Origin of the sequence: Natrialba swarupiae (assembly GCF_008245225.1) — an archaeon.
GTDB lineage: Archaea > Halobacteriota > Halobacteria > Halobacteriales > Natrialbaceae > Natrarchaeobius > Natrarchaeobius swarupiae.
In genome coordinates, this window is sequence record NZ_VTAW01000018.1 from 1 (window position 1) to 85,296 (window position 85,296).

Sequence of the window (85,296 nt, forward strand, 5' to 3'; positions counted from 1 at the left end):
ATGACAACGGGCTCACGGCGCTTCTCGAGCGGTTCGGGCTCTCCGAGAAGGAGATCGACACGTATCTGGCGATCCTCGACCACGGCGAGTCGAAAGCGAGTTCGATCGCCGACGCCGCAGACGTCTCGAAACGGTACGTCTACAGTATCAGCGAGGAACTCGAGGAGCGCGGGCTGGTCGCCGTCGACGACCACACGGTTCCGACGGTGATCCGTCCCGTCGACCCCGAGACGGTCGTCGACCGGCTGACGCGTGACGTCCAGGAGATGGAGCCGGAGATTCGATCCCGGTACTCGACGCCCGAACGCTCGAGCGAGCAGTTCGAGGTGATCAAATCCCGCCAGACGGTCGTAAAACGAATCGAAACGTTGCTCGCTGGCGCCGACGAGGAGGTGACGCTCTCGCTTCCGGCGAACGTACTCCCGAGGATCCGATCGACGCTCGAGGAGACCGTCAAACGGGACGTGCTCGTTCTCCTGTTGCTGGGGGGGACGGAAGGCGAGGGGCTGGACATCGCTTCGCTCGCGGGAACCGCGAGCACGGTCCGGACCTGGGACGCGCTCGTGCCGACGATGTTGACGGTCGACCAGCAACACGGACTGCTCGCGCCCAGCCAGATGCTCACCAACTCCGGAAGCGATACGCGCGCGATCTCGCTCACTCAGCCCCAACTTGCGCCCGTGCTCGCGGGGTCGTTCCTGGCGAACTACTGGCCGACGGCCGAGGAACGCTACGTGACGACGCCGAGTGAGCTCCCCCGGACCGTCGAGGGCTTTCGAAACGCGGTCTTCCAGCTCGCGTTACACCGGGCAACGGATACCCGGATCGAGGCCGAGGTCACCGGCTCGTCCGTCGGCGACCGCGAGTTGCCCGCGACGCTTACGGGCGAGGTCGTCGACGTCCGCCAGAGCCTCGTCCGGCCCGCGACCTCGACGCTCCCGATCGAGAACGCGTTCGAACTGGCCGTCGACGGGGACCGCTACACCGTTGGCGGTACCGGTGCGTTCCTCGAGGACTTCGAGGCCGAGACTGTGACGATCCGTCGACTCGAGGAGTAGCCCGATTTTTCCTCGCTCGTGAGTAACGGTTTTGACCTGGGGTAGCGAATCGACGAATCGTGATGAGACGATCAGTATCTGGGAACCGAGAGTCGGTTCCGAACGACCGGGTAGTGGCGAACGTGGGATCGCGGGCGGGAGCGGAGGGAGACGAATGACCAGAGCGCGCGAGGTTTCGGAGCGGATCGTCGAGAGCGGCGTGCTCGCGGTACTTCGGGGAATCGACGAGGACCAGATCGTGCCGGTCGCGCGGGCGATCCACGACGCGGGCGTCGGCGCCCTCGAGGTGACGGCGGACGGCACCCGCGCGGCAGAGCAGATCGCCGCGGTCGACCGTGAACTGGCCGATACCGACGCCGTCGTGGGGGCGGGAACGGTGCTCGACGCACCGACCGCTGCGTCGGTGATCGACGCGGGCGCTGAGTTCGTCGTCGCGCCGGATACGAACGTCGAGGTCATCAGGACGTGCAACCGACACGGCGTTCTCTCCGCGCCCGGCGTCATGACGCCGACGGAGGCCGTCACGGCGATGGAAGCCGGTGCGGACATTCTCAAGATGTTTCCCGCGAAGACCGTCGGCCCGGCTCACATCGGCGCGCTCCAGGGTCCACTCGGCGACGTCGACGTCATCCCGACCGGCGGCGTCTCGCCCGATAACGTCGCGGACTACTTCGATGCGGGTGCGATCGCCGTCGGCGCGGGAAGCGCGATCGTCGACTACGACGCGATCACGGACGGCGACATGGATCTGGTGAGAGAGACTGCCGCCTCCTTCGTCGACGCCGTCGACGACGCCCGATCGGTGTAACCTCGTCCGCGCCGGCCGCCATCTTCTCGTACCCGTTCTCCCGAGTGGCGAAATTCTCGGTCCTCGAGTTCCACGGCTGGCACACCGAAGCGAATCGGAAAATCACTGTACGATCGGCGGTGTCCCCTCTGAATCGCACCGCCGGTCGCCGCTCGCGTTCGTGGGCGTTACGATCGATCCAGGCTCACACCGAGGCCCTCGAGCGCGTCGAAGAAGCCGGGGAAGGAGACGTCGACGTGTTCGGCCCCTGCGATCGTCGTCTCGCCGTCCGCGACCAGGCCCGCAAGCGCGAGCGCCATGACGATCCGGTGATCGCCGCGGCCGTCGACGGACGCCCCCTCGAGGTCGGATTCGCTTCCGTGGACCGTCAGTGAATCGTGTTCTTCGGTCGTCTCGACGCCGAGTTTCCCGAGTTCGTCGGCCATCGCGCTCACCCGGTCGGTCTCCTTGTAGCGGACGTGTTCGGCGTCGACGATTCGGGTGTCACCCTCCGCGACCGCACCCAGGGTGGCGATCGTCGGCAGCAGATCCGGCGTATCCTCGACGGAGACGGAGACGCCCTCGAGCGAGTCGGCGGAGACGTCGATCGTCCCCGCTTTGCGGTCCCAGTCGACGCTCGCACCCATCCGGTCGACGATCTCGACGATCGCGCTGTCGCCCTGCGCGCTCGGGTGGGCACCCTCGATGCGGACGCCCCCCTCACCCGCGATCGCCCCCGCGGCGAGCGGGTAGGAGATCGACGAGAAGTCGCCGGGAACGGCGTACTCGCCGCCCGCGGGGTCGTAGCGCTGGCCGCCGTCGACGGCGAACCCGTCGTCGGTTCGGCGGACGTCGACGCCGAACGCCGAGAGCAACTCGATTGTGATTTCGACGTATGGAGCGGACTTGAGTTCCGTCTCGAGGGAGATCTCGATCCCGTCGTCGGTGACGGCACCCGCCATCAGCAGGGCCGTCACGTACTGTGAGGAGACGTCGCCGGGGATCGACACCGACGTTCCGGAGATGGGGCCGGTGACGACCAGCGGTGCCTGGCCGTTTCCACGGGTGCTCTCGGCCTCGCCACCGAGGTCGGCGATCGCCTCGAGAAGCGGCCCCTGGGGACGGGATCGAAGCGACTCGTCGCCGGTGAGCACCGAGGTGCCGTCGGCGAGGGCGGCCGTCGCCGTGACGAGTCGCATCGTCGTCCCGCTGTTCTCACAGTCGATGACGTCCGCCGGAACCGCTGGCGTGCCGTCGAATCCCTCGATCTCGAGCGTGCCCGCTTCGTCTCGGTTCACGTCGCCGCCGAACAGTTCCACGGCGCGGGCGGTCGCCCGGGTGTCCGCGCTCCAGAGTGCGTCGCTGATCGTCGCCCGGTCGGCGTAGCCGGCGGCGAGAATCGCCCGGTGGGTGTAACTCTTCGACGGCGGTGCCCGAACCGTTCCCTCGACGCTCGAGGGCAAGATCGTGACGTTCATGATCGGTCTGTGGGGTGGATTCCCTATACCGATACCGATCGTCCGTTCGAAAACACCGGCTCCGATTCGACTCGCCGTCCTGTGTCGTCGCGACCCCACCCGACCGACAGTCGACAACGTCGTATCCCTCGAGAACTGCTACGCGCTCCGTTCTCTCTCGAGTCGCCGACAGCCGACCACCAGCGAGTCAGGGAGCTTGGTAGCCGAGTCGTACATCGCCTCGAAGATGGCCGCAGCCTCCTCGAAGCGCGGCCCACGAAATACGACGAACGGGTCGGACTCCCACTCGACGAACCCCATATCCGACAGCATCGGAAGATGCGTATGGCGCAACTCGCTTCGAAGACGGACCGGGTCAGCCGGACGGTTCGGGTTCGTTGCCGCCTCCGGTAACGACGCCGGCTCATCCTCGGGGTAGTCCATCACCGATACGACGATCTGCCGACGTGGTTCGGCCGAGACGGCCTTGAACACCTCGTCCCACCGTTCGACGGCTCGGATGCCGTCACCTGATCGTGTCATGACTATACATACCAAACGTATCCGTGCCGATAAAACATTATCTATAGAAATACGAAATATCAATATATTATCAAGGGCACCCGATCGAGGAAGCGATATCGAGCACCGCGACGTCGCCCGCCGGGCTCGAAACCTCGTAGTTCGTCCCGTTGCAGGCCCAGAAGACGCTCTCGATTCGACCGTCACGTCGGTAGGCCGTGTGCCCGTCGAACTCGATCTCCTCCAGGGCGTCCGGGTCGAAGCGCTGGTGGTCGCGACAGGCGACGTACAGCTCGCGAGTGCGTCCGTCGGTTGTGACGTACCAGAACGTCGTCGTCGTTCCCGCGTCGGCTCCCTTGTCGACCACCGTGATCCGATCGAGGTCGTACGGCTCCGGGATCTCGGGGTCGGGAAGATCGTACGGCGTAACGGCGTCTGCTTCCGGGGGCGAGTCGAAGATGCCCTCCGGCTCGAGACCGGTCGTGACGAGGTCGGCCTCGGCTGGCGGCGTGAACGTAAACGTCCCTGGCTCGAGACCCTCGTCGATCGTGAGATCCTCGTACGTGACCGTCAGGCGGTGAAACAGCGTCCCGTCGCCGTCGTGAACCGCGTCGCGTTCCCTGATGGGGTAACGGTGCTCGTCGTCGATCCAGATCGTCCGCGACACCGCCGCATCTTCGAGCTCGTCGTCGGTCGCCTCGAGAGGAATCGCGTACACCGTCTCGCCGACCAGGAGTTCGATCGATCGCCCGAGGTCCGCCGACGTGGGCGTCGCCTCGATCCGGTGGGCGTCCCGGCCATCGACCGTTTCCGATCCGTCGTAGGCGAGGTCGTACTCCGCGAGAAGCGCCTCGAGTGCGAGTCGCGTCCCGTCGGCGACGACGCGATTGGGGTGGTGGCGTTCGCGAACGTCGCCGACGGCAGGATCGTACGTCCAGGTCACCGCACGGCTCCTGACGATCGTCGTCCCCGGCGGGGTCGCGGGGTCGTCCGACTCGAGGACCTCCATCCGTCGCTCACCCGGTGGGCGACGCCGAATTCGTTCGACTCGAGTCGACGTGTCGTCCGGCGTTTCCGCGGTCAGCGTTCGACGCGCCGCCAGGTCGACCAGATCGGTTCGCGTCTCGACCGCGTCCTTGAGGAGATCCTCCCCGGAGGGGTCGTCGCCGGCACCGGGAACCGTGACGCAGCCGGCGAGCCCGATCCCCGCGGTTGCGGTCAGAAACCGTCGTCGACGCATGCACGACAGTTCGGAAACGTTCGATAAACCGATTGTCTTTCGGACCACTCTCTCGGCTCGGAGGCGGCGCCGATTCCTGGCTCGTTCTGCCGTCGACTATCGCCTCGAGAGCCGACAGCGAACCGTATATGTGGCCGTCGACCGGAACACGGTGCATGGACGTGGAAGCCGACCTCTCGGCACTCCAAGAGTATCTCGAGGTCGAGGGCATCGACGGCTACTGTATCGACGACGACGCGACGGATTCGGACCAGCGGTACGTCTCCGGTTTTACCGCGCCCGATCCGTACCAGACGGTCGTCACCGGAGACGGCGTTCACCTGCTCGTTTCGGGACTCGAGTACGGCCGGGCGGACGCGGACGCGAACGCCGACTCCGTCACCCGTCGCGCCGCCTACGACTACCAGAACTTGGCCGCCGAGTACGGACGGTACGGCGCGAAGATTCGAGCACTCGAGGCGTTTCTCGCCGACCACGACGTCGAGTCGGTCGCGGTCCCGCGAAACTTTCCGACGGGAACCGCCGACGGCCTCCGGGAGCGCGGGCTCACCGTGACGGTCGAACCGGACGGAATCGTCGAGGGGATTCGCGCGACGAAAACGGAGTGGGAGATCGACCGGATCGCGACGACCCAGCGGGCGAACGAGGCCGCGATGGCGACTGCGGAGGAGTTGATCGCCGAGGCCGACGTCGACGACGGCGTGCTCGTCCACGACGGCGACCCCCTCACGAGCGAGCGCGTCAAAGAGGAGATCGAGATCACCCTCCTCCGGCACGGCTGTGGGCTCGACGAGACCATCGTCGCCTGCGGTGCCGACGGGGCCGACCCCCACGACCGGGGCAGCGGCCCGCTCCGTGCTGACGAACTGATCGTGATCGACATCTTCCCCCGCGACAAGGAGTCGGGCTACTTCGGCGACCTCACGCGGACGTTCGCCCGCGGCGATCCCGACGAGGAGGCCCAACGGCGCTACGAGGTGACCGAGCGAGCGTTCGAGGCCGCCCTCGAGACCGTCGAGGCGGGCGTCACGGGTGCGGCGGTCCACGACGCGGCCTGTGACGTCATCGAGGAAGCGGGCTACGAGACGCTACGGAGCGATCCGAGCACCGAAACCGGATTCATCCACAGCACGGGCCACGGCGTCGGACTCGACATCCACGAGGAGCCGAGCGTCTCCCCCGCCGGCGGCGAACTCGAGGCGGGCCACGTGATCACGATCGAACCCGGAATCTACGACCCCGCCGTCGGCGGCGTCCGCATCGAGGATCTCGTGGTCGTCACCGCCGAGGGCTACGACAACCTGACCGACTACCCGGTGGCACTCGAGCCGGTTTCCGAATAGAAACCTGTTGTGTGTCGCTGAAATATGCTGTGTGCTGTCGAGAGTAACTGACGTATCGTCCCTGTCCATCACCGGTGTAGCATTGTGACTTCCGTAGAAATGTTTACCAGGTTTCGATGATAACTATTCTGTATGGCTACGGCTGTGAAAGTCGACGAAGACGCGAAATCTAGACTCGAGGAGTTACAGGCGGAGATCCGTCTCCAAACCGGATCGAAGGTTACTCAACAGGAACTTCTCACACGGCTCATCGACGACGCCTACGAGTCACGCGACGACGTCATCGACTCGTTTCGGGAATCAACGGTTCCGCTTTCGGAAGACGAGAAGAAGACGATGCGACGGGGCCGAATCAGTTCCGGCGTCGAAACCGACGAATCAGACATTGACGACGTCCTGTACGGATGACGGTACTCGTCGATACGGGCGTTCTTTACGCGGACCACGACACCGATGCAGCCCGCCACAATAGTGCCAGCGAGGCGCTTGATGCCGTCTACGATGGCCGGTTCGGCCTCCCGTACGTAAGCGACTACATCTACGACGAAGCGATTACGCTTACCCTGAAACGTGGTGGTTCGTTTGTGGCAGCCAAACGGCTCGGGGAACGACTCCGGGGTGCAGACCCGTACCCACAGACGTACGAACTGATCCACGTCTCGGCCGCAGCGTTTTCCGATTCGATCGATATTTTCGAACAGTACGACGATCAGTCGCTAAGTTTCACGGATGCGACGACTATCGCGTTGTCCAACCGCCACGATATCGATTACGTAATGAGTTTCGACGACGACTTCGATGGAACCGTCCCTCGGCTGGATCCTGCAGACGTTTGAGCTACCCACCCGTAAACGGATGTGAATAATTGCCGTACTTCTCTAGTGCTTGCAGCCGTCTGCCCGAGCACTATCCGGTTTCGAGGTGTCCCGAGAACCGTATGCAATCGTCTCCGAGCGGTCGGGCGGTCCGATGTCGCGCCTGCGGAACCGAAAACGAATCCTGCTACACCTACTGTCGTCACTGCCTCAAAACGTTACCGACGCACACGTGATCGACTGGATCGAGAGCGGTACCCGTTCGACGCCCGCGCTCGCCGCGTCGGCGGAACCCGTTACTCGCCCCAGTTTTCGACGCGGTGGGGGCGATCCGTCACCGCGGCCACCTCGAGTTCACCGTCGAACGAATCGAGCGCTTCGACGTAGGCCTCGGCGCTGGCCACCGTCGAGAGGTAGGGGATCTCCTCTTCGACGGCCATCTCGAGGGAGTCGCGGTCGCGGCTGACGACGAAGTCGACCTCGCCCTCGCGGATCGCTTGCGGGACATCATCGAACGCCTCGACGTCGAAGTGGTCCTCGAAGCCGTCGACGTCTAAGTCGACGACTGCGGTTCCCTCGCTGACGGCGTTGCCGGCGGCCTGCTGAGCCTTCCAGTAGGCGGTGCCGAACTCGCTTGCGGTGCCCATCACTTCACCGGTCGATTTCATCTCCGGGCCGAGACGCGGGTCCGATCCCGGCAGGCGGTCAAAGGGCAGGACGACCTCTTTGATCGAGGTGTGTTCGGGGATCTGCTCGGCGACCCCGAGGCTCTCGAGGGTCTCGCCGGCCATCACCTTCGCGGCGATCTTGGCGATCGGGACGCCCGTGGCCTTCGAGACGTACGGAACGGTACGCGACGAGCGGGGGTTCGCCTCCAAGACGTACACCTTGCTCTCCTCGTCCTCGCCGACGCCGGTGACGGCGAGTTGGACGTTCATCAGTCCCTTCGTCTTCAGCGCCTTGGCGATGTCCTCGGTGACCTCGCGGACGCGCCCGAGGGTGTCCTCGTCGAGCGAGCCCGGCGGGATCATACACGCCGAGTCGCCGGAGTGGACGCCCGCGGTCTCGATGTGCTCCATGATGCCGCCGATGAGCACCGAGCGGCCGTCGGCGACGGCGTCGACGTCGAGTTCGACCGCGTCCTCGAGGAAGTCGTCGACGAGGATCGGGTTGCCGGGGCTGACGCGGACGGCCTCCTCGATGTAGGTCTCGAGTTCCTCGTCGTCGTAGACGACGTCCATGGCGCGACCGCCGAGGACGTACGACGGCCGGACGAGCACGGGGTAGCCGATCTCGTGGGCGAGTTCCAGCGCTTCTTCCTTCGAGACGGCCGTTCCGCCCTCGGGCTGGGCGATCTCGAGTTCGTCCATCAGGGCGTTAAAGCGGTCGCGGTCCTCCGCGAGATCGATCGCCTCGACGGCGGTGCCCATGACCTCACAGTCGAGGCCGCGACGCTCGATCTCGTCCTGGAGGGGTTCGGCGATGTTGACCGAGGTCTGGCCGCCGAACTGGACCATCACGCCGTCGGCGTCGGCCGCCTCCGCGACGTCGGCGACCTCCTCTGCCGTGATGGGCTCGAAGAACAGCCCGTCGGAGGTGTCGTAGTCCGTCGAGACCGTCTCGGGGTTGTTGTTGACGACGTGGGCGTCGATACCCTGTTCGCGCAGCGCCTGGACTGCGTGGACCGAACAGTAGTCGAACTCGACGCCCTGCCCGATGCGGATCGGGCCGCCGCCGACGACGATCACGCTCTCGACGTCGCGGTCGACCTCGAGTTCGCCGGCCGCGGCGTCGCCGATCAGGGGGCCGGACTCGAACTCGTTTTTGCGCGCGGAGTAGTAGTATGGCGTCTCGGCTTCGAACTCGCCGGCACAGGTGTCGACCTGTTTGTAGGTGCGCCCGGGGACCTCGCTCTCGACGGTGTCGATGTCGGCCCCGGCAGCCGAGGCGATCGTGGCGTTCGTGTGGCCGGCGATCGCGGCCTCGGTGAAGTCACCCTCCTGTGCGGCGAGCGTCGAGTCGGCGATGCGCTTGTAGCGCTCGGTGTACCACTCGAAGATGCCCGTCAGTTCGACGACCTCCTCGGTGGTGTAGCCGCGCTCGAAGGCCTCGAACATCGCGTACGGACGATCCGGCGACGGACGCTCGAGGTAGCGCTCCTCGAGTTCCTCGTCGCTCACGTCGTCCCAGTCGACGTCGGGTTCGTACTCCGACGATCGGAGGGCCTTGAGCAGGCTCTCCTCGAACGTGCGGCCGATGGCCATCGCCTCGCCGGTCGACTTCATCGCCGTGGTGAGTTCGAAGTCGACGTCGTCGAACTTGTCCTTGGGCCAGCGCGGCACCTTGGTAACCACGTAGTCGATCGCGGGCTCGAAGGCGGCCGTGGTCTCGCCCGTAATCTCGTTCTCGATCTCGTGGAGGCGCTTGCCGAGGGCGACCTTCGCGGTGACGCGGGCGATCGGGTAGCCGGTCGCCTTGGAGGCGAGCGCGGAAGAACGAGAGACGCGGGGGTTGACCTCCACCACTCTGTATTCGCCGCCGGGGGTGCCGTCGTCGCGCCAGGCGAACTGGATGTTACAGCCGCCCTGAATGCCGAGTTCACGGATGACGTCGAGTGCGGCGGTACGCATCTCCTGGTGGCCCTCGTCCGGGACGATCTGGGAGGGCGTGACGACCGTTGACTCCCCGGTGTGGATGCCCATCGGGTCGATGTTCTCCATGTTACAGATGATGATACAGGAGTCGTCGGCGTCGCGCATCACCTCGTACTCGTACTCGACCCAGCCCGCGATGGACTCCGTAATGAGAACCTCGCTGTTACGGGAGAGGCGAAGCCCCTTACGGACGCGGGCGAGCAGTTCGTCGAAGTCGTCGACGACGCCCGAACCCGATCCGCCGAGGGTGTAGGTGGTGCGGGCGATCACCGGCAGACCGCCGACCTCGTCGACGGCCGCTTGGACGCGCTCGTGGAGGTCCTCCTCGGTGAGCTCCGAGACTTCCTCGCCCTCCTCGAGTGAGATGGTCGTCGAGCCGGGGACCGGCTGGCCGATCTTCTCCATGCGCTGGCGGAACAGATCGCGGTCCTCGGTGGCGTAGATGGTGTCCAGCGGCGTTCCCATAATTTCGACGTCGTACTCCTCTAAGACGCCCTCCTCGGCGAGTTCGGCGGTGACGTTCAGCCCGGTCTGACCGCCGAGACCGGCGATGACGCCGTCGGGGTTTTCCTCGGCGATAATCTCGGCGATGGCGTCGGTCGTGATCGGCTCGATGTAGACTCGATCTGCCATCTCCGGGTCGGTCATGATCGTCGCGGGATTCGAGTTCACGAGGACGACCTCCGCACCCTCCTCCTGCAGTGCGCGACAGGCCTGTGCCCCCGAGTAGTCGAACTCGGCTGCCTGCCCGATCTGGATCGGACCACTCCCGATTAGCAGTATCGTGCGCCCGTCCCCCGTCTCCGTTCCGTCGGTGTCCGTACTCATTGGTCTTGTTCGTCCGGAGTTCGTACATCGTAATAAGCCCCACGAAACAATACGATTCTCGAAATCACTTTTCGAAATTCGAATTTTGTCGCGTTCGGTCGTGGTGCCGACCCGTTCTCCCGTTCTCGGCCGACTCGGGGGGCCGAACGTCTTATAAGAAATCCGACCGTCTATCTACCAACGACGTGATGGGTGGATTCGGCACCGGTCGTTCACAGCGACAGTTTTCCGTTCTCGTCGTCGACCCTGACTCGAGCGAACGGTCCACGATCGAACGGAGACTCGAGGATCACGCGGCGATCGGGGCCGTCGACGCCGTTGCGACCGTCGACGACGCCCGCGACGCGATAGCCGACGCTCCCGGCACGGGATACGACTGCATCGTGACCGAGCACGGCGAAGGCGACACGCCGGCGATGCTCGAATGCGAACGGGACACGACGCCGGTCGTCGTCCACACCGACGGAGACGAACGAATCGCCGCCGACGTCATCGCGGCCGGCGCGGCCGGGTACGCGCCGAAAGACTGTACGAACCGACTCGAGGTCCTCGTCGACCAGATCGTCGCGGCCACGACGAACGACCACGAACGGGACGCGCTCGAGGCCGTCCACGAGGTCTCCCTCGAGTTACTCTCGTGTGAGACCGTCGAGGAGGTCTACCGGCTCGCGACCGACGCGACAGAACGGCTTCTCGACGCCGAGTTCGCCGCGCTGTTCGTCGACGCCGAGAACACGAGGTCCTCCGGTAACGACGACCTCGAGGTGGTGTCGACGAGCGACCCGGACGACTCCTGGCCCGTCGCACGCGAAACGCACGAACGACTCGCAGAACGCGTCTACGGCTCCGACGAGGCCGAGCGAATCGAGACGGTTTCGTTTCTCGAAGACCGACCCGACTCGGCGAACCGATCGATCGTCAGCGCCCCGGTCGGTTCCGTCGGCGCCGTCCAGGCCGTCTCGAGGGCCACCGTTCCGTTCACCGACGGCGACGTCGCGGTGCTCGACTGTCTCGGCACACACGTCGGGTCGGCGATCGATCGGATCCGCTCGCGACGGGCGCTCGAGGAAGAACGGGATCGGTTCCGCACCCTGTTCGATACCGTTCCGGACGCCGTCGTCCTCGTTGGATTCGAGTCGAACCGAATCCTCGACGTCAACCACACCTTCGAGAAGACGTTCGGCTACGACCGGTCGGCTCTCGTCGACGAATCGATCGACGATCTGCTCGTCCCCGCGGACGGCGAACCGATCGCGATCTACGACGACGTCGGCCTGGGAACCGTCGTCTCGGCCGAAGTCGAACGGATCGCCGCCGACGGTCACCGGGAGTTTCTCTTTCGAGGGTTCGCAATCGAGGTCGGCGACGACGTCCACGAGTGTGCCATCTACACCGACATTACCGAGCGAAAGCGCCGAGAGCGAGAGCTCGAGCGCTACCGAACGCTGGTCGAGACGGTCGGCGATCCGATGTACGTCCTCGACGCCGAGGGTCGAATCGAGATGATCAACGACGCGATGGCAGCCTCACTCGGCGACACTTGGGAAACGATCGTCGGCTCGCACGTCAGCGAGTACGTTCCCACCGAGGACGTCGAACGGGCGACAACCCTCCTTACGGAGCTGGTCGCGGACGACGACAGACAGTGGGATTCCGTCGAGATGGCGGTCGAACCGGCAAACGCCGACCCCTACCTCGCCGAGGACAACCTCGCCCCGTTGATCGACGAGGACGGATCGTTCGCCGGCAGCGTCGGCGTGATCAGGGACATCAGCGAACGGAAAGGCCGCGAACGACGGATTCGGCAACTCCACGACGGAACGCGTCGACTGATGGCCGCGGCGGGCAGCGACGAGGTCGCGAAAGTCGCCATCGAGATCGCCGAGGACGCTCTCGGTCTCCGACTCACCGGGATTCATCTCTTCGACGAGGACGCCGGCGGACTCGCGCCGGTTGCAACGACCGAGGGAGTGGCCGAACTGCTGGGCTCGGTGCCGACGATCGAACCCGGTGGCGGGATCGCCTGGGACGCCTACGAGGCCGGCGAACCGATCGCCCACGGCGATGTCAAGCACGATCCGAACGTCCGAAACCCGGAGACGCCGATCCGGAGCGAGGTGTACGTTCCCCTCGGCGAACACGGCGTGTTCATCGTTAGCTCGACCGAACCCAACGAGTTCGACACCGAAGGGTTGGCGCTCGCGAAGATCCTCGCCGCAAACGTCGAGGCGGCCTTAGACCGCGCAAAGCGAGAGACCGAACTCGCGGAGCGAAGCCACGAACTCGAGCGCCAGAACGAACGCCTCGAGCAGTTCGCCGAAACCGTCGCCCACGACCTTCGAAATCCGTTGACGCTGGCGTCCGGTCACCTCGAGGCGATCGACGGCGTTCCCGACGAGAGCACACACGTAGACGAGATCGAGTGGGCGCTCGGTCGGATGGACGACCTCATCGAGAACGTCCTCCAACTCGCCAGAAGCGGGGCCCGACTCGCCGAGACGGAGGCGATCGACCTCGAGACCACTGTCCACCGCGCCCAGCGGTCGGTCGACGCGGACCTCGAGGTCGTTTGCGAAGAGCCGTTGCCGACGGTCGACGCCGACGAGGACCGGCTCACCGTTCTCTTCGAGAACGCGTTTCGAAACGCACGCGAACACGTCGGCGAGGAGGTGACGATCACGGTCTCGGCGACCGAGAACGGCTTCGCAGTCGCCGACGACGGCCCCGGCATTCCAGCCGAGGAGCGCGACCTGGTGGTCGAATCCGGCTACAGCACGGTTCCCGACGGTACCGGGTTCGGGCTGGCGATCGTCGCGGAGGTCGTCGACGCTCACGGCTGGGAGATCGCCCTCGGCGAGAGCGACTCCGGCGGACTGCGACTGGACGTCTCGACCGGCGGCTGAGACGGATTGCTGTAACATGTACCGGCGTAGCGCGATCCGTGAGGCGGTTGCGCCGAAACTGACTGACAGTAAACCGTACGAATGAGACTCAGCAAACCGTATGAGACGAACTTCCGGCGGCGCGTGTCTGCGTTAGGACGTACGCTCAGCGCACGTTAACGCCCCGCCGCGAGAGGAACTCGCTTGCGGCTTTGATCTCGACGGGGCTTCCGATGATCCGATAAAACTCCTCGTTCTCCCGAAAGACGGTGACGGTAAACTCGCTGTCGAGGTCGCACTCGAGACTTTCGAGGGTCTCGCGTCTGAGGACGATCTGGGTACTATCGCGGAGCCGCGTCGATTCAGGCATCCTACAAAACACGGTTCAGTCCCTCATGATTTATGGGTGTCGAACCCCGTTTGCATTGGTAATGGTTCGGACGCCCCGACGGTCTCCGTGACGTTCGATCGCGGTCGCATGGAAAGTGTTTTTCCGCGCCGCCGGCTGGATACAGACAAATGGGGCTCAAGGAGGAGATCGATGCAATCGAAGAAGAGATCGCCAACACGCCCTACAACAAGTCGACGGAGGCCCACATCGGTCGGCTGAAGTCGAAACTCGCGGAGAAAAAGGAGAAACTCGAGAACCAGAGCTCCGCCGGCGGCGGCACCGGCTACTCCGTCGAGAAACACGGCGACGCGACGGTCGCGCTGGTTGGCTTTCCGAGCGTCGGGAAGTCCTCGCTTTTGAACTCACTGACCAACGCCGAAAGCGAGACGGGGTCCTACGAGTTCACGACGCTCGACGTCAATCCCGGGATGCTCAAACACCGCGGCGCGAACATCCAGATGCTCGACGTTCCGGGGCTCATCGAGGGTGCCGCGTCGGGCCGAGGTGACGGCCAGCAGGTGCTCGCGGTCGTCCGAAACGCCGATCTCATCGTCTTCGTGCTCTCGGTGTTCGAGATCGACCAGTACGACCGCCTCCAAGAGGAGCTCTACGACATCAACATCCGCGTCGACAGAGAGCCCCCGCGGGTGACCGTCCGCCCGAAGATCAAAGACGGCATCAAGATCACCTCGAGCACCGAACAGGAGTTAGACGAGGGGACGATCTCCGACGTCCTGCGCGACCAGGGATACGTCAACGCCGACCTGAACCTCCAGGAGAACGTCACAATCGACCGGCTGATCGACGGGCTGATGGACAACCGCGAGTACATCCCGTCGATCACCTGCGTCAACAAAGTCGACCTGATCGATCCCGAGTACAAGGAGACGGTCGACGAACAGCTCCGAGAGCGCGATCTCGACCCCGAGGAGGTGACGTTCATCAGCGCCGAAGTCGAGCGAGGGCTCGATGCGCTCAAGGATCGTATCTGGGAGAACCTGGGGCTCATCCGCGTCTACATGAACAAGCCGGGTCGCGGGATCGACTGGGACGAGCCGCTAGTCATCGAGCAGGGGTCCACCGTCGGCGAGGCGATCGAAAAACTCGGCGGCGAGATGGAAGAACGGTTCCGATTCGCCCGCGTGACGGGGCCGAGTGCAACCCACGACGAACAGCAGGTCGGTACCGACCACGTTCTCGAGGACGAGGACGTCCTCAAGCTAATTCTACGCCGGTAGGGACTTTATCGAGCCGTACCGGTTCGGTCGGAGTCACGAGCGTTCCTCGCTTAGACGGTGAGCAGCCGGTTCGGCCTCCGCGACGGACGACCACGAGGCGTCCCTGATACGGTTTACTGTAAGTCGTTACCGCCGAAACCGCGACCCGTCTGCGGTTTCGCCGGTAAATTGTTACAGCAATCCGTATGAGTCACCGGATTTCGATCGTCGTCCGGTCCGTCAGTCCGCGGTCCGCCGCGTCGTCGCGGGTAACCCCCGCCTCGATGGTGTAGGTGCCGGGACCGACCGTCTCCCACTCACCGTCGTCGATTTTGAGCCGCTGGGGCCACCGTCGGTGGAACCGCTTGCGCTCGCCGCGGGCGAACGAGAACGTCGAGGGGCGCTCGGGGACGCCTCGAGGGATCGTCGAGGCCGCGTCGTGGCCGTCGACCGCCCAGCGCCAGACGTTCGGCGAGTCGGTCCGCAGACGGATCGGAACCGGGAGCGGGTTGCGGAACTCGACGGCGATCTCGACTCCGTCGCCGGGCGCGTAGCGGTCGCGGTCGGTCGAGACAGTCACCGAAATTGCCCGCGTCCGCATCGCTGTCGGGACGAACGCGTGGCTGAACGCCGCCCAGTCGACCGTCCGCGACCCTGACTCGTCCGCAGCGTTGGGGACGAACGGGTCGTCTTCCGAGCGCTCGAGCGCACGAGAGTCGTAGATCCGGCGCACCGAAACGGCGGTTCGCAGGCCGGGCTGAAATGGCCTCCGGTCTCCCGTCTCGTGGGGTCTGCCGTCGGTCAGTTCCGGCGCACTCGCGGCCCGAACGGCGGGTGTGCCGGGAGGTCGGCACAGCAATCCGCCTCACTCGCGGGTGGCCCGATCGTAAAACCGGTGGCAGGCGATTCGGTGGCGAGCGTCGCCGGAATCGTCGACCACCTGGGGATCCGGTCGGTCCGTTTCACACGGCGACTCGAACGTCCGACTGAGACGCGACCGCGCTCGCTCGGCGTCGCCAGCCGCGAGCGCCTCGAGTGCTTCAGTGAGCGCCGCCTCCGCGTCCTCGTCGGTCAGCGTCCGCGGAATCCCGTAGGCGTCTTTGATCGCGCCGGCCGTGAAGGTCGAGTCGGCGTCGATCGCCGTGGCGTTTGTCGCGCCAGCCGGCGGCCAGCGAAGCGCCTCGCGGGGATCGCCGCCGTCGGCGACGGCATCCGCGAGGTCGAGGCGCAAGTCCATCACGCCGCGAAACACTTCGCACTCGAGGTCGTACGCCGAAGGCGGGATCACCTTCGGACAGCGGGTGTGGAACTGACAGCCCGACGGCGGATCGATCGCCGACGGCACGTCTCCTTCGAGGACGATCCGGTCGCCCTCCCAGCACGGGTCCGGTTCGGGGATCGCCGACAACAACGCCTCGGTGTAGGGGTGGGAGTCGCCCTCGAACAGCTGTGTCGGTGAGCCACGCTCGACGATCCGACCGAGGTACATCACCGCGATGCGGTCGGCGACGTGTTCGACGACGGAGAGGTCGTGGCTGACGAACAGATACGAGAGGCCGAACTCCGCCTGGAGCTCCGAAAGCAGGTTGAGAATTCGCGCCTGGACGGAGACGTCGAGCGCCGTGACGGGTTCGTCGCAGACGAGAACCTCCGGTTCGACGGCGAGTGCACGTGCGATGGCGATCCGCTGGCACTGGCCGCCCGAGAACTCACGTGGGTAGCGGTTCGCGGCCGAGGGCTCGAGGCCGACCGTCTCGAGCAGGTCGGCGATCCGATCGTCGCGTCGATCCGGCGGGACGATATCGTGAACCGCGAGCGGTTCGCCGACGATGTCGCCGACCGGAAGCTGTGGGTTGAGGCTCGCGAGCGGATTCTGAAAGACGTACTGGACGTTCGTCCGCAGCTCCCGTCGCTCGCGCCGATCGAGCGTCGCGAGGTCTCGACCCCGGTAGACGACCGAGCCCGCGGACGGCTCGTCGAGGCCGACGAGGAGCCGCCCGAGCGTCGTCTTCCCACAGCCACTCTCACCGACGAGTCCCAGCGTCTCGCCCTCCGCGATCTCGAGGTCGACGCCGTCGACCGCGCGGATCGTCTCGCCGCGTCCGAGCAGCCGCTCGAGGAGCCCGTCACTCGTCGTAAACCGTTTCTCGAGGCCCTCGGCCCGGAGCAGCGGGTCGTCACCGGTCATCGTGGCCCCTCCCGGAACTTCCGCCGGGTGACGTCCCGCGGGTAGCGTCCGGCGAATCGTCGACGACCCGAACCGCGTAGCCGAGTCCGTCCTCGAGATCGCCGGTGTGTTCGTGGCAGGCGGCGACGTGATCCTGGCGGGTCGCATCCGCAGCGGTTCCGGTCTCGGTCTCGACGAGATCCGGTTCGCTGGTCGCACACACCTCCTCGGCGTACGGACAGCGCGGGTGAAACCGACAGCCGGTCGGCGGCTGAATCGGGTTGGGCGGGCCGCCGGGGAGCGACGGGAGCCGCTCTCGATCCGCCCCGATTCGTGGAATCGAGGCCAACAGTCCGGCGGTGTATGGGTGGGCGGGATCGTAGAACAGCTCCTCGACCGGAGCGCGTTCGACCGCGCGGCCGCCGTACATCACCAACACGCGGTCACAACACTCCGCGACGACCCCGAGGTCGTGGGTCACGAGCTGAATCGCCGTCTCGAACGACGATGCGAGTTCCTCGAGCAACTCGAGCAGTTGGGCCTGGATCGTCACGTCGAGTCCGGTCGTCGGCTCGTCGAGGATCAACAGGTCCGGCTCACACGACAGCCCGACGGCGACGAGGACGCGTTGGGCGATTCCGCCGGAGAGTTCGTGTGGGTAATCGCTGTATCGCGACTGGGCGTCGGCGATCCCGACGCGCTCTAAGAGGGCGATCGCCCGCTCGCGGGCCTCGCGCCCGGACGCGACCTCGTGGGCGCGCATCGTCTCCACGATCTGCTCGCCGACAGTGTAGACCGGATCGAGCGCCGCTTGGGAGTCCTGGAAGACGATCGCGACGTCGTTTCCACGGAGCCGTCGGAGTTCCTCGCGGGGGAGTTCGAGGACGTTTCGACCACGAAACCGGACCTCGCCGTCGACGATCTCGCCGGGGCGACCGACGAGGTCCAGAAGCGAGAGGCTGGCGACGCTCTTTCCAGCGCCGCTCTCGCCGACGATGGCGAACGTCTCGCCGGCCTCGATCTCGTAGCTGAGACCGTCGACCGCACGAACGACGCCGTCTTCCGTGTAAAACTGAACCGTCAGGTTCTCGACCTCGAGCAGCGCCATCACCGACCCCTCCGTTCGCGTCCGTCTCGCGAGCCGAGCGCGTCGGTGAGTCCGTCTCCGACGAGGTTGATCGCCAGCACGAACAGGAAGATCGCCGCGCCGGGGAAGACCGTGACGTGCCAGTTTCCACGGAGCAGCGCCGACCGGCCCTGGGCGAGCATCGCCCCCCACTCGGCGGTTCCCGGCTCGAGACCGAGACCGAGGAAGCCAAGCGCCGCGGCCGCGGTGACGACCGAGCCGACGTTGAGCGTCGCCTGGACGATCACCGGCGCGACGGCGTTGGGGACGACGTGGCGCGCGAGTATCGTCCGATGGGGCGTGCCGAGCGCCCTCGAGGCGGCGACGTAGTCGGTCTCGACGATCGAGAGCACCTCGCCGCGAAGCAGCCGAGCGTAGGTGAGCCAGCCGGTGACGACGAGCGCGAAGACGACGTTCCAGTACCCCTGCCCCACGATCGCGACGATGGCGATCGCGAGGACGAGAAACGGGAACGCGTACAGCATATCCACGATCCGCATGATCGCCTCGTCGAGCCAGCCGCCGACGTAGCCCGCGATCGCGCCGAGTGGGATGCCGACACACAGCGCGAGGGCGACGGCCAGCGCACCGATGCTCAGGCTGTACCGCCCGCCGACGAGGACCCGGGAGAACAGGTCCCGACCCGCCCAGTCGGTCCCGAAGGGATGGGCCAGCGAGGGGCCGGCGTTCGGCGGCCCGACGGACAGCTCGTTCGGATCGTACGGCGCGAGTGAGAACGGCTGGAGCGTGATCGTATACCCCATCGTGGAGAACTCGACGGGACGGGCGACGATCGCGACCGCCGACAGGACCGCGACGATCGCGAGCCCGAACAGCGCCGTCCGGTTCGACCGAAACCGACGCCAGCTCTCCTCGAGCCGGCTCCGACTGTGGACGGTTCGCGCGCTGGTACCGTCTCGAGGCGTCAGCGTCGACCGACCGGTGGACGCCGAGGTGGCCGACGGCCTGGTGTTCGCCGCGGCCATCTGGCGATCGGACGCGTCCCGGTGGTCCCCGGGCCGGTCGGCGTCGGTCCGATCACCGTCTGCTCGGTCAGACGACAGGTGCTCCTCGAGGCCGTCGATTCTGATGCGCCCTCGTCGTGTCGTTTGCTCGTTCATCGGTCGTGTCGAATTCGTGGGTCGATGATCGCGTAGGCGACGTCGACGAGCAGGTTCGCCGCGACCGTCGCGACCGCGATGAGCAACACGCTCGCCTGGACGACCGAAACGTCCCGCCGGCCGATCGATTCGACGAGCAACTGTCCCATCCCGGGCCAGGAGAAGACGTGCTCGACGACCACCGCGCCGTCGACGAGAAACGCGATCTGGAGGCCCGCAACCGTCACGACCGCCGTCGAGGCGTTTCGGAGAACGTGTTTCAGGATCACCGTCCGCTCGCGAAGCCCCCTGGCTCGAGCGGCCCGGACGTACTCCCGGTCGAGTTCGCGACGCATCGACGAGCGCATCAGTCGGGTGACGATGGCGGCCAGTGCAGTCGCGAGCGTGACGGTCGGCAAGATCACGAACCACGCCATCTCGAGGCTCACGAGCGGTGCGTCGGGCGGGGTAACTCGAACCCAGCCGAGGTGGACCGCGAAGACGAACAGGAGGACGAGTCCGAGCCAGAAGTTCGGCGTGGCGATACCGACGAGCGCGGCGATTCGACTGGCCTCGTCCGCCGGTTGCCCCTGTTTGATCGCGGCGAGGATCCCGAGTGGAACGCCGATCGCGAGCGACAGTGTCCACGAGGCGACGCCCAGTGCGACCGTGTGCGGGAGGCGACTCGCGACGGTCTCGCCGACGTCGCGGCCGGTGATCGGCGACTCGCCGAACTCGAAGGTGACGACGTCACCGAGCCACAGCAGGTACTGCTGCCAGAGCGGGCGATCGAGGTTGTACTCGGCCCGAAGTGCGGCCCGAGTTTCCGGATCGACGTGGTCGAAGCCGACGAGCACGTCGACCGGGTCCCCCGGCGTGAGATAGACGAACGAAAACGTGATCGCCGTCGCACCGAGCAGTACCGGGACGGCCGTCAGCGCGCGTCTGAGTGTGTATCGGATGATCGACATAGCGCAGAGTTCGGAAGACGATCGCGTCGGCGTTGCGAGCTTCGGACCGGGACGACGGACCGCGACCTTCGCCGGCCCGAACCGATGCGGGCGGTCGTCCGGTCGTTGTGTCGAGTTTCGGGGCCAACCGCAGACTGTCGCGGTCGCGCCGAAACCCAGTACAGCGTTCCGTCTCGGTCCGATCAGCAACCAGTACGAAAGTCCATCACTTAACGGTACCTGAGAGGTCGTCCTCGGAAGCGACGAGCGCTATCGATCGGGATCGAGGCTGTCGACGGCGAACTCCTCGAGAAGCGGCGGAATCGGCGTGTACGCGACGGCACCCACTCCAGCGTAGACGTCTTCGACAATCGTCTCGCGGGGAATCAACCGGTCGATGCCGCGGCGAACGTCGGCGTTCGTAAACGGCTCGAGGTATGCCGGGTAGACGAGAAAGTCGATCGCTCCGGCGGCGGATCGCTCGACGCAGTACGCCGATTGGGTCTCGAGGTCGGTGACGTCCGCCGCTGAAATCTGGGTCGCCAGATCGAGCTCTCCGGCCTCGATCGCGGCGCGTCTGGACGCCGGGTCGGGGACGATCCGCATGGTGATCGTCTCGACCGGTGGGCGCTCGGGGACGGATTCGTCGCCGTCGAACCAGTGGCCGTCGAACCGGCGGAGTCGCCAGTACTCGCCGTCAGCGTACTCGTCGAACCGGTACGGACCGGTTCCGGTGGGCTCCTCGCTCAGATCGAGCGCCCCCTCGCTCGCAGCCAGCGGAACGATCGGGACGCCGACGCTCACCTCGAACGGGCCGTACTCCCGTTCGAGGTGAATCTCGAGTTCCGTCTCGTCGATGACGACAGTGTCCTCGTACCAGTCGTAGACGTCCGTTTCCCGGGGAGTCCCCGCGTAGCGCTCGAACGTCGCGCGGACGTGGTCGGCGGTGAGCGTTTCACCGTTGTGAAACGCGACGTCTCCTCTGAGTTCGAACCGATACGTCGTCGGATCGAGTTGCTCCCAGTCGGTCGCGAGCGAGGGCCGTACCGCCCCCTCGAAGTCCACCGCGAGCAGCCCCTCGTAGATCGGCGTCGTCGCCATGTTCGAGGTCGTGTCGTTCATCCGTACCGGATCCGGGTTCGAGACCGTCGCGGGGAGGTCGACGACGAGCTCCGCACCGTCCTCCGACTCGAGAAACTCTCGGCCGTACGGTGTGTACACCGCATCGTACTCGCTGCCGGGTAACGGGTACTGACGCCAGTCGTCGATGGCGTCACACCGGTAGATCGCCGTCTCCTCGCCGGATCGAACGATCGATATCGGCACCTGTCTCGCGAGTCGTTCCTGCAGTTCTCGGTAGATGTCGGCTCGTCGCTCCGGGTCGCTCTCGGCGAGGCCGGAATCGATCAGTTCGTCGGTCCGATCGTCGGTGTAGTGATTGAAGTTGAAGCCGTTTGGCGACCGGCGGTCCGAGTGAAAGAGCGAGTTGACGTACGTGTGAGGATCCCAGCCACCGCTGATGTCGAGGGTCACGAGCGCGTTCTCCGCGTTGTCTGCCATATTCAGACACAACTGCTCGTAGCTCCCCCACTCGAGTTGTTCGAAGTCGACGTCGAACAGCCCCGTCTCGTTCAGTTCGTGTTGGACGAGTTGCGCCCAGCGGCTCCGCTCGCCGTTCTCCGCGTTCGCGTAGATCGTCGTCTCGAACGGCGCGTCAACTCCTGTCGCCTCGAACCCGCGCTGGATCAGCTCTGTCGGGCCACTCTCCGAAATCCGGTCGTCACGTTCGGCGGTGATACACCCCGACAGCCCGATCGTCCCCACCGCACCGAGTCCACGTAGAATCGTTCGTCGTCCAACCCGTTCGTCGAACCCCTTCCGACAGCCCATATCTCATCGGTTGAGACGCAGCGGGCATATGGGTTGTGACCCAACACCAATCACCCGGCCGCGCTGACATCCTTTCGAGGAGACGGTCGCCTCGAGACTCGTTCTCGCTGGCGATCGCATGCGGATTGGCCGTCGCCGGAGAGGGCTGTCTCCGACCGGCTGTGAGGAGATATCGACGGAACTGGCACAGACCGTCTCAGACGGTTTACTGTACGTCGGTGCCGCCGCTCCCGGGACTCGTTCTCCGGAAGTGTCGGGACACAGGTGCAGCAATCCGTTCCGTCTCAGCTGTCGCCGTCCTCGTCGACGATCACGACCTCGCCGTCGACGACGTCGACGTTGATCAGCGTCTTGACGTTGTAGCCCGCGTCGTCGACTTTGTTCTCGCCACCGACTTTCTTGATGACTGCCACCGTGTCGACGACTTCGGCACCGATCTCCTCGAGGGCCTCGAGCACCGACGCGAGCGTGCCACCGGTCGAGAGCACGTCGTCGAGAACGAGCACGCGCTCGCCCTCGCGGACGTCGTTGATGTACATCTCGTTCTCCGAGTAGCCCGTCTGCTGGGCGATGGCGACCTCTCCCTCGAGGCCGTACTCGCGTTTGCGGATGACCGTAAGCGGGATGTCGGTCATCAGCGAGACCGCAGTCGAGATGTGGATCCCCATCGCCGCCGGCGTGACGATCCGGTCGACCTCCTCGAGTCTCGCCTTGCGGATGATCCGGATGACGATCTCGCGCAACAGCGTCGGATCCAGCTTCGGGACGCCGTCGCTGATCGGGTGGACGAAGTAGTGGTAACCGTTTTTCTCGATGATTGGGGCCTCGAGAAGCGATCGCTTCAACTGATCCATGTCGTGGGTCGGTGGGTATCGGAGTAAAATGTGACGATCCGATCGCACCGCGGGCGCGATCGGTCCATGCTGGTCGGAGCTGGTGTACGGAGCGACCGGCGAAATCACAGGTTTCCCGTGATTTCACCGACAACGAGTCACGACGGCCTCGATCACTCGTCGCTACCGAAGCTGAGTTCCGGCGGCTGGTCGCCGTGGCCCAGGCGCATGTTCCGTTCGTGATAGAGGTGTGCGGCCGCCGTCGCGGTGATCGTGATCGAGATGATCGCTGTCCACGTCAGATCGGACAGCACCGTCAGCGGATAGATCTCGAGCCAGAGCGCGGCGACCAGCGCACACCCGATCGCACCGAGTGAGAGATACAACTCCCGCCAGGCGAACTCGTGGCCGGGGACGATCTCGAGGTAGATGCTGATGTCACCGGTCCGGTCGGTTCCCGCGATGATCCCCTCGTCGGAGTCGAACGTCAGAATGCCGGCCTCGTCCATCTTCGGGAGATGCGTCTGCTGGAGCGTCGTGTACACCCGCTTTCGCTGTTCGGGCGTGACGCCCTCGAGTGTCGTCTCGTACTCCCAGGCGGCAACCTGCTGGGCGAGGTCGCCGAGTTCGACCGGACGGTCGTCCTGTTTCAGGTAGTGGAGCACGTACCGCCGACGCTGGTTGCGCAGGACCTCGAAAACCTCGCCTTTCGATAAGTCCTCGGGTTCCTCGATTCCGGTGTCGCGGTCGTCATCGTCGGCGGCTTCGGCCGTGTTACGGGCCTCATTGTGGTGTTGTTGGGCCACTACAGCTCACCTCCCTCGGACGTCCCACACTCGATTCCATATCCGTTCGTACACCCATTATTTCCTGGCAGGAACGCCACCTATATAATTCTCCTGACCCCTCTGAAACAGCGGGAACGACGCGTCGTCGATGCACAGCTGTTGACTATCTTATATGTGACTGGTCCGGCGGCTACGCGAGCATGACGGCGATCGAGTCGGCGATCTCTTCGCCCAGCCCGGCTTTCGTTCCCTCGTACCGGGCGGCGTCATTTTCGTGAACCAGCAGCGCCCGCGTCTCCGCTTTGCCCATCACGCTGGCGTCGTTGGCCACGACGAACGCGAGGTCCGTCCGGTCGATCGCCTCCCGCGCCCGCTCGATCATCGCCGCCTCGTCCCCGGACGTCTCGGTCTTGAAGCCGACGATCGGCAACGTCGGCCGCTCCTCGCGAACCGCATCGATCAGCTTCGGCGTCGGCTCGAGTTCGAGCGTGAGCTCCTGTCCCGAGCGGATCTTCTCGTTGCTCGCCTCGACGGTGTAGTCGCCGATCGCCGCCGCGGAGACGAGGACGTCGGCGCTCGAAGCGGCCTCCCGCGTCGCCGCGAGCATCTCGGCGGCGCTCTCGACCGGACGAACGTCGGCGTAGGGGACCGCTTCGCCGTCGTGGACGAGGGTGACGTCCGCGCCGCGAACGTAACACGAACGGGTGACGGCCCGTCCCATCTTCCCGGACGAGCGGTTTGTCAGCACCCGGACCGGATCGATCGACTCGCTCGTCGCGCCGCTGGTGACGACGACCTGTGTCCCCTCGAGCGGTCGCTCACCCGCCGCTCGAGCCGTCTCGCAGACGATCGCCTCCTCGGTCGCGATCTTGGCTTTCCCTTCCTCGATTCGCGGCTCCACGAAGTCGACGCCCCATCCCTCGACGGTCTCGATGGCCTCGAGGACGCCGGGGTGGTCGTACATCGGCTCGTGCATCGCGGGGGCGATCACGACCGGCGTCCCCGCGCCGAGGGCAGTCGTCGCACAGGTCGTGACGGGCGTGTCGTCGACCGCGGCGGCGATCTTTCCGACAGTGTTTGCCGTCGCCGGGGCGATCACGAAGACGTCAGCCCAGCCGTCGTACCCACAGAGTGAAACGTGTTCGACGCCGCCCGTAATCTCCGTGACGACGTCGGCGTCCGTCGCGAACTCGAGCGCCCACGGGTGGACGATCCCTCGTGCGCTGTCGGTCATCACCGCACGAACGTCGGCACCGCGTCGGCGCAGTTCGTGGGCCAGTTCGACCGTCTTGACGGCGGCGATCGAGCCCGTCACCCCGAGCGCGACGTTGACTCCCTCGAGCATTCGTTCGCCCTTCTCACGGCGGCGTGTTAAGCGTAGCGAGGCACCGACGTCTGATTCGTTCACCGTCGATGCGATCAGTCCCGGTCGACGCTCGGGTGCATCGTCGGCCGCTCCTCGAGTGGCTCGGCGAACGCCTCGAGGATCGTCTCCCGGGCCCGCTCGTCACGCTCGCGCCGTTCGTCGTCGTCGATCTCCTCACAGCCAGGCGGCACGTCGCGGCCCCGGCCCGTAAAGTATCCCTCGGGGACGACCCAGTCGTGATAGAAGTTGGCGTCGGAGTCGTGGATGGCCGCGAGCCCGACTTTCGCGCCGTGGCCGGCGGCGACGATCGCCTGGTGGGGCTCGCCTGCGATTCTCCCCGCCGCGTAGACGCCGTCGACGGCCGTCCGTCCGCCGTCGTCGACGCTCACGAAGTGCTTGCTCCCCCGCTGGATGCGGCCGACGTCGAGGGGCACCAGGTACTCGCTGTCCGACCACGACGCCGCGATGACGCGGCGGGTGGAGAGCGGATCGCCACCCTCGGTCTCGAGGACGAACCCCGCCTCGAGGTCGTCCTCGTCTCTCAGTTCGACGCTCGTCACCCGCCCCAGTTCGAACGCGACACCGGCGTTTCGAGCCTGTTCGCGGGCGAGTTCGAGATGTCGACGGGCGTCGACGCCGTCCGGGAAGCCGGGGTAGTTTTCGAGGCTGGCGTTCCGAGCGAGGATCGACTCTCCGCCGTCTACGATCAGCGTGTCCAGTCCCGCTCGAGCGGTGTAAATCGACGCGGCGAGGCCGGAAACGCCTCCGCCGACGATGCAAACGTCTCTCATCGGCCGACGTTTCGTCTCCGAGACTAAAACATTCACTTCTCGACACTGCCGTCCGACGTTCGTGCCGTCTGGCACGGGCAGGCGATTCTGGCATCCACCGTCGCGAGTGGAACTCCTCGTGACGGACGAGAGCCAGACGAGACTGCATCGTTCAGACGATTGTGAAGAGTTCCCAGACCACAACGAGCAACACCAGCCCGTACGGCAGATCGAGCCAAAAAACCGGCCGAGGAGTGCCAGCCGCGAGAGCGCCGCAAGCGGCATTCCGAGGTATCGCAGCGGCGACGTCGCGGTCTTCGAGCCGTCCCACACGAGCGTCGCCGCCGAGGCCTCGGGAAACGAGTGGACGGCGACCGAGAGTCCGAGCCACCCCACTCACTCTCGAGGTGTGCCTACAGACGATCCCGTCCGATCAGGACGTACAACACGACCCCGAGGAAGGGCGCGAAGAAGACGACTAGCGCCCAGAGAAACGCGGGGTGGCTGCTGTTCTCCTGGGCGTCGACGAACGTCCAGACGATCAGGGCGAGCGTGACGAGCACCATCACGAGACCGAACAGCACGACGAATCCCGCGCCGCCGGACTGTAACACGATGCTGGAGGGCATGTGCGGTGGGAACGTATCACCGAACCAAATACTTTGTGAACGTCCCGCTGGAGGCTGCGTTCGGAAGGGGGACACTCGAGAGACTGCGGACGCTCAGTCCGACTCGTCGGTTCCCGACGGGCGTCTCCCGACCGAACACGCTCCGTCCCCGTCGTCGGCCGACTCCGTGAGGTGGTCACCCCCGTCGTCGGCCGGCTTCTTACCGTGGTCGCCCTCGTCATTGGCCGACTCGAGAACGTCGACGCCGGTGACGTCGAACCGGGCGCCGCCGTCGTTTCCGTCGACGACGTCGATCGACCAGTCGTGGTCGTCGACGACGTCCTCGACGATCCGCAGTCCGAGGCCGGTCCCGTCCGGTTCGGTCGTATACCCCGGTTCGAACACCCGGTCGCGCTCCTCGGGAGGGATTCCCGGACCGTCGTCCTCGACGGCGAATCCGCCGTCGACGTCGGCGATGGTCACGGTTACGCCCTCGCCACCGTGGTCGATCGCGTCTGCAGAACTATCAGGTTCTGCATGGCTCGTGGAGCCGTGTTCGACGGCGTCCTCGGGAGTTTGTGACCGAGGGCTCGTCGAACCGTGTTCGACGGCGTTGCGGACCAGATTCTCGAGTAACTGCTGGAGACGCGTCCTGTCGGCGCTGATGGTCCGGTCGGTCTCGACGTGCAACGCCGCGTTCCCCGTCTCGACGCTCCGCCAGCAATCGTCGACGAGATCTGGAAGCGACACCGGTTCCGGCTCGACCGCGCTGTCGCCCTGTCGAGCCAGCGTGAGGAGATCGTCGACCAGCGTCTCGATTCGGTCGAGGGCCGCGTCGGCCTCTTCGAGGTGGTCGCTGTCCTGATTCGTCCGGGCCAACTCGAGGTGTCCGCTGGCGACGTTCAACGGGTTCCGGAGATCGTGAGAGACGACGCTGGCGAACGACTCGAGTCGTTCGTTCGTTCGCTCGAGACGTTCGTTCGCCCGCTCGAGTTCCGCAGTCGTCCGGTGGCGCTCGAGTTCGTAGCTCACCCACCTGTTCATCAGCCGAACGATCATGCGGTCGCCGGTCGAGAACTCCTCCTCGCGGGGTTCGTCGGCGGCGAAGCAAAGCGTCCCGTACAGTTCGTCCTCGACCCGGACCTGGCCGCCGACGTAACAGCCGAGTTCGAACTGCTCGTAGGCCTCCTCGGTGTAGCGGTCGTCTGCGGCCGCATCGGCAGTCGCGAGCAGATCGTCGGAGTCGATCGTCTCTCGGCAGTACGTCCGCGAGAGCGGGCCGGATTCGCCCGGCTGGAGCCGGTCGTGCGTGCCGTGGGCCTGGACGATCGTCTGTGTACCGCCCGGCTCGTCGGCCTCGCGGCGTTCGATACGCGAGAGGAAGCCGTACGGGAGGTCGAGTCGCTCACAGCCCAACTCGAGCAGCCGGGAGATCTTCCCCTCGAGCGAGCGATCGACGTCGGTCGTTAGGTCGTAGAGCCACTGGAGGAACTCGATCAACGCCTTTCGCTCTCGCTCCTGTCGCTTGCGTTCGGTGATGTCCCGACTGTTGACGACGATGCCGTCGACGGCGGGGTTGGCGAGCTGGTTGGTGCCGTGGACCTCGAGCCAGCGCCACTCGCCGTCGGCGGTTCGAAACCGGGCCTCGGCGCGTTCGGACGCACCCGACACCCCCAGTAGATCGCCGAACGCTTCGACCAGTTCGCCGCTGTCGTCCGGGTGAGCCAGTTCGAACGCGTTCGTTCCGGTGACGTCGGTCGAATCGTACCCCAGTATCTCGTCGACCGACGGGCTGTGGTACTCGATCGTCCCGGCCGCGTCGACGACGGTGACGATGTCGGTCGACTCCTCGAGAAACGCTTCGTGGCGCTGGAGTTCGTGTTCGGCCCGCTTCTTTTCGGTGATGTCCATCAGCGCACCGGGAAACCTGATCGCGGTCCCGTCTTCGTCACACTCGACGTGTCCTCTCGCGAGCACCCACCGGAGTTCGCCCGCGGCGTTGTGAACGCGGTACTCCTGTTCGTAGGAATCACAGGCGTCGATCGCAGCCTGGATAGCCGATTCGACCCGGTCGCGGTCGTTCGCGTGAATCGAGGAGACGAACCGCTCGAGTGAGACGCCCTCCTGGGCAGCCGCGGGGTCGACGCCGAACGTCTCGGCGAACGCTGGCCCGGCGACGAACCGATCCTCGCGTACGTCCCACTCCCAGGTGCCGACCGTACCGGCGTCGATCGCAGCCTCCAACTGGAGTTTCGCGTCCCGTAGTTCGCGCTCCTGGCGCTTTTGGTCCGTGATCTCGGTGGCGAGCCCGGCGACACGGACGACCTCGTTCCCCTCGACGATCGGTTCACCCCAGATCCTGACCCACCGACCGTACGCCTCGTCTTCGTTGACGCGACACTCGAGATCGACGGGATCGCCGCTGGAGAGTGCAGCCATGGCCTCCTCGACGCGCTCGCGGTCGTCTGGGTGGACGCCGTTGACGAAGTCGGTCGGGTCGTCGTGCAATCGCTCGAGCGAGCGTCCCCAGATATCGGCGTACGCGGAGTTGACGAACTGCAGTTCGGTCCAGTCGGCGTCGAAGATGGAGAGGATCTTGTCGGTGTGTTCGGTGAGTTCACCCAGTCGCCGCTCGGCACGTTTCGCGCGGTACCGTTCGACGGCGTTCAATACGCGGTTCGCGAGGAGGTCGAACTGTCCGGTGCCCGAACGCTTCTGGAGGTAATCGGTCGCCCCGCGGGAGATCGATTCGGCGGCGACCGTCTCGGGGTCCTGTTCGGCAACGACGATAAACGGACGGTCCGGGTCCCGATCCCGGACGGCCTCGAGAAAATCGAAAGCGTCGTTCGTCCCGGTCACACAATCGGCGACGACACAGTCGAACGTGCCCTGCTCGAGTTGTGTCACTCCCTTCGCCGCGGTGGTCGCCGTTTCGACGGTGATCCGATCGTACCTCCGCTCGACGTACCCGGCAGCTTCGGCCGCAAATTCGACATCGGCGTCGACGAGGAGGACAGAGACAGAGTCACTCATGTCCGGTGATATCGATACTGTATCAGCCATTGGGAATCGACACGTATAGATTGCATCGGTTGCCGACTCGTCCACCGAAGGCGTGGTTGTGACCAGTAACGACCGTTCGCTGCCAGTCGGTGACGGTAACGACTGCAACGGGTTCGACACCCATCGGCGATCGGGCTGGTGATCTGGTGGGTACTGACGAGCAGCGGCTACGATAGCAATCCTTACCCTCACGGCATTCCTATCGCGAGCGTGGACAGAATTCTCCTCAGCACCGTCGCCTACCGTCCCCCCGAGGAGGTTTTCCCGTACGTTCGCTCGTTTACGGAGTATCCGCGGTACACGGAACACCTCAAGGGCGTCCGCGTCGACGGGAACGGCGACGCCGGGTCGGTGTACGACCTCCAACTCGCCTGGTGGAAGCTTACCTACACCGCCAGTTCGAAAGTGACCGCGATCAGCCCGCCGGAGTCCCTCGAGTGGCGACTGGTCGAGGACGTCGACGCTCGCGGCGAGTGGCGCGTCGAGCCCGAACCCGAGGCCGCACCGGCCGACGCGGAGACGGCGAGCCGGATCTTCTTCGAGGCGCTGTACGACCCCCACTCGGCCGACGAGAGTGCGATTTCGTTGCCACGGTTCGTCTCGATCGACCGAATCGTCGATCGGGTTCGACCGCGGCTGGTAGAGGAGGCCGAGACGGTCGTCGAGCGACTCGTCGAGGACATCGAAGGGGATCGGCGCGACGTGGAGTTGACGATTCACGAGATTCCCTGAGACGGTTTACTGTCGTCCGGACTGCTGTCGGTCATCGACGGTGAAACCGCGAGCAGTCCTGCGATTGCACCAATCCACCGGACAGCGTTCCGTATCAGAGTTCCTCGCGGCCCACCATCCCGTCGAGTGCCGACAGCGCACCTTTCAGGATCTTGCGTTCGCTGCGCCGAAGGTTCATCGAGACGGCCGTCTTCGAGATCTCGAAGTGATCCGCGAGTTCGTCGAGAGTCGTCTCTCTCGGCGTCTCGTAGTAGCCGTTCCGGGAGGCGACCTCGAACGTCTCCCGTTCGGTCTCGGTCAGCGACCGACACCCCTCGAGTAACTCCATAGCGCTGTCGGAGTTCTCGAGGAGGTCGAAAAGCGGTGTGGGGCCGAACTGGTCGCGGTCCTCGACGTGGTAGTCGTTGTGGCGCTCGAGTTCGGCGAGTGCGTGATCCTCGGCGTCGTCGTCGTCGAACCCGACGTGCCAGCGCTCCCGACCGTGCTCGATCTGGAACGGGCCGGTGATGTAGCCGCCGTTTTGCTGGATCGTCTCCATCGCGTTCGTCTGCTCGATCGTCGTCCCGATCTGGGCGACGTTCTCTCGCTTCGAGAGGATGTAACACTCCCGCATGTTCGGATGCGCTCGAAGCGCCCGGAGTCCGTCCTCGAGGGCTCCCCTCGACTCGCCTCTCGCGATGAGTCGCGTCTCGAGTTGGTCGTCGCTCGTATCGAGTTGCCACTGGACGGCGGAGAAGGCGATATCGACGTCGTCGGTCGTGTCGATAAACGGGCAATCGTACTGCCGCATGTCGATATCGAGATCGATCATTGGTAACTATTGGCTAACACGTTACGGAACTTCATACATCATCATTAAATTTCCGGAACTAGTCCTTCGACAGCGTCGACTCGGACCACACCACCGCATTCGACCCTGCAGTGCAGGCTTGCCAAAGCACTAGTGGCGTTCCAAGCCTGCACTGATAGGTGAAACCGGTCACCCACACACGGTTTCACCCATCAGTTGACGCTTGGGACGGTACTAGTGAATCTAGTTACACAGTTCTTCGGACGGGGTTCGGTTATCGAGCGCTTGGTTGGGTCGATCGTGGTGATCGTGGTGGTGAAAACGTCGTAACCAGCGGCAAGCGCTGGATTGATACGATCTACTGTCCGTCAGTACCGCCACATCTGGGACCCGTTCCCCGGATACGGCGGGACACAGGGACAGCAATCCGTCTGACTCCTCCGGCGAGAAGAAACGCAGAGTCATCCACACGTTTGACCCGGGCAATTCTATCGATGGAGCCAGCCCGAACATAACGAAAACAGCTGCTCGCATCGCAACCGATAGTTACCCTTCGAACACCGAATCGAAGAACTTCCGCTCGGCGGTTCGGAGATGCTGGTTGAACGTCGCCGGCGCAATTCCGAGTCGGTCGGCGATCTCCTCGCCCGTGCTCTGGCGTGGCCAGTCGAAGTAGCCGGCGAAGTACGCCGTCTCGAGTGCGGCACGTTGTTTTTCGGTGAGATCGTTCTCGAGTACCCCTGGCGTACCCATGTCGGTTCGGTCGCTCCGTTCGGTGGTCCGCTGTGCGAGATAGGTGGCGTCGGGGCGGTTTTCCCTGATGACCTCGATCATCTGTCGGGTATCCCGTCCCCGTGGCAGTTCGACGACGAACCGAAACTCCCCGTCTTCGATCGTCGCAGAATCGACGCGGCCGCCGTGTGTGGCGATCGACTCGAGCAACGAGATCGCGACTGGTGCGACGAGTTCGAACTCGAACTCCCCACGTCTGACCGTCAGGAACCGAACCTCGTCGATGCCGTCAGTGGATTCGACCGAATCTCGAAATCGGTCCTGGGACACCTCGTACGCAGAGCCGTACGCCAGCAACGTCTCGTCGCCACGGATCAGCTGTTCGATCTCCACGCGACAGGACTCTTCCCGTGAGAGCGCGACCAGTGGTTCGGCGAGCTCGTCGACCCGGAACTCGAGTTCGACGACAGCGTCGCTGACCAGTGCGTCCCGTCGCTCGATCGCGGTAATCGCGTGAGCGATGATGTCGCCGATGCGGGCGAGAATCGTCGTCTCGGGGCCGGTAAACGCCCGTGGCGACGACGAGTAGACGTTCAACACGCCGTAGACGAGATCCTCGTGGATAATGGGGATCGCGACCGACGACTGGTATCCCTGCTCTTTCGCCTCTTCGCGCCACGGTTCGTACTGCGGGTCGGTGTGGACGTCGCTCATGACCTGGACCGATCCGGTCCGGATCGCCGTTCCCGAGGGTCCCTGGCCGGTTGGATCGTCCTCGTCGACCGTGATTTCGACGTTCTCGAGGTATCCTCCTTCGACACCAGCAGCGGCTTTCGGAACGACGCGGTCGCTGCCGGGATTGACGCCACCGATCCACGCGAAACGGTAGGCGTCGGATTCCGCGAGGCGGTCACAAACCCGCTGCTCGAGTTCGGCCCGCGTCTCGGTCGTGATCACGGCGTGTGTGATGTCGTTTCCGATCCGATTTAACCGGTTTAGCGCCTCCAGCTGCTGGCGTTGTCGGCGACGCTGGCGTTTCTGTCGAGCCCGCTCGATCGCGTGGTGGATCGTCCGGACCAGCAACTCGCTCGTCACCTCGTCTTTGACGAGGAAGTCCTCTGCACCCCGCTGAATCGCTCGAACGCCGACTTGCTGATCTCTGAGCCCGGTCAACACGACGATCGGCGTTTCGTCACCCTGCTCGGAGACCGTCTCGAGGGTCCGTAATCCCTCGCTGTCCGGGAGGTTGAGATCCAGCAACACCAGGTCGATCGGATCGGACTGTACCCGCTCGAGTCCATCCTCGAGGTGTGTCTCACGGATCATCTCCGGCAGTTGATCGACAGATTCGTCGGTTCTGACTCGCTGAGTGAGCTCTTCGGTGTTTTTGAGCATCTCCTCGATCAGGCGAGCGTCGCCCGGATTGTCCTCGATTAGCAGGATCTGGAGGGGGTTCGCTCGCTGATCGGCATGGGTTCTCTGGTCGTCGACCACGTCGATTCGATCGGCCGTCTCGGTTCGTGGATCGGATTCGTTCACGATCGGTCCACCTCCGAGGGCAGCCTGACGACGGAGAACCAGAACTTCTCGAACGCCCGGACGGCATCGATAAACTCGTCGGGATCGACCGGTTTCGTGAGATACGCGTTGGCGTGTAGTTCGTAGGACTTGACGATGTCTTCTTCTGCACGGGAACTCGTCAGGACGATCACCGGGATCGATCGGAGGTTCGGATCGTCCTTGAGTTGCTCGAGGACCTCCTCCCCGTCGGTCCGTGGCAGGTTGAGATCGAGCAAGATGAGATCAGGACGGGGGGCGTCCTCGTATCGTCCGTCCCTGGCGAGAAATTCGAGTGCTCGATTTCCGTCGGTGACGACGTGGAGATCGTTCTCGATCCGTCCCTGTTTGAACGCCTCCTTCGTTAGCCGGACGTCTCCCGGATTGTCCTCGACTAGCAGGATCTGTGCTCGCTCGGGGGGAGTGTCTCCGGATGTGCTCATGGGTCTCGTGTATCGATTCCGGTCGCCGACGCCGGCATCGTATCGTGAAACCGGAACACCCGTCCGTGTCGTCTCTCTGCTCGCGTGTCGAAGACGTCCATGAATCGATTGCCATTCAACAATCGATTGCGGGATATAAATGTGGTGTCGGATATCGGATTTGCTGACGCTCTCTCGCTTGAAACTATCAGTGGCGAACGTCCTGCCCGATCTCCGCTGAGAGACGACAGCTCACTCGTGATACGGTTTACTGTAGATCAGTTCCGGTGAGACCGCGACCCGGACGGCGGTCTCACCGGTATATCGCTACAGCAATCCGTATGAAACGTCGTCAGTGACACGGTTTGTCCGTCCTGTCGGGTGGAACGAATTCGACGCCGATCCCACCCGAACGGGGAGACGACGCTCTCGCAGGCGCGAACCACTGCTGTCGCATACCACTCCCTGTCGTAGGCGGTCGGCTCCTCGAACGGGAGTCGAACCCGCTCGGCCCCGGTGGTATCGTCGTCGACGACGACGTATCGGACCGACTGACCCGGCGACCGCTCGAGTCCCTTCGACTCGTAGCGCTCGAGCGCCGCGGCCGATCGCGTCCGCCGGTCGTACGCCTCAAGTGGCTTCGAAACCCGGTTCGTGACGACGAGGTCCCGGGGATCGACCGAGCCGGTCCGAAGCTCGCCGAGCCGACGGTCGAGTGCGTCGCAGACGGCGGCCGGCTCCCGTTCCCGGTCGAGGACCTCGACGAACTCGCGTTGACTCTCCGCGACGAAGGCCGACGTGTTCCGCTGGCGACACTCGAGTCCCCGGATCTTGTACCCGCCATCCACCCGCTTTCCGAAGTACTTCGTGAGCGCGCCAGCGGGCGCGGACTCCGCTGTCGTACTCCCTGAGGAACTCTTTCCCGTCCCCTCTGGGGCGCTCATCCTCGCGGCCGAATCGCGACGGGGAACGAAACAGACCCACTCGTAGTGGCCGTCGCGTTCGAGCTCGATCCCGACGGCGTCGCTGACCTCGGCCGCGACTTCACCGATCGGCGTCGGCTCGTCCACTCGGGGAGTCACCCAGAGGCTGTCGACGATCCCGTGAACGATCCGCCAGCCGGCGTCCTCGAGCCGTCGTTTCGCCTCGAGGGCGATCTCACGGGCGTAGGCGTTGATCGCTTCGTGGCACTCGATTCGCCCGAACGTGGCGTTTCGGTACCCCTGGTAGCCGAAACAGGCGACGAGCACCCACTTGATCGCGCCCGACTCGCCGCGCAGGCGGGCGGCTTCCTCCTCGGACGGATCGGCGGCCAGTCGCCGCTTGCGCGCCGCCCGGTCCTCGAGCAGGGGCTCGAGAACGTCGGGGAGAAAGCCGTCGTCGCCACAAATTCGATATCCGAGCTCCGGAACGCGACGCCCGTCTCCGCCGAGTGCGTCGGTCGCCTCGCCAGTATCGACACTGGATTCGTCTCGACACCCGCAGTCGACTGTCTCCGGGCTCACGTTGTGCTCGCAGATGATCCGCGGGTACAACGACGCGAAGTCGATCTCGTGGACGTCCTCGTGGAAGCCGACCTCGGGCGCGAACGTGAACCCGCCGCGGTCGGCCGCGTGAAGCGTTCGGACGTCGGTAAACCGCTCGGGCACCCACTTGTTCCAGGGCGCGAGGACCTCCCGGTCGCGAGCCAGCCGAATCTGTCTCGAGGTCAACAGCGTTCCGATGCTTCCCCACGCCGCTTCCTGCAGGGGGCGGCCCGTCTTCTCGATCATGTACTCGAGTCCGGCCAGCCCCGACTGGTGCCAGAGGAAGCTGTTCGACTCGTCGACGATCGCCCGACCCGGAACGCGATAGCGCGCCGAGGAGTGGCCCACGCGCCCGTAGCTCTCGTAGCTGTTCTCCCCAGCCAGCCGCGTCAACCCCGGGAGACGCCCGAGACAAAACCTCTCGAGTCCGCGTTCGGTCGCCCGCTCGTCGAGCAGCGGGATCAGATCCGCGTGGCTCACCACCAGGATGTCCGGGTCGTCGCGCTCGAGGCGATCCTCGAGCGTTCGAAGGACGTCGACAGCGTCCGTCTCGGCGCTGCCGATCGGTTCGCCCTCGACTCTCACTGCGGAGACGTCGCCGTCTCCCAGCGCCGGTTCCGAGAGTTCGATCGACAGCGTTCGAAGATCGCGACCCGGAGTCGGATCGATCCCGCGGTCGAGACAGTACCGAAATCCCGGCGACAGATCGACGTCGAACAGCCGGAACGTCCCCGGCGCGTACGCCTCGCGCTCGTAGACGCCGCGGATCTCGCGGGCCAGCGTCCGTGCCTCGCCGACGCGCTCGAGGTCGGCGCGGAGTACCCGACTTCGGTCGCCGGCGTGGGCCTCGTGGAGATCTGTCGCCAGGCGCTCGTACCTCGTCGCGACGAGTTTGGGATCGGACTCGAGACGCACTCGCAGATCCGAGAGCGCGTCGTCGGGACCCGACACGTACAGCGACGGCTGATAGTCCGTGACGAGTCGGGACTCGGCTCCGGTGTCGGTCAGCGTCCACTCGCGGACGGTGTCGCCCTCGAACTCGAACGTGTACGGACTCATTCGCTCTCGTCACCTCGCGTTCGGTCGCCGTCCGTCGGGTCCGAGCCGCATCGACACGTACACTCCTCGCGAAGCCGGCGCAACTCGGCCTCGTGGGCGAGCAACAGCGACAACACGAGCGCCCGTTCCGGCTCCGGCGGATTCGCGTACCCGGCCGCGTCGGCGAAGCCGCGGGCGCGGTCGAACAGTCGGTCGAAGTCCGACTGGTGCTCCCGGCGTAGCGCCCGCCGCATCGGCTGCCACTCGGACTCTATCGCCCGAATCGCGTTCCGATAGGTGGGGTTCGTCCGCCCCATCAGTGAGTCACCTCGAGCAGCCCGCGGTCGTAAGCGGCGACGACGGGGTCCAGCCGGTCGACGGTCCCACAGACCTCGGCCCAGTAAGGGATCGTCGTCTGCCACCACTCTCCCTGCCAGTAGCCCTCGGTTGCGGCGTTCCCGTCCGGTCCAACCAGACGAAGTCCTTCGCGCGTGTGCACGCACTGGATCGTCGTCCGTGCGTACTCGCTGACTGCCGACGCCCGCTCGTCGTCGGCGCTCGTGACGAGAACGGGACAGCCGAGAACCTCTCCCAGTTCCGACAGCGTCTCGAGCGTCGAGGCGAACAGCTCCTCGCGTTCGTACGCAGGCACGTCGGAATCGTGGTAGAGCGAGGCGACGTTCGGTGCGACGACGAGTTCCGTTCGTGGGTCGGCCCGTCGGACGACCTCCCTGACCAGCGTGTGGTGTTGGTAAGCGGTAAACGCCCGCGCGACCTGGAGTCCAGAGAGCGCGCGGGCGCTCGAGGCGCAGTCGTACAGGACGTGCGTCGAGACTGCGTTGCGCGCGTCGATCCAGTAGGCCGTCCGACCGGGTGTGTCGGCCAACCGGTGCGTGACGAGTCGATGAACGACGGTCGAGTGCGGTTCGGACACCTCGAGCAGTACCAGTCCGGATTCGTCACCGAGCGGTTCCCCGTGAACTGTGGAGTCGGACATAGACTGGAGGTCGTCAGAACGGCACATAAGCGACGGCGTGCAGTTTCCGATTTTCCGAAACGGATCGGATCGGATCGGCCGATTTCGACCGCCCGAACCACTTTCTTTCGGGTATGCGCTCACTTTCCGAAATTCCGAAAGGTGACGTTCGTCGTCAAGTAGCTTTCGCCGAGATGTTCACTGGCCAACTCGTCACGGTGTCATATCGTCCTCGCGCGCCTCATTCCGAGCGAACCACGATGGATCGAACACGCGGACCCGCTCGCTTGCCCGGACCCGATCGCTTCGTCGATCTCGCCACGGACGAAATGCTCACCCCGTCTGTCTCCACCGACCGATGAACGCCGAACTCGCTCTCGCTCGCCGGCAGTTCCTGGCGACGACGGCAGTCGGTACCACGGCGGAGACCGCCGGCTGTACCGGCCCGGCCGGCCGCGAATCGGTTGACGAAGTCGACGACGCGTGGCCCGCTCCGCGGGAGGGGAAGCGACGCGTCATGCTCTTCGGATCGACGCACCTCCAGCACACGGCAGACGGCGACGGCGGAAACGTCTTCGCGGTCGATCCGGGGGACGTCCTCGAGGACGACCGACAGCGGGAACTCGCCGACCTCGTCGACCGACTCGCGACGTGGGACCCCGACCGGGTCGCCGTCGAGTGGCCGTCCGCCGAGCAGGAGATCATCGACGAGGCGTACACAGACTACCGAGACGGCGGGATCGAGGCGCTTCCGGAGCGCCTGGACCCGACCAACGAGATCGTCCAGATCGGGTTTCGGCTGGCTGACCGTCTCGATCACGAGCCGCCGGCGGCAGTCGATTATCCACAGAACCTGACCGCGTTGCTCGAGTCCGAGGAGACGCCGCCGTCGTTCGAGTCGTTGCTCCCGGACCCCGCCGACGTCGCGTATCCCCTTCCCGCACTCGAGGAAACGATCGCCGAGGATCAGCGACTACTCGACGAGGGAACGTTGCTCGAGTATCACCGTCACCTCAACGACCCCGACCGGGCGCGGTGGAACGACGAACTGCTCTTCGCCGCGGCGCTCGAGGGAAGTGACCTCGGCGAGTACCCCGCGACGAGTCTGTTGACGGCCTGGTACCAGCGGAACATCCGGATCGCGGCGAACCTCTGGAACGGCGTCGACGGCGAGCGGGTACTGCTGGTGATCGGCGCCTCTCACGTTCCGGGCCTCCGGCACCTGTTGACGGTCGCGCCGATGTTCGTGCCGGTGTCACCACTGCCGTCTCTCGAGTAACTGCTTCGGTCTTATCGACGCGCTGACGTTCGACCGCAGCGGTGTTCGCCGCGACGACGCTCGACCGTAGCGGTGTTCGCCACGACGACGCTCGATCGCAGCAGTGTTCGCCACGACGACGCTCGATCGCAGCAGTGTTCGACCAGGACGCTGGACCGTAGCGGTTCGAGACTGGCGAGACGTGCTTAGCTCTCCCCGACCTCCTCGTCGACCACCCGGTAGGTCCGACCGCGGCGCTTGCCGACGGCCTCGATCAGATCGTAGTGGACCATCTTGGTGAGGTAGTTCCGGAGCGTCCGCCTGGTTTTCGGCTCCTCGACACGGCGTTCGTACGTGGCGTAGAGCTCACCCGGCTCGATCTCACTGGCGTCGGCGATCACGTCGTACAGCACTCGCTGGTGTTCGATCAACCCCTCGAGCGTTCGCCGCCGTACGGCCGTCCGTCCGGAGGGAATCGCCTCCTCGAGTACACTGTCCGTGACCGAGGCGATCCCCTGGCGTTCGGCTCCGAGGGCGGCCGATCGGAGAATGCCAATTCCGACGCGAGCATCGCCCGACGCCGCGTCGGCTATCGTTCGTAACTGCTCGTCTCCGATCGCGTTCGGCTCGAGGGCCTTCTCGGCTCGTTTCTCGAGGATCGCCGCCAGTTCGTCCGTGCCGTACCTGTCGAATCGAACCCTCGAGCCGGCACGAAGCCGCGAGCGCACGCGGTCGTCGAAGCCGGCAAAGAGTTCGTCCTCGCGGTTGGCGATCATCACGAGCGAGACGTGAGCGAGTCGATGGAGGTCGTACAGGGCACCCGTCTCCTCGAGCTGGTCGACTTCGTCGAGAATCACGACGACGGGACGGTCGTCCGTCGCCGACAGCCGACCGAACAGTTCGTCTTTCGGCGTCGACCGGTGGACGCCCGTCGTCCGTCCGACCGACTCGAGGATACTGTACAGGACCCGAAAGCGGGTGTACTCCTGCCAGCAGTTGACGTAGGCGACCCGGACGTCCGGCTCCTGTTTACACAGCTGCGTCAGCGCGTATCTGGCGATACAGGTCTTTCCAACGCCCGTCGGCCCGAACAGGAAGGCGGGATCGGGTCGCCGGCCGTACACCAGCGGCTCGAGGGCCTCCGAGAGGCGATTCACCTCGTCGTGGCGGTGAACCACCTCACTCGGCACGAAATCCTCGCGTAGCACGCGGTCGTCGACGATCACGGCTCGTGGATTTCTCGGCGACCCCCTTAAGCCTCGCCGGGCCGTTTCCGAAACTTCCGATAGATTTGCTATCGTCGCATATGATTTATCAACGAACTCGAGTCGGGTTCCGAGCTTTTCTCCTCGACGACCCACTACGCTGGCGCTGTAGAAGACAACGGGGTGTCGTGGCGTCGACCGTGGCCCGACGAACACGCGGTCCAGTCGCGGCGACTGGAAGCCACCCTCGAGTCCGATACCAGACGTAGTGAACTCGGTCGTGGGCATTCCGGAGGTCCACGAAACTCGTCGCTCCGGCGATATCACCGATCGGTTCGCCCAATTCACGGAGAGTGCGTTCATCGGGCCTCGAGGCAGCATCGACTCGGTCGAAACGGCGTTCGACGCTGGAGTTACCATCGAATCTGGTCGACCGCCTTCGAACCCCCGCCTCGAGGCTCTCGGTTTGCCGTTCGCGCGTCTTCAGTCTGCTATTGGCCGGAATCTTGTTGTTGAACGCTTCTCTTGGTGGGTTCATGCCACAAGAGGGGGAACTTGGACAGGCAGTCGAGCATATCGAAACGATCAGCGAACATGTAGATGGGACACTCGAAGTCACAGAGACGCAGGTCGACGAGGTCGCCAACGTTCGTGAGGAGCTCGACGAACTGAGCGCCTCGATGGAGGAGGTCGCTGCTAGTTCCGAAGAGGTCGCAGCCGCTGCCGAACAGGCCCAGACGTCAGCCGAACGCGGTCAAGAGACGACCCGGACTGCACTGGAGACGATGAACGGGGTGGTCGATATCACCGACGAACTGACAACGACAGTTAATGAACTCAGCGACCGCATGGAGGCGATCGAAGAGGTCGTCGACGTGATCGCCGATATTGCAGACCAGACGAATCTCTTGGCGTTGAACGCAAACATCGAGGCGGCCAAAGCCGACGACTCCGGTGCTGGATTCGCCGTCGTCGCTAACGAAGTCAAGGGGCTCGCCAACGAAACCATCGCCCACGCTGACGAAATCTCTACCCAGATCGAACAGTTTGAACACCAGACCAAACAGACGGTCGAACAAACGACAGAGACGAACCAACAGGTTACCGAAGCCAATGACAAAGTCGAGAGTGTCCTCGTCGCACTCGGGGAGATTACGTCGGCCGCTGACGAGGCCGCTTCCGGGATCGGTGAAGTCGCAGATGTCAACGACAGTCAGGCTCGCACCATCGAAACCATCTCCGAGTCGACCGACGTGATCGACAGCCGTTCCGACCGGATCCTCTCGGACATGGCCACGGCCAGTGCTCTCACCGATGAACACGAGGTGATCGTCTCTCACCTTACCTCGTACATCAACAACTTACCCGGAATGGCCTACCGGGTGAAAAACGAGGAGGGGTGGCCGGTTATGTTCGCCTCTGGCGGAACGAAGGGTCTCACAGGATACGACAGCGAACGACTGGTAGACGGGACCGTTACCTTGGGCGGTGATATCATCCACGACGGTGACGCCGACGACGTCTGGAACGCCGTTCAAGACGCGATGGATCGTGGTGAGGATTTCGACATCCGGTATCGAATTCGGACGGCTGACGGCGATGTCTTGCGGGTCCGAGAGCAGGGTCGTGGCCGGTACAACGACGGTGGCGATGTCGTTGCGGTCGAGGGGTACATCTGGGATCCGGATCCATCAGGCGCAGAGACGCTTTGGCCCGAGACGGCCGACTCGAAAGCAACGACACCTCTGGATTGACGTTTCCCCTCCGCAAGCGAGATTGTCTCGGAATCTATACTGATCGTTGAAAGCCATTGCACTCCCGCTCGAGTGCGAGCGGTGTCTGAATCGTTTCAACGATTACTATCGGATAGCGCCACCGACACTGTCTGTCGTCGAGATCAAACCACGATCTCAAATATCGTCTTATACGGTCTCGAGCTCGGTTCGTCCCGCTCATCCCGACCGGTTTGCACGTGGCAGACGACGACCTGCGGTCGAGCGTCGTTCGGGCCACTTCTCTCGCGGATACGTCTGGAAACGGCCAGTGTGGCGCTCTGTCTGTCGGTTTCTCGTGGGCTGATATAGGATCTGTTGCTTTTGGCGCTCTCCGTGGCTGTCGAGTACGTTTCTCTGTCTCTGCGTTGGATGTGACCATCCCGGCAATAAATCGCATAGTGCGATATAGAAGTTGTCCGGCACGAGACGCGATCGATCCCTGGAACAGCGGGATCGACGACGCTGTCGTCGACGCCTGGCGCGCCGCTGGCGACGGGTTCGTCGCCTCGGTGACCTCACGCGACGACTATAGTTGCCGTCCCGCTCTCCGGGCGCACTCGCCCCACGACTGTGCCGGCATGACGGACGGAAACCGTATACCCCGCGTCGGGTGCGGTCCGTACCTTCTTGCCAGTCGCCGATATACCACGTTGCATGGACGAACTCTCACTCGGCGTTCCCGAACCGATCCTCGATCGATTGCCACCGGAGGACGAGACCGCCGCCGCGGACATGCAGGAGGCGGTCGCAGGGTGGGAGCGACGACTCAACGAGGCGATCGACGACGCAGAAAACGACCGGAAGGCAGCCACCCAGGTGCTCGAGGCGATCGACCGATTCGAGGAACGCTACCAGACGTACGACGAACTGGTACCAGAGCTACGCGCGTGGGGGCAGTCCCCGATCTACGCGCTGGCGTGGCGGACGCTGTACGCGGACGTCGTCGCTCAACTGTACGACCACGACGATCTCGGCGAACACCTCGAGCGAGAACGGAACGCGCGGCTGGTCCAAGACGGCATCAGACTACGTGATCTGTAGTTCCCAACCGAGATAATCCGTCGTCGTCGACCGGGATCGAGGCCGTCGCGTACGTTCGTGGCCGCCTTCCTCCGTCGGTTCGAGACCGTGCCGGGCAATCGCTCGAGCGACTGGCCCCCTCCGAGTGAAGGCACCAACTGAAAACCCCTGGTCGGTGAAACCGGTCTATGGCCTCGATCCCCGAGGAGGTTCACGACCTGTTCGAGAAACGTACGTTCGCACACGTTGCGACGCTGACCGACGACCGCGATCCACACGTCACGCCGGTGTGGATCGACTACGACGCCGACGACAACCGGTTGCTGTTCAACACCGAACGCCACCGCCGCAAGCTTCGCAACCTCGAGGCGAATCCCTCCGTCGGTCTCAGCATGATCGATCCGGTCGACCCATACCGCCACCTCACCGTCATCGGTGACATCGAGGAGATCACGACCGACGGCGCTCGAGAACATATCGACGAACTTTCCCGGCGCTATCTGGACCAGGACTACCCGCAGCCGATCGAAAGCGAGCGCGTGATCGTTCGCATCCGTCCGAACGAAGTTATCGTCTGAACACCGTCAGACGCACGTCAGCCACGTGTCGGAAAAGAATCCTGGGGCTTTTTAACCCGGTCCGTTGGACGGCCGGTATGGGGCCCGGGGAATCAACGAGCGTCAAGATCGCCAAGAAAGTCGCCGCACGCGACGGAACCAGTCCGAGTGACCTCCAGCCACCGTTGTACGCGGCGGTCGATACGGACGCACTGGACGCCCTGTTTCGTCCGTCGACGACACGCGAAACCGACCTCCGTCTCGAGTTCACCTACCGAGGATACACGATTTCGGTCACGCCACCTCAGGAAATCGAAATCGAACCGAGGTGTTCGTCCGCCGAACCATCGGTCGACTGAGACGAATTGTTGTCTCACAGCACTGTCCTCGATCACGAGGGGTACTGAGGACAAATCTCACACTGGCAGGTTGCCACGGATCCATCGTCAGCAGATAGAAATGGCCGGCGCAGATTACGAACCACGTCTAGACGTGCTCGCTTCGCTGTGCGCGACTGCTCTACTTCGAATCTGCTTGGTTCCATTTGCCCGCATCGCAAACTCGCCGCTTCGCTCCCCGTTTTGCGATGCGGGAAAAGTGGGCCGGCGCAGATTCGAACTGCGGTTACGGCCACCCGAAGGCCGAAGGATACCAAGCTACCCCACCGGCCCGCATTTCGAAAGTGATCATCCGAGCGTTTAACGGTTCCGAAACCGTTCATCCGCTGAGAAAAAAGGACCAAAATACGCCCGACGTGACCCGGTCGGTTCGCCGTTAGCAACCGGGGAATCGGCTACCAGCGCTCGTAGCCGTTCGTATCCAGAAAGTGATGAGCGATCGTGATCGCTTGATCGGCGTGTACCAGCTCCGGACCGAGTCGAAGCCGCCGGTCGGCGGCGGCCTCGAGCGTCCGGCGCTCGTCGTCGGTGAAATCCCGGTGATCCGAGAGGACGAACGTCGGATCCGCGAGGTCGCCGGCGTCGACTACTGGATCGCCGTCCTCGTGTAGTTCGATGATCGGCCCGTCCTCACCGACGAACTCGAGCGTCTCTTCGAATCCGCGGCGGTAGAGTTCGACGCCAGGGCTCGGTTCGGCGGGGAGCGCACCGATCGCCTCGTCCCGATGCTCGAGTGCGTTCCGGACGAGTGCGGCGGTACTCCGTTCGTCCGGATTGAGACGACGAAGCTCGCGACCGTCGAACGAGATCGTGAGTTCGTCCTGGGCCACGAGGTGGACGCGGACGTCCGAACGGATGCCGTGGGAGGTGACGAACGAGGCGGTGATCGATCGGCAAAGCGCGTCGAGGCGGCCGGCGCCGCCGGCGAGGTCGTCGAGCGAGAAATCGGGATCGGTGGGAACCTCGTGGCCGACGAGTACGAACTGGCGCATACTCGAACTACGGACGGCTGAGGGATAGCCGCCACGATTCCGTGCGGTACGCTCGGCCGGGAGACGGTCTGGCACGATTTCGGCTACTCGTCTCGAGACGGAACACGTCTGCCGCGTTCGAACAGTACACGTACGTACCCCAGTCCGGGTGCTCCGTCACGGTACCAGACGACCGCCGCGAGGACGAACAGTCCGAACTGGAACAGTTCGTAGGGCCCCATCGCATAGTAGGTAAGAATCGCGTCCAGCACTCCGTCGACGGGATCTTCCGGCGGCTGTTCGACCAGCGGCCAGAGGAGGAACTCGGTTCCGGAGAGGTCGCCAGTGAGCACCGAGGGTGGGACGTCGGCCAGGAGATGAGAGAGGTGACCGACGACGAACGCGACGCCGACGTCACGAGCGTCGAAGCGGATCGCCAGGGCGTAGACGGCCGGAACCAACACCGCGGCGAACAGAAGCGAGTGACCAAGCGTGCGACCGCCCGGGAGGATGTCGAACGTCCACGCGAGCGGTTTGTCGATCAGGTCGGGGAGCTGTGAGCCGATCGCGAGTGCGATCGCCGGAAGCGAAAGCGGCGGACGATCGTACTGGTAGTGAGTGTAGGCAGTATACAGGAGGTAGGCGACGGCGAGGTGTCCCCAGGGCCACATCGCTCTCCGATTCCGTGTGCAAGCGCATAAACGGATCGCCCTGTTTCGGTGCCAGCGGATCCTCACAGCCCGCCAGTCGGTGCCGGCGGATCCTCGCAACCCGCCAGAGTGCTCGATACCGGAATAGAGATGGGATGGCACAGGCAGGGTCAACCGTTACCCCTCCCCCAGCCGGGTGTGGTGATATGGCGAAATCACAGCAGTCACAGACCGACCGACAGGGACGTCAGCTACTCTCGATTCTGGAGGGGCGGACCTGCCCGGCCTGTCCAGACGGCGAACTCGAGCGAGCGACGTACAAGGACAACCGAGCCGTCGTCTGTGACAGTTGCGGCACGCCGCAGGCACAGGTCTGGACCTCCTCGTGACCGGTTCCTGCGGGTCGCTATCCGATCCGTCGGCTGCCGAATCGAGGCTCGCCGGAGCGATCGTCAACCCAACTGCGCGTCGGTGATCCGCAATCGGCCTCGAGACCCGTCCCACTGGCGCTCGTACTCGAGGTCGATCCGTCGGTCCATGTGCGGGCCGTCGACCACCAGGGTCTCAGAACCACCTTTTTTCCGCTCGGGTCGACTTCGTCGACCGCTCGCGCAAAAAATCTGGACCAAAAAAGCCGCTCGTTCGCTTCGCTCACTCACGGTCGAACCAATCACTCCAGTTGCGCGTCAGTGATCCGCAACCGACCCCGGGACCCGTCCCACTCACGCTCGTACTCGAGGTCGATCCGCCGGTCCATGTGCGGCCCGTCGACCACCAATGTCTCGAACTCGCCGCCCTCTCCCAGAATGTGAACGCCGTACTCGTCGTGTAGTTCCTCGAGTTCGGCGAGCGTCTCGCAGTCGAGTGTTCGTCCGAGCCAGGAATCGTCTAACCCGTAGGCGGCGACCTGGACGATCAGGATCTCGAAGCCAGCCTCGAGCATCGAGTCGGCGAGTTCTCGTGGATCTTCCTGCCACAGCGGCGCGAACAGCTCACACCCCAGACGCTCGCACATGGCTTCGATCCGGTTGGTCTGGTACTCGCTCTCGACGGCACCGGCCGTCACGCCCGCGATCCCACCCTCGAGGTCTCGGTCGAGCGTCTCGAGGGCGGCTTCGAGCGGCTCGAGTTCGTCGTCGCCCTGCTCGCTCGAGTCGTCGGCCAGCCCCGCCTCGAGGTCGCCCGGATCGACGTCGACGAGTTCGATACCGACGCTCTCGGCGGCGAGTTCGGCGAGTTCCGTCGCGGGAACGTGGTACATGTACGAGTCGTCGCTCGGGTGGACGGTGACCAATCGCCGAACGTCGAGGCCGTCCTCGAGAGCGCGGTACAACGCCCACGAGGAGTCCTTCCCGCCCGAAAAGAGGCTCACCCAGGCCCCGTCTGCGTCGCTCATGGTTGTGCGTGCATCTACGGGGGTAAATGGGTGACGAGTTACGCGTCCGACTGAAACGTTCGCCCGACTCGCTGGTGAACGCGAACCCGTCCGGTACGTACCGACGGATCGGTACCCGACCGTCTCGTACGGGTTTCTGTCCCGATCTCCGGGTACACCCGCCCCACGGTCGCAGTGCGTCGGCACTGACGGACAGGAAACCGTATCACTCGCCCTCGTCGGACTCCGGTTCGGCGCTCGAGTCGCCACCGACGCCGGTGGCAGCCGTCGAACCCGATCGTGAGTTCGTCCGGTCGTCGACGATTTCGACGCCCGTCTCGTCGTTTCCGGCGCCCGTCGACCCCGTCGGTGGCGGTCCGCCGTCCGTCAGGCCGGACGTGGCGCTGGCTCCGTCGTCGAGTTCCGTTTCGTCTCGGCCACCGAGCGACGCTGCCAGTCGAGCACCGACGAGACTGACCGCGATCGCGGCGACGACGTACACCGCCAGCCGCTCGCTCGCGGTGACGAAGACGGTTTCGACCGGAAGGATTCCGTGGCTGGCGATCTCGACCGGATCGATGAGCCCCTGTTGCTCGAGGAAGTACGCCGAGAAGCCACGGATCACGAGCCCGACCGAGAGCACGACGAACGGCAGGTTGAGATAGGAACGCCGGATCGGTTCCTCGCCGATCAGCTCGTCGAGGACTCGACCGGCACTCGCGGTGAGCGCGGCGACCGCAAGCCACGGGATGCTATCGTACGTAAACTGCATCGTCGGAATCACGATACCTGACTGATCCTCGAGATTCGAGACACCGAGCCCTCCTGCGAAGAGGCCAACGAGAGTCAGTCCGGCGGCGGCGACGTAGGTGACGACCGACACCTGGCCGGAGTACAGCGACTCCCGGACCTGGTGGGCGGCGCCGGTGATGATCTCGTCGATGCTAAAGCCCTTGTAGAGCAAGAAGAGGCCGATGACGCTGGTGATTGCGGCGGCACCTTCCGCGGGTCCGACGACGGTCGCGAGCATCGGGAACACGAGAAGCGTCAGGCCGATCGGGACGAGTACGGTCTGGCGAAGTTCTTCGTCCGCGAGAAACTGCTTGAGCAGGTAGTACGTCGACTCGATGTCCCGGGCCTGCCGAACGACGACCCGGTCGACCGAGTCGACCTGGACCCGACTCTCGACGACCGGGACGAGCCGCTCGTCCTCTGCGCTGTCGATGACGACGACCGCGGACTCCGGCTCGTACTCGGCGATGAGTTCGTCGAGTTGGCGAGCGACTGCTCTGTCTGCCGAGACCATCGACTCTCGGTCCCCCGAGACGACCGCCACGACCGCCTCCTCGTTCTCGTCGCGGAGATTCTGGGCGACGCGAAGCGTCTCGAGCAGGGAGTTGACCCCCGAATCCTCCGGATCCGCGAGGCCGATGTCGGTCACGAGCGCGCGGACTGCCTCCCAGCCGACGATCGGCGAGCGGAGACCGGCTTTCCGGCCGACGTCGTCGGTCCGGTCGAGACAGACGACCAGCGTTGTCACGGTACCTGTTCCTTTCTGTGTGACGATAAAACCACGTACTCGTTCGCCAAGCTCGTCGAGCGACCACCCCAAACCGCCCCGGCAACGGCGGTTTCGTTCACGTACCGGTTCTCTCGATTTCCAGAACTGACGACAGCAAACCGTCTCAGGATCGCAGCCGAAACTCCCTCGGCTCGGCCAGTCCGGCGATGCCGGCCCCGAAGGCGTAGGCGACCGATCGAGCGCCGGCACCCATACGAGCGACCAGCGGCCGCTCGGGTTCGAACTCTTCGACGGTCACCTCGTCCGTCTCGAGGCGCTCTGCGAGCACCGCCTCGACGTCCCGTCGGGTGCCGAGTTCGTCAACCAGGTCCAGTTCGTGAGCCGACTCGCCGAGGTAGATTCGGGCCTCGGTGTCGCGGACGAACTCCGGCTCGAGATCCCGGCCGTCGCTGACGCGCTCGACGAACGTCTCGTAGTAGTCGTCGATCACCCCCTGCAGGTACTCGCGTTCGTCGTCGTCCATCTCCTTCAGCGGCGTTCCGGCGTCTTTGTACTCGCCGGCCGCCAGCCGTTCATACGAGAGACCGACCTTCTCGGCGAGTTCGCTCGCGTTCACCCGCGAGCCGATGACGCCGATCGAGCCGACGATCGACCCTTCGCGGGCCCAGAGTTCGTCACAGCCGCTTGCGATCCAGTAGCCCCCGCTCGCACAGACGTCCGTCGCGTAGGCGATCGTCGGCCCCTCGAAACGCTCGGCCGCGAGCCTGATGTCGTCGCTCGGGACGACCTCCCCACCAGGCGTGTTCAGCTTCACCAGCAGAGCCTGTACGTTGTCGTCGTCGTTCGCCCGATCGATCTGTTCGACGATGTCGTCCGCCGGCGTCGCTCGTGGGCTCGAGGGAAGCGCTCCACCCCCACCGTCACGCGTAATCGGCCCCTCGACTGCGACCTCGGCGACGTCGTAGCCGGGAAACAGCGAGCCCGCGACGCTTCCGGCGATCTTGACGCCAACGAGTAACACGCCGAGTGTGAGGACGACGCCGAGTAGCTCCGCCACCGTCTCCGGATAGACGACGAACAGTCCGACGCCGAGGGCGGCAAACAGCACCGTTCCTGACAGCACGATCGCGAGCCGACCGACTCCAGCCTTACTGACCATCGATCACACCTCGAGTCATATCACCGTCTGCGTGTGCTGACCTGTTAAAAGAGTCGTCTGCCGCATCCACCGACGGCATCGCTCGGTGTCGAACCGTCGAAAATCGAACGGAAGACGAATCGAAGCGACGACCGCGGTTACAGGAGCCCGGTCTTCTGGAGCTTCATCAGGTCCTCGGTATCGAGGGTCTCGCCTTCCTTGAACTTCTGATAGATCTCCTCGGCTTCCTCTTTGGCCTCCTCTTTTTTCTTGTCGCGTTCGGACTTGCGCTCCTTTTCTTCTTTCTTGTCCAGTTCGCGCAGACGCTTCTGGACGCGCACGAAGTCCTCGTGGTGCTGGTCGGCGGCCTCCTGGGCCTCGACGAACGAGTCGTGCATGTCGTCGGCGTCGTCACGGATATCGTCGGCCTCGCGGTAGGCCTCGATCATCTGGTTGTGGTGTTCCTGGGCCTTGTCCGCGAGTTCAGTGACCTTCTGGTGGTGTTTGGAGGCCTCGGAGCGAACCTCCTCGGCTTCCTCGACGAGCCCTTCGAGGTCCTCGTTCTGGTCGAGTTTCTGCTTTCGCTCCTCGTACTCCTCGCGTTTGGACTCGATCTTCTCGATGAGCTCCTTTTCTTCCTCACTCGAGAGGACCTCCGTCTGCTGTTTGAACTCGAGTTGCTCGATCTCGTCCTCGAGCTGTTCGAGATCCTTGCCCTCGTCGAGTTCCATGTCGGATTTGAGCTTCTCGACCTTGTCGAACAGCTCGTTGGCCTCCGCGTTGAGTTCGTTACGTTTGTCCTTGTGTTCTTGGACCTGCTCGTTTAACTCGTCACGCTGTTCGCGGTGTTCCTGGGCCTCGTCGACCTTCTCGCGTGTCTTCGCGTTGAGGTCGTCGCGTTTCGAGGCTCGCTCGGAGGCCATCTGGTTGAGATCGTTTCGCCGATCTCGCAGTTGGCCCGCCATCTTGATGAGCTGTCCTTTCGATTTGTTTTCAAGGTCGTCTTCCGTCAGTTCGATGTTTTTCGATTCGTCTACCATGTGTTATTCAAACCTCTGTGCCATACCCGCACCGGAGTGGTCGGACCGACCACCGACGCATTTGTCGCTGGTGACGTACGTCGGTATCGGCCGAAGAGAGCGACCGCTCGGAATCTGCGAAATCTCGGTGAGTAAGATTTCCTGTCATCGATCGTCGAGCGATACGCGCCCCGGTGGCGTTCTGGTACCCATGGATACTGTCGCCTGTAATTTAAAAGTACCGATCGAAAAAACCGTGAAAACCGTTAGCAGACGCCCCGTCGTCCGTGTTGGACAGTAACATGCCGACCCACACGACATATAAACGGGTGGGCGAATTCGACTCAGAGGGATTATCGTCGCCAACCGATCGTTTCGCCGTTTGTCTGTCGAGTCGCCAACCGACCGTTTCGCCGCTTGTCTGTCGACACCGTGTCTCGACCGACGGGCGGGTAATCGATGGACGTCTACGATAATCCCTATCAGTTTCTCCACTCGAGGCGACGACCGACCGACGCCGTCGCCGCGTCGCACCTCGTGTGATTGGGAGTGGCGTGGCTATTTCCCGGCGTGACGCAGACGGATCGCCGCCCCGTACTGCGGGGTCGCGATCTGTCTTATACGGATTGCTGTACCGATGTACCGGCGAACTCGCGACCTGTCTGCGGGTTCGGCGGTAGCGATTGACAGTATACCGTATCAGAATAGGTTCTCGAGGCGGTCGTCGGTGAGCTGGTCGACGTTCTCGTCGGGATCACGCGCCTCAGTCTCGTTTGCCGTCTTCGCACGCTCCATGAACTCGTCGAGTCGGGCCGAGCGTTCGGCCCCGCCGAGCAGGACCAACGCGCCCAGTCGTTCGCTCTCGATGGGAAAGTCACCGCCACGGACCTGCATGCTGTCGGTTTCGTCTTCGACCCACCGGCGGGCCCGCTCGACGCCCTTGCGGGGGATGCGCTCGGGCTCGCCCGCGATGACGACGAGCGCCGAGTCGGCCGCCGTCGCGGCGGGCATGCTCGTTCCGGTCAACAGTGCTTGTCTCGTGACCGTCATCGTCACCTGGATGTTCTCGGCGCTGTCCTCGCTTGCAACCTCGCTTGCGTACCCCAGCACGGAGACGCCGCCGGAGCGAAGCGTGTTGATGACCTCACTCGAGTCGACGACGCTCTCGCCGACGCCCTCGGTCGCCTCACCCGAGGCGAACAGCAGGCCGACACGTCGGGCGATCTTCTCGTTGATCGTCTCGAAGGCACCCTCGACGCTCTCTCCCTGTTCGTGCCAGGAGTCGTTGTCGATCAGGAGCGTCGAGTCGGCCTCCCTGAGCAGCGTCTTCAGCGAGCGGCCGGCGTTGGCCTGGTACAGCGCACCCTCGTTTCGGCCCGGGAGGACGCCGAGTGCGTAGACGGGGACGTCGTACACCCGCTTCAAGTGGTGAACGAGAACGGGTGCGCCGCCGCTTCCCGTCCCGCCACCGAGGCCGGCGATCACGAAGATTGCCTCGGCGCGGGAAGTGACGCGGCCGTCCAGGTTGCCGAGGACCTGCTGAATGTCCGATTGCATGATCTCGGTACCGAGTTCGTTGTCGCCGCCGACGCCGTGACCGTTGACGCGGTCGGCGCCGATCAGCTGCGTGTCGACGAATTCGAGGGAGTGGAGGTCGGGTTCTGCGGAGTTGACGGCCAGGGCACCTTGAACGGCGTCGAAGCCCATGTTCGCGTCGAACCGGGCGAGCCGTTCGGTGACTTTCCCACCAGCCTGACCGATCCCGATCAGGGCGACTTTCATACAATTCGTCATACGCATGAGGGAAGTTGAACGTTCCGATGGAATACACGTGCTATCACTGGACGTGGACTGTCCCGATCGATCGATCACCAGCCCAACCATCGATCGATCGCGATTGTTGAATGGTAACCCACTTGTGGCCGAGCGCTGTCGGTTTTGGTATGTTCTACGAACAGCGGATGGCCGTTCCCGGTTCGCCCGCCGAACTGCGAGCGGAGTACGAGGGCGACCTCGAGGTGGTCGTCGAGACCCACGGTCCGGATACCGTCGCCACGGAAACCGGGCTCGATCGGGACGTCGTCGACGCACTCGTCGCGGGCGACGCTCCCGACCTCTCACTCGAGGACGCAGCCGAAATCCAGTCGCTCGCGGAGGGCGCGCCCGATCCGGAGACCATCGTGACGATGGCCTGTGAACACCTGCTGCTGGGCATGTCCACGGCTGTCCTCGACGTCGACGCCGTCGAGAGTGACCTCGAGATCGACCTGGCCGCAAAGGAGATCCAACAGAAGATCGAACGCCGCGCGCCGATGTCCCTCGAGGAGTTCGTCCACGTCCAGTACGTGATCGTCGACAACGCGCCGTGACCGGTGACGTCGTCGAGCCGTCGACCGTCGTCGAGCGTCTCTTCGATCACCTCGCTGAAACTTCGATCCCCTTCTCACGCTTTAGTTCCCGGTAGACGTCGTCCGAAATCGCGATGTTCTTGCTCATGGATTGTGTATGGATACTTATACGTAAAAGACGTTGTCGCTCGCGGTCGAAACGATCTCGAGCGACGGCCCTATTGTCGTCGGCTCCCGAGTCGGCGTATGAACGTCGCGATACTTGGCTGTGGATACGTCGGCCTCGAGCTGGGCCGACAGCTTGAGTCGCACGGTCACGACGCGGTCGGCGTCCGACGCTCCGCGGAGGGCGTTCGCCGGATCGAGGACGCCGGTCTCGAGGCCGTCCGGGCCGATATCACCGACCCCGACGCGCTGGCGGACGTTCCGGACGCAGACGCGATCGTCTTTATCGCGAGCAGCGGCGGCCGCGGGGCCGAGACAGCCCGCGAGATCTACGTCGACGGTCTCCGGACGGTGGTCGAAGCCTTCGGCGAACGCGAAAACCCACCTGATCGGCTGGTCTACACCTCCTCGACGGGCGTCCACGGCGACCACGACGGCGACTGGGTCGACGAACAGACGCCGCTCGAGCCGACGACGGAGAAAACCGCGGTGCTCGCCGAGGCCGAACGGATCGCCCTCGAGTATCCGATCGAGTACGGGTACGACGGCACAGTCGCACGCTATGCGGGGCTGTACGGACCGGGGCGGTACCGTCTCGAGCGCTACCTCGAGGGGCCGGTCACCGAAGGCTACCTGAACATGGTCCACCGCGACGACGCCGCGGGGACGGTCCGCTACCTGCTCGAGGAAGAGCGCGCGCGCGGTGACGTCGTTCAAGTCGTCGACGACGAGCCCGCCGAGAAGTGGGCGTTCGCCGACTGGCTGGCCGACGAGTGCGGCGTCGACCGACCGCCGAAGCGGACGAAAGCCGAACGCCTCGAGGACGGCGATCTCTCCGATGCCGCCCGTCGCAGAACCCTGACCAGCAAGCGGTGTTCGAACGAGAGGCTCCGTGCACTCGGCTACGAGTTCGCCTACCCGACGTTTCGCGAGGGGTATCGCGATGCGGTCGACGCGTACACGGGATGAGAGTAGACGGGTGGGCTTTCGCTCGCTACGTGCCATCTGGGGGTCCGGTGAGGGTCGTTGAGGTGTTCTCTCCGGGCCGGTCGGCGCTATCGATCGGCCAAAACAGGGGAAAATTCTTGGTAATTCAATATAAGTGTCCGGTATGTACGATCCCGGGCCCTCGAGGACCGTCGTGTTCGCCGACGTGGACGTTTCGTCCTTCGAGGGTGTCGTGGAGGGAGTTACCTCGCTCGAGCCGCTGGTTCTGTCGCTTCTGATCCTCGGCGTCGCCGCCTTGGTGCTCGGCGCCTGGTGGCTGGTTCGCTGGTTCCGTCGCCCGCCGGGCGCTCGCCTTCGACGAGTGCTCGCCGGCTACGACGATGTCTCCGTGTTGATGCATCCAAACCCCGACCCCGATGCGATGGCGTGTGCGATGGGCGTCGCCACCATCGCCGACTCGGTCGACACTAACGCGACGCTGCAGTACCCTGGTGAGATCCGCCACCAGGAGAATCGGGCGTTTCGCACGGTCCTCGGCCTCGACCTCGAGAGCGTCGAGTCGAGTTCCAATCTCGCCGCCGACGCGGTCGTGCTCGTCGATCACAACACCCCACGGGGGTTCACCGGCGCACAGACCGTCGAGCCGATCGCCGTGGTCGATCACCATCCCGGAAACGGGACCGGGACGAAGTTCACCGACGTCCGGACGGAGTACGGTGCGGCGTCGACGATCGTCACCGAGTACGTCCGAGAACTCGGTGCAACCACGGAGGACGAGGAGAACGATGACGGCGGAACACTCACTCTCACGCCGGAGCTCGCAACCGGTCTCCTGTACGGCATCCAGGCCGACACGAACCACCTCACCAACGGCTGCTCGAGTGCGGAGTTCGACGCCGCTTCCTATCTGTTCGACGCGATCGACGAGGACTTGCTCGAGCGAATCGCCAACCCGCAGGTCAGCGACGACGTGTTACAGATCAAAGCGACCGCGATCACCGAGAAACGCGTCGAGGGTCCGTTTGCGGTCTGTGACGTCGGCACTATTTCGAACGTCGATGCGATCCCGCAGGCAGCGGACGAACTCATGCATCTGGAAGGGGTGACGGCGGTCGTCGTCTACGGCGAAAGCGACGGGACGATCCACCTCTCGGGCCGGTCGCGTGACGACCGCGTCCACATGGGCGAGACACTCCGACACGCAGTCAGCGACATTCCGATGGCGAACGCGGGCGGGCACGCGCGGATGGGCGGCGGACAGCTCTCGGTCGATCACATGCGAGGGATCGGCCCGTCGGACGGCATCGACAAAGCCGAGTTCGAAGAACGGCTCTTCTCGGCGCTGTCCGGCGAGCGGTGAGAGGGGTTCTCGAGAGAGCCACTTTGCGATGAAAAACGTGATCCCGACGCGCTGTCGCAGCCGCGGGTAGTCCGCGGGCCGTGTCGATGTGGTCGCTGTCGATTCCGAGTTCGACAACCTCGGCGGATCGACTCGTTATCTGATCTCCTTCCACTCCTCGTTGCAGTCCGGACAGATCCGGACGGTCTTGATCTCGTCCGGATCGTTTTCGGTCTTCAGGGGCTTTTCACACTCGCTACAGACGAGACGATCGTACGTATCCTTCTCGAGGTCGCCTTTGCGTAGCGCCTTTCGGACTGATTTCATGTTCACTCTGTAGGAAGGTAGGGGAGAAAAAGACCGGGGCTTTCTGCCATTTCGTATAGAGTACCCGATAGCTTCGGTCCTCCCGTCTCGTTCGCCGGAGTCGTGGCCGTTTTATCGGTGGGGCCGAACACACCACCGATGGAGTACGTCCAGGAGCGAATCGCGACGCTCCACGACCTGAATGAGGGCCGACGCTCCCCCGACGCGTCCGGCGACCTCGAGCGGGCGGTCGACGAGACGGTCGTCGTCGTTCCGATGACCGGCCGGGAGTGTGAGAGTCCTGCGGCCGATCGCGTGCTCTCGGAACTCGAGTCGCTCGACCCGGCTGCCGTTTTCGTTCCCGTGCGCGCGCCATCGGAGCGCATCGGGACGTTTCGCCAGTGGCTCGAGTCGTTCTCGGTGCCAATACAGTTACTCTGGTGTAACTCGCCCGCCGTCGAAACGCTCCTCGCGGAGGCCGGGCTGTCGGGCGCGTTCGGCAAGGGACTCGACGTCTGGCTCGCACTGGGGCCGGCGGCCGACCGCGGCGAGTTCGTCGTCGTTCACGACGCCGACGCGCGGAGCTACGAGGCAGATCACGTGCGACGGCTCCTCGCGCCGCTGTCGTTCGGATTCGAGTTCTCGAAGGGGTACTACGCCCGCGTCGAGGACGGTCAGCTGTACGGGCGTCTCTTTCGGCTGTTCTACGAACCGCTGATCGCCGCCGTTGGAGCCGAACACGACGACCCGATCGTCGACTATCTCGGCGCGTTCCGGTACGCGTTGGCCGGAGAGTTCGCCGCCAGCGCGTCGCTGGCTCGCCACCTCCGCGCGCCACGAGCCTGGGGGCTCGAGGTCGGCACGCTCGGCGATGCGTTCGATCACGCTGGCTTTTCGGGGACCGCGCAGGTCGACCTCGGCCGGCACGTTCACGACCACCGCGCGGTCGACGGCGAGACGGGACTCGAGGGAATGAGCCGCGAGGTCGCCGCCGAACTGCTGCGAGTCCTCGAGGAACGCGGTGTCGGCCTGGAGTACGAGACCCTGGCCGAGCGATGTCGCCTCGCGGGCGAGCGGCTGATCGACGGATATCGGGCGGATGCGGCGTTCAACGGCCTCGAGTACGACGTTGCGGACGAACGCGATCAACTCGCTCGCTACACCGAGTCGATCGACGAACCGGGCCCCGATCGGCGGCTCCCCCGGTGGGTGGACGCGCCACTGGAACCGGAGGCGGTGCTCGCGGCTTCGCGGCCGTGGCTCGAGGGGCGGGTCGGATCGTCGGCCGGGGATTCATCGCGACGACCGACACAGAAGAGCGACTCGCGGTAACGGGTGTGCCCGACGCTATCAATCTTTATCAGCGCACCACTCGTTGGGAGCGGTATGAACGCGACCGCCGACGAACTGGCCGGCGTGGTCGATCTCTTCGGCGGACTCACTCGAGCGGAACTCGAGCGTGCGCTCTCGGAAGCGGCCTACCGTGCGGACGGCCGATCGGTCGACGACGCCGCGCTCTCGGCGGCGATCACCGATGCACTCGACTCGTTCGCGCTCGTTCGCTACGAGCGCTCGGACGATCCGTCGCCGCTTCTCGTCGCCGGCCCGACCGCGTTCCCGTCGGTTCCCGACCACGCCGAGGACGTTCCACACATCCTCGGGATCGATCGGCGCGACCTCGACCGAAAGGCACTCGGCGAATCGACGTCCGAGCGGTTCGTCGAGGCAGTCGACGACGCGATCGAACGCGGCGACCAGGATCGACTCGAGGAGCTGATCGACGTCAGTTACGACCTCGAGGCGTGGGCGCCCGTGGACCTGGCGACGGAGCGAAACCGACTGACGGAGGCACTCGACTGAGATGAGCCGTTTCGATCTCGACCCTGTCGCGGCGCACACCCCCGTCGAGATAGACGATCAGCCGTACGACGCGGCCGTTCTCGCGCCGGTCGTCGATCGAAACGACGAGGACCACCTCCTATTTACGCGCCGGGCCGATCATCTCGGCGAACATCCGGGACAGATGAGCTTTCCGGGTGGCGGCGCGGAGCCGATCGACGACTCCCTCCTCGAGACGGCGCTCAGGGAGTCCGCCGAAGAGATCGGCCTCGGGTCCGAGGAGGCCGACATGATCGGCCAGCTCGACGACATTCGGACGATCACGGAGTACGCCGTCACGCCGTTCGTCGGACGGATCCCCGACCGGGAGTATCAACGCGACGGCAACGAAGTCGCCGAGATCGTCGTTCTTCCCCTTGCGGGGTTTCTCGACTCAGCGAACTACGAGTACGAACGGCGCGACCATCCCTACTACGGCGAAATGGTCGTTCACTACTTCCACGTCGACGGCTACACCGTCTGGGGTGCGACCGGCCGCATCCTCGTCCAGTTGCTCGAGCTCGCAACGGGGTTCGAAGCGCCCGAGCGCGTGGATCGTTCGCAGGTCTGATGGGGTGGTTCGGCAAGTCTGAGCCGGCACGTCCGGCCGGTGGCTGCTGGAACGGACCACCCAGAAGTAAGTATGATCCGAACGCAGATGGCACTATGATATCGACACGAAGTCGCGTAACGAACTCCCGAAGTATCCGAACGCGACGGCTATCTGGCGTCTCGTCGCCTGGTCTACGATGACCGAAAGCGAGGACCTCGAGGCGGAACTCGCGGTCGGCACCGACGCGTTCACCGACCGCGGTGCGGGCTCGAGCGTTGCGGTCGTGGGTGCAGGCGCAGTCGGCGCGACAGCCGCGTACGAACTGGCACGCGAGGGAGCGGATGTGACCCTGTACGATCGAGGAACGGTCGCGAGCGGAGCGAGCGGCCGGGCCGCGGGAATCTGCTACGACGCGTTCGCCGACCCACTCGACGCCGATCTCGCCGGTGAATCGATCGAGCGATTCAGAGCCCTCTCGGGCGAGGACACGTTCCCGTTCGTCGAGTGTCCGTACGTCTGGCTCGCACGCGAGGGCGACGACGAGCGCGTCGATGCCGTTCGAGCGGGCGTCGAGCGGATGCAAGAACACGGTATCGTCGCGCTCCAGGCGGATGGCGACGCGCTCGCCGACCGATTTCCGTCGCTTCGGACCGACGACATCGCGGTCGCAGGAATCGCCGGCGCAGCCGGCTACACCGATCCGGCCAGATACACAGCGTGTCTCGCGGCGGCTGCCAGCGGCGCAGGGGCAACCATCGAGACGGAGACGCCGGTCGCGATTCGATCGGACCCCGCACGGATCGTCGTCGACGGCGAGGAACGCGAGTTCGACGCCGTACTCGTTGCAGCGGGTGGCCACACGAAACGCGTGCTCGCGGACGCGGGGATTTCGATCGCGATGAAGCCGTACCGAGTGCAGGCACTCGTCGCCGACGCCGACCTCGCGGAGCCGATGTGTTACGACGCCACCGGCGACTTCTACGTTCGCCCCCACGCGGAGGGGATCCTCGCCGGCAACGGGACCGAGGAACGCGAGGCCGATCCGGACGGCTACGACCGCGACGCGGACTCGACGTTTTCGACCGACCTGATAGAGCGGGTCTCCCACCGGTTTCCCGCCGGCTCGTTCGACCTCGAGCGAGCCTGGGCCGGACTCTGTACGGCGACGCCGGACCGGGATCCGCTGGTCGGTAAACTCGAGTCGAACCTGTACGTCGCGACCGGGTTCCAGGGGGAGGGAATCATGCGCGCACCGGCGATCGGCGCGCGGATCGCCGAAGAGCTACTCGGCGGGGACGGGATCGACGCCTACGACCCGACCCGGTTCGACGGCGACGAGGCGTTCGACGTCACGGAGGGGATGACGTTTACGTTCGAGGAGTGACGAGCGTCCACACGGTTGGAGCGCTGTCCCGATTTTCCGGGAGGTCAGAATGGAGCGCGGTCGTCCAGGATGGGGCGCGGTTTACCGGAACTGACTGACAGTAAACCGTCTCAGTCGTCGACGGCGACGCCGTCGCCGGCGGAACCGGACGACTCCGCAGCTTCGGGGGCGTTCGGTCCGTCGACGCTACCGGATTCGTCAGTTTCGCCGGACTCGACACGGGGGGCACCTTTCGGAATTTCGATGCGGATCGTGCCGTTCTCCGAGAGGGTCGCGGTTCCGGCGTCCGGCTCGACGACCGCATCCGACGGCAGTTCGGCTTCTCCGTCTAACGTCATCCCGCGACCGGGAAACCGCATACGATACCCCTCGCGGAACTCGCGAAATCGGTCGATACGAACTCTGACGTTTCCGTCGTGGTATCGCACCTGTACGTCGTCGGGTTCGGTATCGGGGGCATCGAAGACGACGAGATACGACGAGTCGGCCTCGAGAACGTCGACGGGGAGCGAGCGATAGTTCTGGACGTGGCCGTTCGCACGTCCGATCTGTCGATACAGACTGTCGCCGACCGCAGAACCGAACTCCTCGAGGGTCATACACGCTCACCTCGAGAGCGGGCGGCGGTCGTCGCTGTGGCGTCGGGAGCGAGGATGTGGGCGGAGCCGGGGGACATACTCGAGAATCCCTCTACGGTCTGTAGCTTCATATTGGTTTTGATGTGGGGAAATTAACGTCTGACGAACCGGCGGGTCGGCTGGCTCCAACCCGCAACATCGTGTTACAGTTTGACCGGTTCTAGAGAATCGGTTTCACCACAGACCGGACACGAAAGCGCCGCAACCTCGAAGTCGTCGGGAACGTCGTAGGTGTAGTGGTTTTCGAACAGGTCCAAAAAACAGTCGTCGTCCGTACAGCGGATCTCCTCGGTCGGTGGCATACCCGCTTCGAGGGCCTCCGGCTATATCAACGCTGGGAGAGCAGCGACGCATCCCCCGTCCGTTCCCCGATGTAGTCACCGTTTTACCGCTCGAGGCGCTACCTCGAGCCATGACTGACCCCGAAACGCTGTCGGTGACGATCGTCGACGGCTACGTCGACGAGCCCGCCCACTTCGGGGTGCCGCCGTACGTTTCGACGTACCCACGATACGCGGCGGGAGCGCTCGTGGACGCGGGCGTCCCACGTGAACAGATCACCTATCATACGATCGACGGCCTGCGGGACGAACAGCACCGGTGGCGCGACGTCGACGAGGCCGACCTGCTGGTCTATCTCGGCGGCATGACCGTTCCCGGCAACTACGTCGGGGGAACGCCGGCCGAACCGGACGAGGTTCGAAAACTCGCCTGGACGGCAAGCGGAACGAGCCTGATGGGTGGTCCAATCAAGTTCGGCGTCGGCGACGCCAACGAGGGGGCGACCGAGACCGAACGCCAGGATCTCGATTTCGACTTCGTCGCGAAAGGCGACGTCGAGGCCGCCGTCTACGATCTCGTCGAGAGCGGTCTCGAGGGGTTCAACAACCGAATGCGCGATATCGACGAGGTCTCGCGGTGGGCCCGGGAGGGCGCGTTCGTCGTCGAACAACACCCGAATCACCCCGACTACCTCATCGCCGAACTCGAGACCTCGCGGGGCTGTGCCTACCGGTGTTCGTTCTGTACCGAGCCGCTGTACGGCAACCCCGAGTTTCGGCCACCGCCGACGGTCGTCGGCGAGGTCGACGCGCTCTCGGATTTCGGCGTTCGACACTTCCGGATCGGCCGCCAGGCCGACATTCTGGCCTACGGCGGCGACGGCGAAGCGCCGAACCCCGACGCGCTCAGACAACTCTACAGCGGCATCCGCGAGGTCGCGCCGGATCTCGAGACGTTACACCTCGACAACGTGAACCCGATCACGGTCGTCGAGTGGCCCGAGAAGAGCCGCGAAGGGCTCCGGATCATCGCCGAACACAACACGCCCGGCGATACGGCCGCGTTCGGTCTCGAGTCGGCCGATCCGGTGGTCCAGGAGGAGAACAACCTGAACGTCAGCGCCGAGGAGTGTTTCGAGGCCGTTCGGATCGTCAACGAAGAGGCGGGGTGGCGCCCGGGGGGGCCGAGGGACTCGAGGCCCGCCGACGGCGCGAGCGCGGCCCCCGAGGACGCGCCCGCCTTTGGCGACGAAGCGCCCCGCCGGCTCCCCAAGTTGCTTCCCGGAATCAACCTCCTGCACGGCCTCAAAGGCGAACGCGAGGAAACCTACGAGCGCAACCTCGCGTTTCTGCGGCGAGTCTACGACGAGGGGTACATGCTCAGACGCGTCAACATCCGGCAGGTGATGTCGTTCGACGGGACCGAAATGTCCGAGACGGGTGCCGAGATCGCAAACGAACACAAGAAGCTGTTCAAACGCTACAAGCGCCAGGTTCGTGAGGAGATCGACAACCCCATGCTCGAGCGCGTCGCCCCGGCAGGGACCGTCCTCCCGGACGTTCACCTCGAGTACCATCAAGACGGGACGACGTTCGGCCGTCAACTGGGAACGTACCCGTTGCTCGTCGGCATTCCGGGCGAGTACGATCTCGGGCGAACGATCGACGTCGCTGTCGTCGATCACGGCTACCGATCCGTCACCGGCGTCCCCCATCCGCTCGATCTCAACGACGCCTCGATCGACGAACTCACGGCGATCCCCGGTATCGGCGACCGGACGGCCGGCGACGTCGTCATCAACCGCCCCTACGAGTCGGTCACGGACGCCGATCTCGACCTCGAAGTCGATCTCTCGCGGTTCGCGACGGCTCGCGGGTCCGGGCGTGCCGACTGAACCGAACTGCTGTAATTTCGCTGTCAGTGGCCGATCACAGCCCGAACGACATCCCCATGGAACACCGGGTTCTCGGTTGCCGGCGCTCGAGCGGTCGGTAGTTCTATTATGGAGGGGGAACTGAGAAGCTACTGAGGGTCTACCTGTGGAAATATCTGAAAAACTCCTGTGTCTGTTCAGTACGGAGGTCACGGCCGAGGAGGATCGGTACGTTATCGAGGTACCACGTCAGGAAGTCGAAACTGGCGACATCGATCCGGGAGATGTCTACCGCGTTGCGCTCATCTCTCGAGCGGCGGACGGTGCCGACGAGGACTCGACGGCAACGAGCCCACCGAGTGCGCCGTCGGAGCCACAACCGCCGGTCGACATCGGGGAGACACGGTACGTCGAGATCGAAGACATCGGCAAGCAGGGGGACGGAATCGCCCGCGTCGAACGGGGATACGTCATCATCGTCCCCGGTGCCGAAGTCGGTGAGCGTGTCAAGATCGAAGTCACCGAAGTCAAATCGAACTTCGCCGTGGGCGAGATCATCGAAGAGACGTTTTAACACGATTTCGCGACGTTGTCACCAACGCCGACCGCGTGGCGACAACGTCGCCATTGTAGACGGGTGCGGGCTAGGGCCCCTCCCCACTCGTGTAACAACCCCGACCGATCCTACCGGCTCGGAATCGTCTCGCGGAACGTCTCGGGATCGTCGTGGAAACAGTCGCCGACGACGATCGCGTCCGCGCCGGCCTCGAGGATCTCGGTCGCCTTCTTGGCGCTGTCGATCCCACCGCCGTACAGAAGCGTCGTCTCCTCGAGGTATCGTGAGGCCGCCTCGACGTCCGCCGGTCCGCCGTAGGTTCCGGAGTACTCCACGTAGAAGATCGGAAAGCGGTAGAACGTCTCCGTCGCGAGTGCCGTGCCCGCAACCTGATCGGGGGTCCACGTCGACTCGACGCCGGCGCGATCGGCCGCCGCGGACTCGAGGTTCTGGACGACGTACCCCTCGCCGAACAGCTTCGCGGCGAGTTCGGAGACCACGTCGACGCCTTTCGACGCGATGAGGTCGCCCACGACTGGCACACTCGAGCCGACGGTTTTCTCCGGTTTCCGGCCGATCTCCGTGAACAGATCGACGTGTTTGCCGACGAAGTGATCTCGATCGCCGTTGTAGACGGCGGGAACCGCGAGCGCGTCGACGGCGTCGATCGTCTCTCGGGAGACGTGTGAAGAACCGTTGGGCTCCTGGCAGACCGGTACCGACGGCAGGTGTTCGTCGATCGCCCGGATCGCCTCGAGCGTGTTCGTCTCGGTGACCCCGTCGGAACCGCCGACGAGTATTAGGTCGGTTCCCTCGAGCACTTCGAGGTCGGACGGAAGCTCCTTGGCGGGATCGACCTTCGTGACGTGTGTGATCGGATCCCAGTCGATAGTCATGGTCGACGTTCGAAGAGCCGACTCAATTTCCTATCGGTCCGACGCCGGTGGTCGGTTCTGTTCGCGGATCCAGTCGGGGTCGACGACTCATACGGTTTACTGTAAGTCATTTCCGGCGCAACCGCGACCCGTCCGGCGGTTGCGCCGGTAAATCGTTACAGTAATCCGTATCACCGCTCAAGGGGCGTTCCGTCGAGCCGTTTCGCCCCCTCGGAGTCGTGGACGACGATCTCGCCCGGGCTGGGATCGGCGGGTTCGTAGGCGTCCCGGACGGCGATCGCCTCCTCGCGTTCGCGGACCGCCCGCTCTTTCAATGCGCGAGCGAGGTCCTCGGCGTCCGCGCGCGGAATCTCGGTCCCCAACCCTTCACACTCGTGGGCGCGGACCACTCCCTCCCCGTCGACGGTCTCGCCCATCGGCTGGCTCGTGCCGGTGGCCCCTCCGTCGGGCGAGTCCGAGGGCTCCTCAGTCGCAGCGTTCGTGAGGTCGACGCTGAACGGATACGTTCGACAGATCAGCGGCCGATCGTCGTGGACGGTACAGCTCCCGACGCCGGCGTCGTCCTCCTCGTAGAACGTGCAGTCTCCACAGCCGTCGGTCCGAAGCGCCCACTCGAACGTCTCGCCATCGAGGCCGTCATCGCCCTTCGAGAGCCCGTACGGCATCGGTCGGGCGACCTCTCGCCACTCGCGGGCGCCACTCGAGTCGGCGTCGTCATTGGCGGCGGTCGCGTTCGTCTCTTCGCCGCCGCGGTCTGCAAGCGTCGACTTCGCGACGCCGCCGTCGGCCGGGGACTGGCCGTGGTCGACGAGAACGCGAACCTCGTCGGGGAACACCGTTGCAGTGTGTTCGTCCTCGCCGTGGCCCGTACAGCAGGCACCACAGCGGGTACACTCGAACCCGATGGACTCGATTGCGTCCGCGAGCTCGGCAACCGAGAGCGAGCGGGCATCTGCCAGTTCGGCCTCGAGCGATCGCACGCGAGGCGGTAGGGCGCGGATGCGCAAAAGGTGGTCGGTCGCGTTCGCGGGCTCGACTGCTGTCCACCGTCGGCCTGGAACCACCGTCCGCGAATCAGGCGCACGAGCGTCCGACGCGTGGAAGTGGGGGTGGAGTACACTGATGTGTCTGTCGGGAGACGTTCGAGTATGGATACCTCCTCGCTACGCGTGCGGTACCACCTCGTCGGGACGGTGATCGTCGTCCTCGTCGTCGGAGCGTACCAATACTGGCAGAGCGGAATCGACCCGGGATTTCTCGCCGCCGTCGCGGTCGTCTACTTCGTTCTCTCGCTCGCGATCGATTTCGCGCAGAACCGATAAGATAACGAGGGTTTGCACCCGCCGTTCTCAGTTCACAGGACGGCCACGCTGATCTCCCCGACTACGGCCGCCGCTGAGACGGACCGCTGTAGGTCTGTTCCGGCCCGCCACGACAGCCGGTGACCGGATCGAACGGATCGCGGGACTGAGATGGACCGCCGTAGGTCAGTTTCGACCAACCCCAGGAGGGACGCGGTCGTGGCGATACACTGTTACGGCAGACCTACGAGTCGGTGCCATCGACCGCTTCTCGTCTCAGGGCTCTTCGCCCGGGCTCTCGTCCTCGTTGCTCGAGTCGTCGGGGAACTCGTAGGTTGCGATCTCCGTCGAGTCACAGACCGGACACTGCGATACTGGTTCGTCGAACTTCGAGCCGCAGTGGCGACACTCGTGGAGGACCGCGTCTTCGTTCGGCGCGTCGTCGTCCCGCTGGAGGAACGCGGGAATGAGTCTGTCGACGGGCATCTCACTCGGCTCGCGGACTCGGCTCCCCGGACGGAACCTGGAACCCCTCGAGTGCGGGGCCGTCGGTTCCGTCGGGCGAGAACACCGTCACGACGTCGTGGGGTCGGATCTCCGTGTCCCCGTGTGGCGTGATGACGGCGTCGTCGCGTTCGATCGCGACGACCAACGTTTCGTCCGCGAGCGTTCCGTCTGTGGCGGCCTCCTCGAGCGTTCGACCGGCGATCGGGGCGTCCTCGTAGACGGTCACCTCGACGATGTCCGCACCGCCGGTGAGGCTGATGTAGTCGGCAAGCGGCTCGAGTCGGCGGCCGTCGGCCGGCCCGTACGGCGTGTACGGAAAGTCGTGTTCGTTCTGGAGGAGGAACTCGTCTTCGATCTCGACCTCCAGATTCTCGAGTTCGCGGCCGATCCGTCGGAGGTCGCTCGTGTCGGTGCCGACGGCCAGGACGTGGAGGTTCATCCGGCCGCCCATCAGCTCCCGGACGTTGATGACGCCCGGAATCGTCCCGATCTTGCGGGCGACGCCCTCGACGTCGCCGAACGCCGCGTGACACAGAAAGAGGTTCATCAGCGAACCGTCGGCGTGCTCGAAGTCGACGGTCGCGTGATAGCCCTCGATGATGCCGTGTTCCTCGAGCTGTGCGATTCTGTTGCGAATCGTCGCCCCGGAGACGCTCACCTCCTCGGCGATCGCCGGAGCCGACGTGTTCCGGGCGTCGGCCATCAACGCGTAGACGATCCGCCGATCGATCTCGTCGAGTCGATAGCTTCCGCCGGTCCCATCGCCCATACACCGTTCTGCGTGATGGCGGAATATATATCTACTGTACTTTCCATCCCTCAATTCGACGTCGGCTTATTTTCGAATCAAAAGTAGCTACGTTCGACCCGGTCGCTGAGAGACGAGGTGGGGGCTCATTCGTAGAGGCCGCCACGCCGGAAGATTGATCCCAATAACACCGCAACCGGGATGATCTCGAGTCGGCCGATCCACATGTTGAACAGCAGCATGACCTTTGCGGCGTCGGGCATGTCCGGTCCCGTGATTCCGGCATCGAGACCGACGTTGCTCTGTGCGCTCATTACGTCGAAGATCACGTACTCGAGGGGATGATGGGGCGAGAGCGTCCACAGGAGTACGGCGATCCCGACGATCAGAAACGCGATCCAGAGGACGAACACCACGGCGGCCTCGGTGTACTCGCGTTGGGCCTGCGTTTCGTCGAGGGTTCGCTTCCCGAGACGAAGCCGTCGAACCGCGCTGGCCGGCGTGAAGACGCTTCTGACCTGCCAGACCGTACCCTTGAGGAGCGTGATGACGCGAATCAGTTTGAGTCCGCCGACTGTCGAACCGGCCGCCGCACCGGTCAGCATTCCGAGGCAGACGAACAACGTCGCGCCCGCGGTCCAGGCCCGCTCGGTTCCACCGCCGATCGTCGCCGTTCCGAACCCCGTGTTCGACGTGGCGGAGACGAACTGGAACAGACCGATCCGGAACGCCTCTTCGAGCGAGTCGTATTCGCCGTTGAGGGCGAGGATTCCGGTTAACGCGATCGTTCCGAGGGCGAACCAGACGAACACCCATCGCGTCTGAATGTCGGTGTAGACGTTCCGCAACTCCCCGTTGAGGATCAGGTAGTGGATCGGGAACGCGATACTGCCGGCGACCATCACCGGAACGACGGCGTACTCGATCAACGGACTGCCGTAGTGGCCGATCGAATCGGCGTGGATCGAGAACCCACCCGTCGCTATCGCGGTCATCGCGTGGTTGATCGCGCCCCAGAGGGGCATTCCGGCGGCGAGAAAGAGCGCGATTGCCGCGAGCGTGAATCCGAGGTAGATCTTCCATATCTCGCGCACCGTCGAGACGATGCTGGGGTGGATCTTCTCCGAGCGGGCTTCGCTCTGGTAAAGGGTGAGCGAACCGCTACCGGGCCGGGCGAGGATGGCGACCGTGAGCACGATCACGCCGACACCGCCGATCCACTCGGTGAACGAGCGCCACCAGTGCAGCGACCGCGGGAGATCGTCCTCGATCGCTGCCATCGTGAGCCCGGTGCTCGTAAAGCCGCTCATGCTCTCGAAGATCCCGTTGAGCGGATGCCGGAAGACGGCGGTCGTCCCGTTCATCGACGGTGTGTTCGCCCACGCGGGGAACGGATCGAGCGTGATCGTCCACGCGACGAGCAGGAACGGAAGGCCGCCGAGAACGCCGACGACGCCCCACGCTGTCGCCGCAATGAGCATGGCGTGGAGTTTGCCGGGGTCCGGTGCGTCGACGAACCCCCGAGAGAGCGTGACGCCAATCGCGAACATGACCAGCCCCGAAATCGCGAACGCCGGTACCGCGTAGTGCTCCCCGCTGGCCACCGCGACTGGAACGGAGACGAACGTCGTGAGCGAAACGACCTGGAGAATCCGTCCGATGTCCCGCCCGACTGTTCCCAACGACATCGGTCTCACCGATCGCCCGCAAACGCCGCGACTGCGTCAGCGAGCGTCACGTCGTCCGTGAATACCGTCACCTGATCGCCGGCGCGGATCGTCGTCTCCCCTCTCGGTGCTCGAATCTCGTCGTCACGCTTGAGGGCGACGACGAGACACCCCTCGGGTAGCGTGCCGGACGCGTTCGCCGTCTCGAGGGGCTGACCGGTCATCGGGGCGTCGTCGGTGACGGTCAGTTCGACCAGTTCGGTCTCGTCGTCGAGTTCGATGAAGTCGCTGACGCCGGGGTAGCGGACCGAGTGGTAGAGGTAGTCGGCGATCAACCGCTGGGGGTTCTCGATGAGCGTGACGCCGATCTTCTCGAAGACGGGCAGGTTTTCGGGATCGTGAACGACGCTGACGAGGTTCGGAACGTCGTGTTCCTGGGAGAGCAACATCACCATGATGTTGACGGCGTCGATGTTCGTCGTCGAGATGACGGCGTCCGCGCGGTCGACGTTTGCATCTTTGAGCGTCCCGTTTTTCGTCGCGTCGGCGTTGAGGACGAGACAGTCGTACTGTGAGGCGATTTCGTCCGCCCGCTCATCGTTGCTCTCGACGACGACGACGTCGTTGCCGTCGCGTACTGCGAGGTCGATCAGATTCGAGCCGATGCTCCCTGCACCGATGATAACGATATACATGGTTGTCTCTGTCAGCGATCGTCAGGGTTTCGTCGTGAGAAGACGACGACCGGTTGTTCGCTCTCGGTAATCAGCCTGTACGAATTGTTCCCCGACAAGAGGCGATGGAGGCGACCACTCGGCCGCGGACTAAAGCCAATCGCCGTCGCACCCACGTCGTCGGCCGCGGCGAGAATTTCGTCGACGACGTCGGTTCCGTACCGAAGCTCGCGTCGGACGAGCGGGCCGTCGGCGAACCGATCTTCGACGATCGAAAAGACCCGTTCGGCCTGCTCCTGTCGCGCCTCGAGGGGCGCTTTGTCCATGTAGCCCTCGGTTTTCTCGATGACGTGGACGACCGTAATCACTTCGACCGGTCGTTCGACTGTAGACTCGAGCGCCTCACACGTCACTCGAGCGTCCTGCTCGTTTGCGACCGGAACGAGCACGTGTGTCGTGATATCGTCGGTCATCGCTTCCTCCTCGTGAGAGCTTTCGACCAACCGTGTTGTCGTTCGATTCCCATTTCTACCACGACTCCGTTTTCGATCCGATAATATAAATCCACTAGATTTACGATACCGAAATACTCGATCACGTTTGGGGCCACAATGAAACTCTATGAAATTCTCTTATATGATGTGGGAATTGATGTTTTGTGGCGACTTTGGCGATAGCGACCTCCTTCGGCCGCAGAACCTCGTTTGAATTGGGTGACAATCGTAGCCGTGTGCGGAAGAGTAAACACATTTATCTCACAGGGCCGAATCACAACCAGATATATGAGTGGGTTTACGGAATCCGAAACTACTGTAGATAGGTCGAACCTTTCGCACCTCGTTCAAGTGGGGGGGAGGTCGCGCTGAATATGGCTGATTCGGATCAGGAACTCGCCCGGGATCTGGGATTCCTCGAGGCGTACACCCTCGGACTGGGGACGATGATCGGTGCGGGGATATTCGTCCTGCCGGGAATCGTCGCCGAGGCGGCGGGTCCGGCGAGCATGGTTGCGTTCGCAATCGGCGGCGTCGTCGCCTTGCTGGCGGCGCTGTCGCTGTCGGAACTGGCGACCGGAATGCCGAAAGCCGGCGGGAGTTACTACTACGTCAACCACGCGCTCGGCAGTTTCTTCGGGACGATCATCGGCTTCGGGATGTGGGCCGGGCTGATGTTCGCGACGGCGTTCTACATGCTTGGCTTCGGCCAGTACCTTCTCAATCTCCCCTCCGACGCCGCCGGTGTGATCCTCGCGGGGCTGGTCATGTCGGCGATCCTCGTGGGGGTCAACTACCGCGGCGTCAAGGAGACCGGCTCGCTCCAGAACGTCATCGTCATCTTCCTGGTCGGACTGATCCTCGTCTTCATCGCGGTCGGGCTGTTCGCGATCGATCCCGACCTCCTCACGCCGTTCACCGCGGCGGGCGGGTGGCCTGCCGTCGGCGCGACCGCCGGCACCGTCTTCGTCACGTTCATCGGCTTCGAGGTGATCGCGACAAGCGCCGAAGAGATCGAAGATCCCGGCCGGAACCTCCCGCTGTCGATGATCGCAGCGGTCGTCACGCCGACGATCCTCTACGTGCTCGTCATGCTCGTAAGCACCGGAACCCTCGAGATTCCGACGCTCGCCGAATCGGACGTTCCGGTCGCGGATGTCGCGGCCGCGGCCGCCGGGAACCTCGGTGCGGCGACCGCCGGCGGCTACACCCTCGAGTTCGCGGCGGTCGGCTCGACGATCATGATCGTCGGCGCGATCATGGCGACGATCTCCTCGGCCAACGCATCGATCCTCTCGGCCGCACGCGTCAACTTCGCGATGGGCCGCGACGAGATCCTCACCAACTGGCTCAACGAGATTCACGAACGGTACCGGACGCCGTACCGCGCGATCATCGCGACTGGGATCGTCATCCTCGCACTCGTCGCCAGCCCGCTCCCGATCGACACGCTCGCGGACGTCGCGAGTTTCATGTTCCTCATCACGTACGCGCTCGTCCACGTGGCCGTCGTGGTCCTGCGACGGGCCGAGCCCGAGGGGTACGACCCCGACTTCAGAATACCGTCGGTACTCTACCCGATCGTCCCGATCCTCGGCTTCGTCGCCTGTCTCGTGGTCATGGTTCAGATGGGCGAGAGTGTGGTCACCTTCTCGGTCGGTGCCGTCACGCTCTCGCTCGCACCGATCACGTGGGTCCAGTTGATCGGACTTTTCATCGTCCTCCTCAGCATCCTCTGGTACGCCGGCTACGCGAAAGACCGTGCCATCTCGACGACGCTCATCGGCGAAGCCGTCGCTCCACAGGAGACAGACGTCGACGCGGACGTCTACCGCGTCGTCGTTCCCGTGTCGAACCCGGCAACTCAGCGTCCGCTAATTAAATATGCGGCTGCGAGCGCCGCGAGCCGACCGGGTGAGGCCGAACTGGTCGCCGTCAACGTGATCGAAGTACCGCCCCAGACCTCGCCATCCCAGATCGAATTCGAGGAGGAACGCGTCGAACGCCAGGGGGAACTCCTCGAGAACGCCAGAGGGGTCGCCGAGGAACTCGACGTCCCGCTTCGGACGCGGGCGATCGTCGGACGAAGCGCGGGCGAGTCGTTGCTGTCAGTACTCGAGCAGGAACACGCGGATCACGTTCTCCTCGGCTGGGATGGCGAACGGCGTCGACGGGACGTCCTCTTCGGCTCGACGATCGACCCGCTCCTCGAGCGGGCACGGTGTGACGTGACGCTCGTCAGGAACCCGGTCGAGACGCCCGGAAACATCGTCATGCTCGCTGGGAGCGGACCACACGCGTCGGCATCGGCGCGCCGAGCGGCCGAACTCGCACGGGCGTTCCCGGAGAGTTCGTTGACGCTGTTGAACGTCCAGTCGGAGCCCGACGACGCGGACGTCGATCCCGAGGCGATCGGTACTGAGGTAATTTCCGACGTCGCGGCCGATGCAGAACTCGCGACCGACGAGTACGAATCACGGGTGATCGTCACGGACGACGACGTCAGAGACGTGCTCGTCGCGGAGGCGACGGCGTACGAAACGGTCTGCGTCGGCGCGACCGGAACGAGTACCGTCGCGCAGGCACTGTACGGATCTATCCCACAGCGTATCGTCAACGAAAGCGACGGGACGGTTCTGATGGCCCGCGGGGACCAACGTGCTCCACGGACGTTCCGTCAGGCAGTCATCCAACGGCTCGAGCGATAGCTCTATGTTTCCAAACCCAGTAACGTCGGCTCGAACGAATGGGGTACGATCCATGCACGTAATTGTCGTCGGCGCAGGAGCCGTCGGCCAAGCGATTGCGGCCAACCTCGAGGATTCACACGACGTCGTCGTGATCGACCCGGACAGCGATATCGTCGAGAAACTGAACTACTCACACGACGTTCTCGCCGTCCGCGGCGACGGAACCGAACTCGGGACGTTGCGCGAGGCCGGAATCGAACGAGCCGATCTCGTAATCGCCTCGACCGACAGCGACGAGACCAACGTGGTCATCTGTGGCGCGGCGAAAGCCGCAGGCGACGCGTTCACGATCGCCCGCGTCAGGCGACGGACTCTGCTCGAGACGTGGGAGGGCTCTCGCGGTGCGTTCGGCGTCGACTTCATGGTCTGTACCGACTTGCTGACCGCACGCGCGATCTTCCGTATCGCGGGGCTCCCGGCGGCACACGACGTCGACATGTTCGTCGGCGGGCTCGTGCGGATGGCCGAATTCGAGATCGGACCCGAAAGCCCCGTCGCGGGCACGACCGTCGCCGACGCCGACCGGTGGGACTCGCTGACGTTCGCGGGAATCTTCCGTGACGACGAGATGATCGTCGCCAGCGGCGACACCGAACTCCGTGCCGGCGATCGGATCGTCGTGATCGGCAGCCCACACTCGGTCACGGACTTCAGCACCGACATCGCCGCTCCCGACACGGCGAGTCCGGACGAAGTGGTCGTCGTCGGCGGCAGCGAGATCGGATTCCAGACCGCTCGCGAGTTCGAAGAGCACGGCTACAGTCCGCGACTGATCGAACGGGATCCGGATCGTGCCCGCGAGTGCGCCGAGGCGCTTCCAGACACGATGGTGCTCCAGAGCGACGGTACCGACGCCGAGTTCCTCGCTCGAGAACACGTCGACGAGGCGGACGTCGTCGTCGCCGCCCTCGACGGCGACGAGAAGAACCTGCTCGTCTCCCTCCTGGCGCGTCGACTCGGCGTCGACCGGACCGTCGCGGTCATCGAGAACCTCGAGTACGCCGACCTCTTCGAGACGGTCGGGATCGACGTCGCGATCAACCCGCGCGAGGAGACCGCCGAAGAGATCGTCCGCTTTACGCGGGCCGAACACACCGAGAAGATCGCGATGCTCGAACACGACCGGGCGGAAGTGATCGAGATCGAAGTCGGCCCGGACAGCGCGCTCGTGGACGGCCCGATCGCCGACGTGACGAACGACCTCCCGTCCGGCGTCGTGGTCGGTGCGATCTCGCGGGGCGGCGAGTTGATCACGCCCCGCGGCGAGACGACGATCGAACCCGGTGACCACGTCGTCTGTTTCGTCGACGGCGACGTCCTCGAGGAGGTCCTCGAGGCGATCTGAATGCACCGGCAGATCCACGTCGACTGGCGTGCCGGACTGGCTCTGGTCGGGACTATCCTCGCCGCCTTCTCGCTGGCGTTCGTGGTTCCGATCGTCGTCTCGCTCGCCTACGGCGGCGAGGATCTCTGGGTATTCGTCGTAAGTATGGTCGCGACCGCCGGGTTCGGGCTCTCGATTCGGCAACTCGAGTCGGAGCCGGACCCCGGTGCCCGGGAGGCGTTTCTCGTCGTCGCGCTCACCTGGCTGCTCGCGACCGTCTTCGGCGCGTTGCCGTACGTGCTCGCCGGAAACGGAGCGGTCGCGTACCCCGTCAACGCGCTCTTCGAGAGCATGAGCGGCTTTACGACGACCGGAGCGACTGTCATGAACGACATCTCCTTCGAGACCCACTCGCGGGCGATGATGATGTGGCGACAGCTCACCCAGTGGCTCGGGGGGATGGGTATCATCGTCCTCGCTGTCGCGATCCTCTCGCAGATGGCCGTCGGCGGTGCTCAACTCATGGAGGCCGAGACGCCGGGTCCCGGCGTCTCGAAACTCACGCCACACATCGCGGAGACGGCTCGCGTGCTCTGGCTTGCCTACCTCTTCTTTACGGTCGTCTACATCGCGTTGCTCTACGGGCTCCACCTCGCGGGGTACGCACCGAACATGGACTTCTACAACGCGATCGCTCACGGATTCACGACGCTCCCGACCGGCGGATTCTCGCCGGAAGCCCGAAGCATCGAGGCGTTCTCGCCGGCCGTCCAGTGGCTCGTCGTTCCGTTCATGTTCGTCGCGGGCGTGAACTTCGTGCTGTGGTGGCACGTGATCTCGGGCGATCCGTGGGCCCTGTTCCGGGACAACGAGTTCCGGCTCTATCTCGGCGCGGTGACGACGCTATCGCTCGTCGGCACGGCGATGTTGTTCTTTTCAGCCCTCGAGACGCCCGAAACCGGCGTTATCGGCGGGAACCTCGAACGCTCGGCCCGCTACGCTACCTTTCAAATCGCCTCGCTGACGAATTCGACCGGCTACGCGAACATGGACTTCGACGCGTGGAGTGGACCCACGAAGGGGCTGTTGCTGTTCGCGATGTTCATCGGCGGCTCCACCGGTTCGACCGGCGGCGGGATCAAGGTGCTTCGCTGGCTGGTGATCCTCAAGTCGTTGCGACGCGAGGTCTTCACGGCCATCCACCCGGAGGCGGTTCGCCCGGTCCGGATGAACGGGCAGGTGCTCGACGAGGACGCGGTCCGTGGCATCTACGCGTTCACGCTGCTGTATTTCGTCATCTTCTTCGTCGGCGTCGGGTTGCTCGCCGCCGACGCGGCTCGCGTCGGTCTCGAACTCGAGTTGATCGACGTCGTGAGCGCCTCGATCGCGACCCTCGGAAACATCGGCCCAGGACTGGGTGAGGTCACCGGTCCGATGGGCGGCTACGAGTCGTTCCCGAGGAGTTCCAAGCTTCTGATGATCCTCTACATGTGGATCGGACGCCTCGAGATTTTCCCGGTGCTCGTCTTGCTCACGAGAGCGTACTGGCAGTCGTGACGGGATCTCCGTTACCGTTTGGAGTTTCTGATCGGTCTCGCTCGTTTCCCGTCCCACGCGAGTCGGCCCTCGGCGTCGAGTGTCTCGAGGTGGCAGACGACCGTCGCCTCGGCGAGATCGTAGACGCCGCTTAGGTCTTTCTCGTAGGCCGTCCCGAGGATCTCCTCGAGCGTCTGCGCGCCGGAGTCGACGGCCGCGAGGACCCGACGCTCCCGCCGGGCGCGGTGCTCGAGCAGTCGCTCGAGAGTCTCCCGCGGCGCGTCGACGACGGGACCGTGGCCGGGAAACAGCGTTGGCGGGTCGATCGTCCACAGTCGTCGAAGCGTTCGGACGTACGCGCGAATGTCTCCTTCGGGTGTGCCGACCACGACGCTCCCGTCGCGGACGGCGCAGTCACCACAGAGGATGGGTCCGTTCTGCCCAGCCACGAGTGCGACGTGGTCCGGCGCGTGTCCGGCGGCCTCGAGGACGCGGACGGCGTCGTCGCCGAGTGTGATCGACGTTTCGGGCGAGACCGTCCGGTCGGGCGAGCGCCCGGTCGCGTCCCGAAATCGGTCGACGTGGCCGCGTCTGGCCCAGACGGTCGCACCCGTCTCGGCGGCGTAGGCGTCGACGGCACCGACGTGGTCGGAGTGTGTGTGCGTGAGGAGGACGTGTTCGACCCCACGTTCGGCAACGGCTCGGTCGAGTTCGTCCGTTCGCCCCGCGGGATCGACGAGCATCGCCGGATCTGTCCCAACGAGATACGCGTTGGTCGATCCCGTCGGCGCGCGGGTCGTGGTCTCGACGGGGTGGCGAGTAACCCTCATACGTCCTCACGGGCCTGGGGAAAAAAGTGCGTATCGAGATCGAACGCGATGACGACGCGTCTACCGCCTGAGGAAGTAGACCTGTTTGCGTGCGTCGCGGAAGCTGTAGCGCGAGCCCACGAGTTCGACGTCCTCGAGTCTGTTGAGCGCGTACCGGACGGTCCGGTCCGGAAGCAGCGATTCCTCGGCGAGTTGCCCCTGCGAGAGCGGGGAGTCGGCCTCGAGAACCTTCGCGACGAGTTTCGCACTCGGTGGAAGGTCGCGGAGTCGCTCGAGGTACTCCTCTTCGGGCAGTGGCTCTTCTGCGGCACCGATCCTGTCTTCGGCTGTGCTCGTGCTCATATCTACCCGAGTGGAATAATCGATGGTAAAGCTTCCCTATATGCAGATACGAACAATCCAGTTTGTAATAGGTGTATGAATGATGTATTAACTCTAGATCGACACCACGTCCACGATGGTCGTCGCCAGTGGCTCCAGGGCAATCGGCTCCCATCGCCGGAGACTGGGGCGTCGCCAGCGACCGGCGTCGTCGACCGACTCCAGTATCGTTTTATCCCCGCGCTCCTGTAGTTGTGCCCAGTGTGAAAGGACAGGAGTGGTACCAGGCCGACGACGTCGCCGAGGAGTACGACGATAAACGCTTCTCGCGCGGTGGGCAGCTCATCGACCGCCGCGAGAAGGAGGCCGTCCTCGAGGCGATCACGCCGGTCGAGGACCGCCGCATCCTCGAGATCGCCTGTGGTACCGGGCGATTTACCGTGATGCTCGCGGAGGCCGGCGCGGACGTCGTGGGACTGGACATTTCGGCGGCGATGTTACAGCAGGGACGATCGAAATCGCAGAACGCGGAGCTATCGGGAACCCTCGAGTTCCTTCGGGGCGACGCGGGGCGACTGCCGTTTCCCGACGATCACTTCGACACCGTCATCGCGATGCGATTTTTCCACCTCGCGGACGATCCGGAGGCGTTTTTGCGGGAGATGCGCCGCGTCTCGCGAGAACAGATCGTCTTCGACACGTTCAACCGATTCAGCGCCCGAAGCGTCTACAACTGGGCGTTGCCGATGGGATCGCGACTCTACTCGAAAAGCGAGGTTTCGACGCTGCTGGCGAAGACGGACCTGACGCTGGTCGACGTCGAGGACGACTTTCTCGTCCCCTACGGAGCGTACCGGTCGATCCCGAACTCGCTTGCCTCGCCCATTCGAACGCTCGATACGGTCGTCGGTGGCACCCCGATTACGGACCACTTTGCGTCCGTCTCCTACTGGAACACTCGGCTTCGGTGACTGACGGACGCTTCTGGAGTCCGCGGGTCGCCGTCCCGATCCACCCGCTGGTCGCATTCGCCGCGGAACCCACCTGCTTTTTACCGTTCGGGGGGCCTATGATGCTGTATGGAGCTCTCGGTAGTGGTTTCGACGCTGAACGACCGGGAGCAGTTACTCACCTGTCTCGACGCTCTCGCCGATCGAACGCCGTCCTCGACTGAAGTGATCGTCGTCAACGGCCCGTCTTCGGACGGGACGACCGGTGCCGTTCGCGAGCGAGCCGACGTCGACGTCCTCGTCGAGATTTCCGAGCGAAACCCCAACGTCTCTCGAAACGCAGGCCTCGGCGTTGCCGACGGTGACACCGTCGCCTTTCTCGACGGCGAGTACACCGTCGAGCCAGGATGGTACGACGCGATCGAACGCTCACTCGAGACCGGATCGGACGTCGTCGCCGGACCGATCACCGGTGAAACCCCGTACGACCGCGACCCGAATTCGCCTCGCACCGTCGCCGGCCGGCGCGTCTTCGCCTTCGACGCGGACAACGTCGCGTTCGATCGGACCGTCCTCTCGGCGCTGGACGGCTTCGACGAGTACCTCGAGATCGACGGCGAGCGCGATTGTGCACACCGCATCGCCGGGCTCGGATTCGACGTCGCCTGGAGCGCCGAGATGGCCGTTCGAAGTGAGTTCGGTGCCGATGGCGGGACGCCGGAGCCGGAGTGGGGAACGAGGTATCGTTCGATCACCTACCGACTCGCGAAGAACTACGGACCACGACCGACCGTCCTCGGGCGGACGGCGTTTCGAGCGGTTCGCGACGGTCTCTCCGGGATTCGTCGGGTCGTTTCCGGCGACGTGACGCCGACCGACTGGTTCTCCGACGGCGTCGACGTCGTCGCCAACGCCGCCGCGGGCAACCGTGACGGGCTTCGTGCCCGGTACTCGGATCGCTCCGCGAGACGGAATCCGAACGGCCTCTCGTCCAGACACGATCGGGCCGTCAGAGTGTACGATCGACGTGAGGAGTCGGAAACGTAGTGTGGGTCACTCGGGATCGAATCCGCCGGCGAGCGTGTCGAGGCCGAAGAGGACGACTGCGCCGAGAAGCGCCCACATTGCGGTCGATACGACGACGCTCGTCGTCCAGGCGTGTGTCTCCGCGATATTGTACAGCGGCGCGGGAATCGAGCCGGCGACGAGACCGACGAGAAAGAGCAGCGTCAGATCCCGACGGTACTCGAGCGCCCGGCGGACGACCCTGGCGATCGTCAGGAGGCCGACGAACCCCCCAGCGACGAACAACACGACGGTCGTCCCCGGCTCGAGGGCCGCCTCGATCGTCCCACCCCCCGAGACGAGATTTCCGAGGGCCTCGAGAAACGCGGTCAGTTCCGTCGAGAGAAACTCGTACTGGCCGATCAGGATCAGGATCAACGCGCCGGAGACGCCGGGGAGGATCATTGCACTGATCGCGAACGCGCCGGCGACCAGGATCAACAGCGGGCCGCTTCCGGGAAGTTGGATCACGTTGCTCGCGACGAGTACGGCGAGGCCGGTGCCAGCCGCGGCAGCGAGGACGTGTTCGGCCGACGCGAACTCGAGGCTCCGGAAGAGAACGACCGCCGAGGCGGCGATCAGCCCGGTGAAAAAGCCATAGAGGACGACGGGGTGGGAGTTGGCCAGCGCGGAGACCGCACCCGCGATCAGCGCGACGGCGGTCACCATGCCGACGCCGAGCGGGAGCAAGAACACGAGGTCTATCTCGACGAGCGCTTCCCGCGCTTGACCCCGGCGATCGGGGTCGTATCCACGGACGACGGCACTCACGCGACCGGGCGTGAGTGCGGTGATGGCGGCGATCAGCCGCCCGTAGAAGCCAAGCAGGAGCGCAACGGTTCCGCCGGAGACGCCCGGGAGGGCGTCGGCCGTTCCCATACAGAGGCCGTAGCCGTAGATGCGAACGAGTTCGAGTCGATCGACGGTCCACTGTGGCAAGGGATAGCCCACCGTGGTCACCCCTCGATCGGTCGCCGGTGGCGCGCCGAGAGACGATCGATCCAACTCGCGTGCATACGACGGCAATCTCCATGGACTCGTATAAACTACCTCGTTTGCTGCACGAGCCGAAGACCCGACGCGACGACCCGCGAGCGACGGCGGGTGGCGCTTCAGGTCAGTGCTGGGGACTCTCCGTCGGCCGGCGTCGTCGTGTCGCCGGTCGGCAGTGTACCCTCGTCGCTCACTGTCGAAGTTCGGATTCAGGCGCGAGCGCGTCGACGACCCGACAGGCGTTTTTCGAGAACGCCCGCCAGAGTTTGTCCTCGGAGACGTCGAGAGTCAGAATCTCCATCAGCGCGACGTCCGGGTGACAGAACGGTGCGCCGCTCCCGAAGAGGACGCGGTCCGGGTGTTCGAGCAGCGCTCGCTCGAGCAAGTCGCGGTAACGGACGAAACTCGTCTCTACGTAGCAGTCGTCGTACTCCCCGAGCAGGTCGATCATCTCGTGCATCAGCGAGCGCTCGAGGGGGTGGCCACCGAAGTGAGCGACGATGACGGGAAAGGAGTGGCCGAGGACGGTCTCGGCGAGCACGTCGGGCGGAGCCTCGACGCCGCCGCGGACGATCAGGGGGAGTCCGACGTCGTCGAGCACCGCGAGCAGATCCTCGTCGGGGTAGTCGTCGACCGTCGGATCCAGGACGAAGCCGTGAAACCGATCGTCGTAGGCGTAGCGTTCGACGTCACTCGGGGTCGTATGAAACTCCTTCCGACGGCTGACCGCGTTGTGGAGCCGACCGGCGGTGTTTCGCTCGGATCGTTTCGTCCCGTTGATCCGGGCGAACGCCACGAACGGCCGGTCGACGCTGTGGCGTGCGACGCTGTTGTTCGGCCCGACGTAGCTCGTCTCCGCCGTTGCCGGCGCGAAGACGACCGATCTGGTGATTCCGGCCTGATGCATCTCTCGCTCGAGCCGATCCGGTGAGATCGTCGGCCCGCGAGTATCCCCATCCCTCGGTCCCGGGGAGAGTCGAGCGTAGACATCGACGACCCGAAACCCGTGTTCCAGCTCCAGCATCCCACGGGAACGTACCGCGTCAATCCATATTTTGCTACCGACTTCGCGATCGGAGCTTCGTGCCGGGCGTTCACACGGTAATCGCCAGAGGGAGTGGCATCGGTAGGGAAACACTTATATAGAAGTGCTGACGACAATATTAGTGAGGATTCAACGATGGCACAACAGCGACGCATGGGCGGACAGCCTATGTTCATCATGAGCGAGGATAGCCAGCGAACGCAGGGCCGCGACGCCCAGTCGTCTAACATTATGGCCGGCAAGGCCGTCGCCGAGTCCGTCCGGACCACACTCGGTCCCCGCGGGATGGACAAGATGCTCGTCGATTCGGGTGGCGAGGTCGTCATCACGAACGACGGCGCGACCATTCTGAACGAGATGGATATCGAACACCCGGCGGCCCAGATGATCGTCGAAGTCGCCGAGTCCCAGGAAGAGGAAGTCGGCGACGGGACGACGACTGCGGGCGTCGTCGCCGGCAACTTACTCGGCGAGGCCGAGGACTTGATCGAACAGGACGTCCACGCGACGACGATCGTCGAGGGCTACCACGAGGCGGCCCAGATCGCCCTCGAGGCGATCGACGAGCAGGTCCAGGAAGCCGAGGTCGACGACGAGATACTAAAGCAGGTCGCCGAATCGAGTATGACCGGGAAGGGTACCGGTGGACTCACCGCGGAATCGCTGGCCGAGACGGTCGTCGAGGCCGTCCGCCACGTCGACAGTGAGGACGGCGTCGCCCGCGACAACGTCGCCGTCCACACCCAGATCGGTGCCTCCTCGAACGCGACCGAACTCGTCCCAGGTATCGTCCTCGACGAGGAACCCGCCCACGACGAGATGCCGAGCGAGGTCGAGAACGCCTCCATCGCCGTCCTCGACGTCGAACTCGAGGTCCAGACCGGCGAGATCGACGCCGAGTACGCGATCGACTCCATCGATCAGCTCAACGCCGCGATCGACGCCGAGGAGGGCGAACTCCAGGGCTACGCAGAAACGATCGCCGAAAGCGGTGCGGACGTCGTCTTCACCACCGACGGCGTCGACGACCGCGTGAGTTCGGCACTCGCAAGCGAGGGCGTCCTGTTGTTCGACGACCTCACGAGTTCGGACGCCAAAGACGTCGTCTCCGCGACGGGTGCACGCCGCGTCGGCGCACTCGACGATCTGGAGGAGAGCGACTTCGGCGAGGCCGACCTGATCCGTACCGAGAACTTCGGCGACGACGACCTCGCGTTCATCGAGGGCGGCGCGGCTGCCGAGGCCGTCACTGTCTTCGTCCGCGGCGGCACCGAACACGTCGTCGACGAACTCGAGCGAGCGATCGGCGACGCCTTGGATGTAGTCGCGACCGCACTCGAATCCGGCGAGGTCGTCCCCGGTGCGGGTGCGACCGAGATCGCGATCGCGGACAAGGTCCGCCAGGAGGCCGCCGGCATCGAGGGCCGCAAACAGCTCGCCGTGACGGCCTTTGCCGACGCACTCGACATCGTCCCACGGACGCTCGCCGCCAACACCGGCCAGGACCCCATCGACGCGCTCGTGGACCTTCGTGCCGCCCACGAGTCCGAGGGCCGGGCTGGTCTGATCACCGATGGCGAGGACGTCACCATCGACGATCCGTTCGAGTACGGCGTCGTCGATCCCGCCGACGTCAAACGTGAGGCCGTCGAAAGCGCGACCGAGGCCGCAACGATGATCGTCCGCATCGACGACGTCATCGCCGCGGAATAACCGCGTTCGTCCCCGATTTCTTTCGTTCGTCGTTCCGCTGTTTGTCGATTTTTCCGTCAGGCTGGCCGACACTGTTATCTGTTAACACGTCTAAAATCCAGACGTGATGTCCGGGAAATCACTGCCAGACCGACTGACCGCGGTCGACGACGCCGGACGGGCGATCTACTACGACCAGGGTCGACGGACGTATCACACCTGGTGTGACGAGGACGAGTACGAACCCGTTAGTTCGGCGGTGCTCGAGGCGATGGCGTCGCTTCGGGACGTCGAGCCGATCGAGCTCGAGACGCTCTCCCGACGGGTCGATCCCGACGCCCTAAACGCCATGGTTGCCCACTGGCGGACCGATCGCGCCGAACCCGTCGGCGCGTCGATCAGGTTTGCGTTCGCCGACTGTCGCGTTACGGTCTGGGCTGACGGCGAGATCGTGATCGATCCCGGATCGAGCGGACTCGCCTCGCGTTGATCCCCGTTACCGGCCGGACGACGACTCCGGGGACTCCAGGACGACGCCGTCGCCCACCGCGAGTCCGAACGCGTCGTCTCCCCGACCCCGATTGACGTCGAGTTCGACGTAGCCGTGGCTCCCGACGGTCGCGAGGCGGTCTCCGGCTGGAACGGCCGCGAACGTCTCGCCGACCGGAACCGGTTCGCCGTTCGCGAGCAGTCGCGATCTGTTCTCGAGGAACTCCCCCGGAACGTTCGTGATGACGTTCCCGAAGTCGTCGACGACGAGGACCTCGCCGCTCGCACGGTCGGCGTCGACGGTCGCCGCCGGCAGTCGGAGATCGACGTACTCGTCGGTCGCCTCGAGAAACGAAAGCGACGCAAGCGAGTCGACGCCGACCTCGTGGACGTCGGCCGCCGCCGGTGCGAACACGTCTCGGCCGTGAAACGTGTTGCTCGAGTGCGCGTGAGCGGGTACGACCGGTTCGAGAGCCGACTCGTCGATCACGTACGTCTCGATCCCGCCGTCGGCGAGTCGCCAGGATGCGGGAACGAGGACGCCGTTGTCCGGGCCGACGAGCGCGTGGTCGCCGGCGCGAACGACGATCGCGTCGCGGTCGGTTCCGACGCCTGGGTCGACGACGACGAGGTGCGTCGCCGGCGGGAAGTACGGGAGCACCTCCCGAAGCCAGAACGCGGCGGTTCGGACGTCCTGTCTCGGGAAGTCGTGGGCGACGTCGATCAGTTGCGCCTCGGTTCGCTCGAGGATCACCCCTTTCATCGCCGCGGGGTACGGCGTCCCGAAGTCGGAAGCGAGCGTGATCATACCCCTCGTAGTCGGCCGACCCAAAAAATCGATGCGCCTCGAGTCGGGAGTCACGTTCTTTCGACCGTCCGTCGACGGTTCCCCGTTTTCGACGACTCGTACGGTTTGCTGTCCGTCAGTTCCGGCACAGCCGTGACCGTGCGGCGGGTGGGCCGGGACATCGGGACAGCAATCCGTCTCACTCGCTGTTCGAATCGGAGTCACTGACCATCTGGATGCGTTCGACGCCGCCGATTTCTCCGACGACCTCGGCGACTGCTTCGGGGACCAGCGACTCCCAGTCGCCGCCGTGGATCATCCGCTGGCGCACCTCGGATCCCTCGAGGACCTCGCGGTTGAACATCGGCGACTGGCGGATCTCGATGTTCGCCTCGCGAAAGAGCTGGATGACCAGCGGGTTGTTCGAGTAGGCAACGTCGAAATCCGGACTCATGCTCTGGACGTGGCTCACCCAGACGGAGTTGCGCTCTAAATCTTCGATCGGAACGGCGTAGGTTACGAGGTCAGTGTCGACGAGTGACTTGGTGATCATCATGATCCGTTCACCGGCGGTAAACGGATTGCGAACCGTATGCGAGTTGTCGGCGCTCCCGATGCCGAGGACGAGTTCGTCGACGTCGTCGGCGATCTGTTCGACCATGTTCTGATGGCCGTTGTGAAACGGCTGAAATCGGCCGATGTAAAACCCCCGCGTCATGCTGAAGAGTGTTCTGCGACAGCGCTTAAGCGTGGCGAGTTCGTCGCCGCCCGGCCGGGATCGCTAGAATTCTAGATCGGTCCGTCGGGGCCGCTATGGCGTGTTTTCAACCACTGACACCATGCTCCGCATGGAGAAAGTATATCAGTGGCAATCCCTTCGAGACAGGTACCGAACAGAGTTCTATGAGTAACGATACGAACGTTGACGATCCTCCCGAAGACGCCCCAAACTCCGCTTCCAGCGAGAAGCGAGTCACGGAGCAAGAGCGCTCCGAGGAGCGTCGGGGAGATCGGTCGTCGCCCGAGGAGGAACTGGACGACGACCGTCGTGAGGATGTCGACGACCTCGAGGAGTCGACCGACGGACTCCGGCCTGGCTCCGATCCCGACGACGATCCCGTGACGTCGGACGACGAGATCGAGACCGTCGAGGATCTTGGAAGCACGGTCGACGTCGACCCGGGCGTCGAAATCGACGAGGAGAACGCCGAAGACGACTTGCTCGGCGGCCTCCAGATCGACTCGACGGCGGACATCGAGGTCCCCGACCGACTCGTCGATCAGGTCATCGGTCAGGACGAGGCTCGAGACATCATCATCAAGGCGGCCAAACAGCGTCGTCACGTGATGATGATCGGCTCGCCCGGAACGGGGAAATCGATGCTGGCCAAGGCGATGAGTCAGCTGTTGCCCCAGGAGGACCTCCAGGACGTCCTGGTCTATCACAACCCCGACGACGGTAACGAACCGAAGGTTCGGACCGTTCCCGCCGGCAAGGGCGAACAGATCATCGACGCCCACAAGGAGGAAGCAAGAAAGCGCAACCAGATGCGCTCGATCCTGATGTGGATCATCATCGCGATCATTATCGGCTACGCGATCCTCGCGATGAACATCCTCCTTGGGATCCTCGCGGCGGGTATCGTCTGGCTGATCTTCCGCTACACCTCCCGTGGCACCGACGCGATGGTGCCGAACATGATCGTCGACAACGGCGATCAGCGAACCGCCCCCTTCGAGGACGCCACCGGCGCTCACGCCGGTGCACTGCTGGGCGACGTCCGCCACGACCCGTTCCAGTCCGGCGGCATGGAGACGCCCAGCCACGACCGCGTCGAGCCGGGATCGATCCACAAGTCGAACAAGGGCGTGCTGTTCGTCGACGAGATCAACACCCTCGACGTCCGGACCCAACAGAAGCTGATGACGGCGATCCAGGAAGGCGAGTTCTCCATCACCGGCCAGTCCGAACGCTCCTCGGGCGCGATGGTCCAGACCGAACCCGTCCCCTGTGACTTCGTCATGATCGCGGCGGGGAACCTCGATGCGATGGAGAACATGCATCCTGCGCTGCGCTCGCGGATCAAAGGCTACGGCTACGAGGTCTACATGGACGACACCATCGAGGATACCCCCGAGATGCGCCGGAAGTACGCCCGCTTTATCGCCCAGGAGGTCGAACGCGACGGCCGCCTTCCCCACTTCGAGCGCGAGGCCGTCGAGGAGCTCATCCTCGAGGCAAAGCGCCGGGCGGGCCGAAAAGACCATCTCACGCTGCTGTTTCGGAATCTCGGAGGTCTCGTTCGGGTTGCCGGCGACATCGCCCGTGCCGAGGACCGCGACCACACCACCCGGGACGACGTCCTGCAAGCCAAAGAGCGCTCGCGCTCGATCGAACAACAGCTCGCCGACGACTACATCGAGCGGCGCAAAGACTACGA

80 protein-coding genes, 1 tRNA gene and 3 pseudogenes are annotated in these 85,296 nt (G+C 64.5%); 33 read left to right on the plus strand and 51 right to left on the minus strand.

Going from position 1 to position 85,296, the window contains the following annotated elements:
- On the plus strand, positions 1-1,058 hold a 1,058-nt coding region (locus FYC77_RS13510; protein WP_149082028.1), incomplete at its 5' end, for a TrmB family transcriptional regulator.
- Between the two features lie 154 nt (positions 1,059-1,212).
- On the plus strand, positions 1,213-1,866 hold the full coding sequence (locus FYC77_RS13515) for a bifunctional 4-hydroxy-2-oxoglutarate aldolase/2-dehydro-3-deoxy-phosphogluconate aldolase (RefSeq protein ID WP_149082029.1): 654 nt from the start codon (positions 1,213-1,215) through the stop codon (positions 1,864-1,866).
- Between the two features lie 167 nt (positions 1,867-2,033).
- Here the strand turns inward: FYC77_RS13515 and aroA are convergent, their stop codons facing one another.
- The 3 genes from aroA to FYC77_RS13530 all read right to left on the minus strand — a co-directional run bounded on the left by aroA (position 2,034) and on the right by FYC77_RS13530 (position 5,064).
- Positions 2,034-3,323, minus strand: coding sequence for a 3-phosphoshikimate 1-carboxyvinyltransferase (gene aroA, locus FYC77_RS13520; RefSeq protein ID WP_149082030.1), 1,290 nt, complete (start codon positions 3,321-3,323; stop codon positions 2,034-2,036).
- Positions 3,324-3,461: 138 nt separating this feature from the next.
- Entirely contained in the window at positions 3,462-3,851 is a 390-nt protein-coding gene (locus FYC77_RS13525; protein WP_394349023.1) for a hypothetical protein, read from the minus strand.
- Positions 3,852-3,915: 64 nt separating this feature from the next.
- Positions 3,916-5,064, minus strand: a complete 1,149-nt coding sequence (locus tag FYC77_RS13530) for a LolA family protein (RefSeq protein WP_149082032.1) — start codon at positions 5,062-5,064, stop codon at positions 3,916-3,918.
- Between the two features lie 155 nt (positions 5,065-5,219).
- On the opposite strand from FYC77_RS13530, the gene FYC77_RS13535 reads away from it, so the two are divergent.
- From FYC77_RS13535 to FYC77_RS21185, 4 genes are all read left to right on the plus strand, one after another.
- On the plus strand, positions 5,220-6,407 hold the full coding sequence (locus FYC77_RS13535) for a M24 family metallopeptidase (RefSeq protein ID WP_149082033.1): 1,188 nt from the start codon (positions 5,220-5,222) through the stop codon (positions 6,405-6,407).
- 132 nt (positions 6,408-6,539) lie between these two features.
- Positions 6,540-6,815, plus strand: coding sequence for a hypothetical protein (locus FYC77_RS13540; RefSeq protein WP_149082034.1), 276 nt, complete (start codon positions 6,540-6,542; stop codon positions 6,813-6,815).
- Positions 6,812-7,243, plus strand: a complete 432-nt coding sequence (locus FYC77_RS13545) for a type II toxin-antitoxin system VapC family toxin (RefSeq protein ID WP_149082035.1) — start codon at positions 6,812-6,814, stop codon at positions 7,241-7,243. The genes FYC77_RS13540 and FYC77_RS13545 overlap by 4 nt, the downstream gene beginning before the upstream one ends.
- Before the next feature lie 101 nt (positions 7,244-7,344).
- Positions 7,345-7,458, plus strand: coding sequence for a DUF7577 domain-containing protein (locus FYC77_RS21185; protein WP_449406748.1), 114 nt, complete (start codon positions 7,345-7,347; stop codon positions 7,456-7,458).
- A 60-nt stretch (positions 7,459-7,518) separates the two neighbouring features.
- Here FYC77_RS21185 and carB read toward each other — a convergent pair whose 3' ends face one another.
- Positions 7,519-10,704, minus strand: coding sequence for a carbamoyl-phosphate synthase large subunit (carB, locus tag FYC77_RS13550; protein ID WP_149082036.1), 3,186 nt, complete (start codon positions 10,702-10,704; stop codon positions 7,519-7,521).
- A gap of 188 nt (positions 10,705-10,892) precedes the next feature.
- On the opposite strand from carB, the gene FYC77_RS13555 reads away from it, so the two are divergent.
- Entirely contained in the window at positions 10,893-13,607 is a 2,715-nt protein-coding gene (locus FYC77_RS13555; RefSeq protein WP_238386949.1) for a PAS domain S-box protein, read from the plus strand.
- 145 nt (positions 13,608-13,752) lie between these two features.
- On the opposite strand, the gene FYC77_RS13560 is transcribed toward FYC77_RS13555, so the two are convergent.
- Positions 13,753-13,956 (minus strand): VNG_1110C family protein, encoded by a 204-nt coding sequence (locus tag FYC77_RS13560; protein WP_149082037.1) that lies wholly within the window; start codon positions 13,954-13,956, stop codon positions 13,753-13,755.
- 149 nt (positions 13,957-14,105) lie between these two features.
- Between FYC77_RS13560 and FYC77_RS13565 the strand changes: the two genes are divergently transcribed.
- Entirely contained in the window at positions 14,106-15,215 is a 1,110-nt protein-coding gene (locus tag FYC77_RS13565; protein ID WP_149082038.1) for an OBG GTPase family GTP-binding protein, read from the plus strand.
- A gap of 190 nt (positions 15,216-15,405) precedes the next feature.
- Here FYC77_RS13565 and FYC77_RS13570 read toward each other — a convergent pair whose 3' ends face one another.
- The 12 genes from FYC77_RS13570 to FYC77_RS13625 form a co-directional block, all read right to left on the minus strand.
- Positions 15,406-15,927, minus strand: a complete 522-nt coding sequence (locus FYC77_RS13570) for a hypothetical protein (RefSeq protein ID WP_149082039.1) — start codon at positions 15,925-15,927, stop codon at positions 15,406-15,408.
- A gap of 132 nt (positions 15,928-16,059) precedes the next feature.
- Positions 16,060-17,382 (minus strand): ABC transporter ATP-binding protein, encoded by a 1,323-nt coding sequence (locus tag FYC77_RS13575; RefSeq protein ID WP_149082040.1) that lies wholly within the window; start codon positions 17,380-17,382, stop codon positions 16,060-16,062.
- Positions 17,372-18,469, minus strand: coding sequence for an ABC transporter ATP-binding protein (locus tag FYC77_RS13580; protein ID WP_149082041.1), 1,098 nt, complete (start codon positions 18,467-18,469; stop codon positions 17,372-17,374). Before FYC77_RS13580 ends, FYC77_RS13575 begins: the two co-directional genes overlap by 11 nt.
- Complete coding sequence (locus FYC77_RS13585) at positions 18,469-19,608, minus strand: ABC transporter permease (RefSeq protein WP_149082042.1); 1,140 nt, start codon at positions 19,606-19,608, stop codon at positions 18,469-18,471. Before FYC77_RS13585 ends, FYC77_RS13580 begins: the two co-directional genes overlap by 1 nt.
- Complete coding sequence (locus tag FYC77_RS13590; protein ID WP_149082043.1) at positions 19,605-20,558, minus strand: ABC transporter permease; 954 nt, start codon at positions 20,556-20,558, stop codon at positions 19,605-19,607. The genes FYC77_RS13585 and FYC77_RS13590 overlap by 4 nt, the downstream gene beginning before the upstream one ends.
- A gap of 249 nt (positions 20,559-20,807) precedes the next feature.
- Entirely contained in the window at positions 20,808-22,427 is a 1,620-nt protein-coding gene (locus FYC77_RS13595; RefSeq protein WP_149082044.1) for an ABC transporter substrate-binding protein, read from the minus strand.
- 284 nt (positions 22,428-22,711) lie between these two features.
- A complete protein-coding gene (gene hpt, locus FYC77_RS13600) occupies positions 22,712-23,281 on the minus strand; it encodes a hypoxanthine/guanine phosphoribosyltransferase (protein WP_149082045.1) in 570 nt (189 codons plus the stop codon).
- 152 nt (positions 23,282-23,433) lie between these two features.
- Entirely contained in the window at positions 23,434-24,066 is a 633-nt protein-coding gene (locus FYC77_RS13605; protein WP_394349022.1) for a DUF7344 domain-containing protein, read from the minus strand.
- 172 nt (positions 24,067-24,238) lie between these two features.
- Positions 24,239-25,393 (minus strand): bifunctional phosphopantothenoylcysteine decarboxylase/phosphopantothenate--cysteine ligase CoaBC, encoded by a 1,155-nt coding sequence (gene coaBC, locus FYC77_RS13610; RefSeq protein WP_149082046.1) that lies wholly within the window; start codon positions 25,391-25,393, stop codon positions 24,239-24,241.
- A 74-nt stretch (positions 25,394-25,467) separates the two neighbouring features.
- Positions 25,468-26,469, minus strand: a complete 1,002-nt coding sequence (locus FYC77_RS13615) for an NAD(P)/FAD-dependent oxidoreductase (protein ID WP_238386951.1) — start codon at positions 26,467-26,469, stop codon at positions 25,468-25,470.
- A gap of 128 nt (positions 26,470-26,597) precedes the next feature.
- The gene (locus FYC77_RS13620) at positions 26,598-26,813 is read right to left on the minus strand and encodes a PLDc N-terminal domain-containing protein (RefSeq protein ID WP_149082047.1); all 216 of its coding nucleotides are present in this window, start codon (positions 26,811-26,813) and stop codon (positions 26,598-26,600) included.
- A gap of 93 nt (positions 26,814-26,906) precedes the next feature.
- A complete protein-coding gene (locus FYC77_RS13625) occupies positions 26,907-29,825 on the minus strand; it encodes a PAS domain-containing protein (RefSeq protein WP_162354533.1) in 2,919 nt (972 codons plus the stop codon).
- A gap of 240 nt (positions 29,826-30,065) precedes the next feature.
- On the opposite strand from FYC77_RS13625, the gene FYC77_RS13630 reads away from it, so the two are divergent.
- Positions 30,066-30,587 (plus strand): SRPBCC family protein, encoded by a 522-nt coding sequence (locus FYC77_RS13630; protein ID WP_149082049.1) that lies wholly within the window; start codon positions 30,066-30,068, stop codon positions 30,585-30,587.
- A gap of 94 nt (positions 30,588-30,681) precedes the next feature.
- Here the strand turns inward: FYC77_RS13630 and FYC77_RS13635 are convergent, their stop codons facing one another.
- From FYC77_RS13635 to FYC77_RS13665, 7 genes and pseudogenes are all read right to left on the minus strand, one after another.
- Complete coding sequence (locus FYC77_RS13635) at positions 30,682-31,398, minus strand: helix-turn-helix domain-containing protein (protein ID WP_149082050.1); 717 nt, start codon at positions 31,396-31,398, stop codon at positions 30,682-30,684.
- Between the two features lie 222 nt (positions 31,399-31,620).
- Positions 31,621-31,737, minus strand: a pseudogene (locus tag FYC77_RS20740) (IS6 family transposase); the annotation flags it as partial.
- Between the two features lie 186 nt (positions 31,738-31,923).
- A complete protein-coding gene (locus FYC77_RS13645; protein ID WP_238386953.1) occupies positions 31,924-33,603 on the minus strand; it encodes a bacterio-opsin activator domain-containing protein in 1,680 nt (559 codons plus the stop codon).
- 41 nt (positions 33,604-33,644) lie between these two features.
- Positions 33,645-34,109, minus strand: a complete 465-nt coding sequence (locus tag FYC77_RS13650; RefSeq protein WP_149082051.1) for a response regulator — start codon at positions 34,107-34,109, stop codon at positions 33,645-33,647.
- 257 nt (positions 34,110-34,366) lie between these two features.
- On the minus strand, positions 34,367-36,673 hold the full coding sequence (locus FYC77_RS13655; RefSeq protein ID WP_149082052.1) for a DNA polymerase domain-containing protein: 2,307 nt from the start codon (positions 36,671-36,673) through the stop codon (positions 34,367-34,369).
- Positions 36,670-36,969, minus strand: coding sequence for a hypothetical protein (locus FYC77_RS13660; RefSeq protein ID WP_238386947.1), 300 nt, complete (start codon positions 36,967-36,969; stop codon positions 36,670-36,672). Before FYC77_RS13660 ends, FYC77_RS13655 begins: the two co-directional genes overlap by 4 nt.
- Entirely contained in the window at positions 36,969-37,649 is a 681-nt protein-coding gene (locus FYC77_RS13665; protein ID WP_149082053.1) for a hypothetical protein, read from the minus strand. The genes FYC77_RS13660 and FYC77_RS13665 overlap by 1 nt, the downstream gene beginning before the upstream one ends.
- Positions 37,650-37,986: 337 nt before the next feature.
- Here FYC77_RS13665 and FYC77_RS13670 point away from each other — a divergent pair, with 337 nt between their 5' ends.
- Positions 37,987-38,907 carry a DUF5694 domain-containing protein gene (locus FYC77_RS13670; protein ID WP_149082054.1) on the plus strand — a complete coding sequence of 307 codons (921 nt, stop codon included), beginning with the start codon at positions 37,987-37,989 and terminating at the stop codon, positions 38,905-38,907.
- 185 nt (positions 38,908-39,092) lie between these two features.
- Here the strand turns inward: FYC77_RS13670 and FYC77_RS13675 are convergent, their stop codons facing one another.
- The gene (locus tag FYC77_RS13675) at positions 39,093-40,112 is read right to left on the minus strand and encodes a Cdc6/Cdc18 family protein (RefSeq protein ID WP_149082055.1); all 1,020 of its coding nucleotides are present in this window, start codon (positions 40,110-40,112) and stop codon (positions 39,093-39,095) included.
- A gap of 515 nt (positions 40,113-40,627) precedes the next feature.
- Between FYC77_RS13675 and FYC77_RS13680 the strand changes: the two genes are divergently transcribed.
- The 4 genes from FYC77_RS13680 (at position 40,628) to FYC77_RS13695 (ending at position 43,802) form a co-directional block, all read left to right on the plus strand.
- The gene (locus tag FYC77_RS13680; RefSeq protein ID WP_149082056.1) at positions 40,628-41,845 is read left to right on the plus strand and encodes a methyl-accepting chemotaxis protein; all 1,218 of its coding nucleotides are present in this window, start codon (positions 40,628-40,630) and stop codon (positions 41,843-41,845) included.
- A gap of 675 nt (positions 41,846-42,520) precedes the next feature.
- Positions 42,521-42,907, plus strand: a complete 387-nt coding sequence (locus FYC77_RS13685) for a hypothetical protein (RefSeq protein WP_149082057.1) — start codon at positions 42,521-42,523, stop codon at positions 42,905-42,907.
- A 167-nt stretch (positions 42,908-43,074) separates the two neighbouring features.
- Complete coding sequence (locus FYC77_RS13690; RefSeq protein ID WP_149082058.1) at positions 43,075-43,464, plus strand: pyridoxamine 5'-phosphate oxidase family protein; 390 nt, start codon at positions 43,075-43,077, stop codon at positions 43,462-43,464.
- Between the two features lie 77 nt (positions 43,465-43,541).
- Positions 43,542-43,802 carry a HalOD1 output domain-containing protein gene (locus FYC77_RS13695; RefSeq protein WP_149082059.1) on the plus strand — a complete coding sequence of 87 codons (261 nt, stop codon included), beginning with the start codon at positions 43,542-43,544 and terminating at the stop codon, positions 43,800-43,802.
- A 239-nt stretch (positions 43,803-44,041) separates the two neighbouring features.
- Here the strand turns inward: FYC77_RS13695 and FYC77_RS13700 are convergent.
- From FYC77_RS13700 to FYC77_RS13710, 3 genes are all read right to left on the minus strand, one after another.
- Positions 44,042-44,114, minus strand: a tRNA-Pro gene (locus FYC77_RS13700).
- Positions 44,115-44,236: 122 nt separating this feature from the next.
- Positions 44,237-44,833, minus strand: a complete 597-nt coding sequence (gene trmY / locus FYC77_RS13705; RefSeq protein ID WP_149082060.1) for a tRNA (pseudouridine(54)-N(1))-methyltransferase TrmY — start codon at positions 44,831-44,833, stop codon at positions 44,237-44,239.
- Positions 44,834-44,916: 83 nt separating this feature from the next.
- Positions 44,917-45,483 (minus strand): metal-dependent hydrolase, encoded by a 567-nt coding sequence (locus FYC77_RS13710; protein ID WP_149082061.1) that lies wholly within the window; start codon positions 45,481-45,483, stop codon positions 44,917-44,919.
- Positions 45,484-45,668: 185 nt separating this feature from the next.
- Here FYC77_RS13710 and FYC77_RS13715 point away from each other — a divergent pair, with 185 nt between their 5' ends.
- Positions 45,669-45,851, plus strand: a complete 183-nt coding sequence (locus FYC77_RS13715; protein ID WP_149082062.1) for an HVO_A0556 family zinc finger protein — start codon at positions 45,669-45,671, stop codon at positions 45,849-45,851.
- 63 nt (positions 45,852-45,914) lie between these two features.
- Here the strand turns inward: FYC77_RS13715 and FYC77_RS13720 are convergent.
- From FYC77_RS13720 to FYC77_RS13745, 6 genes and pseudogenes are all read right to left on the minus strand, one after another.
- Positions 45,915-46,037: pseudogene (locus tag FYC77_RS13720) on the minus strand (diphthine--ammonia ligase); the annotation flags it as partial.
- Positions 46,038-46,132: 95 nt separating this feature from the next.
- The gene (locus FYC77_RS13725) at positions 46,133-46,858 is read right to left on the minus strand and encodes a diphthine--ammonia ligase (RefSeq protein WP_149082063.1); all 726 of its coding nucleotides are present in this window, start codon (positions 46,856-46,858) and stop codon (positions 46,133-46,135) included.
- Positions 46,859-47,063: 205 nt separating this feature from the next.
- A complete protein-coding gene (locus FYC77_RS13730) occupies positions 47,064-48,377 on the minus strand; it encodes a DUF373 family protein (RefSeq protein ID WP_149082064.1) in 1,314 nt (437 codons plus the stop codon).
- Between the two features lie 145 nt (positions 48,378-48,522).
- Positions 48,523-49,518: a signal peptide peptidase SppA gene (sppA, locus tag FYC77_RS13735; RefSeq protein WP_149082065.1), complete on the minus strand. Its 996-nt coding sequence runs from the start codon at positions 49,516-49,518 to the stop codon at positions 48,523-48,525.
- A 137-nt stretch (positions 49,519-49,655) separates the two neighbouring features.
- Positions 49,656-50,537, minus strand: coding sequence for a coiled-coil protein (locus FYC77_RS13740; protein ID WP_149082066.1), 882 nt, complete (start codon positions 50,535-50,537; stop codon positions 49,656-49,658).
- Between the two features lie 678 nt (positions 50,538-51,215).
- Positions 51,216-52,298, minus strand: a complete 1,083-nt coding sequence (locus tag FYC77_RS13745) for a tubulin/FtsZ family protein (RefSeq protein ID WP_149082067.1) — start codon at positions 52,296-52,298, stop codon at positions 51,216-51,218.
- A gap of 161 nt (positions 52,299-52,459) precedes the next feature.
- Between FYC77_RS13745 and FYC77_RS13750 the strand changes: the two genes are divergently transcribed.
- Positions 52,460-52,885, plus strand: a complete 426-nt coding sequence (locus tag FYC77_RS13750) for a DUF5791 family protein (protein ID WP_149082068.1) — start codon at positions 52,460-52,462, stop codon at positions 52,883-52,885.
- Here the strand turns inward: FYC77_RS13750 and FYC77_RS21055 are convergent.
- Positions 52,858-53,012 (minus strand): annotated as a pseudogene (locus tag FYC77_RS21055) (antitoxin VapB family protein); the annotation flags it as partial. The gene FYC77_RS13750 and the pseudogene FYC77_RS21055 overlap by 28 nt on opposite strands.
- Before the next feature lie 98 nt (positions 53,013-53,110).
- Here FYC77_RS21055 and FYC77_RS13755 point away from each other — a divergent pair.
- Positions 53,111-53,998 (plus strand): SDR family oxidoreductase, encoded by an 888-nt coding sequence (locus FYC77_RS13755; RefSeq protein WP_149082069.1) that lies wholly within the window; start codon positions 53,111-53,113, stop codon positions 53,996-53,998.
- A 142-nt stretch (positions 53,999-54,140) separates the two neighbouring features.
- Positions 54,141-55,337, plus strand: coding sequence for a DHH family phosphoesterase (locus tag FYC77_RS13760; RefSeq protein WP_149082070.1), 1,197 nt, complete (start codon positions 54,141-54,143; stop codon positions 55,335-55,337).
- A gap of 135 nt (positions 55,338-55,472) precedes the next feature.
- On the opposite strand, the gene FYC77_RS20500 is transcribed toward FYC77_RS13760, so the two are convergent.
- On the minus strand, positions 55,473-55,643 hold the full coding sequence (locus FYC77_RS20500) for an HVO_0758 family zinc finger protein (protein WP_200840315.1): 171 nt from the start codon (positions 55,641-55,643) through the stop codon (positions 55,473-55,475).
- Between the two features lie 138 nt (positions 55,644-55,781).
- Between FYC77_RS20500 and FYC77_RS13765 the strand changes: the two genes are divergently transcribed.
- The 4 genes from FYC77_RS13765 to FYC77_RS13780 all read left to right on the plus strand — a co-directional run bounded on the left by FYC77_RS13765 (position 55,782) and on the right by FYC77_RS13780 (position 59,437).
- Positions 55,782-56,954, plus strand: a complete 1,173-nt coding sequence (locus tag FYC77_RS13765; RefSeq protein WP_149082071.1) for a glycosyltransferase family protein — start codon at positions 55,782-55,784, stop codon at positions 56,952-56,954.
- Between the two features lie 54 nt (positions 56,955-57,008).
- Positions 57,009-57,482: a DUF7109 family protein gene (locus FYC77_RS13770; protein WP_149082072.1), complete on the plus strand. Its 474-nt coding sequence runs from the start codon at positions 57,009-57,011 to the stop codon at positions 57,480-57,482.
- A gap of 1 nt (position 57,483) precedes the next feature.
- Positions 57,484-58,071: an NUDIX hydrolase gene (locus FYC77_RS13775; RefSeq protein WP_149082073.1), complete on the plus strand. Its 588-nt coding sequence runs from the start codon at positions 57,484-57,486 to the stop codon at positions 58,069-58,071.
- 178 nt (positions 58,072-58,249) lie between these two features.
- Entirely contained in the window at positions 58,250-59,437 is a 1,188-nt protein-coding gene (locus tag FYC77_RS13780) for an NAD(P)/FAD-dependent oxidoreductase (RefSeq protein ID WP_149082074.1), read from the plus strand.
- 110 nt (positions 59,438-59,547) lie between these two features.
- Here FYC77_RS13780 and FYC77_RS13785 read toward each other — a convergent pair whose 3' ends face one another.
- The gene (locus FYC77_RS13785; protein ID WP_149082075.1) at positions 59,548-60,036 is read right to left on the minus strand and encodes an Hsp20/alpha crystallin family protein; all 489 of its coding nucleotides are present in this window, start codon (positions 60,034-60,036) and stop codon (positions 59,548-59,550) included.
- Between the two features lie 182 nt (positions 60,037-60,218).
- The gene (locus FYC77_RS20505; protein ID WP_202911840.1) at positions 60,219-60,377 is read right to left on the minus strand and encodes a DUF7559 family protein; all 159 of its coding nucleotides are present in this window, start codon (positions 60,375-60,377) and stop codon (positions 60,219-60,221) included.
- 110 nt (positions 60,378-60,487) lie between these two features.
- On the opposite strand from FYC77_RS20505, the gene FYC77_RS13790 reads away from it, so the two are divergent.
- Together FYC77_RS13790 and FYC77_RS13795 are read left to right on the plus strand one after the other, a co-directional pair.
- Positions 60,488-62,251 carry a radical SAM protein gene (locus FYC77_RS13790; protein ID WP_149082076.1) on the plus strand — a complete coding sequence of 588 codons (1,764 nt, stop codon included), beginning with the start codon at positions 60,488-60,490 and terminating at the stop codon, positions 62,249-62,251.
- 145 nt (positions 62,252-62,396) lie between these two features.
- A complete protein-coding gene (locus FYC77_RS13795) occupies positions 62,397-62,804 on the plus strand; it encodes a TRAM domain-containing protein (protein ID WP_149082077.1) in 408 nt (135 codons plus the stop codon).
- Positions 62,805-62,914: 110 nt separating this feature from the next.
- Here the strand turns inward: FYC77_RS13795 and FYC77_RS13800 are convergent, their stop codons facing one another.
- Both FYC77_RS13800 and FYC77_RS13810 read right to left on the minus strand, forming a co-directional pair.
- Positions 62,915-63,682, minus strand: a complete 768-nt coding sequence (locus FYC77_RS13800; RefSeq protein WP_149082078.1) for a heptaprenylglyceryl phosphate synthase — start codon at positions 63,680-63,682, stop codon at positions 62,915-62,917.
- Between the two features lie 170 nt (positions 63,683-63,852).
- Positions 63,853-64,662 (minus strand): YkgJ family cysteine cluster protein, encoded by an 810-nt coding sequence (locus FYC77_RS13810; protein WP_149082079.1) that lies wholly within the window; start codon positions 64,660-64,662, stop codon positions 63,853-63,855.
- 168 nt (positions 64,663-64,830) lie between these two features.
- On the opposite strand from FYC77_RS13810, the gene FYC77_RS20180 reads away from it, so the two are divergent.
- Entirely contained in the window at positions 64,831-65,004 is a 174-nt protein-coding gene (locus FYC77_RS20180) for a hypothetical protein (RefSeq protein ID WP_162354534.1), read from the plus strand.
- A gap of 255 nt (positions 65,005-65,259) precedes the next feature.
- On the opposite strand, the gene FYC77_RS13815 is transcribed toward FYC77_RS20180, so the two are convergent.
- The 5 genes from FYC77_RS13815 to FYC77_RS13835 all read right to left on the minus strand — a co-directional run bounded on the left by FYC77_RS13815 (position 65,260) and on the right by FYC77_RS13835 (position 69,052).
- Positions 65,260-65,469, minus strand: a complete 210-nt coding sequence (locus FYC77_RS13815) for a hypothetical protein (protein ID WP_149082080.1) — start codon at positions 65,467-65,469, stop codon at positions 65,260-65,262.
- Position 65,470: 1 nt separating this feature from the next.
- Positions 65,471-66,259 (minus strand): Lrp/AsnC family transcriptional regulator, encoded by a 789-nt coding sequence (locus FYC77_RS13820; protein WP_149082081.1) that lies wholly within the window; start codon positions 66,257-66,259, stop codon positions 65,471-65,473.
- 125 nt (positions 66,260-66,384) lie between these two features.
- A complete protein-coding gene (locus FYC77_RS13825; protein WP_149082082.1) occupies positions 66,385-67,926 on the minus strand; it encodes a TrkH family potassium uptake protein in 1,542 nt (513 codons plus the stop codon).
- 5 nt (positions 67,927-67,931) lie between these two features.
- Complete coding sequence (locus tag FYC77_RS13830; protein WP_149082083.1) at positions 67,932-68,600, minus strand: potassium channel family protein; 669 nt, start codon at positions 68,598-68,600, stop codon at positions 67,932-67,934.
- Positions 68,601-68,611: 11 nt separating this feature from the next.
- On the minus strand, positions 68,612-69,052 hold the full coding sequence (locus FYC77_RS13835; protein ID WP_149082084.1) for a universal stress protein: 441 nt from the start codon (positions 69,050-69,052) through the stop codon (positions 68,612-68,614).
- Between the two features lie 395 nt (positions 69,053-69,447).
- Here FYC77_RS13835 and FYC77_RS13840 point away from each other — a divergent pair, with 395 nt between their 5' ends.
- From FYC77_RS13840 to FYC77_RS13850, 3 genes are read left to right on the plus strand one after another with little or no spacing between them, the layout of a single operon-like run.
- Positions 69,448-71,781 carry an amino acid permease gene (locus tag FYC77_RS13840; protein WP_149082085.1) on the plus strand — a complete coding sequence of 778 codons (2,334 nt, stop codon included), beginning with the start codon at positions 69,448-69,450 and terminating at the stop codon, positions 71,779-71,781.
- 52 nt (positions 71,782-71,833) lie between these two features.
- The gene (gene trkA / locus FYC77_RS13845; RefSeq protein WP_149082086.1) at positions 71,834-73,168 is read left to right on the plus strand and encodes a Trk system potassium transporter TrkA; all 1,335 of its coding nucleotides are present in this window, start codon (positions 71,834-71,836) and stop codon (positions 73,166-73,168) included.
- Positions 73,169-74,704, plus strand: a complete 1,536-nt coding sequence (locus FYC77_RS13850) for a TrkH family potassium uptake protein (RefSeq protein WP_149082087.1) — start codon at positions 73,169-73,171, stop codon at positions 74,702-74,704.
- 11 nt (positions 74,705-74,715) lie between these two features.
- Here FYC77_RS13850 and FYC77_RS13855 read toward each other — a convergent pair whose 3' ends face one another.
- Entirely contained in the window at positions 74,716-75,513 is a 798-nt protein-coding gene (locus FYC77_RS13855; RefSeq protein WP_149082088.1) for an MBL fold metallo-hydrolase, read from the minus strand.
- 60 nt (positions 75,514-75,573) lie between these two features.
- Positions 75,574-75,855, minus strand: coding sequence for a MarR family transcriptional regulator (locus FYC77_RS13860; RefSeq protein ID WP_149082089.1), 282 nt, complete (start codon positions 75,853-75,855; stop codon positions 75,574-75,576).
- Positions 75,856-76,097: 242 nt separating this feature from the next.
- Between FYC77_RS13860 and FYC77_RS13865 the strand changes: the two genes are divergently transcribed.
- Both FYC77_RS13865 and FYC77_RS13870 read left to right on the plus strand, forming a co-directional pair.
- Positions 76,098-76,805, plus strand: coding sequence for a class I SAM-dependent methyltransferase (locus tag FYC77_RS13865; RefSeq protein ID WP_149082090.1), 708 nt, complete (start codon positions 76,098-76,100; stop codon positions 76,803-76,805).
- Between the two features lie 108 nt (positions 76,806-76,913).
- A complete protein-coding gene (locus FYC77_RS13870) occupies positions 76,914-77,831 on the plus strand; it encodes a glycosyltransferase family 2 protein (protein ID WP_149082091.1) in 918 nt (305 codons plus the stop codon).
- 6 nt (positions 77,832-77,837) lie between these two features.
- On the opposite strand, the gene FYC77_RS13875 is transcribed toward FYC77_RS13870, so the two are convergent.
- Together FYC77_RS13875 and FYC77_RS13880 are read right to left on the minus strand one after the other, a co-directional pair.
- Positions 77,838-78,800 carry a DUF368 domain-containing protein gene (locus FYC77_RS13875; RefSeq protein WP_202911841.1) on the minus strand — a complete coding sequence of 321 codons (963 nt, stop codon included), beginning with the start codon at positions 78,798-78,800 and terminating at the stop codon, positions 77,838-77,840.
- A gap of 232 nt (positions 78,801-79,032) precedes the next feature.
- Positions 79,033-79,866 (minus strand): amidohydrolase family protein, encoded by an 834-nt coding sequence (locus tag FYC77_RS13880; protein ID WP_149082092.1) that lies wholly within the window; start codon positions 79,864-79,866, stop codon positions 79,033-79,035.
- Positions 79,867-80,055: 189 nt separating this feature from the next.
- Here FYC77_RS13880 and thsA point away from each other — a divergent pair, with 189 nt between their 5' ends.
- Together thsA and FYC77_RS13890 are read left to right on the plus strand one after the other, a co-directional pair.
- Positions 80,056-81,600, plus strand: a complete 1,545-nt coding sequence (gene thsA / locus FYC77_RS13885; RefSeq protein ID WP_149082101.1) for a thermosome subunit alpha — start codon at positions 80,056-80,058, stop codon at positions 81,598-81,600.
- 106 nt (positions 81,601-81,706) lie between these two features.
- Positions 81,707-82,069, plus strand: coding sequence for a HalOD1 output domain-containing protein (locus FYC77_RS13890; protein ID WP_149082093.1), 363 nt, complete (start codon positions 81,707-81,709; stop codon positions 82,067-82,069).
- A 6-nt stretch (positions 82,070-82,075) separates the two neighbouring features.
- Here the strand turns inward: FYC77_RS13890 and FYC77_RS13895 are convergent, their stop codons facing one another.
- The gene (locus FYC77_RS13895) at positions 82,076-82,876 is read right to left on the minus strand and encodes an SAM hydrolase/SAM-dependent halogenase family protein (protein ID WP_149082094.1); all 801 of its coding nucleotides are present in this window, start codon (positions 82,874-82,876) and stop codon (positions 82,076-82,078) included.
- A 178-nt stretch (positions 82,877-83,054) separates the two neighbouring features.
- Positions 83,055-83,573 carry a nicotinamide-nucleotide adenylyltransferase gene (locus FYC77_RS13900; RefSeq protein WP_149082095.1) on the minus strand — a complete coding sequence of 173 codons (519 nt, stop codon included), beginning with the start codon at positions 83,571-83,573 and terminating at the stop codon, positions 83,055-83,057.
- 185 nt (positions 83,574-83,758) lie between these two features.
- Here FYC77_RS13900 and lonB point away from each other — a divergent pair.
- A partial coding sequence (gene lonB / locus FYC77_RS13905; protein ID WP_149082096.1) for an ATP-dependent protease LonB occupies positions 83,759-85,296 on the plus strand: 1,538 nt, incomplete at its 3' end.

What these genes read in the sequence shown, in the direction of transcription:
- FYC77_RS13515 (WP_149082029.1), top strand. Translation starts at nt 1,213, where the DNA reads ATGACCAGAGCGCGCGAGGTTTCGGAGCGGATCGTCGAGAGCGGCGTG.
- aroA (WP_149082030.1), bottom strand. Translation starts at nt 3,323, where the DNA reads ATGAACGTCACGATCTTGCCCTCGAGCGTCGAGGGAACGGTTCGGGCA.
- FYC77_RS13530 (WP_149082032.1), bottom strand. Translation starts at nt 5,064, where the DNA reads ATGCGTCGACGACGGTTTCTGACCGCAACCGCGGGGATCGGGCTCGCC.
- FYC77_RS13535 (WP_149082033.1), top strand. Translation starts at nt 5,220, where the DNA reads ATGGACGTGGAAGCCGACCTCTCGGCACTCCAAGAGTATCTCGAGGTC.
- FYC77_RS13540 (WP_149082034.1), top strand. Translation starts at nt 6,540, where the DNA reads ATGGCTACGGCTGTGAAAGTCGACGAAGACGCGAAATCTAGACTCGAG.
- FYC77_RS13545 (WP_149082035.1), top strand. Translation starts at nt 6,812, where the DNA reads ATGACGGTACTCGTCGATACGGGCGTTCTTTACGCGGACCACGACACC.
- FYC77_RS21185 (WP_449406748.1), top strand. Translation starts at nt 7,345, where the DNA reads ATGCAATCGTCTCCGAGCGGTCGGGCGGTCCGATGTCGCGCCTGCGGA.
- carB (WP_149082036.1), bottom strand. Translation starts at nt 10,704, where the DNA reads ATGAGTACGGACACCGACGGAACGGAGACGGGGGACGGGCGCACGATA.
- FYC77_RS13555 (WP_238386949.1), top strand. Translation starts at nt 10,893, where the DNA reads ATGGGTGGATTCGGCACCGGTCGTTCACAGCGACAGTTTTCCGTTCTC.
- FYC77_RS13560 (WP_149082037.1), bottom strand. Translation starts at nt 13,956, where the DNA reads ATGCCTGAATCGACGCGGCTCCGCGATAGTACCCAGATCGTCCTCAGA.
- FYC77_RS13565 (WP_149082038.1), top strand. Translation starts at nt 14,106, where the DNA reads ATGGGGCTCAAGGAGGAGATCGATGCAATCGAAGAAGAGATCGCCAAC.
- FYC77_RS13575 (WP_149082040.1), bottom strand. Translation starts at nt 17,382, where the DNA reads ATGACCGGTGACGACCCGCTGCTCCGGGCCGAGGGCCTCGAGAAACGG.
- FYC77_RS13580 (WP_149082041.1), bottom strand. Translation starts at nt 18,469, where the DNA reads ATGGCGCTGCTCGAGGTCGAGAACCTGACGGTTCAGTTTTACACGGAA.
- FYC77_RS13585 (WP_149082042.1), bottom strand. Translation starts at nt 19,608, where the DNA reads ATGAACGAGCAAACGACACGACGAGGGCGCATCAGAATCGACGGCCTC.
- FYC77_RS13590 (WP_149082043.1), bottom strand. Translation starts at nt 20,558, where the DNA reads ATGTCGATCATCCGATACACACTCAGACGCGCGCTGACGGCCGTCCCG.
- FYC77_RS13595 (WP_149082044.1), bottom strand. Translation starts at nt 22,427, where the DNA reads ATGGGCTGTCGGAAGGGGTTCGACGAACGGGTTGGACGACGAACGATT.
- hpt (WP_149082045.1), bottom strand. Translation starts at nt 23,281, where the DNA reads ATGGATCAGTTGAAGCGATCGCTTCTCGAGGCCCCAATCATCGAGAAA.
- coaBC (WP_149082046.1), bottom strand. Translation starts at nt 25,393, where the DNA reads ATGCTCGAGGGAGTCAACGTCGCGCTCGGGGTGACGGGCTCGATCGCC.
- FYC77_RS13615 (WP_238386951.1), bottom strand. Translation starts at nt 26,469, where the DNA reads ATGCCGCTTGCGGCGCTCTCGCGGCTGGCACTCCTCGGCCGGTTTTTT.
- FYC77_RS13620 (WP_149082047.1), bottom strand. Translation starts at nt 26,813, where the DNA reads ATGCCCTCCAGCATCGTGTTACAGTCCGGCGGCGCGGGATTCGTCGTG.
- FYC77_RS13625 (WP_162354533.1), bottom strand. Translation starts at nt 29,825, where the DNA reads ATGAGTGACTCTGTCTCTGTCCTCCTCGTCGACGCCGATGTCGAATTT.
- FYC77_RS13635 (WP_149082050.1), bottom strand. Translation starts at nt 31,398, where the DNA reads ATGATCGATCTCGATATCGACATGCGGCAGTACGATTGCCCGTTTATC.
- FYC77_RS13650 (WP_149082051.1), bottom strand. Translation starts at nt 34,109, where the DNA reads ATGAGCACATCCGGAGACACTCCCCCCGAGCGAGCACAGATCCTGCTA.
- FYC77_RS13655 (WP_149082052.1), bottom strand. Translation starts at nt 36,673, where the DNA reads ATGAGTCCGTACACGTTCGAGTTCGAGGGCGACACCGTCCGCGAGTGG.
- FYC77_RS13660 (WP_238386947.1), bottom strand. Translation starts at nt 36,969, where the DNA reads ATGGGGCGGACGAACCCCACCTATCGGAACGCGATTCGGGCGATAGAG.
- FYC77_RS13665 (WP_149082053.1), bottom strand. Translation starts at nt 37,649, where the DNA reads ATGTCCGACTCCACAGTTCACGGGGAACCGCTCGGTGACGAATCCGGA.
- FYC77_RS13670 (WP_149082054.1), top strand. Translation starts at nt 37,987, where the DNA reads ATGAACGCCGAACTCGCTCTCGCTCGCCGGCAGTTCCTGGCGACGACG.
- FYC77_RS13680 (WP_149082056.1), top strand. Translation starts at nt 40,628, where the DNA reads ATGCCACAAGAGGGGGAACTTGGACAGGCAGTCGAGCATATCGAAACG.
- FYC77_RS13685 (WP_149082057.1), top strand. Translation starts at nt 42,521, where the DNA reads ATGGACGAACTCTCACTCGGCGTTCCCGAACCGATCCTCGATCGATTG.
- FYC77_RS13690 (WP_149082058.1), top strand. Translation starts at nt 43,075, where the DNA reads ATGGCCTCGATCCCCGAGGAGGTTCACGACCTGTTCGAGAAACGTACG.
- FYC77_RS13695 (WP_149082059.1), top strand. Translation starts at nt 43,542, where the DNA reads ATGGGGCCCGGGGAATCAACGAGCGTCAAGATCGCCAAGAAAGTCGCC.
- trmY (WP_149082060.1), bottom strand. Translation starts at nt 44,833, where the DNA reads ATGCGCCAGTTCGTACTCGTCGGCCACGAGGTTCCCACCGATCCCGAT.
- FYC77_RS13710 (WP_149082061.1), bottom strand. Translation starts at nt 45,483, where the DNA reads ATGTGGCCCTGGGGACACCTCGCCGTCGCCTACCTCCTGTATACTGCC.
- FYC77_RS13715 (WP_149082062.1), top strand. Translation starts at nt 45,669, where the DNA reads ATGGCGAAATCACAGCAGTCACAGACCGACCGACAGGGACGTCAGCTA.
- FYC77_RS13725 (WP_149082063.1), bottom strand. Translation starts at nt 46,858, where the DNA reads ATGAGCGACGCAGACGGGGCCTGGGTGAGCCTCTTTTCGGGCGGGAAG.
- sppA (WP_149082065.1), bottom strand. Translation starts at nt 49,518, where the DNA reads ATGGTCAGTAAGGCTGGAGTCGGTCGGCTCGCGATCGTGCTGTCAGGA.
- FYC77_RS13740 (WP_149082066.1), bottom strand. Translation starts at nt 50,537, where the DNA reads ATGGTAGACGAATCGAAAAACATCGAACTGACGGAAGACGACCTTGAA.
- FYC77_RS13745 (WP_149082067.1), bottom strand. Translation starts at nt 52,298, where the DNA reads ATGAAAGTCGCCCTGATCGGGATCGGTCAGGCTGGTGGGAAAGTCACC.
- FYC77_RS13750 (WP_149082068.1), top strand. Translation starts at nt 52,460, where the DNA reads ATGTTCTACGAACAGCGGATGGCCGTTCCCGGTTCGCCCGCCGAACTG.
- FYC77_RS13755 (WP_149082069.1), top strand. Translation starts at nt 53,111, where the DNA reads ATGAACGTCGCGATACTTGGCTGTGGATACGTCGGCCTCGAGCTGGGC.
- FYC77_RS13760 (WP_149082070.1), top strand. Translation starts at nt 54,141, where the DNA reads ATGTACGATCCCGGGCCCTCGAGGACCGTCGTGTTCGCCGACGTGGAC.
- FYC77_RS20500 (WP_200840315.1), bottom strand. Translation starts at nt 55,643, where the DNA reads ATGAAATCAGTCCGAAAGGCGCTACGCAAAGGCGACCTCGAGAAGGAT.
- FYC77_RS13765 (WP_149082071.1), top strand. Translation starts at nt 55,782, where the DNA reads ATGGAGTACGTCCAGGAGCGAATCGCGACGCTCCACGACCTGAATGAG.
- FYC77_RS13770 (WP_149082072.1), top strand. Translation starts at nt 57,009, where the DNA reads ATGAACGCGACCGCCGACGAACTGGCCGGCGTGGTCGATCTCTTCGGC.
- FYC77_RS13775 (WP_149082073.1), top strand. Translation starts at nt 57,484, where the DNA reads ATGAGCCGTTTCGATCTCGACCCTGTCGCGGCGCACACCCCCGTCGAG.
- FYC77_RS13780 (WP_149082074.1), top strand. Translation starts at nt 58,250, where the DNA reads ATGACCGAAAGCGAGGACCTCGAGGCGGAACTCGCGGTCGGCACCGAC.
- FYC77_RS13785 (WP_149082075.1), bottom strand. Translation starts at nt 60,036, where the DNA reads ATGACCCTCGAGGAGTTCGGTTCTGCGGTCGGCGACAGTCTGTATCGA.
- FYC77_RS20505 (WP_202911840.1), bottom strand. Translation starts at nt 60,377, where the DNA reads ATGCCACCGACCGAGGAGATCCGCTGTACGGACGACGACTGTTTTTTG.
- FYC77_RS13790 (WP_149082076.1), top strand. Translation starts at nt 60,488, where the DNA reads ATGACTGACCCCGAAACGCTGTCGGTGACGATCGTCGACGGCTACGTC.
- FYC77_RS13800 (WP_149082078.1), bottom strand. Translation starts at nt 63,682, where the DNA reads ATGACTATCGACTGGGATCCGATCACACACGTCACGAAGGTCGATCCC.
- FYC77_RS20180 (WP_162354534.1), top strand. Translation starts at nt 64,831, where the DNA reads ATGGATACCTCCTCGCTACGCGTGCGGTACCACCTCGTCGGGACGGTG.
- FYC77_RS13815 (WP_149082080.1), bottom strand. Translation starts at nt 65,469, where the DNA reads ATGCCCGTCGACAGACTCATTCCCGCGTTCCTCCAGCGGGACGACGAC.
- FYC77_RS13820 (WP_149082081.1), bottom strand. Translation starts at nt 66,259, where the DNA reads ATGGGCGATGGGACCGGCGGAAGCTATCGACTCGACGAGATCGATCGG.
- FYC77_RS13825 (WP_149082082.1), bottom strand. Translation starts at nt 67,926, where the DNA reads ATGTCGTTGGGAACAGTCGGGCGGGACATCGGACGGATTCTCCAGGTC.
- FYC77_RS13830 (WP_149082083.1), bottom strand. Translation starts at nt 68,600, where the DNA reads ATGTATATCGTTATCATCGGTGCAGGGAGCATCGGCTCGAATCTGATC.
- FYC77_RS13835 (WP_149082084.1), bottom strand. Translation starts at nt 69,052, where the DNA reads ATGACCGACGATATCACGACACACGTGCTCGTTCCGGTCGCAAACGAG.
- FYC77_RS13840 (WP_149082085.1), top strand. Translation starts at nt 69,448, where the DNA reads ATGGCTGATTCGGATCAGGAACTCGCCCGGGATCTGGGATTCCTCGAG.
- trkA (WP_149082086.1), top strand. Translation starts at nt 71,834, where the DNA reads ATGCACGTAATTGTCGTCGGCGCAGGAGCCGTCGGCCAAGCGATTGCG.
- FYC77_RS13850 (WP_149082087.1), top strand. Translation starts at nt 73,169, where the DNA reads ATGCACCGGCAGATCCACGTCGACTGGCGTGCCGGACTGGCTCTGGTC.
- FYC77_RS13855 (WP_149082088.1), bottom strand. Translation starts at nt 75,513, where the DNA reads ATGAGGGTTACTCGCCACCCCGTCGAGACCACGACCCGCGCGCCGACG.
- FYC77_RS13860 (WP_149082089.1), bottom strand. Translation starts at nt 75,855, where the DNA reads ATGAGCACGAGCACAGCCGAAGACAGGATCGGTGCCGCAGAAGAGCCA.
- FYC77_RS13870 (WP_149082091.1), top strand. Translation starts at nt 76,914, where the DNA reads ATGGAGCTCTCGGTAGTGGTTTCGACGCTGAACGACCGGGAGCAGTTA.
- FYC77_RS13880 (WP_149082092.1), bottom strand. Translation starts at nt 79,866, where the DNA reads ATGCTGGAGCTGGAACACGGGTTTCGGGTCGTCGATGTCTACGCTCGA.
- thsA (WP_149082101.1), top strand. Translation starts at nt 80,056, where the DNA reads ATGTTCATCATGAGCGAGGATAGCCAGCGAACGCAGGGCCGCGACGCC.
- FYC77_RS13890 (WP_149082093.1), top strand. Translation starts at nt 81,707, where the DNA reads ATGTCCGGGAAATCACTGCCAGACCGACTGACCGCGGTCGACGACGCC.
- FYC77_RS13895 (WP_149082094.1), bottom strand. Translation starts at nt 82,876, where the DNA reads ATGATCACGCTCGCTTCCGACTTCGGGACGCCGTACCCCGCGGCGATG.
- FYC77_RS13900 (WP_149082095.1), bottom strand. Translation starts at nt 83,573, where the DNA reads ATGACGCGGGGGTTTTACATCGGCCGATTTCAGCCGTTTCACAACGGC.